At 50.4% G+C, this 111850-nt stretch carries 129 protein-coding genes, 1 tRNA gene and 2 pseudogenes (2 of these 132 running past the window's edge); 20 read left to right on the top strand and 112 right to left on the bottom strand.

The features are described 5' to 3' along the window. From GCD22_RS09565 to GCD22_RS18960, 6 genes are all read right to left on the bottom strand, one after another. Positions 1-183, bottom strand: the 5' portion of a protein-coding gene (locus GCD22_RS09565; protein WP_080707841.1) for a type IV pilus modification PilV family protein. 378 nt of this gene lie to the left of the window's left edge; 183 of the gene's 561 nt are visible here — the first part of the coding sequence; its start codon is at positions 181-183; the stop codon falls past the left edge of the window. Next, on the bottom strand, positions 180-761 hold the full coding sequence (locus tag GCD22_RS09560; protein WP_031573350.1) for a pilus assembly FimT family protein: 582 nt from the start codon (positions 759-761) through the stop codon (positions 180-182). The genes GCD22_RS09565 and GCD22_RS09560 overlap by 4 nt, the downstream gene beginning before the upstream one ends. After that, a complete protein-coding gene (locus tag GCD22_RS09555) occupies positions 751-2004 on the bottom strand; it encodes a type II secretion system F family protein (RefSeq protein ID WP_031573348.1) in 1254 nt (417 codons plus the stop codon). The genes GCD22_RS09560 and GCD22_RS09555 overlap by 11 nt, the downstream gene beginning before the upstream one ends. A gap of 351 nt (positions 2005-2355) precedes the next feature. After that, positions 2356-2577, bottom strand: a complete 222-nt coding sequence (locus GCD22_RS09550) for a hypothetical protein (protein WP_031573345.1) — start codon at positions 2575-2577, stop codon at positions 2356-2358. Next, complete coding sequence (locus GCD22_RS09545) at positions 2567-2779, bottom strand: hypothetical protein (RefSeq protein WP_031573343.1); 213 nt, start codon at positions 2777-2779, stop codon at positions 2567-2569. Before GCD22_RS09545 ends, GCD22_RS09550 begins: the two co-directional genes overlap by 11 nt. Before the next feature lie 135 nt (positions 2780-2914). Beyond that, a complete protein-coding gene (locus GCD22_RS18960) occupies positions 2915-3061 on the bottom strand; it encodes an EAL domain-containing protein (protein ID WP_455570172.1) in 147 nt (48 codons plus the stop codon). 175 nt (positions 3062-3236) lie between these two features. Here GCD22_RS18960 and GCD22_RS09535 point away from each other — a divergent pair, with 175 nt between their 5' ends. From GCD22_RS09535 to GCD22_RS09525, 3 genes are all read left to right on the top strand, one after another. Continuing rightward, the gene (locus GCD22_RS09535) at positions 3237-3974 is read left to right on the top strand and encodes an SDR family oxidoreductase (RefSeq protein ID WP_031573340.1); all 738 of its coding nucleotides are present in this window, start codon (positions 3237-3239) and stop codon (positions 3972-3974) included. A gap of 473 nt (positions 3975-4447) precedes the next feature. After that, entirely contained in the window at positions 4448-4885 is a 438-nt protein-coding gene (locus GCD22_RS09530) for a PadR family transcriptional regulator (RefSeq protein WP_024894534.1), read from the top strand. A 35-nt stretch (positions 4886-4920) separates the two neighbouring features. Next, positions 4921-5694 (top strand): DUF2202 domain-containing protein, encoded by a 774-nt coding sequence (locus tag GCD22_RS09525; RefSeq protein WP_031573335.1) that lies wholly within the window; start codon positions 4921-4923, stop codon positions 5692-5694. 231 nt (positions 5695-5925) lie between these two features. On the opposite strand, the gene GCD22_RS09520 is transcribed toward GCD22_RS09525, so the two are convergent. Both GCD22_RS09520 and GCD22_RS09515 read right to left on the bottom strand, forming a co-directional pair. Then, positions 5926-6351 (bottom strand): universal stress protein, encoded by a 426-nt coding sequence (locus GCD22_RS09520; protein WP_031573333.1) that lies wholly within the window; start codon positions 6349-6351, stop codon positions 5926-5928. Positions 6352-6406: 55 nt separating this feature from the next. After that, on the bottom strand, positions 6407-7930 hold the full coding sequence (locus GCD22_RS09515; RefSeq protein ID WP_153940921.1) for a DHA2 family efflux MFS transporter permease subunit: 1524 nt from the start codon (positions 7928-7930) through the stop codon (positions 6407-6409). A gap of 426 nt (positions 7931-8356) precedes the next feature. On the opposite strand from GCD22_RS09515, the gene GCD22_RS09510 reads away from it, so the two are divergent. The 4 genes from GCD22_RS09510 to GCD22_RS09495 all read left to right on the top strand — a co-directional run bounded on the left by GCD22_RS09510 (position 8357) and on the right by GCD22_RS09495 (position 11824). Then, entirely contained in the window at positions 8357-8731 is a 375-nt protein-coding gene (locus tag GCD22_RS09510) for an oxygen-binding di-iron domain-containing protein (protein ID WP_235180078.1), read from the top strand. A gap of 23 nt (positions 8732-8754) precedes the next feature. Further along, the gene (locus tag GCD22_RS09505) at positions 8755-9024 is read left to right on the top strand and encodes a hypothetical protein (RefSeq protein ID WP_235180077.1); all 270 of its coding nucleotides are present in this window, start codon (positions 8755-8757) and stop codon (positions 9022-9024) included. A 217-nt stretch (positions 9025-9241) separates the two neighbouring features. Then, positions 9242-11305: a putative bifunctional diguanylate cyclase/phosphodiesterase gene (locus GCD22_RS09500; protein WP_051690661.1), complete on the top strand. Its 2064-nt coding sequence runs from the start codon at positions 9242-9244 to the stop codon at positions 11303-11305. A gap of 78 nt (positions 11306-11383) precedes the next feature. Next, positions 11384-11824 (top strand): DsrE family protein, encoded by a 441-nt coding sequence (locus tag GCD22_RS09495; protein ID WP_024894529.1) that lies wholly within the window; start codon positions 11384-11386, stop codon positions 11822-11824. Positions 11825-12093: 269 nt separating this feature from the next. Here the strand turns inward: GCD22_RS09495 and GCD22_RS09490 are convergent, their stop codons facing one another. Continuing rightward, positions 12094-12861 carry a sulfite exporter TauE/SafE family protein gene (locus GCD22_RS09490; protein ID WP_024894528.1) on the bottom strand — a complete coding sequence of 256 codons (768 nt, stop codon included), beginning with the start codon at positions 12859-12861 and terminating at the stop codon, positions 12094-12096. 246 nt (positions 12862-13107) lie between these two features. On the opposite strand from GCD22_RS09490, the gene GCD22_RS09485 reads away from it, so the two are divergent. From GCD22_RS09485 to GCD22_RS09470, 4 genes are all read left to right on the top strand, one after another. Beyond that, positions 13108-13428, top strand: a complete 321-nt coding sequence (locus GCD22_RS09485) for a PEP/pyruvate-binding domain-containing protein (RefSeq protein ID WP_153940761.1) — start codon at positions 13108-13110, stop codon at positions 13426-13428. Positions 13429-13468: 40 nt separating this feature from the next. Continuing rightward, positions 13469-14701 (top strand): IS256 family transposase, encoded by a 1233-nt coding sequence (locus tag GCD22_RS09480; protein WP_306670500.1) that lies wholly within the window; start codon positions 13469-13471, stop codon positions 14699-14701. A 58-nt stretch (positions 14702-14759) separates the two neighbouring features. Next, entirely contained in the window at positions 14760-16949 is a 2190-nt protein-coding gene (gene ppsA, locus GCD22_RS09475) for a phosphoenolpyruvate synthase (protein ID WP_280527701.1), read from the top strand. Positions 16950-17303: 354 nt separating this feature from the next. After that, entirely contained in the window at positions 17304-17651 is a 348-nt protein-coding gene (locus tag GCD22_RS09470; protein ID WP_226859302.1) for a L,D-transpeptidase, read from the top strand. Positions 17652-17854: 203 nt separating this feature from the next. Here GCD22_RS09470 and GCD22_RS09465 read toward each other — a convergent pair whose 3' ends face one another. Both GCD22_RS09465 and GCD22_RS09460 read right to left on the bottom strand, forming a co-directional pair. Further along, positions 17855-18796 carry an NRAMP family divalent metal transporter gene (locus GCD22_RS09465; RefSeq protein WP_244947515.1) on the bottom strand — a complete coding sequence of 314 codons (942 nt, stop codon included), beginning with the start codon at positions 18794-18796 and terminating at the stop codon, positions 17855-17857. Positions 18797-19013: 217 nt separating this feature from the next. Then, a pseudogene (locus tag GCD22_RS09460) lies at positions 19014-19346 on the bottom strand (transposase); the annotation flags it as partial. A 285-nt stretch (positions 19347-19631) separates the two neighbouring features. Between GCD22_RS09460 and GCD22_RS09455 the strand changes: the two are divergent. After that, complete coding sequence (locus GCD22_RS09455) at positions 19632-20966, top strand: IS701 family transposase (RefSeq protein ID WP_031573303.1); 1335 nt, start codon at positions 19632-19634, stop codon at positions 20964-20966. Between the two features lie 344 nt (positions 20967-21310). Here the strand turns inward: GCD22_RS09455 and GCD22_RS09450 are convergent, their stop codons facing one another. The 9 genes and pseudogenes from GCD22_RS09450 to GCD22_RS09415 all read right to left on the bottom strand — a co-directional run bounded on the left by GCD22_RS09450 (position 21311) and on the right by GCD22_RS09415 (position 31424). After that, entirely contained in the window at positions 21311-21775 is a 465-nt protein-coding gene (locus GCD22_RS09450; RefSeq protein WP_024894160.1) for a MerR family transcriptional regulator, read from the bottom strand. 139 nt (positions 21776-21914) lie between these two features. After that, a complete protein-coding gene (gene merA / locus GCD22_RS09445; protein WP_425321091.1) occupies positions 21915-23579 on the bottom strand; it encodes a mercury(II) reductase in 1665 nt (554 codons plus the stop codon). Between the two features lie 30 nt (positions 23580-23609). Continuing rightward, positions 23610-23933, bottom strand: coding sequence for a heavy-metal-associated domain-containing protein (locus GCD22_RS09440; protein ID WP_244947514.1), 324 nt, complete (start codon positions 23931-23933; stop codon positions 23610-23612). A gap of 68 nt (positions 23934-24001) precedes the next feature. After that, entirely contained in the window at positions 24002-24421 is a 420-nt protein-coding gene (locus GCD22_RS09435) for a mercuric transporter MerT family protein (RefSeq protein ID WP_029316370.1), read from the bottom strand. A 486-nt stretch (positions 24422-24907) separates the two neighbouring features. Continuing rightward, positions 24908-25146: pseudogene (locus GCD22_RS18510) on the bottom strand (transposase); the annotation flags it as partial. Between the two features lie 94 nt (positions 25147-25240). After that, a complete protein-coding gene (locus GCD22_RS09430) occupies positions 25241-26119 on the bottom strand; it encodes a DUF6671 family protein (protein ID WP_226856148.1) in 879 nt (292 codons plus the stop codon). Between the two features lie 84 nt (positions 26120-26203). Then, positions 26204-28612, bottom strand: coding sequence for a YbcC family protein (locus GCD22_RS09425; RefSeq protein ID WP_031573297.1), 2409 nt, complete (start codon positions 28610-28612; stop codon positions 26204-26206). Further along, complete coding sequence (locus tag GCD22_RS09420) at positions 28612-30303, bottom strand: proton-conducting transporter transmembrane domain-containing protein (protein ID WP_010639009.1); 1692 nt, start codon at positions 30301-30303, stop codon at positions 28612-28614. The genes GCD22_RS09425 and GCD22_RS09420 overlap by 1 nt, the downstream gene beginning before the upstream one ends. A 122-nt stretch (positions 30304-30425) precedes the next feature. Further along, positions 30426-31424 carry a LysR family transcriptional regulator gene (locus tag GCD22_RS09415; protein ID WP_010639011.1) on the bottom strand — a complete coding sequence of 333 codons (999 nt, stop codon included), beginning with the start codon at positions 31422-31424 and terminating at the stop codon, positions 30426-30428. Positions 31425-32136: 712 nt separating this feature from the next. Between GCD22_RS09415 and GCD22_RS09410 the strand changes: the two genes are divergently transcribed. Together GCD22_RS09410 and GCD22_RS09405 are read left to right on the top strand one after the other, a co-directional pair. Beyond that, on the top strand, positions 32137-32406 hold the full coding sequence (locus tag GCD22_RS09410; RefSeq protein ID WP_153940759.1) for a hypothetical protein: 270 nt from the start codon (positions 32137-32139) through the stop codon (positions 32404-32406). A gap of 149 nt (positions 32407-32555) precedes the next feature. After that, on the top strand, positions 32556-32810 hold the full coding sequence (locus GCD22_RS09405; protein ID WP_024894168.1) for a hypothetical protein: 255 nt from the start codon (positions 32556-32558) through the stop codon (positions 32808-32810). A gap of 63 nt (positions 32811-32873) precedes the next feature. Here the strand turns inward: GCD22_RS09405 and GCD22_RS09400 are convergent, their stop codons facing one another. From GCD22_RS09400 to GCD22_RS09170, 51 genes are all read right to left on the bottom strand, one after another. Further along, positions 32874-33539 carry a site-specific integrase gene (locus GCD22_RS09400; RefSeq protein WP_051690660.1) on the bottom strand — a complete coding sequence of 222 codons (666 nt, stop codon included), beginning with the start codon at positions 33537-33539 and terminating at the stop codon, positions 32874-32876. A gap of 124 nt (positions 33540-33663) precedes the next feature. Next, a tRNA-Lys gene (locus GCD22_RS09395) sits at positions 33664-33739 on the bottom strand. Positions 33740-34052: 313 nt separating this feature from the next. Beyond that, positions 34053-34415 carry a hypothetical protein gene (locus GCD22_RS09390; protein WP_153940758.1) on the bottom strand — a complete coding sequence of 121 codons (363 nt, stop codon included), beginning with the start codon at positions 34413-34415 and terminating at the stop codon, positions 34053-34055. Positions 34416-34608: 193 nt separating this feature from the next. Beyond that, positions 34609-35778 (bottom strand): DUF7146 domain-containing protein, encoded by a 1170-nt coding sequence (locus GCD22_RS09385; RefSeq protein ID WP_153940757.1) that lies wholly within the window; start codon positions 35776-35778, stop codon positions 34609-34611. A gap of 69 nt (positions 35779-35847) precedes the next feature. Next, on the bottom strand, positions 35848-36123 hold the full coding sequence (locus GCD22_RS09380) for a hypothetical protein (RefSeq protein ID WP_024894173.1): 276 nt from the start codon (positions 36121-36123) through the stop codon (positions 35848-35850). Continuing rightward, positions 36102-36572: a hypothetical protein gene (locus tag GCD22_RS09375; protein WP_153940756.1), complete on the bottom strand. Its 471-nt coding sequence runs from the start codon at positions 36570-36572 to the stop codon at positions 36102-36104. The genes GCD22_RS09380 and GCD22_RS09375 overlap by 22 nt, the downstream gene beginning before the upstream one ends. A gap of 8 nt (positions 36573-36580) precedes the next feature. Beyond that, positions 36581-37237: a ParB/RepB/Spo0J family partition protein gene (locus GCD22_RS09370; RefSeq protein ID WP_153940755.1), complete on the bottom strand. Its 657-nt coding sequence runs from the start codon at positions 37235-37237 to the stop codon at positions 36581-36583. A gap of 2 nt (positions 37238-37239) precedes the next feature. Next, on the bottom strand, positions 37240-37941 hold the full coding sequence (locus GCD22_RS09365; RefSeq protein WP_153940754.1) for a hypothetical protein: 702 nt from the start codon (positions 37939-37941) through the stop codon (positions 37240-37242). Between the two features lie 219 nt (positions 37942-38160). Next, entirely contained in the window at positions 38161-38373 is a 213-nt protein-coding gene (locus tag GCD22_RS09360) for a hypothetical protein (RefSeq protein ID WP_153940753.1), read from the bottom strand. A gap of 78 nt (positions 38374-38451) precedes the next feature. Continuing rightward, positions 38452-38832, bottom strand: coding sequence for a phospholipase D-like domain-containing protein (locus tag GCD22_RS09355; RefSeq protein WP_153940752.1), 381 nt, complete (start codon positions 38830-38832; stop codon positions 38452-38454). Between the two features lie 46 nt (positions 38833-38878). Next, positions 38879-39334 (bottom strand): hypothetical protein, encoded by a 456-nt coding sequence (locus tag GCD22_RS09350; protein WP_153940751.1) that lies wholly within the window; start codon positions 39332-39334, stop codon positions 38879-38881. Positions 39335-39726: 392 nt separating this feature from the next. Beyond that, positions 39727-40233 (bottom strand): hypothetical protein, encoded by a 507-nt coding sequence (locus tag GCD22_RS09345; protein ID WP_153940750.1) that lies wholly within the window; start codon positions 40231-40233, stop codon positions 39727-39729. A 31-nt stretch (positions 40234-40264) separates the two neighbouring features. Further along, positions 40265-40609: a hypothetical protein gene (locus GCD22_RS09340; RefSeq protein ID WP_153940749.1), complete on the bottom strand. Its 345-nt coding sequence runs from the start codon at positions 40607-40609 to the stop codon at positions 40265-40267. A 163-nt stretch (positions 40610-40772) separates the two neighbouring features. Then, positions 40773-40997 carry a hypothetical protein gene (locus tag GCD22_RS09335; RefSeq protein ID WP_153940748.1) on the bottom strand — a complete coding sequence of 75 codons (225 nt, stop codon included), beginning with the start codon at positions 40995-40997 and terminating at the stop codon, positions 40773-40775. Positions 40998-41244: 247 nt separating this feature from the next. Then, positions 41245-41475: a hypothetical protein gene (locus GCD22_RS09330; RefSeq protein ID WP_153940747.1), complete on the bottom strand. Its 231-nt coding sequence runs from the start codon at positions 41473-41475 to the stop codon at positions 41245-41247. Then, positions 41472-41645 (bottom strand): hypothetical protein, encoded by a 174-nt coding sequence (locus GCD22_RS09325; RefSeq protein ID WP_153940746.1) that lies wholly within the window; start codon positions 41643-41645, stop codon positions 41472-41474. Before GCD22_RS09325 ends, GCD22_RS09330 begins: the two co-directional genes overlap by 4 nt. A 529-nt stretch (positions 41646-42174) precedes the next feature. Then, on the bottom strand, positions 42175-42705 hold the full coding sequence (locus GCD22_RS09320; RefSeq protein ID WP_211371661.1) for a hypothetical protein: 531 nt from the start codon (positions 42703-42705) through the stop codon (positions 42175-42177). A gap of 196 nt (positions 42706-42901) precedes the next feature. Then, a complete protein-coding gene (locus GCD22_RS18750; RefSeq protein ID WP_280527700.1) occupies positions 42902-43033 on the bottom strand; it encodes a hypothetical protein in 132 nt (43 codons plus the stop codon). Between the two features lie 178 nt (positions 43034-43211). Beyond that, positions 43212-43451, bottom strand: a complete 240-nt coding sequence (locus GCD22_RS09315) for a hypothetical protein (RefSeq protein WP_153940745.1) — start codon at positions 43449-43451, stop codon at positions 43212-43214. An 88-nt stretch (positions 43452-43539) separates the two neighbouring features. Then, entirely contained in the window at positions 43540-48552 is a 5013-nt protein-coding gene (locus tag GCD22_RS09310) for a ribonucleotide reductase barrel domain-containing protein (RefSeq protein WP_153940744.1), read from the bottom strand. Positions 48553-48961: 409 nt separating this feature from the next. Next, complete coding sequence (locus GCD22_RS09305; RefSeq protein ID WP_170286731.1) at positions 48962-51664, bottom strand: helicase-related protein; 2703 nt, start codon at positions 51662-51664, stop codon at positions 48962-48964. A 16-nt stretch (positions 51665-51680) separates the two neighbouring features. Beyond that, positions 51681-52334: a hypothetical protein gene (locus GCD22_RS17985; protein WP_024894186.1), complete on the bottom strand. Its 654-nt coding sequence runs from the start codon at positions 52332-52334 to the stop codon at positions 51681-51683. Continuing rightward, the gene (locus GCD22_RS09300; RefSeq protein ID WP_024894187.1) at positions 52334-53416 is read right to left on the bottom strand and encodes a DUF6094 domain-containing protein; all 1083 of its coding nucleotides are present in this window, start codon (positions 53414-53416) and stop codon (positions 52334-52336) included. The genes GCD22_RS17985 and GCD22_RS09300 overlap by 1 nt, the downstream gene beginning before the upstream one ends. A 204-nt stretch (positions 53417-53620) precedes the next feature. Continuing rightward, complete coding sequence (locus GCD22_RS09295) at positions 53621-54001, bottom strand: hypothetical protein (protein ID WP_024894188.1); 381 nt, start codon at positions 53999-54001, stop codon at positions 53621-53623. Positions 54002-54034: 33 nt separating this feature from the next. Then, positions 54035-54985: an LPD29 domain-containing protein gene (locus GCD22_RS09290; protein ID WP_024894189.1), complete on the bottom strand. Its 951-nt coding sequence runs from the start codon at positions 54983-54985 to the stop codon at positions 54035-54037. Between the two features lie 257 nt (positions 54986-55242). Beyond that, positions 55243-55500, bottom strand: a complete 258-nt coding sequence (locus GCD22_RS09285) for a hypothetical protein (protein ID WP_024894190.1) — start codon at positions 55498-55500, stop codon at positions 55243-55245. A gap of 99 nt (positions 55501-55599) precedes the next feature. After that, complete coding sequence (locus GCD22_RS09280; protein WP_153940742.1) at positions 55600-56589, bottom strand: hypothetical protein; 990 nt, start codon at positions 56587-56589, stop codon at positions 55600-55602. After that, entirely contained in the window at positions 56586-56714 is a 129-nt protein-coding gene (locus GCD22_RS18745) for a hypothetical protein (protein ID WP_254892640.1), read from the bottom strand. The genes GCD22_RS09280 and GCD22_RS18745 overlap by 4 nt, the downstream gene beginning before the upstream one ends. Continuing rightward, entirely contained in the window at positions 56701-56994 is a 294-nt protein-coding gene (locus tag GCD22_RS09275) for a hypothetical protein (protein WP_031573264.1), read from the bottom strand. The genes GCD22_RS18745 and GCD22_RS09275 overlap by 14 nt, the downstream gene beginning before the upstream one ends. Positions 56995-57031: 37 nt before the next feature. After that, complete coding sequence (locus GCD22_RS09270; RefSeq protein WP_031573263.1) at positions 57032-57244, bottom strand: hypothetical protein; 213 nt, start codon at positions 57242-57244, stop codon at positions 57032-57034. A 220-nt stretch (positions 57245-57464) separates the two neighbouring features. Further along, a complete protein-coding gene (locus GCD22_RS09265) occupies positions 57465-58286 on the bottom strand; it encodes a PRTRC system ThiF family protein (RefSeq protein ID WP_142086247.1) in 822 nt (273 codons plus the stop codon). Next, positions 58283-59011, bottom strand: a complete 729-nt coding sequence (locus GCD22_RS09260; RefSeq protein ID WP_051690655.1) for a PRTRC system protein B — start codon at positions 59009-59011, stop codon at positions 58283-58285. Before GCD22_RS09260 ends, GCD22_RS09265 begins: the two co-directional genes overlap by 4 nt. After that, positions 59008-60051: a hypothetical protein gene (locus GCD22_RS09255; protein WP_031573243.1), complete on the bottom strand. Its 1044-nt coding sequence runs from the start codon at positions 60049-60051 to the stop codon at positions 59008-59010. The genes GCD22_RS09260 and GCD22_RS09255 overlap by 4 nt, the downstream gene beginning before the upstream one ends. 87 nt (positions 60052-60138) lie before the next feature. Then, positions 60139-60342, bottom strand: a complete 204-nt coding sequence (locus tag GCD22_RS09250; RefSeq protein ID WP_031573240.1) for a PRTRC system protein C — start codon at positions 60340-60342, stop codon at positions 60139-60141. A gap of 11 nt (positions 60343-60353) precedes the next feature. Then, positions 60354-60743, bottom strand: a complete 390-nt coding sequence (locus GCD22_RS09245; protein ID WP_024894199.1) for a PRTRC system protein E — start codon at positions 60741-60743, stop codon at positions 60354-60356. A 251-nt stretch (positions 60744-60994) separates the two neighbouring features. Further along, a complete protein-coding gene (locus GCD22_RS09240; protein WP_051690654.1) occupies positions 60995-62650 on the bottom strand; it encodes a PRTRC system ParB family protein in 1656 nt (551 codons plus the stop codon). Between the two features lie 3 nt (positions 62651-62653). Continuing rightward, positions 62654-62905, bottom strand: a complete 252-nt coding sequence (locus tag GCD22_RS09235; RefSeq protein WP_031573230.1) for a hypothetical protein — start codon at positions 62903-62905, stop codon at positions 62654-62656. A 321-nt stretch (positions 62906-63226) separates the two neighbouring features. Further along, positions 63227-63721 carry a hypothetical protein gene (locus GCD22_RS09230; protein WP_031572423.1) on the bottom strand — a complete coding sequence of 165 codons (495 nt, stop codon included), beginning with the start codon at positions 63719-63721 and terminating at the stop codon, positions 63227-63229. Between the two features lie 109 nt (positions 63722-63830). Then, the gene (locus GCD22_RS09225) at positions 63831-64211 is read right to left on the bottom strand and encodes a hypothetical protein (protein ID WP_031572424.1); all 381 of its coding nucleotides are present in this window, start codon (positions 64209-64211) and stop codon (positions 63831-63833) included. Between the two features lie 240 nt (positions 64212-64451). After that, entirely contained in the window at positions 64452-64583 is a 132-nt protein-coding gene (locus GCD22_RS18740) for a hypothetical protein (RefSeq protein ID WP_254892639.1), read from the bottom strand. A gap of 66 nt (positions 64584-64649) precedes the next feature. Then, on the bottom strand, positions 64650-64841 hold the full coding sequence (locus tag GCD22_RS09220) for a hypothetical protein (RefSeq protein WP_024895243.1): 192 nt from the start codon (positions 64839-64841) through the stop codon (positions 64650-64652). Positions 64842-64965: 124 nt separating this feature from the next. Next, the gene (locus tag GCD22_RS09215) at positions 64966-65985 is read right to left on the bottom strand and encodes a ribonucleotide-diphosphate reductase subunit beta (protein WP_031572425.1); all 1020 of its coding nucleotides are present in this window, start codon (positions 65983-65985) and stop codon (positions 64966-64968) included. A 191-nt stretch (positions 65986-66176) separates the two neighbouring features. Next, positions 66177-66593: a hypothetical protein gene (locus GCD22_RS09210; protein WP_035210572.1), complete on the bottom strand. Its 417-nt coding sequence runs from the start codon at positions 66591-66593 to the stop codon at positions 66177-66179. Next, positions 66577-67062 (bottom strand): hypothetical protein, encoded by a 486-nt coding sequence (locus GCD22_RS09205; protein ID WP_153940741.1) that lies wholly within the window; start codon positions 67060-67062, stop codon positions 66577-66579. Before GCD22_RS09205 ends, GCD22_RS09210 begins: the two co-directional genes overlap by 17 nt. Before the next feature lie 233 nt (positions 67063-67295). Further along, positions 67296-68309, bottom strand: a complete 1014-nt coding sequence (locus GCD22_RS09200; RefSeq protein WP_153940740.1) for an IS30-like element ISCARN114 family transposase — start codon at positions 68307-68309, stop codon at positions 67296-67298. 113 nt (positions 68310-68422) lie between these two features. Continuing rightward, a complete protein-coding gene (locus GCD22_RS09195; protein WP_153940739.1) occupies positions 68423-68614 on the bottom strand; it encodes a hypothetical protein in 192 nt (63 codons plus the stop codon). Then, a complete protein-coding gene (locus GCD22_RS09190) occupies positions 68607-68819 on the bottom strand; it encodes a hypothetical protein (protein ID WP_153940738.1) in 213 nt (70 codons plus the stop codon). Before GCD22_RS09190 ends, GCD22_RS09195 begins: the two co-directional genes overlap by 8 nt. A 69-nt stretch (positions 68820-68888) precedes the next feature. Next, positions 68889-69077 (bottom strand): hypothetical protein, encoded by a 189-nt coding sequence (locus tag GCD22_RS09185; protein WP_024895237.1) that lies wholly within the window; start codon positions 69075-69077, stop codon positions 68889-68891. Then, on the bottom strand, positions 69074-69238 hold the full coding sequence (locus GCD22_RS09180) for a hypothetical protein (RefSeq protein WP_153940737.1): 165 nt from the start codon (positions 69236-69238) through the stop codon (positions 69074-69076). The genes GCD22_RS09185 and GCD22_RS09180 overlap by 4 nt, the downstream gene beginning before the upstream one ends. Before the next feature lie 193 nt (positions 69239-69431). Then, positions 69432-69620: a hypothetical protein gene (locus tag GCD22_RS09175; protein ID WP_024895236.1), complete on the bottom strand. Its 189-nt coding sequence runs from the start codon at positions 69618-69620 to the stop codon at positions 69432-69434. Beyond that, complete coding sequence (locus GCD22_RS09170; RefSeq protein ID WP_024895235.1) at positions 69617-69805, bottom strand: hypothetical protein; 189 nt, start codon at positions 69803-69805, stop codon at positions 69617-69619. The genes GCD22_RS09175 and GCD22_RS09170 overlap by 4 nt, the downstream gene beginning before the upstream one ends. A gap of 451 nt (positions 69806-70256) precedes the next feature. Between GCD22_RS09170 and GCD22_RS09165 the strand changes: the two genes are divergently transcribed. Together GCD22_RS09165 and GCD22_RS09160 are read left to right on the top strand one after the other, a co-directional pair. After that, positions 70257-70445: a hypothetical protein gene (locus GCD22_RS09165; protein ID WP_024895233.1), complete on the top strand. Its 189-nt coding sequence runs from the start codon at positions 70257-70259 to the stop codon at positions 70443-70445. Between the two features lie 87 nt (positions 70446-70532). Further along, positions 70533-70889, top strand: coding sequence for a hypothetical protein (locus GCD22_RS09160; protein ID WP_024895232.1), 357 nt, complete (start codon positions 70533-70535; stop codon positions 70887-70889). On the opposite strand, the gene GCD22_RS09155 is transcribed toward GCD22_RS09160, so the two are convergent. Next, a complete protein-coding gene (locus GCD22_RS09155) occupies positions 70882-71076 on the bottom strand; it encodes a hypothetical protein (RefSeq protein WP_024895231.1) in 195 nt (64 codons plus the stop codon). The two genes, GCD22_RS09160 and GCD22_RS09155, sit on opposite strands and share 8 nt — an antisense overlap. Before the next feature lie 223 nt (positions 71077-71299). On the opposite strand from GCD22_RS09155, the gene GCD22_RS09150 reads away from it, so the two are divergent. Together GCD22_RS09150 and GCD22_RS09145 are read left to right on the top strand one after the other, a co-directional pair. Beyond that, positions 71300-71611: a hypothetical protein gene (locus GCD22_RS09150; protein ID WP_024895230.1), complete on the top strand. Its 312-nt coding sequence runs from the start codon at positions 71300-71302 to the stop codon at positions 71609-71611. 87 nt (positions 71612-71698) lie between these two features. Further along, positions 71699-71941: a hypothetical protein gene (locus tag GCD22_RS09145; protein WP_024895229.1), complete on the top strand. Its 243-nt coding sequence runs from the start codon at positions 71699-71701 to the stop codon at positions 71939-71941. On the opposite strand, the gene GCD22_RS09140 is transcribed toward GCD22_RS09145, so the two are convergent. From GCD22_RS09140 to GCD22_RS09045, 21 genes are all read right to left on the bottom strand, one after another. Then, positions 71938-72150 (bottom strand): hypothetical protein, encoded by a 213-nt coding sequence (locus GCD22_RS09140; RefSeq protein WP_024895228.1) that lies wholly within the window; start codon positions 72148-72150, stop codon positions 71938-71940. The two genes, GCD22_RS09145 and GCD22_RS09140, sit on opposite strands and share 4 nt — an antisense overlap. Positions 72151-72399: 249 nt before the next feature. Then, entirely contained in the window at positions 72400-72807 is a 408-nt protein-coding gene (locus tag GCD22_RS09135; RefSeq protein ID WP_024895227.1) for a hypothetical protein, read from the bottom strand. Positions 72808-72871: 64 nt separating this feature from the next. Then, complete coding sequence (locus GCD22_RS09130) at positions 72872-73669, bottom strand: KfrB domain-containing protein (protein ID WP_153940736.1); 798 nt, start codon at positions 73667-73669, stop codon at positions 72872-72874. A gap of 14 nt (positions 73670-73683) precedes the next feature. Beyond that, positions 73684-73911 (bottom strand): hypothetical protein, encoded by a 228-nt coding sequence (locus GCD22_RS09125; protein ID WP_024895224.1) that lies wholly within the window; start codon positions 73909-73911, stop codon positions 73684-73686. 374 nt (positions 73912-74285) lie between these two features. Then, on the bottom strand, positions 74286-74732 hold the full coding sequence (locus GCD22_RS09120) for a hypothetical protein (RefSeq protein ID WP_024895223.1): 447 nt from the start codon (positions 74730-74732) through the stop codon (positions 74286-74288). Beyond that, on the bottom strand, positions 74725-74982 hold the full coding sequence (locus tag GCD22_RS09115) for a hypothetical protein (RefSeq protein ID WP_024895222.1): 258 nt from the start codon (positions 74980-74982) through the stop codon (positions 74725-74727). Before GCD22_RS09115 ends, GCD22_RS09120 begins: the two co-directional genes overlap by 8 nt. Continuing rightward, on the bottom strand, positions 74975-75322 hold the full coding sequence (locus tag GCD22_RS09110) for a hypothetical protein (RefSeq protein WP_024895221.1): 348 nt from the start codon (positions 75320-75322) through the stop codon (positions 74975-74977). Before GCD22_RS09110 ends, GCD22_RS09115 begins: the two co-directional genes overlap by 8 nt. A 361-nt stretch (positions 75323-75683) precedes the next feature. Continuing rightward, positions 75684-76259: a hypothetical protein gene (locus tag GCD22_RS09105; protein ID WP_142086237.1), complete on the bottom strand. Its 576-nt coding sequence runs from the start codon at positions 76257-76259 to the stop codon at positions 75684-75686. Positions 76260-76361: 102 nt separating this feature from the next. Beyond that, positions 76362-77351: a phosphoadenosine phosphosulfate reductase family protein gene (locus GCD22_RS09100; protein WP_024895265.1), complete on the bottom strand. Its 990-nt coding sequence runs from the start codon at positions 77349-77351 to the stop codon at positions 76362-76364. A 6-nt stretch (positions 77352-77357) separates the two neighbouring features. Then, on the bottom strand, positions 77358-77687 hold the full coding sequence (locus GCD22_RS09095; RefSeq protein ID WP_153940735.1) for a hypothetical protein: 330 nt from the start codon (positions 77685-77687) through the stop codon (positions 77358-77360). Between the two features lie 86 nt (positions 77688-77773). Continuing rightward, on the bottom strand, positions 77774-78130 hold the full coding sequence (locus tag GCD22_RS09090) for a hypothetical protein (RefSeq protein ID WP_024895263.1): 357 nt from the start codon (positions 78128-78130) through the stop codon (positions 77774-77776). Between the two features lie 250 nt (positions 78131-78380). Continuing rightward, positions 78381-78659, bottom strand: a complete 279-nt coding sequence (locus tag GCD22_RS09085) for a hypothetical protein (protein WP_024895262.1) — start codon at positions 78657-78659, stop codon at positions 78381-78383. Then, entirely contained in the window at positions 78656-78790 is a 135-nt protein-coding gene (locus tag GCD22_RS18735) for a hypothetical protein (protein ID WP_268745817.1), read from the bottom strand. The genes GCD22_RS09085 and GCD22_RS18735 overlap by 4 nt, the downstream gene beginning before the upstream one ends. Then, the gene (locus GCD22_RS09080; RefSeq protein ID WP_024895261.1) at positions 78783-79016 is read right to left on the bottom strand and encodes a hypothetical protein; all 234 of its coding nucleotides are present in this window, start codon (positions 79014-79016) and stop codon (positions 78783-78785) included. Before GCD22_RS09080 ends, GCD22_RS18735 begins: the two co-directional genes overlap by 8 nt. 179 nt (positions 79017-79195) lie before the next feature. Then, positions 79196-79444 carry a hypothetical protein gene (locus GCD22_RS09075; protein WP_142086235.1) on the bottom strand — a complete coding sequence of 83 codons (249 nt, stop codon included), beginning with the start codon at positions 79442-79444 and terminating at the stop codon, positions 79196-79198. A 64-nt stretch (positions 79445-79508) separates the two neighbouring features. Continuing rightward, positions 79509-81941 (bottom strand): AAA family ATPase, encoded by a 2433-nt coding sequence (locus GCD22_RS09070; RefSeq protein ID WP_153940734.1) that lies wholly within the window; start codon positions 81939-81941, stop codon positions 79509-79511. Between the two features lie 82 nt (positions 81942-82023). Next, positions 82024-83088, bottom strand: a complete 1065-nt coding sequence (locus GCD22_RS09065) for an RRXRR domain-containing protein (RefSeq protein ID WP_081576746.1) — start codon at positions 83086-83088, stop codon at positions 82024-82026. Between the two features lie 490 nt (positions 83089-83578). Further along, entirely contained in the window at positions 83579-84730 is a 1152-nt protein-coding gene (locus GCD22_RS09060) for a hypothetical protein (protein WP_153940733.1), read from the bottom strand. Positions 84731-84736: 6 nt separating this feature from the next. Further along, on the bottom strand, positions 84737-86314 hold the full coding sequence (locus tag GCD22_RS09055; protein WP_211371660.1) for a metallophosphoesterase family protein: 1578 nt from the start codon (positions 86312-86314) through the stop codon (positions 84737-84739). Beyond that, entirely contained in the window at positions 86311-86610 is a 300-nt protein-coding gene (locus tag GCD22_RS09050) for a hypothetical protein (protein ID WP_153940732.1), read from the bottom strand. The genes GCD22_RS09055 and GCD22_RS09050 overlap by 4 nt, the downstream gene beginning before the upstream one ends. A 196-nt stretch (positions 86611-86806) precedes the next feature. Then, the gene (locus GCD22_RS09045; RefSeq protein ID WP_153940731.1) at positions 86807-87097 is read right to left on the bottom strand and encodes a hypothetical protein; all 291 of its coding nucleotides are present in this window, start codon (positions 87095-87097) and stop codon (positions 86807-86809) included. Between the two features lie 270 nt (positions 87098-87367). On the opposite strand from GCD22_RS09045, the gene GCD22_RS09040 reads away from it, so the two are divergent. Further along, positions 87368-88594: an RNA-guided endonuclease InsQ/TnpB family protein gene (locus GCD22_RS09040; RefSeq protein WP_153940730.1), complete on the top strand. Its 1227-nt coding sequence runs from the start codon at positions 87368-87370 to the stop codon at positions 88592-88594. Positions 88595-88849: 255 nt separating this feature from the next. Here GCD22_RS09040 and GCD22_RS17975 read toward each other — a convergent pair whose 3' ends face one another. The 3 genes from GCD22_RS17975 to ssb form a co-directional block, all read right to left on the bottom strand. After that, positions 88850-89392, bottom strand: a complete 543-nt coding sequence (locus GCD22_RS17975) for a coiled-coil domain-containing protein (RefSeq protein ID WP_170286729.1) — start codon at positions 89390-89392, stop codon at positions 88850-88852. Positions 89393-89615: 223 nt separating this feature from the next. After that, positions 89616-90986 carry a recombination directionality factor gene (locus GCD22_RS09030; RefSeq protein ID WP_153940728.1) on the bottom strand — a complete coding sequence of 457 codons (1371 nt, stop codon included), beginning with the start codon at positions 90984-90986 and terminating at the stop codon, positions 89616-89618. A gap of 79 nt (positions 90987-91065) precedes the next feature. Next, complete coding sequence (ssb, locus tag GCD22_RS09025; protein ID WP_153940727.1) at positions 91066-91560, bottom strand: single-stranded DNA-binding protein; 495 nt, start codon at positions 91558-91560, stop codon at positions 91066-91068. A 425-nt stretch (positions 91561-91985) separates the two neighbouring features. Here ssb and GCD22_RS09020 point away from each other — a divergent pair, with 425 nt between their 5' ends. After that, positions 91986-92792, top strand: a complete 807-nt coding sequence (locus GCD22_RS09020) for a hypothetical protein (RefSeq protein WP_031572269.1) — start codon at positions 91986-91988, stop codon at positions 92790-92792. Here the strand turns inward: GCD22_RS09020 and mobI are convergent. The 16 genes from mobI to GCD22_RS08940 form a co-directional block, all read right to left on the bottom strand. Continuing rightward, entirely contained in the window at positions 92784-93557 is a 774-nt protein-coding gene (gene mobI, locus GCD22_RS09015; protein ID WP_153940726.1) for a conjugative transfer protein MobI(A/C), read from the bottom strand. The two genes, GCD22_RS09020 and mobI, sit on opposite strands and share 9 nt — an antisense overlap. Before the next feature lie 2 nt (positions 93558-93559). Next, positions 93560-94897 (bottom strand): carbon-nitrogen hydrolase family protein, encoded by a 1338-nt coding sequence (locus GCD22_RS09010; protein ID WP_081576743.1) that lies wholly within the window; start codon positions 94895-94897, stop codon positions 93560-93562. Then, positions 94887-96707 (bottom strand): ATP-dependent helicase, encoded by a 1821-nt coding sequence (locus tag GCD22_RS09005; RefSeq protein ID WP_081576742.1) that lies wholly within the window; start codon positions 96705-96707, stop codon positions 94887-94889. The genes GCD22_RS09010 and GCD22_RS09005 overlap by 11 nt, the downstream gene beginning before the upstream one ends. Beyond that, positions 96707-97669 (bottom strand): hypothetical protein, encoded by a 963-nt coding sequence (locus GCD22_RS09000; RefSeq protein WP_153940725.1) that lies wholly within the window; start codon positions 97667-97669, stop codon positions 96707-96709. Before GCD22_RS09000 ends, GCD22_RS09005 begins: the two co-directional genes overlap by 1 nt. Before the next feature lie 447 nt (positions 97670-98116). Then, positions 98117-98809: a hypothetical protein gene (locus tag GCD22_RS08995; protein WP_153940724.1), complete on the bottom strand. Its 693-nt coding sequence runs from the start codon at positions 98807-98809 to the stop codon at positions 98117-98119. A gap of 16 nt (positions 98810-98825) precedes the next feature. Further along, a complete protein-coding gene (locus GCD22_RS08990; RefSeq protein ID WP_153940723.1) occupies positions 98826-99266 on the bottom strand; it encodes a protein-export chaperone SecB in 441 nt (146 codons plus the stop codon). Next, positions 99235-99738: a hypothetical protein gene (locus GCD22_RS08985; protein WP_153940722.1), complete on the bottom strand. Its 504-nt coding sequence runs from the start codon at positions 99736-99738 to the stop codon at positions 99235-99237. The genes GCD22_RS08990 and GCD22_RS08985 overlap by 32 nt, the downstream gene beginning before the upstream one ends. Positions 99739-99800: 62 nt before the next feature. Beyond that, complete coding sequence (locus tag GCD22_RS08980; RefSeq protein ID WP_153940721.1) at positions 99801-101687, bottom strand: hypothetical protein; 1887 nt, start codon at positions 101685-101687, stop codon at positions 99801-99803. Positions 101688-101792: 105 nt separating this feature from the next. After that, positions 101793-102995 (bottom strand): type II secretion system F family protein, encoded by a 1203-nt coding sequence (locus GCD22_RS08975; protein ID WP_153940720.1) that lies wholly within the window; start codon positions 102993-102995, stop codon positions 101793-101795. Then, complete coding sequence (locus tag GCD22_RS08970) at positions 102995-105073, bottom strand: GspE/PulE family protein (RefSeq protein WP_153940719.1); 2079 nt, start codon at positions 105071-105073, stop codon at positions 102995-102997. The genes GCD22_RS08975 and GCD22_RS08970 overlap by 1 nt, the downstream gene beginning before the upstream one ends. Next, positions 105057-105692 (bottom strand): hypothetical protein, encoded by a 636-nt coding sequence (locus GCD22_RS08965; RefSeq protein WP_153940718.1) that lies wholly within the window; start codon positions 105690-105692, stop codon positions 105057-105059. The genes GCD22_RS08970 and GCD22_RS08965 overlap by 17 nt, the downstream gene beginning before the upstream one ends. Further along, a complete protein-coding gene (locus GCD22_RS08960) occupies positions 105664-107445 on the bottom strand; it encodes a hypothetical protein (RefSeq protein WP_153940717.1) in 1782 nt (593 codons plus the stop codon). The genes GCD22_RS08965 and GCD22_RS08960 overlap by 29 nt, the downstream gene beginning before the upstream one ends. Continuing rightward, positions 107442-109085, bottom strand: coding sequence for a type II secretion system protein GspD (locus GCD22_RS08955; protein WP_153940716.1), 1644 nt, complete (start codon positions 109083-109085; stop codon positions 107442-107444). Before GCD22_RS08955 ends, GCD22_RS08960 begins: the two co-directional genes overlap by 4 nt. Before the next feature lie 20 nt (positions 109086-109105). After that, positions 109106-110395: a TcpQ domain-containing protein gene (locus GCD22_RS08950; protein ID WP_031572283.1), complete on the bottom strand. Its 1290-nt coding sequence runs from the start codon at positions 110393-110395 to the stop codon at positions 109106-109108. 15 nt (positions 110396-110410) lie between these two features. After that, positions 110411-111103, bottom strand: coding sequence for a lysozyme family protein (locus tag GCD22_RS08945; protein ID WP_153940715.1), 693 nt, complete (start codon positions 111101-111103; stop codon positions 110411-110413). 166 nt (positions 111104-111269) lie between these two features. Then, positions 111270-111850: the final stretch of a TrbI/VirB10 family protein gene (locus tag GCD22_RS08940; RefSeq protein ID WP_153940714.1), read on the bottom strand. The gene runs 826 nt beyond the window's last position; only the last 581 of its 1407 coding nucleotides appear in the window; the start codon falls outside the window, past its right edge — the gene reads right to left on this strand; it ends in the stop codon at positions 111270-111272.

Genomic DNA, 111850 nt, shown 5'->3' with positions numbered 1-111850 from the left:
CATGGCTTCAATGAGGGTTAAACCTGCCTGAGTGGAGGTTGCAGCTTCGCGAGGGGAAGGCAATATACGCTGCAGGCTGGTTTGGCTGATCTGACAGGAACCTTGATCAAAACGTGCCGACTGGACTGTTCGGGCAAGATTTATCGCGCAGTTTTTCCGGGAAGCAATAATGTTCGTTTTCATTGCAAGTTACACACGCTACTGTTGGAGCCACTGGTAGCACAGTTGCGCACATTGCCCGCACCACTGAGCAGGGTCAGCCAGTAACCATAGGTGGCGGCATTCTTGCCCGCACTACCAAAGGTCACGGCAGACCCAGTAATCGTGTTATTGCTGCCATAAACCATGCCGGTGGGCGTGATGCTAAAAGAGCTGCTAAAAGAGCTACCGGTGATGGTGTTACATACCGTATTGGGATAACGGCTGGCAAATTCCGCTGTAGACATCTGCGGCACCTGCTGCTGAACATTGCTGGCTGCGGGGGTAATGCTCCATGAGCAGCCACCAGTGGTGCCACCACTGCTCACGGACACCTGCACCGGGTAGCCACTACGGATGGCATACCCTTCCGCCCAGGTAATGTCCTGCTGCAAGCGACCTGATGCACCCTGAATACGCGCCCGCACCATCCAGATATTGTATTGAGGGATAGCAATGGCTGCGATAACAGCCATGATGGCAATAATCACCATCAGCTCTATCAAGGTAAAGCCTTTACCCCAAACTTCGGGCAGGGTTTCGGGCAAGCCCTCACCCCCCATGCGTCACCACCGCGCCCATCTTGAAGATCGGCATATACATGGCGACTACCAGAGTGCCGACAATCACGCCCAACACCACCATGATCATGGGCTCCATGAGGGTGGAAAGGCGATTGACGGATTCTTCCACGTCGTTTTCGTAAAAGTCCGCCACCTTGCCGGACATGACTTCAATGGCGCCGGTTTCTTCGCCGATAGACAGCATTTGCGTGGCCATGATGGGAAAGACACCATCGGTTTTGAGGCGGGTGCTGATGCGGCCACCGGCGGCGACGTCATCGCGGGACCGTAATACGCTGTTTTCAATAATTACATTGCCGGAAACTTTCGAGAGGGTTTCCAGCGCTTCCAGAATGGGCACGCCCGCCGCCTGCATGGTGGACAGGGTGCGCATAAAGCGGGCGACGGCCCCTTTCAACAAAATATCGCCAAGAACTGGAATCTTCAGGGAAATCCGGTCAATGACGGTTTTGAAGGGCAGGCTGCGCTTGTAGGCATAAATGAATAACCACACGGCGGCAATGGGCAGGAGTACGACAATATACCAGTGACTTTTCATCCAGTTGGAAATATTGATGACAATCTGGGTGAGCAGGGGCAGGGTGGCTCCAAAGCTGCTGAAAAGTTGCGAAAACACCGGAATCACAAAAATCATCAAAATCACCACCACCACCAGCATCACGGTAATGATGGCTGCTGGATAAAACATGGCGGACTTGACCTTTTTGTTGAGGGCCAGGGTTTTTTCGCGGTATTCGGCCAGACGCAGCAGGATGGTGTCGAGAATACCGCCCTGTTCACCGGCGGCAATCAAGGACACAAACAGGCGATCAAAATACTTGGGGAAATGCGCCATGGATTGCGAAAGTGATTCACCTTCCTTGAGATGCCTAAGGATACCCTTAAGGAGTTTTTTCATGGCTGCACCCTGGGTGGCGCTAATCAGCAGTTCAAAAGCCTGTACCAGCGGAACTCCGGCGTTGATCATGGTGGAAAGCTGGCGGACCATGACGACCAGTTGAGCTTCCTTGACGCCTTTTTCACCAAACAACGGTTGGGGTACTTTGCGGACTGAAACCGGCACCAGTCCCTGTCTGCGGAGAGCTACCCGCACCACATTGGCACTGGCGGCATTCATTTCGCCTTTTTTCTTGTCTTTGGCACCGGGCAGGGTGGCTTCCCAGACAAAGTCGTAGGTCTTCGCCTCTTTCACCGCCGCCTTTTTTCCTAGTGCTGTTGCCATCTGTTCACCTTGTCCATCCCTGTCTTCCTTCCCAATTAGCACATACCCATTATTTTGCAAGGAGTGGGATACCATGAATTTCATGGTTCCTTGAAAATACGAAAGGGCTGTAGTTCAATTTTGTCCGACTGGGTTTTGCTTGGTAGCTCAGCATACAGGTGGGGAAAGAGCGTATGGCCGTACCATTAGATCACTTTGGATGGGATGGACAGATAGCCACAGCACGTGCTGAGTAGTATATGAACTACCCAAGCACACGCACTACGGTAAACAATAAGTATAATTTATGGATGACCTGGATGATCACCCTATTTCAGTTGTTGCAGGCGAAGCCCTTTGGCGGCCTTTTCGTTACGCTGGGCCGATATCTGGGTCCAAATCAAGAGGATCGCCCCATTCATGCCGGACTTCTCCCCTTCTTTTGTCTGGAAAGCTGATTCCTTTAAAAACTTCCTGAAAAGGCTTCAGGTCTGCCGGTAAGGATGGCATGCTATCCAGTGATTCCATAATCTTGCCCGCTTCTCGCGCGGTCATTGTGGCAACAACCATTTTATCTTCAATATTAACCTGCATTAGATTCTCCTTGATAAAATGACTTCGGTTGACGGAATTCATTATCCATGGAAAGCACTGCTTCTGCAGAAAGATAGGCAAAATCAAGCGTGGAGCGATTAAAATCCCCTGCTTTTTTAAGCAGGGCATCAGACACTTTGTCAGCCTCGGCTTTGCTCATCCTCAGTCGAAAAGTGCCATCAGACTGTTTTTCAAGATCCATCAAAACCTCCTTATATATTTTGAGCAAAAAATTAAAATACCAAATGTGTAGACCATAAAAACTGAGTAATGTTCCGTTTTTAATGCAGCGTTTCCACACCTTCTGTCAGAATGCCAATATTTAGTTCCCTACAGGTCAGTTGTATGCCATGGACAATGGCCTGACGCGTTCGTGGCGATCAATATCAATAATCAGCTCTCGGTCGAGTTTGATATAATCGGGCAGGTAGTTCGCCAGCAAATTAAGTCCCGAATAACCCGCACCAAAATCATCATCGGAAATTTTGCTTCATGTGGACATTTCTGGGATAGATATTTTTTTTGATCACTAAAATAATATTATGGAAGTATCAGGTGTTCTCCTCTATTCAGAAACAACAAATCCATATAGGATATTAGAAATTAAAATACAATCAATGACACCAGAAACGATAACCATTCTTCGCAGGAGAAATTGTATGAAACCTTGGTTGATTGTAACTGGTGCTTCGGGTTCACTTGCTGAAACTTTTATTCCTTTAGCATTAAAGAGTGACTGGCGGATACTGGCAGTCACCCGTCAAAAAGATTTGCCTGCTATTTTTGAGTCATCAGAAATAACGATTATTCAGGCCGATGTATCGACTATGACGGGTACAGGTTCGGTGATGAATTTTTTCAAGGAGCGTGATGAAGTTCCTGAAGGACTAGCACATCTGGCTGGTTCTTTTCTGTTAGCCGGGTTATTACAAACATCTGAGGAACAATACCGGGCTTGTCTTGCAGCCAATCTCGACTCTGCCTTTTTTATGTTAAAGGCATTTGTGACACTTCGGAAAAAACATGATAACGGTGGGAGCGCAGTTTTCGTATCATCAGTGGTATCAGAGAGTGGAGTCGCTTTTCATGAAGCGGTTGCTGCTGCCAAAGGTGGCCTTGAATCGCTCGTCAGGGCTTCTGCCGCCACACATGCCCGCGACGGAATTCGCATTAACGCAGTTCGCTCAGGCCTAATGGATACAAAAGCTGCGGCGCATTTATTGCGCAATGAACAAAGCCGTAAAATGGCACAAAAACAGTATCCTCTTGGTGAACTGATCCAGCCAGATCAAGTGGCAAAGGCTATTCTATTTTTGCTCGAAGAAGCACAAATTACGGGGCAGATTTTATCTGTTGATGGTGGGTTTAATGCCATACGCCCATTGGTTACCATTTGAAATGCTCCGATTTTGAAATCAATTCCATCATGACGTCAGTCACCGCTGTTGGCGGTGACGATCCACTTGCGTCTTGATAACTCTGCTTTTCTGTATGTGTTTAGCCTTCGGTTGGCACAAAAAAAACACCCAACAATTTATTTTGCTAAGTGTCTGTTTTATTTGGTGGGTTGTGAGGGGATCGAACCAACGACCTGCTGACCAGCGCTTCTCCCCACGTATAGTGGACCCCCTTAGTCAAGACAAAAGAGTGAATGTTTAAGCTACTCTGGCTTCTTCCATTGCAGCGGAATGGATCTACCCCAAACCATCCCTGAGTAATGGTGATGATCTTGTATTTTTCACGGCATCCTATAAGATATATCATAATTAGATATATCTAAAAGGTGGTTCCCATGAAACTATCCAATGACCAAGAGGGAAAATGTTCCGGGCCTTGCCACAGATCAGGGCAAGGCCGACGGAGATCTCGTATGCTTGATCCAGGCATGCTGCGTTACATCGTCCTGCAGCATATTGCCCAGCACCCACGTCACGGATACGAGTTGATCAAGCTGTTAGAGCAACAATCCGGGGGGATCTACAGTCCGAGTCCCGGGATGATTTATCCGATGCTCGCAATGCTCGAAGATCTCGGCCATGTTTCTGTAATTCTTGAGGGAAACAAGAAACTTTACGTCATCACTGAACAAGGGCAAGCGTTTCTTGAACAGAATCGCGCGATGGTCGTGGCCATCGAAGAACGGATCGCGACCCGATGCAGTGAAGACGCGCAACAGATACGCGAACATCTCCATTTATTGCGCGATGCAGTTATTCAACGAATACAAGCCTCTCCTTTGGTCCCGGAACAGTTCCAAAGGATCAAGAAGATTCTTGAAGAGGCACTTACAGAGATTCAGACCCTCTGAATTAGGTCTGAAATGATGTTTAAAGGGGTAACATAATGAATACAAATAAAAAGTCTTGTTCACAGTTTGGCGATCAGCGTTCTGGTGAAAGCCGGATGAGGTCAAGCGGTTGTGGAAATGGCAGTCGTGGAAATGGTGGCCGTGGAAATGGCCACCGAATGGATCAACACGGGTTTAATGCGAGCACAAACACATCTACTGAGCCTGAATTCATGGAAAATGAACATGCGGAGCAGCGCGCAGCGCACCTTGCGCAAATTCGTGCCGACATCGCTGCGTCACCGCGTGGCCTATTGACGAGCGAAGAACGCTCCGACTTGCTGTTGATGCGAGAGGAGGAAAAAATTGCGCGGGATGTTTACATTCGCTTATACGAGCGCTGGGGTATCCGTCCTTTCCAAAATATTACCGGTTCGGAACAAGTGCACATGGACGCGATGCTGGCTTTGCTTGAGCATTATGGGGAATCTGATCCGGTTCGGGGGTTGGCGGTTGGACAATTCTATCGTGCCGATTTGCAAGCATTGTATGATGATCTGATTAATCAGGGACTACGGAGCGAGGCAGACGCCGTTCGCGTTGGGTTATTGATTGAAGAACTCGATATAGCCGACCTACAAAAAGTGGCCCGACGCACCAATAAACCGGAAATTCTTGCGGTCTATGCAGAATTAGAGAGGGGCTCACGCAATCACTTACGGGCATTTTATCGGTGGAAACAAAAGCTTGCTATCGACTATGTTCCGCAGCATCTGTCTTCTGCTGAATTCGAACGTACAGGTCTATCTGCACACGAAATGTGCCATTGAAAACAGAAGCAGTTGGTCGGTGATGGTCATCGCAGGGTGAACATCACCGATACGATGAGTCCATATGACTTGGCAGGTGCCGGCATCAAGATGATGTAATCCATAACTTATTGTATATTGCATTTATGATTGGCATTACATTACTCATGTCACTTGAACTCTGTCATCTTCGTTAATTCATCGCACGGCCAAACGCAAAAGTTTGCCCAGAATGACTGCGCGAAATTCACACTACCGCGCCAAAAGTACGGGTATTCGGGCGCGTTGACATATCCAGTCGGCAACACTCCCAATGAGGAAATGGTTCAAACCACGACGGCCATGGCTACCCACCACGAGAAGATCAGCCTCCCAGGCGGCACTCTCGCCAAGGACTAACTCACCGATGTGATTTCCGCCTTCATCGGTCTGTAGCCGTTTGGTATGGGTTACTACGCCGACCTTTTGAGCCCGTTTTTCTATTAGGTTGAGTATGTTTTGACCTGAACTGACTAGAAACTCGATGGATTCTGGTGTGGCGAAATACATTGCATAGAGGTCTACCACATGAACAATCAACAACTCGGCCTTTTGCTCCTGCGCTAGCCCAATAGCGATTGTTGTTGCTTTTTCAGAAGCATCACTACCGTCTGTTGCCAGCAAGATTTTTTTAAACATCGGTTCACCCTCCTTATATGTCGATCTTAATGCATTAATTTTGTGTAGTTGACGATCATGCTTTGTTTTTCATGAGTAACACAATCAATATGACCGCTATGAAACTCCAGAAAAGGAACGTGAATGCATCCAGTATCCCCCGCATTGCTGCATGTTGCGCCAGAGTTTGTCCCAGTACCTGCCAAGCCAGCGTTCCCTGATGTAATCCGGCATCACGCAAATAGCGGGGCAGTGCCGCGCTGAACGGATTGATATGTCCACCCATCTGATTCCAGGCCTCCTGGGCTTCTTCGGTCATAATGGTGGAAATGATAGCAATACCCACAGAGCCTCCCAGATTACGCATCAGATTGAATATCCCCGATCCTTCGGGTGTCTGTTCTTTGCTCAGGGTTGCAAAAGCCAGTGTGAATAGGGGAATGGATACCAGGCCCAAGCCGAGACCACGGATAACCCCAGGCCAGATTATCCAGAAAGGGTTAACCTGCAGGTTGTAGGAGAGACTCAACCAGGTGCCCGTGGCCCCCAGACCGACGCCCGCCAGAATCATCCAGCGCGGGTTGGCCCCGCGATTTAGCAGTCTGCCTGCCATCCACATGGAAACCCAGGAGCCTATCCCTTGCGGGGCCATGACCAGCCCTGCGGTTTGCGCTTCATAGCCCATATAATCTTGCAGGTAGATGGGCAATATCACCATGGTTCCATAAAGCGCCAAACCGAATAAACCGATTCCTGCACTGCCCAGAGTCAGGGAGCGATCTTTAAGGAGACGCAAATTCACCAGTGGATGGGAAACATTGAGCGAGCGCAGTACAAACAGCAAAATCCCCATGCCCGCCAGTAACATCAAAATGATGATGAAACGAGAACTGAGCCAGCCGTCCTGATCTCCGAGGCTGAGCATCATCTGCAAGGCCCCCAGACCGATAGCCATCCACATGAAACCCAGCCAATCAATCGGCCGGGGATGCTCGCTTTTGCCGAAACTGGGAATGTATAGCAACAGCATGGTGAACGCGATGAGGCCAATGGGAATATTGACGTAAAAACACCAGCGCCAGGAAAGGTCCTGAGTGAGATAGCCACCGAGCACGGGGCCAACAATCGGACCGAGCATGGTCCCCATGCCCAAAGTTGCCATGGCTACTCCTCGTTTTTCCCGGGGATAGGCTTCTACCAAAATCGCCTGTCCGACCGGTACGAGCGATGCCCCCAGAGCCCCTTGCATGAAGCGCCAAAAGACAATTTCCGTGAGGCTGTGGGATTGTCCGCTCATGACCGAGCAGACCAGGAAGCCAGCCACGCTCCACAGGATGAGCTGCCGTTGTCCGAAACGTTCGACCAGCAATCCGGTCAGCGGGGTCACGATAACCATGGCCAACATGTAGGTAGTCAGTGCCCAGGTAATCTGATTGCTGTTGGCGTGAAGCGATCCCTCCATATGCGGCAATGCCACATTGACAATCGTGATGTCCAGGACATTCATGATAATGCAAGCCATTACGGCGATGGTAATGGCAAGAAGATGTGGGCTCCCCGTTTCGTTGGAGTAACGGCTTTCCGACTTTGCTTGGTTCATCAGCATTATAGCGGCGCAGGTTCCGCACTAGAAGTTGTAAAAGAAAATACTCGATTTCCGGAAAACGTCGTAAGTGAGTCTATCCTGGTAAACCAGAAATTGCCAATTCGGGGCAGAACCAAGGCCCGTGCAAGGATAATTTTCCTAATCAAAACTTATTATTACCAGAATGTTTCTTTTTTGATGGGCGCGGCGCAGGCCCCCAAAAGTATTTTATGGAATCATTCGTATTATCACGGATGATTATTAGGTATATTAGTTATTGAAAAATACTGTTTGGGTCTTGGGCTCACTTTAATGAGGAATCAGGCATTGAGTACGGTACTTTAATATAATGGCATCCATAAATGTATTGTCTTCACCGATCTGGTAGAGGGTGAAGGCATTCAAGCCAATCAGTTTCTCATCGTCCATAACGGCGAAGGTATGCTTCTGGACCCCGGTGGTAACCTCACCTACAAGAATCTGCTGGCAGAGATGGCCAGCTATTTCCTGCCAGCGCATCTGGATTATGTGTTTGCCTCTCATGAGGACCCGGATATCGTTGCTTCTGCAAATGGATGGCTGCTGATTACCGACGCGAAGATTCTCATTGCCAACGAGTGGACCCGTTTTCTGCCGCACTTCTGCTCCAAAGGGATGACGGCGGGAAGGGTGATAGGCATCCCGCCGCAAGGTATGGAAGTGAATCTGGCGGGGCAGGATCTTTTTATCATCCCGGCGCATTACATGCATTCTGTGGGCAATTTTCAGGTAGCAGACTTTGGACCCATACCCTTACCCCGGACATACAGGGCGTAGCGCTGATTGCCAATGAAGGCACGGTGCTTTTTCAGACGGGCGAGACCGTTGCCGACGAAACCATTATTGGGGTTGCCGGTGCAGCGGTCATGCGTCTGGCTGAGCACATCAGCGCGGGTCTTGCTGAATGCAATATGCAGGAAATCACCATTCGCTGTCATCGCCATGCTGCCTTTTTTGCAGCAGCAGGGGCGGATACGCTTCTGATGCTGGTACTTCCGGCCGATACCGATACCCGACCTTTGGCGGGAATGCTGGCAAGCCTCAGCAATGCATTGTTCTACAATAAATAAGTTTGTCTGGACTCCGGTCAGGGACGATGCTCAGAATATACTAAGCACTTAAGACCGTCGCCTCTGGCATAAGGATGTCGCAACAGCATGGCACAGTATTCCGGTGGTTAGACATTGCAGCAAAACCATCCGAAAGGATCCTCTTTCCTGTTGCCAGGGTTTCAAGCATCATATTCTCATTCAAGCGGATTAATGGAACCTCCGAGAACATAAAAACATGAAGGAACACTTTCTCCCTTACCATACGCAAGAGCCCTCTCCTCTTAGCGAGCGTTTGTTTGCGCTACTCGAAGCCCTCCCGGATGCGTTCTTTTTCAAGGATGGTGCAGGTCGCTGGCAGATTGTCAATGAATCTGCTAAACGCCTCTTTCATCTGGAAGGAATTCCATGGGAGGGCAAAACCGATATGGAACTGGCGGAATTGCATCCGGATTTTCGGGATATTCACGTAGCCTGCATCGCGGATGATGAAAAGGCCTGGCAAGCCAAACAACTGGTCATTGTTGAAGAAAAAATGCTTCGTGAAGATGGCCAGCAGTCGACCTATGAAACACGAAAGCTACCTTTGTTCAAAGTGAATGGTGAACGCGCTGGTATCATGATTATCGGTCGTGACATCACTGCACAAAAGGAAGCCGAGGAGCGCATTAAACAAATGGCGTTTCACGACGATCTGACCGATCTTCCCAACCGACGCTTTCTGGAAATCCAGATGGAACAGGCCATGGTCCGCGCCACCCGCCACCTCCGGTTTTTGGCGGTCTGCATGCTGGATCTGGACGGCTTCAAACCCGTGAACGATACCTATGGCCATGAGGCCGGTGACGAAGTGCTGATCACCCTCGGAAAACGCTTACCCGAAGCCTTGCGCAAATCTGACTTCGTCGCCCGCCTGGGCGGAGATGAATTCGTTCTGCTGCTTGAAGATCTTCAGAATCTGGATGATCTTGCCGGCATCCTGAAAAAAATCGAGGACCTTATCACCGCCCCTATTTCGTTGAGCCATGGTGCAAGTGTTCAGATCGGAGCGAGTATGGGAGTCGTCCTTTACCCCTCTCAAGATACAGACACGGGAGACAAACTCTTGCGTCTGGCCGATCAGGCCCTCTACGAGAGCAAGAAAAACATGGCCTACCGGGATCGCTTCTGGGTGCTCTTTGGTGAAAATCCGCAGACAAAACCTACTCCTGCACAAAAACTGCTGGATGCCGGGGCTCTGGAAGTCTGGTATCAACCCATCCTGGATGGTCGGACACGCAGGGTGGTCGGTCTGGAAGCTTTAGCACGACTGCGGGATACGGATGGTGCCCTGTGGCCACCAGCAAAGTTTCTGCCGCAATTGCAGGTTGCCAATCTTTCTGATCTGACTCAAAAAGTCTTGGCGCAGTCCTTGACCGATCTGTCTCTTCTGGATTCGCCAGAATGGTCCTTGTGGGTCTCTGTGAATCTGGATCCGCGCTCCGTCGCGAAAGACTGCATCACCGGTCTGCAGAAAGTGATCGCGCAAAGCGCGACGGACCCCTCTCGTATTACTCTGGAGATTTTGGAGGGAAATGATTTCCTGGAACAGCAGAAGGCACTGGATCATCTCCTGGAAATAAAAGCACTGGGCGTCCGGCTGGCTCTGGACGATGTGGGAAGTGCCTATAATTCTCTGCTGCGACTCAAGGATCTGCCTATTGATGAGATCAAGCTTGACCAGGGCTTTATTCGCTCCCTGGAACAGCGACCTCAAGACCTGCATTTTGTGGGGGCCATTCAGGACCTCGCTGCTGGCATGGGCGTGGATCTAGTCGTGGAGGGCGTGGAAACAGAGGACATTCTGGATGCGATTATGGTCACGGGCGCACAATTCCTTCAGGGCTACGCCATCGCCAGGCCCATGCCCATATCAGAACTACAGGTATTTCTCCAACGCGCACCCGGCTATGATCGTCCGCATCCTAGCAGTCTGCTCGGATTCTATGCCAAACAAATCGCCGCCCATAATGCCCTGAAAAAAACGATTCGCCAGGCTCCGCATTTAACCGATTATGAAACATTGGCGGACGCTACCGCCTGTCCCGGCCATCACTATATCCGCAGCTTAGGGCTGGATGACGACAAGGGTCTGGAACGGCTCCATCAGGATTACCACCGAACCATGGCAGCACTGCGAGAACAGTTGATCGCGTCTTCCTTTCACGATGACTGGACCGATGTGGATCAAGCAGCTGCGGCTTTCGAGCACGCCATCGTATCTGCTTATTGGAACCGGAAAATAGAAAACTCATGTGGATAGGGTCTTATTGCCAAACATAGCATAGATTTGTTTGAACATACTTCTGCCGAAGGTGCGCATTAACAATGGAGCTTTAATATGATTATGAAATGGCTTATAACTATTCTGCTTTGTTATTCACTTTCAATGAGTTTTGAAGTAGCGCAAGCTGCCGATGCGCCTGCTTGGGGCCATGGACCTTACCGAATGCTCTTTGAAGTCGACTCAGCAAAACCATCGGCATGGTCGATGACTCTTGGTGCAGTCGCTCACATCGTCCACAAGGTCGGCATTCCACCTGCCCGGTTGGAAGTGTTGGCCTGGGGGCCTGGCCTGCAAATGCTCTTGAAGAATGCTCCAGATGCCATGGAAATTACCATTTTACAGATGCGTGGAGTCCGCTTCGTAGCCTGCCAAACATCCATGCGTCGACTGCATATTACGGCGCGTCAGTTGGCTCCCGGAGTGAGTGTAGTGGCTGGAGGCATGGCAGAGCTGATGAAACGTCATAATGAAGGTTGGGCCGAAGTCAAAATGTAAGGCTTGGCTGCATAGTTCTGCGTTTCCGGATCCTAAAATCGCCACGTTATCCCTGCCGCTTGCAAGATGCGGCATCTCGAACGATATACTCAGGAGTTCCCGGCATCGGGTGGGGTGGGCCATCCGTCAGCCGGTGATAGAATTCATCTGTAAAGGCCTTGAGATCGACATTGGCGAAGCCGGAGGGGAGGGTTGTCCATGGGTGTTGAGCACCATCTCATTACCCACCTGCTGACGAGCGGCTACCCGAGGCTAAATTCGACCGACTGCTAGGCCCACAATTTGGTAGCCAAAACGACTACCATGATCACCACTGCAACCTTGATCCATATTTCGCCACGCCGCCCCAAGGTGATTCTGGCAGCAAATCGTGCCCCCAGAATACCGCCGACAGCGATGATCATGCCCGGTTCCCAACGCACCGCCCCTGTCCAGGCAAAAATAAAGAGGGTCGGAAGGGTATAAATGCCAATAATTAAGGTTTTGTAGGCTGTTACTGTGGAGAGATTTTGGACCAAAAGATTGCTCAGAACCAAGATAAAAAGGAAACCGATCCCCGCTTGAATAAATCCTCCATAAAACCCCAACCCAAGCAAGGCTGGATAGAGCCATGGTGAGGCTTGACCATCCCTCCGCTTGCCTGACAAAAAATGGGTTCTTTTGGGAAATAGCAGTGTGGCGGCACCGATGAGAAGGACAATGACTAACAGTCGCTGAAACCATAGATTGCTGATGTTGATACTCAGTATGGCTCCCGTCACCGCACCGGGTATCGTCCAAAGGGCCAGCATTCCACCTTGCTGAAGGTTAATGGGTTGCCGTTGCTGAAAATGCCGCGTTGCAGTCAGGTTCTCTAACAAAATACCTATTCGGTTAGTCCCATTGGCTACAATAGGATTTAAGCCGGCAAGAATGAGGACCGGCAGAGTGAGCAGTGAACCTCCACCCGCCAGCACATTGATAAATCCTGCAATCAGGCCGGCAAAAAAGAGAAGGATAGAGCGCCCCACCTCGCTTTGCACAAAACTGATAATCATTGGAAATACTGTTATTTTATAAATCCCTTAGAGTATGAAGTGGTTACATAAACCACCCCGGTGGAAATGGCCATTCAGGCTTTGAATTTTAGGTAGAATAATGAATAGATCGACTTGTGCAACACCGCATCACCAACTATGGTTTAGAAAGATCAAAAAGTACATACGCGTCCTGTCATACTAAAATAGGACGAGAGCTCGCGTAATCGGTGAGTACAACAGTTTTTTCGCCTTCAGGAGGATGTCATGGTTGCAAAATATATTCGTTTTTTCAATGAAATACATATTGAAGACGTATCTCTGGTGGGTGGCAAAAATGCCTCCCTGGGTGAAATGTTTCAAGAGCTCACAGCACTGGGCGTACGAGTGCCCAACGGTTTTGCTGTTACCGCTGAGGCTTACCGTACCATGCTTGATAAGGCCGAGGCTTGGGAGCATTTGCACGAGGCACTGGATGGACTGAATCCGGAGCTATGCTCGAAAGTGGTGTACGGGCGCGTTACAACTGGCTTGAATGAGGTGGCGTACTGTTGCTACAAAGGGTTTCCGACTCAAAGAGCAACATAAGGAGTACGCCGTGGAAAAGAATACCGTAATAGCAGGTGGGATGGGAGAGTTGGGTCTGGGCATTGAAGGGATACTTCGACGCGCGGCACGCTCTCTGATTGAGCAGGCCATAGAGGCAGAGGTGGCGGTATTGCTGGAAGAATTTGCGACAGTGCGGATGGTTGATGGGCGTCAGGCGGTCGTGCGTAATGGGCATCTGCCGGAGCGCGAGATCATGACCGCTCTGGGTCCGGTACCCGTCAAAGTACCCAAGGTGCGGGACCGCTCAGGATCGGGGATCAAATTCAATTCGGTACTGGCGCCTCCGTATGTACGCAAATCACGAACGGTAGCCGCTACAGTACCTTGGCTCTATCTGCATGGGGTGTCTTCCGGCCACATGCAGGAAGCCCTTTCCATTTTGCTGGGTGATGAGGCCAAGGGACTTTCACCTGCGGTGTTGGGACGTCTCAAGGCGGAGTGGGCGCAAGAGTATGCCCATTGGCAACACCGCTCCCTACAGGGAAAGCGCTATGCTTACTGGTGGGTAGACGGTATTTATACGAACCTCCGTGCGGAGGAGGATCCGCGTATCTGCCTGCTGGTGATTATCGGCGTGACGGCAGAGGGCAAGAAAGAGCTGGTCAGTGTCAGTGACGGCCTGCGCGAATCCAAAGCTTCCTGGCTGGAGATCCTGCGTGACCTGCAGGCGCGCGGTCTGGAGGCGGCCCCTTTGCTCGCCATTGGGGATGGTGCCATGGGGTTTTGGGCCGCACTGGATGAAGCCTATCCCGAAACTGGTCAGCAACGCTGCTGGGTGCATAAGACCGCCAACATTCTCAACGAACTTCCCAAAGCCCAACAGAGCAAAGCCAAGGCAGCGTTGCAGGAAATCTGGATGGCCGCCAATCGCCAGGCTGCGGAAAAAGCACTGGACGTGTTTGTGCGCAATTACCAGGCAAAGTATCCCAAGGCCGTGGCTAAACTGGAAAAAGATCGGGCTGAATTGCTCGCTTTCTATGATTTTCCAGCCGAACACTGGCGGCATATCCGGACCACCAATGCCATTGAGTCCACCTTCGCTACGGTACGCCACCGGACTACCCGGACGAAGAACTGTGTATCACGCAGCAGCTTTCTGGGATTGGGTTTCAAGATGCTGCAGCAGGCTGAAAAACGCTGGATTGGGATTTATGCTCCAGAGAAAGTCCTGCAGCTTTTTGCAGGGGTGAAATTTATCGATGGCTTACCGGCTAACCTCACCCTGCCGGATGATCAACAGACCGCCGCCTGATCTATGTCAGAAAATGCTCATACACCAGATTTGACTATAGCTCCTGAATCCGAACGATGTGCAGGATTTGGCACGGCGAGGAGCGGCAGCCCGTGAGATCATCTACAGTGCCCCTTTACCATCTGATCTCCAGGAAGAAATTCTCTCTGCCTATACACAACTGAAGAGGGAATATGGTCCCACCTTGACGGTGGCTGTACGCTCCTCAGCGACCGCCGAAGATTTGCCAACAGCAAGTTTTGCCGGTCAGCAGGATACCTACCTTAATATATCTGGTGATGCCGCCTTACTTGACGCCTGTAAACGCTGTTTTGCCAGCCTTTTTACCGATCGTGCCATCCACTACCGGATTGATGAGGGCTTTGACCACTTCAAGGTGGCCTTGTCCATAGGCATTATGAAGATGGTACGCTCGGATTTGTCTACCAGCGGCGTCATGTTTTCTCTGGATACGGAAACAGGTTTTCGCGATGTAGTCTTCATTACCGCCTCCTGGGGACTGGGAGAGAATGTGGTTCAAGGTGCAGTAGATCCAGACGAGTATTATGTTTTCAAGCCTGGTTTCAGGCGTGGGAAAAAGGTTGTTTTACGGCGCATTCTCGGAAGCAAAAAGATCAAAATGATCTATGCAGAGGGCCACACTCACAACCAGACTCGCAATGTACCCACCTCTCAAAACGAAAGAGAGCACTTCTGCCTTACCGATAGTGATGTACTGACTTTGGCAGACTATGCTGTCAAGGTCGAAGCACATTACAGCCAAAAAGTCGGCGAGAGTCGGCCCATGGATATGGAATGGGCCAAGGATGGCCTGGATGGTCAGCTCTATATGGTTCAGGCCCGCCCGGAAACCGTATCTTCCCAGAAAAAGGGACAAGTTCTGGAAGAATATTTACTCAAGACCCGTGGTCAGGTATTGGCTACTGGACGGGCTGTGGGTGCCAAAATTGCTTCCGCACCGGTACGCTTCATAGCTGATGTGGCGCATCTCAGTACCTTTCGTCCCGGAGAGGTTCTCGTGGCAGATACCACTACACCAGACTGGGAACCTGTCATGAAACAAGCTGCGGCGATCGTGACTAACCGTGGTGGACGCACTTGCCATGCTGCCATCATTGCCCGCGAACTGGGGATACCTGCCATAGTCGGCACCGACAATGCCACAACGGTACTGCAGGACGGTGCAGTTATCACGGTATCCTGTGCCGAAGGTGACAAAGGCTTTGTCTATGCTGGCGCTCTTCCTTTTGAAATTCGACATACGGATTTGGCCACGCTGCAGCGCCCGGCTACAGAGATCATGATCAATCTGGGTAATCCCGAAATCGCGTTCCAGACCAGTATGCTGCCCAATGATGGCATTGGTCTGGCGCGCATGGAGTTTATTATCAATAGTGCCATCAAGGCCCATCCGATGGCGCTTCTCCATCCCGAAAAAGTGGAGGATAAAGAAGAGCAGACAGCCCTGGCTCAACTGGTTATCGGTTTTGATAATCCTGCCGACTTTTTCGTTCAGCGGCTCTCTGAAGGGATCGGCACCATTGCAGCCGCCTTCTATCCCAAGCCTGTGGTAGTGCGTATGTCCGACTTCAAGTCTAACGAATATGCCTCGTTACTGGGGGGTCGCTGGTTTGAGCCCAGCGAAGACAATCCCATGCTCGGATTTCGTGGGGCCTCCCGTTATGCGCATCCAGACTATTCAGAAGGCTTTGCCCTTGAATGTGCAGCGATGCGCAGAGTCCGGGAAGATATGGGACTGGATAATGTCATCCTCATGCTGCCCTTTGTGCGCCGAGTGCAGGAAGCCGATGCTGTGTTGGCCAAAATGGCAGAGTTTGGTTTAAAGCGTGGCGAACAGGGGCTGAAAATATACGCCATGTGCGAGATTCCCAATAATGTCATCCTTATTGACCAGTTTGCCAAACGCTTCGACGGCTTTTCTATTGGCAGCAATGATCTGACCCAACTCACTTTAGGAGTTGACCGGGATTCACAAATTGTTGCTTTTGATTATGACGAACGTGACGACGGAGTGAAGGAGATGATCCGTCTCGCGGTGGAAGGCTGCGCACGTAATGGCATTCATTCAGGACTCTGTGGTCAGGCGCCCTCGGACTATCCAGAGATGGCAGAATTTCTGGTGCAGCTGGGTATAGATTCCATAAGTCTTAATCCAGATACCGTGCTAGCCACGACCCTGCAGGTGTTGGAGGTGGAAAAACTCATGGGCAGAACCCCACGAAGCTAGGGCGTTATCGGGAACCACCTGGATGGCGGCTACTAACTTACTCCGGCTGAGTTCAGTGGGGAGTATCAGTCCGTTTACTGTTTTTATGGGATCGGCTATACGGTAGGCCTGCTCGCCGACACCGATGCTCACGGTATGGCAAATTGGTGCGATTTTTTCCGTAGATCAGGCGGGCACGGCCATTCCACCGGTTTGGTTACAGGTGGCTCGTGATTTAGCGCAACTGCACTATTTACCGGGGCAGGTGGGCCTGACCGGCCTACATACGGCCAATCCACAAATTTGGTGGTTATATGGCCCTCTGGTACGCCGTCGGCGCTTCAGGCGCACACACCGAATTCTCCGGGATCACCTTTGCTTTTCGGCGCTCTGGATTTTTTGGCAACAAACAGCGGTAAATGGATTTTGCACAGTCTGACCAATACGGGCGTGCCCGGTGCAAACACGCCTAACGGTACCTGGGCGGTGTATGCGCGCTTTCCAAGCACGCGCATGACCGGTTGTTTCCCCCATGGTGAGTGTTGTAACGATCCAGATGTGCGCTTCGTGAATTATTTCTGGGATGGCCGGGCAGTACACTATTTCCCCCGTCTGGCGTATGGATTTCGGCAAAGCACTGGCTGTGTGGAGTTGCCATTAAAAGCAGCACAACGGGCCTATGGGATGATACATATCGGTACGCCTGTGACGGTGATGCCATGATCCGGTGGGTGCGGCTCAGTGGGCATGTAACGTGGTGCTTCTTGGCTTTTTGAGGTCATTTATTCTCTGTAATGCCACTGTTTTTAAATATGGTGTAAAGATTGGTCGAGTGCTGTGGATTGGATCACTTTCCGACCTGTATCGACTGCCCGGAGATATCCTCATTTCATTTTCTACGGGTCTGGGGAAACATACTGCTTTGATCATTTCTGATGGTTTGCTGCATGCACTGGATGGACGCGAATTGGTCGCTGTATTGGCGCATCGGCGATGACTCCCATGGAGAGGCTGCCGATAGCCGTGTCTGCCTGACCACCAGGAATATCATGAATGGTGAGTCCCTTGTCCACTACCGATGCTTGCTCAAAAAACAGCATCCAGGGTGCAATCGTAGTGCCCAAATTAGCCAGAATGACATAGGTAAAGGCACCTAGAGCGGTGCCGATGGGAATATGCCAACTGCCAACTGCGGCAACGACTTGGCTCCAGTCCGGATGCGCGGCAATGGCCAGCGGTACGAAAACGATGTTTCCAGCAGCAATCCACAGAGCCACGCGTTCCCAAGTATTGTAATGCGGAAAGATCATGATCGAAGCCACGAAAACCCAAGCAATGGGCACAGAAAGATAAGGGGGCACGGAAAAAATGCTCATGCCTATTCGAATGCCGATAAACTCAGTTACCAAGGTCAGGATGTTCGCGATGGTGAGATCAAGCAGTGAGAACACGCCCCAAAAAGCACCATAGCGTCCCCAGATCATTTCGGCGTGCCCCCGATGAGTCACCGCGCCAAGGCGAACGGTCATCTCCTGTACAATGTAAGCTACGGGAATCATCAGTAACAGGAAAGGAATAAAAAAACCAATGCCATACATTGCGCCTGTCTGCGCATAGGTGATAACACCTCCCGCATCGTTGTCCGCGATCATGACAAGGATTCCAGGCCCAATCAGACTTAGGAATAGGAGGAGGCGTCGCCACCAGGAAGGATGGTGACGGAGTTGATAGATTCGCCAGCGCTCTTGAATGCGCTGACGTTCCTCCTCGGGTAATTGCTGCAGGAGATCTGCCTCGGTAGGTGTTTGAGGAGTTTCCGATAAGATTGGCATTAAAACTTGATCCTTATGCAAAGGGATGAACTGCAAATGTGCTGCTTTATCAGTAACATAAATAAGGATTGGAGATCTCGCTATACTTGCAAACTATTATAAATCATGTCACCGTATTATTCATAATAGTTGCCTGATTGGCACAATAATTCCGCTGAATGGAACCATTGCCCGAGCCTCAGCCCAGTTAGAGAACTTAGCGTTCCAGCATGAATTGCATGAGCTTGTGATGGATGCGCCAGGCCGTGGGTTAGCTGACACCGAGTTGACGACTCAGCACAAACGCGGATATCCCGGTTTTCGCCTGGCTGATCGGGTAAATGGCCAGAAATAAAAGGGTCAAAAGCAAATACGTTCCTTGAAAAAGTGTTCCGGCAATCAACGAAGTCTGATAACGACAATGGCTGCACTGAAAGGTCTTGCGCGAGCCGCATTTCAGAACAGAATGCCGGGTTCTGCCACAGCGGGGGTAGTGAAATCCGTTTGGCCAACGCGCCGATTCCAGGGCTGTTGCGCACTGTTCTTCGGTGCAAATCGCTGCAGAAAACATAAATTTTAAAGTGACATGAATTTCATAACCACCCATGAAAATCACACTCAAGGAATATACCGTCTCCTGAACGTGCCAACAGGTTAAGTACTGAAGTTTCACCGTTTTTCCGCGAGGAAAATCGGCATGGTCAACAAAAATGTCGGTCATTAAATATCGTGATTATTCATGAATAATACTTATTTTCGAGCTATTTGGTTACCCTGTTTTTTTTGTTTTATTTCTTGTGAATCAGTTAGATAAAGGTGAACAGAACCGCCTTCCGTGATATAATGAATGCTCATTAACTCACTGATTATAAAACGCAAGAGGCCCTGTTCGATGTCCATGCTACGCGATTTACTCCTCCCTTTCCAATCGGCATTTTCGGATTCGCGACTAGGGCGCGAACGGGCTCAATGGTTCCCCTTTATCCTGTTGGCTATCATGGTCCCCTTCACCTCCTCCATGAGCAGCAATCTGCTGCGCTCCCTGCAGACCCTCTTTGGCCTGGATGTGAACGCCCGCCGTTTCTACCTCTTCATGGCCTCCACTCAGCTGGCCTGGGATCGCCTCTGGCCGATTGCCTGGAATCTGATTCCGTCCCCGCTGGTCGATGGGCGCTTGATCCTGGCCCTCGATGACACCCTCAACGACAAAACCGGTAAGCGGATCTTCGGCTGCGGCTTTTTCTTCGATCATACCGCCAAGGTGAATCATCCCACTTATCCCTGGGCACAGAATATCGTCATGCTCGGCCTGCTCAAGCCCATCAAAGGCCGCTGGGCCTGTCTGCCGCTGGGCTGTCGCTTCTACCATCGGCAGAAGGACATTGCGGCCGGCAAGATCAACGTCCGCCGTCATGGACGGGTGCCGGTCTTTCAGTCAAAAATGGCCCAGGCTGCGGCCATGATCCTGCCGGTGGCTACCCATTTCAGCTGCCACTCTCCTCTGATCGTCTGCGACAGCTGGTTCGGGAACAATGGCCTGTGGAAACCCCTGAATGCAGCGGAACCATCCATCCACCTGTTGTCCCGCTTGCGCAGTAGTACGGTCCTATATGCAGAGCCAGCGGATGCGGCCCGGACCGCCAAGGGTCGGCCCCGCAAATATGGGGATCGTTGCGGTTCAGTGACCGAGCTGGCGACGTCTTTGCGGGCGCAGGCGCAAAAGTACACAGCCCAGCTTTATGGCAAAGCGCGGGAGATACGCGCCTATGATCAAGTCTGCCTGCTCAAAACCCTGCGCTGCCCGGTACGGGTGGTCTGGGTCTTTCGCAAAACCCAGTGGGTGGCGTTCTTCACGACAGATCTGACGCTCTCTGTCACCCAGATCATCGAATACTATGGTGCCCGCTGGAAAATCGAGGCCGGCTTCAAAGAAATCAAACAGGAAATCGGGAGCGCCCGCAGCCAGAACCGGACCGCTGATGCCGTCACCAACCACCTCCATTTCTGCCTGCTCGCCACGACCCTGACCTGGATTTACGCCGACCGGATCACGGCCGACCCCAAGCGCCGCCATATCGTCAAGGGACGGACCAGTTTCGCCTTCTCCGATGTCCGCAAACTGATTGCAGATGAAGCACTCTCCGACCATTTTCTGGGACTTTGGCCCCATCTCTGCCAACCCCCTCATAAATCATTCACGCAGATGCTCATGCGTATGGTGGCGTAACATGCGGCGACCTATTCCTCATGAAAATCGGTGAAACTTCAGGTTAAGTATATTCCAAATCCTAAATGAGATGTTTTATAAAAATAAACTTAAAATATGTTTTAACGTGAAAGCCTATCAATTTGGGCTTATCTATAAATTTCTCAGCAGATCTTTTGCCATCCAGTGCTATACCCACGAAGCGCACCTTGGAGCCCAGATTTTGATGGAGTTGTCTTGGCAACGGCTTTTGCACAAGACTGTTCCGGTATCGAACAAAAAAGAGCGGCAATTAATACGGCGTTAAAAATTCGTTGAATGATTTCCATATCATTTCCAGCCGAATTGGCTCAAGGCCATCATCATCATTCTTCCGCGTCCGTAAGCAAATCATCCATGTTTGCGTCATCTGCTTCCAGGCATTCCAAAATCGGACACGCATGATGCTGGTTGGGATATTCTTGTTGGCAATCCTGAATTAGACGGGCCAATACGATTTCCAGTCTTCGCAAAGCCTGAATTTTTGCAAGCACCGCAGATTGTTTGATTTTTGCCTGATGCAGTACTGCACCACAGGCTTGGGTTTTGTTGGTCTGCAACAGAAGGAGTTCACGCGCTTCTTTTAAGGTAAAGCCAAGCTTTTGGGCGTGCTTGATAAACCGAATGCGGGCAATAGTCTCCTCGGGATACCGACGGGATCCAAGATGCGGCTTCTTGGGCTGCACGATAAGACCTTCCCGTTCATAATAGCGTACCGTTTCGACATGGACACCGGCAGCACTGGCCACTTCGCCAATACGATAACCTTGTCGATGAGATGGCTCAGTCATGACACATTTCCTTGCAGAAGGTGAAAATTCTGCTGAAAACCGGTTCGTTCATGACTCGAGACTGGAGCGGGAATTCTCTCAATAAATTTTGCAGCCCTCTTTCCATGTGATCCTGACGCATGATGGCTTTCCTTATCCGTTAGCCGGCACAACAGGACAATTGCTTGACATCCTTGGTAAATGTCTGGGCACAGAGTTTCAGTCCTTCCACCATGGTCAAATAGGGGAACAATTGATCCGCCAAATCCTGGAAGCGCAATCCACCCCGTAGAGCCAATGCCGCAGACTGGACAATTTCACCACCCTCAGCAGCCAGAATCTGCGCCCCCAATAATTTTCCAGTGGGTTCGTCCACTACCAGCTTGATAAATCCTCGGGTGTCAAAATTCGCCAAGGCTCTGGGGACATTCTCCAGACTCAGGGTGCGGCTGATGGTTTTGATCCCCCGCTTTTCAGCCGCCTTTTCATCCAGTCCAACCGTAGCCACTTGCGGATCTGTAAAAACCACAGACGGCATGGCACTTAGATCCAGTGCGGCATCGCCTCCTAACATGTTGACGGCGGCACGTGTGCCCCCCGCAGCGGCGACATACACGAACTGAGGATGCGTAGTGCAGTCTCCTGCCGCATAAATGTGGGAAACGCTCGTACGCATGTGGTCATCAACCAGGATGGCACCAAACTCGTTGGTGGCAACTCCAAGGAATTCCAATCCCAAATCCTGCGTATTGGGTTGGCGACCCGTTGCCACCAGCAACTGATCTGCACGGAGCCGCTCCGAATCAATCTGGATCTCGAACTGCCCATTATTATGGTGCACGCTTTCTGGAACCGTCTGCTGAAGCACCCGGATACCTTCTTCTGCAAATACAGTCTGTAAACCCGCGCCCAGTGCTGGATCTTCCCTGGATAACAAGGTACTGCGTGCCAGAATAGTGACCTCTGCACCCAGTCTGCGGAAAGCCTGTGCCAACTCTACAGCCACCACCGAAGCACCCAATACCACCAGATGCCGGGGTATTTCTTCGGCGACAAGTGCTTCTGTCGACGTCCAGTAGGGAGTCTGGTTCAATCCGTGTATTCGAGGCACATGGGGATGCGCACCAACAGCAATAAGAATGCGATCTCCCCGAACGGACTGCTCTTTTCCATCGTCGGTGCGCACGACAATAGTATGGGCATCGGCGAATCGAGCGGTTCCCTGGAGCAGGGTAATCTCTGGATAAGAAGCGAGTACGTTGACGTATTTTTCGTTGCGGAGTTCGTCCACACGCTGCTGCTGCTGCGCCACCAGTGTCACACGTTCCACCGTAGGCTCACAATGGCCCAGTCCCTGGAATGGGTGTGCGCGCTGCCAATGTGCCATTTGCGCCGCGCGGATCATGATTTTGGACGGAACGCAGCCAATATTGACGCAGGTTCCACCCAACGTCCCTTTTTCGATCATCGTAACGCGCGCGCCACCATCAACACAGCGGATCGCCGCAGCGAAGGCTCCTGATCCAGATCCCAGAACAATCACGTGTAATTTTTCTGTTGCAGGCGCATCGACACGAGTGCTTCGGTCGTGCAGGTCTGCGTCCACCTTGGCGACCTGTGCGCCGTAACCGCTCTTGACGACAGCCGCAGTGAGCACGGAATCAGCAACCTCGTCGGCTACCTCCACCTCCGCATAACCTTCAGGAAAGAAAACGTTTGCTTTGTCGACACCGGCGACGTCCTTAAGGGCTTTTTCTACGGTCAAAGCGCAGTGCGTACATGTCATCCCGAGTATGTTCAACTGAATGGTTTTTTTCATCGTGATACTCCTTGTATTCGTAATTCAATACGCGAATCAAGCATGCGCCAAAGAAGCCGGATACCCAATATTCCTAAAGGTTTTCAGGAGAACAGACGGGCTCACTTTTTTGGCATCATAGGTCACCGTCACCGTCCTTTTCATGTCATCAATATGGATATGCTGCATACCCGGGATGCGATGCAGTGCAATATAAATAGCCGTTTCACAGGCCTTATCCCCACAGCTCATTGACGGCACGCTGAATACCGACGTAACAGAAGCTGCCTGCACGACAGCAGCAGAAGAAGGCGTGCCAGCCCACGCGAAAGACATAGCGAGCACGCCACTTGCCAGCAGTGAAAGCGCAGATATTAACACCAGATTTTTTCCTGAATTTATCTTTATGTGCATTTTAGTCTCCTTGAGTTCATTGCAATTTAAAAGAACTACATCAACAAGCCGGGCAACACATGCGGCAATGCCAGAAAGACAATAACCAAAACGGTACCCGCCCATAAAAGAGGGGATTGCCAACGGCCCAATCGTCCAACCATCGAACACGAACTACAGGCCAGCGCCTTTTTTTCGCGATAATTCTGAACGTGGGCGTATCCCAAAAAAAGCAACACGACCACATCCAGGTAAGGGGCGTAAGGATCAAGCACCCGCAAGTTAGCCATCCATGCGCCGCCTACACCAGCCACAATCAGCAATAGCGGCAAGACACAGCAAGCGGAAGCCAGGAAACCCACTACGACCGCTACTAACAACCCCCATAGCCCCCTTGGTCGGACATTCTGCATATTCGAGTTATTGGTGGCGCAGCCAGATCCCTGTGGATCCGATTTACTGACTTTAGTATTCATAACGTCTGAACCTCCACTCACCTGGATAGAAGCGTTCTTCAACATGTCTACTAAGGACTATAGATGCCGTAGCATAGTACGGTGTCAAGCATGACCTCCATTTCAGGGTAGAGGCCTCGAGTCGCTGGTCCGCAGGTTCCACCTTTGACGTGGAGATCGGTAGTGATGTTGAAGTACTACTCCACGGGGATCATCTATGGCTGGGTATCGATCTACTTCCCCGAAATCATCAGGAAATGATTTTCTATCACCTGCTGCTGAAACTGAGCTTCAAAAGGATAATAGACCCTGGGTTTTTTACCCCAGCCAGATTCAGTTTATGAATCACATTGAATTTTCACAGCAATGTATCGGCCAGATAAAGCAATTTATGGCCTAGCTCCGGGCACTGGTGATACTCAACTTGGATAACTGCTTTGGGCCATTTGCTTTCCGCTGCTGAATGACCGCTTTCAGTCTGCAATTGCAACAATTACCGTCATCCGATAGCTGTTCATCTGACAGATTATACAGACCTTCAATACCAGGATCCGCAGCATAACTTCGGTGGGATAGGACGTGCGGCCACCCATCGACCGATGGGTGGCGCCATATACCTGCGCTGCTAGTGCCGTAAAATCGATATGGCAGCCAATCCGCAGAAGTGGATTTCAACTGACCCTGTTCCGATGGTACAGATCTGCGGAAAACAGGTCGGTTTTGATCGCGCTTTTTCTGGGCTTCATCGGTCATATCCTGTTCCTTCCAACTGTTTATCTTTTATCATATACAATCGAAATAGAGAGTTTTTTCGATATGCATAAAAAAATATTAACATGATCATGGATTGCAAAAATCGCAATAAAGAGGATCCGCCCATTCCTGATCTGTGCATCTTATTTCCCTGTGTTCTCCACATTTTTGACATGCGTATAAATCCATATAAAATATCTTGGTAGGTCCATTGCAGTTCTTGCAAGGCAATCCTGGAAAGCGCTCGATTACAGTAAATCCGGGAGTTCCGCAGTCAGGACAACAGGATTGCATTTTTATGAGCAAATCTTTTGTTGCCTTGGCAATCATTTCCATCCTCTTCGGATTGGCGTAAGCCCGACCATCTGTTTCAATAAAAGCATATCCTGTAGTGGAGTTGTTAATCACATCATGGAATATTTTTTCATATAGATCCCAACTGGTTATGTTTTTTATTATCCTGTTATCACTTTCATGATCAGGCCGAATAATGATTAACTGGTCAGGAAATCCCACTTTTTTACCAAAAGTTAATGCTTCTGACCAATTTGAAGTGATGAGATGCTGGTGATTACCCGGCCCTTGTGCTTCTCCTATAATTTCAGTCTTTGTCTCATTGTCAATGAGTACAATGATTTCTCGATTCCAGGGGATCAAACCCGTAAAAGGATCTGGGCCAAAAGCACCTTCACTGGCCAAGCCTAAATTGAGCCCGCTCATCTCCATGCCAATCCTTGCTTTATGTCGGGCAGTATTTAACTGATTGTCAACCCTTTCAATATCTCGGGTAAAAGTACCCTGTTGATCAGTATCGTAATGCTTTACATGCGTTATGTAGCATTGCAAATTTTTTTCTAGAACTGGAATAATTACCGCCTCTTTTCCATGTTTTGTTATAAATGCAATATGTTTTTTTAAATAATAAGACATAGACTCCTGATTGGTTGGGAATGGTTTTGAATGCATGGCGTTCTCCCCTAATAAGATTGCTTTTAGGCTGTTTGTGTAGCTGATATGGGCATGGAATCCTGTTCCATACCCTGGAAACAACTACATCAATACCCACTGATTTTTGGCACGACGCTCAAAGAGACTGCCATCGGGAGCAATTTGCACAATAGTGAGCCAGCGATTATCAACAAGCTGGCCCAGAATCGTGCTATTCCCGATGATGCGATCCATCACCTCCGTTGGCGCTTCAATGAAGGCAGACAAACGCAATGGCTCGTGCTGAAGCCCTCCGTTACTATCCCGCAAGGACTGTTCAGAAAGACCGATACGCAGATCCCCCCCGTTCCCTTCCAGAACCCCGATAGTGCCTCCCACCACGTTATGCAGCACCTTGTTCCCACAGCCCTGGCGCTGGTTATCCACAATAGAGCCGTAATACTGCATGTTGATCCAGTTGGCCACAATCAGCGGTGCCGTCATAATCAGCGTCAAAACTGCAAAATCCGGATCTTTGGCTACATCGTAGTCGTGAAGAAAGGCGCGCCCTCCCAGGTTCATTTCCCGCGTGCGCCAGCGTGGAGCAGCGATGAAAGCGGCGTTACCTGCCAATGCCCATTCGGGACGGACCTGCGACCAGTCGCGGCCCCGGAAGTTCATATTTTTGGCGACAGCGTCCTGATCCTGCAGATTAGCCTCCAGGCGCAATATCCTTTCCAGTCGGGTAAGGTTGGCTGCCTTAGCCAGCGCCTCACGTACTTCTTCGAGAAGCGGGTTGTCCAGTCTGGGGTTATTCCACTCACCCAAAATCTCCACCTGATCCGTAGTGGTATCGTGCAGCGCCGGCACAAAGCAGGTATCAGGCTTTATATCCCAACCTTTTTGCACCAAAGCCTCCCGAACCCCGGCATCATTGAGCAAACGCGCTGCAGCTTTGGCGTTTACCTCCCCGGTTTGCCCGGCACAAGCGCCACAATCCAGTCCCGCACGGTGCGGATTATTGGTGGTGGAACTACCATGACCTACGAGTAGAACCATGGGGGCCATTCCCCGATTCAAACCCAGACCATTCAGAATAAACTCAGCCATGGCGGTTCGTTCCTGCAGGGTTAACGACCCGGGCAGAACACACTGCAGACTGGCTCTTTCCGCTGCATTCAAACCTGCTTCGTCGGGGGGTACGGAAGCCCGGTGCCATCCTAAGCTGTCTGCCAGTAGCTTGCCCACATAAGACAGACCGGCGGTTTCCACGAAAGAAAAACAGGACGAGGCCGAAAGTTTGAATTGTTTCCATGCAGCTCCCCGGCGTAAGCGACGAAATCGGTTTTGAATAACGGCTTCGGGTGCCTCTTCCTGGACATGCACACTGGGGTTGAGCAGGACGGGCGACTGTGTTCTTGCTCCAGCATCTCCCTGTCGCTGATAATCCATTAACACGCCAAAGAATCCTGCGAATCCAATCGTTTCCAGCGAAGGCAAAACACCCTCAAGATGCCGCCGAAACACTTCCGAACGGACATCAATACAAAAGGCAGCCTGTACCTGAGCTTTGCTCTGGGATTTTTGCGCCGGTGAGCGACGAATTTTCGTTGCCACCTGTCGACGGTAGGCTATTTCCGTTGCGCGCAGCAGCACTTCTCCCCGCTCGGCATTGGCATTATCCGAAGTTTTGTTGTCAACAATCCATCCCTCAATCTGTTTCCGCCAACGCTCGATGATCTTGGGTTGCGCTACCTGACGCAGAAGCGCTTCCCAAACCATGCGGATGGTGAGTAAATCAGCGAGATCCTCTTGCTGATCGCCTTGCAATTCTGCCTGCCAAAGCAGATAACGACACCAGCTGGCCCAGCCTCCAACGGATTTCAGGAGTACCAGTAAATAGGCCTCTTCTGCAGTTGTTGGAATGGCCAGATGTTGCAAGGCCCATATTCTCGCCTGTGCCGCATCGGCTGGCATAGCGAGCAGCCCGGGACGAATTTTTTTGAGTCCTAAAGGACCCAGGCTACGATCCGTAAGGGTGTATTGCCGCCAAGTCGCATAGAGTCCCAGCCGGTTGTCCTTGGGAAAACTCCACAAGGATTGCCCCCGATCATAATAGGCCGCCAAAAAGTGACTGATCTGCTCTACCACGTACTGTGAAATGGAAGCATGTCCCCGACGATCCATTAATTCCGGCAATCGGGGCAGGCGCATGGGTAATTCGGGATCTTCCCGGAGATAGGCTCTCCAGTCTCCTTCGTCTGTGGACTGGCCCAGATCTTCTGCGGCCTGAAGAATATCGGCCATATCCAGCTTGCCCGTTTGCAGAAGATCTGCATACCAGCGTCGATCCATCAATACCCGCTCGCCAACCGTCTCCTGAAGCTGTGCGGCTACCTGCGAAAAAGGTTGGTCGGCGAACCCCCAATAAGGATTGACGGCTACAAAACTGTCCAGGGGCCAGACCGGAGCAATCCGGCGCATCACTCGATCAAAAAGTTGTTCGGTATTTACTGTATTGCTTGTATTCATTAGATGCCTCCAGACTTTTCAGGAATATTCTGGTTTTGTGCGATGGTTTGTAAGGATTCCACGGCAAGATTTTTGCGTGGGAGTTGCACACTGACGCGTTCGGACCAAAAGCGATGCGAAATCTGCTCTACCCAGTAATCTGTATATAACCCATTGTAAAGATGGGTAAACAGGATCATCTGCAGATTTTGAGGCAACAATCTGCGTCCGGGACCCTGTAACCAGCTCAGTATCAGAAACCCTATGGCCGTCAAGGCAACCAGTGCGAGGTAGGAAACCGATACAACGGGCAAGGAGCGGGTCAGATTTGAAGTGAAACCCCACACAAAAAGTGTATGCAGAACCAGATAGGTAAACCCCATGCTTATGGCAACGATTAAGGACGTAACCCGATCAGGCATCGTGCTGAACAGAAAGCCCCTGATCATGATCTGCGAGATAGCTATGGCGACAATCATCACCAATGCGAACCAGGTCGGATTTTGGAGTGGATTTTCTCCGAAAAGCCATGCACCTCCCCCGGCAATCAGCGCTCCCAGCACCGTCGCCAATAGCCATGAACCCATGCCGGGTATTTTCTTACCCCCGGTTGGTACTTGCCGCAATTGATCGGTGACACTGCCCGAAGACAGAAACGCATGCGCCTTGTAAAGCGAGTGACCCGTCAAGTGCAGCAATGCCAGAGGGAACAGGCCAAGACCCAATTCCAGTGACATGAATCCCAGTTGCGCCGTAGTTGACCAAGCCAGCATGGATTTGATGGAAGTCTGGGTAGTCATGACCAGCGAGGCAATAATCACCGAAGCAAGGCCCATGAAACCCAGTAAAATCAGTGCATCAGGAACGCGTATCAAGAGCGAACTGGTGCGAAGGGCTATAATGGCACCACTATATACCACGCCCGCGTGCATCAAAGCGGATACCGGGGTCGGTGCCTCCATGACCTGAATCAACCAGCCTTGAAAAGGAAAATGAGCGCTTTTCAGAATCACTGCCATCACAATCAACCAGGCAGCCAGCTGCAAAGCCCAGGGAATACTTTCCGAGTGCTCCACAAAGTAACGGATGGAAGCAAACTCGAGGCTGCCAACTTGCTGCCCGATGAGCAGGGTAGCCGCCACCAGGGCCATATCGGCGGCTCTGGTAAAAAGCGACTTTTTATGGGCGGCCATGATCGCTTTGGGCCGATCAGCGTAAAACTTCAAGAGCTTGTTCAGGCTGAACCCCATGATGATAATGCCCAGGGTAAACAGGCCGATATTTCCTGAAACCACAGCGATCAGAAAAAAACCGCCCGTAAGTGCAAGCAGACGAAAAAAACGGGCTTGATGAGGATCGCCATCCAGATAGCCGACGCTGTACTGCGCAATCATGACAATCACGAAAGACACCAGAGTGGCCAGGAGCAAGGTCAAACCATTGACGGCAATTGACAAGGGAAAATCAAAATGCAGAACGGCAAGAGGAATTTCCGTGATGATCAAATCACTTCGTGCGCCCCAAAAAAAACCAATATCTGCAGCTATTGCTATCGCCAAGGCGGAGATCGCCGCCCAACGTACGCGGTAACGATAAGACAGAGCGGATTGTCTTGTTGTCCGCGCATTGGGAATGGCGGCTACAATCAGTCCGGCAGGCAATGCTGCCAGCAACGCTCCTGTAAGCCAGGGAATGGAACCTATTGAAAACATACTTACCTCCAGGGTTCAAATGACCGAGGAAGACAGTAATAAAATTTTAATATTTATTCTAATTTAATATATAAATTAAATATATTTACTTTTATAAATATATCAAGTCCGCGCGGAAATTATTAGAGATATCGAGCCAGTTCAGGCCATAACTGCACGAGGCGATTAGTAATGAAGGGTTCCTGAGAAACAGAGAAGTCCAAAAATTTTCCTGCTGTTAGGGAGAGTTGCCGGTTTCGGGGATAGACCAAAAACCATTTACGCAAGATTGGAAACTGTTCCGTCTCGAGGACCTCAATGGGGCCACTGGTTCCTTCCAGTGCCAGTGAATGAATGGAGAGAATGGATATTCCCAGACTGCTTGCTACAGCATGCTTGATCGCTTCATTGCTGCTGAGCTCCATAGTGATCCGGGGCCGCAAGCCTTGTTCCTCAAATAGGCGCAAGTAAGCATGCCGCGTTCCTGATCCCGGTTCCCGGATGAGAAAGGGAGTTTCTGCAACAGCGTGCAGTGGGACAGGTTTTTTTTGACGGGTAAGAGGGTGTCCTCGCGGTACCATGACCGTCAGGGGATTCAATGCAAAAGGAATAGCCTCTACATCAACCTCGTTGTCGGGTACCTGTCCCATGACATAGAGATCATCTTCCCCATTCTGGATGCGTTGAATGATTTCATCGCGATTGCTGACTGTCATGGCAAACTCGATGCCGGGAAATTGCTGACCGAAAGCCGCCAGTAGCTCCGGAGCAATATATTTGGCAGTAGTCACCACGCCCAAGCGTAATTTTCCCCGACGTATTCCCTTGCGATCAGCAAGTTGTGTTTCCAGGTTTTCAAAAGTACGAAATAGCTCCCGGCAGGCTGCATACAGATCCTGACCGGCATCAGTGGGTCGAATTTCTTTTCCGCTTGATTCAAATAAAGGAAGCCCTATCGCTTCTCCTAGTTTTTTCATTTGCAAGGAGATGGTTGGCTGTGCCAGAAAGAGCTCATCCGCTGCCTTGGTAAAACTTTTCATGCGAATAACCGTAGAAAAAATCTGCAATTGCCGAAAAGTCACATGGCGCAAAAGCGAATGAAAGGATCGCGATTTTTCTTCTTGATTTTGCTTGTTATTCATAAATAAACCTATGCGCTCCCTAGATGGATTCTACCTTGATATATTAGCTTCTTTCAATGCGAATGTTGTGAGACTTTTTTGATGGAATGTAGGCTTCCAAGACCGCAAGCCAAAATTTTCAGAAAGAATTTCAAGGGGATCAGCTTAGTGAAGTCGTGCTATACTCTCCACGGGAACCGCATCAAACCGTGCAGAATCCTTTCTGCGTATGCTCAATATAATCCATATAAGAAAAAAACTACCTGTTTAAATACCTCTGGCAGATTCTGATACGGTCATATTGTAATAAATATTACTATGCTATCGAGCAAACATCAGCAAGCAGTTGATTAAAATTTTTATGTACGGCAATCCTCCTGATACGAACGACTGCTTTCAGTCTGGGCCTGCCCTTGGTTGGAAGAACTGCAGAGCAGCCCAATCAGGCCCTGTCCAGCTAAAAGTTTCACAAAGCTTTTACCATTTCACTCCCAACCCGAAAAGTATCAGCACACACTCCCTGCAGAAATTCATCGTCCAGACCAGACTATGGCGCAACAAATGCAGTCAGCGTTGTAGACATTGATGACAGAAGGAGGAGGGAGCTTTCGATCTGATTTTTTGTATAACCAAAAAAACAAAACCGCATGCTGCCATAGTACAGGATATCTGAAAAGAATGTATATATTTGATATGCTACAGACTACTGTCATTCCACAAAAAGGAGGCTGACATGACCGCATCCCACAAAGATCAACTCCTCGCACTTGGCGAAAAACTCAAACAGGACGTGGAAGCCGCTGGTAATAAGCGTTCAGATGTTTTTCTGTCCATCTGGAATGGCATTGAACAAAATCTGCTGGACAAAGATTTCGACCCGATGTCCGCGCGTGATCCAAAAACGCCCGTCGAACTGAGCCTGCGCGAAGGCTTGGTGGATATCGGACGTTACTATCTGGCAGACGATGACCGCCTGCCCAATGACGTGCAGGTTTCCGAATAAACAGCGCTGCGGCATTGGATCTGTTGGATGCGCCCTGGTTTTATCCAGTGCTGGGCAATCACGATGCCATGCTACGGCCACCGGAATGGAGCGCGTAACGCTGGGAAATGCGCCCGTGCTCTAAAGAAAAATAAGGGGAGAAAATACACATGGATATTGCCTTGGAACAGGCCTTGCGGCGGGATTATCCCGCACTGTACAGCCACTACCGGGAAAATCATTTCTGGTGCGAAGACGGCTGGTATCCATTGCTTTGTGCTTTGTCACAGACGCTGGAAATCTACGGTCAGGGGCATGGCATTCGTATTCACGTCCATGAAGTCAAACAGAAATTCGGGACAATGCGTTATTATTATGGCTATGACGGCGTGTTGACAGACCGGCAGAAACATGCGCTGTTTTAGATCGTCGAAGAATATGAGAATCGCTCCCGCCGAATTTGTGAGCACTGCGGTTTGCCGGGCACCTTATTGGTCCGTGACGGTTACTGGTATGTGGCCTGCCCGGAACATGCCAGGGGTGGACTCACGCCCGCAGGCAAACCGGACAATCGACGCCAGCTCTGGATTGATGGACTGACAGGCGGATAGTGGGCGGGATTCTTCGTCATCCACTAAGCGACGGTCACGGCCTTGGGGCAATTTGGGCTTGCGCACTAGTTCAACAGGATTGATGAGGGATGCCATGCGCCACTCCTTATGAGCAACCTCAAACAAATGAGAGAGTAGGGCAAGGTGCAGCCGTATCGTATTCGCCGCTTTACCCTCGGATTCCATTTCTTTAATGGATGCCGAGACATCTTGACCATCAATGGAAGCCATAAAGCAACAAGCAATTGGTCGGGCCTGCCATTGTCGAGCAAACCCTCGTTCACGGCGACCGTCGCCATTTTTCGTCGGTATGATGTCTTGCGCGTATCGCTCAAGACACTCCTTGAGCGTGGTGCTTTCCGCTTCGCTACGGTCTCTCCAAACCTCACGCACCATTTCGGATTCGGTGATGGTGGCCCATCCTTCCGCTTCTTTCCGTGTCCGAAAGGTTTTGTACTGAGCAGGGAACCCCTTTTTACGGACAGCAACCTGCCAGCCGATACGCTCACCTTCTCTGTCATAACTTGGAATGATAGATGCCATATAGCCTCCCGCAATGAGTATCTAACGAGAGGTTAAACCAGACTGGACTGTGGTGCAATTACGGTGCAAATTCGATATGGCAAAGAAAAAAGGCTTAGATAAAAGTCTAAAACTTTGTTTTATTTGGTGGGTTGTGAGGGGATCGAACCCACGACCCGCTGATTAAGAGTCAGCTGCTCTACCAACTGAGCTAACAACCCAATGCCTTTAAACTGTGATTATTCTACATGCTTGTATCGTATTGTTCAACCGTTAATATCTTCTTTTTATTCAATGTGATAAAAAGCGTGGCCGATAGTTTTAGGGACGTATCTTATGATGGTTTTCCTCAAATTTAATCAATCATCACTAACCGGCTGGGACCGTTTACGTTTACTTTACGTTTACTTTCAGCCTTGCGCTTGCATGATTCCGCATGACGGCACATGACAGGTTTCCGCACTTTTCAGACACAAAAAAGCCCGCAGCATGAGCGGATGCTCAGAGGCTACGGGCTGACAACCGGGTACGTCTTCAGGGGAGGAACTTCCGCGCAAGGTGCGGTAGCATTCCCACAATATATTCCTCATCCATGCACAGGCTATGGAGAGCGGTGTACATGTCTTTCGGAGTGGTGTTCATAATGGCTGATTCCAGGAAACAGCCGGCATCTGCATAGTTGGGTTCAACCAGCGTACGTCCCATGATTCTCTGGCCCTGGTTGTCATGGACCTCAACGATGACCATGGAGGTTGCTGATTTTCGGTTAAGCTTGAGTTTTTTGATGAACTGGTCGCGGTCGTTATCGACCCGTTCAACGATGTCTTTCAGTGCGTCATCAGGGTAGGACAGGGTGGCCGTAGCCAGGACGTCCATCTCAACGGTTACATGGATCATAATTACCTCTCTTGTGTATTAAAAACCGGTTCTCCCGGTTGCGTGAAAGCACCTGAATGGGTGCATGGGGAGATCTGGAGACAGCCAGTACTGGTCCATACGGACAGAAGCCAAAAAAAACCGCACCTGAAAAGATGCGGTTTGGAACTAAAGTGGTCAATGCGAGGTAATTTTGAATATGATCTTTGTGTTATCAAACGGCCCGCCAGATAGAGGCGACCCGGGAAAGTAACCCCGACGATTGTTTGGATCCATGCGCGGGTATTTGCACGACTGACCGTGCCGGTCCTACCTGCTCGGCTCCGTAGAGATTGAATACATCCAGCCAATCGAGGGATTTTGCCTCTTCTGGAATCGGATGTTGGGGTAACACAATACGGGTTCTACGGCCCTGCTCATGCAATCGTAGTGCCGCTTTTTGCGCGCTTTCTATACCAGGGCAGACCTGCTTGCCATGAATCATTTGTGGCCTGTCCTTGTCTGCCCATAAAACGACACTGTGGGCCTCATCGGGTGGTTCAAAGGCCGCCATCATGGTGTCCGAAATGAGACCCCACACAGGTTTTTGCCGGGCGGTCATGATCGCAGCAGCCGTTTCCAGACCTTCGGCACCCTGTACGACGCCATTGACGACGGGACCGAGCCGAATGGCTGCGCCAGACGTGCTTTTCCCAGGCAATGGCGTCATCAACTTTTTGGGTGCGGATACTGGAGCCTTTCCATGCCCTTCCGGATCGAGATAAGTGCGATGCAGATTGACCGCATCGCCATTTTTGGCGGTGACCAGACACAAGAGAGCGGGGAAACGGCCGTTGAGTTCACCCTCCTGATAATAAGTCAGGCTGGGATGAAACCGGATGACCGCATCTGGGTTGGGGATTAAATGCAACCAACCTTCCAAAGGAATACCGCGAGATTCAAAATAATTTCTCGCCGCCTTTGCCCGAGTATCCGTTATCGGAATACTTTGGGTCCAGGTATCGCTTAACCGCTTACTGGCATTCATCCGTTCTGGCACCTTGGGCGGGGCGGGCGCCCGCCGTTGTGTAAATTCCTGAAGTTCACCCGTACCAAGTAATTCTGCCACGGCTTTCAGGGTGGTGACAAAATCCCAGTTGCGTAACCACATCAACAAGGCAAAACCATCGGACTGGCTGCCACAAGTATTACAGATTCCACCGCCCGTTTCCCGAACATCCTTGAAAACACGAAATCCGTCCTTACCGCCATGAACGGGGCAGGGGATGTGTTTGCCTGGATGCTGGAGGGCGGGTTCAATTTCGGGTGCCAGATAACTGAGTATCATATCCCACTGGTCACGCGCCTCCTGCCGCACAACCGCAGCGTCATAACGTTTTTGCATAAATATTCTCCTGTACAAAGCGCAATGCCGACAGTCATGAGGACTGCCGGCTAAAAAATCTTTTGCCGTTCAGGAATGCAGACGAGAGAGGCGTTCCAGGAGAGCGATTTGGGCATCCAGCGCCTCCGGACCTTTCTGCTGAGAGACATAGATGCCGGAACTGGTTCGAGTGATGATGCATTGCCTTTCGCGGTCAATATAAACATCCTGACCAGGCGTAGAGCAGGTGGCACTTCTGGAAGCGGTTACCGTGATGGGGTCGTGGGGCTCAGCCCCTGCCAGGGACTGATAAAACAGATTTGAAGAAACCGGTTTGAGACCGGTTAATGGGATGGATTCAAGCATAAGATTTCCTCCGTGATGCCTTTTTTTTGCAGATTCAGGAAGGTTTGATAAAGAAAGACTTCCGGGTCCACGTCGGTTAATGCCGCGCAGACACGGAATCCATAAGGTCGCCAAGAGGGGTCGCTGAACCAGCTGAGAATGTCCCGAATTAACGGAAGATCGCGCTGTTCAATGGCCTCGTGCAGCTGCTCGCAAGACTTTTCAAGCAGGGCTTTGTGTAATTCCAGCCTTTCTTCACCGGTAAAATCCGGAACAGGCTCGTCATCAAACAGATCATCCAGAAAATCGATGTCATTGACTGGAATGGCCCTGGAATGGGCGCGGGATGGTTTCCGCTTCGGCTGTGCAGGGGGTTCGTCGATATCTGAAAAATCAAAAAGACTGACCGGATGCAAGACCTCGCCGTTACCGGTCATCATCGTGTGATGCTTTTGTACTTTGCTCATCATGAATGTCCTTAGTTGAAGGGCATATCCGCGAGGAAGGACAATTGAGAATCGGGCAATAACTGCTTCATTCTCCAGTCCTTGACGGATGCCAGGGTGTATCGGGAGACGGAATCGGGATGTTCTGCAAAGAAATCATCCTGTTGATGTTTCCCCATCTTGGCCAAAACCAAAGCCGCTGAAGGAGCTATCTTGCCGTTCTCCAGGGCTTTTTCTGCTTTGTCCGAAAGATTGGAAAGTTGTGCGAGTTTTTTGACGTCGCGCTTGTACAGGCCCAGCTGCTTCTGAATATCATCATCACTCAGGGACTGCTTATGCAGTTCTCTGAATGCCTGTATTTCAGACGCGTAGTTTCTGGACCGCACCAGATTTTCGGTAATGGTGACGGCGGGACTGGCCTGCGCGTCATTGCGAATAATCGCCACGACATGGGCCTCCGGATTGATTTCACGGATAGCCTGCAGACGCCGAATACCGGCGAGAACCTGGAAAATCTGCTCGCCATAATGGGTTTCCAGAAGAACGGGTGGTTCTATAAGCCCCTGTTCACGGATACTGCGCACGAGATTGCGCGGGGCCTTGCCATCTGGGATTTCGATGCGATGGAGAGGTAAATCATCAACGAATACCCCACACATGAGGGTGTTTTTAAAAGTGGTTTTGACCATGATTAGGCTCCTTGTGGGTCATGCATCACCAGGACGTCATATCCTGCCTCTGATGCTTCGGTGACCGACTTGGGTAAGGCTTCGCCGTTATCCTCAAACTCGATGTGAGTAATTGGCAGCGCGAGGAAAAGTCCCGGTCGGCAGTCTTCCGGGGCGTCTTGTTGTTCAGGCAATGAATAGGTGACGTCGCCAATAGAGGCGGTTTGGTCACCGGTCATCAAACTGCCCAGGGACTTTGCATAGTGCCAATGAGCGCCGATGCACGGTTCATCCTTGCCATGATCTTCTATGGCTTTGGGGCAACCGTTAGCGGGGAGGTTGAGGTGTTCGGTATAAGCTTTGGGATGAATAAAAATCATCCGGCTTTTCCCTGGGGTCAGTTTGCTGAGGTCCAGCAGTGGGCTGACCCGCCGAGAGGCCCCTTTTTGACGGGTTTCCTCTACATAATCCACCAGGGACGGGTAGAAGGACTCTCCGACCCAGACATAGGCATCAAAGACCCCGGGGATGTAGGGATTTTCCCGAAGGATCGGGGTTCTGAAAGATTCCCCGGGAGCCGCATCAAAGGGCACCACGGGGTCGATTAAAAAAGCTTCCAGCGGAGATCCGTGCTCCGATAATCCGGTGCAAAGGTAAATGCCGCCTTTGACCCGAGAGCCGCAGCCACGGGTACCGCCCGTGCTGGTTCCATCATAAATAGGCATAGCTACTCCTTGTTGTGCGTCATGGAGACGCTCAAATGGGGATGGGGAGATGCGCGTATGGCGCGATAGGGGGGTTAAATGAGATCCGGTTTACGTCCGGTAACGGCCAGGAACTGGCGTAAGACCAAGCTTTTCTGATATATCCCGCGAAATATATGAGAAAAGCTACCGAACGGAGAGGTTCGGTGGCTTTGCGTTAGTACAGATGGAAAAGGAGAATCAGGCGCGCAGCTTTGCTGGGGCGTTGGCCTGGAAAACCGGAATATAAGCAGAGGGAACGCGCCGTAGCGCTTGTTCCCGCCAACTTCCCGGGTAGGTTTCCTGCGTAAAAAAACCGAACAGCAAATGGCCGTTCGCGGTTTTTCCTTCGACGCAGAGTTCATTAGTGTAAATCTGCCGTTTGGTGATGTAGCAGTATTTAATCTTCGTCATGTTAAGCTCCTGATAAGACATCAGTAATTGACAAAATAGCCATCGCCGTAGATTTGTGTTTGAGATTGATTGCCGGTTTTACACGTTGATTACATTGTATTCGGTGTAGCCCAGCGCTCTCATGATGGCACTTATGGCACCCTTTATAGCTGGATGCCCGGCACCGGATATGACTTCATCAACTTGTATGCCAGCAGCTTCCAATGCGCGCGCAAAAGCTGATGATTGACCATCAGTGCCCACTGCGCGACATTTTACGCTGGAAAATATCTCAACGCCTTGCTCTATGTCTGCAACCAGCAAAGTTGCATAAACATAGTCAGAATCGTTATTTTTATTGATGTAGAACTTTAACGTAACAATGTTTTCATTGTTCGCCACACCAGTGTAAACATTGATCATTAGCTTATTAGGCAATCGACCATGTTCTACGTTTTTTTGGGTGATTACAGCTTTCATTTTGCCTCCATGATACGGCCAGGGTTTGAGGCCCTGGCATTGATGATTAGTGCAATGGAACGGCGCGCGTGCGTCCGTGTTCTCCGCGCAAAATGGCCACTTGCTCACCCGCTACCAGGTGAGGGTTGCCGACTTCCGGAACCCCCAACAGCTGGCCATCGTCGAGTTTCACCATGACCTCAGTTCCTTTGTGGGCGTCTGGGGTCAGTGCATGGCCGAGAATTGCTCCACCTAATGCGCCAGCTATGGCCGCTATAGGGGTGGAGGAAATGGCAAACCCGACGGCCGCGCCGCCCAGGCCGCCCGCAAAACTGTTAGCCGACTGACCGCCGACATTACGGATGCGGATAGGCTGACAACGGATGACCGTACCTTCTGCCAAAGCTTGGGTTCGGAGATTTTCCGTGTAGGCGTACCGATGATAGGAAAGTGGCTGCATGGCGCAACCGGCTAGAGCAACCACAGCAATAAGAGCAACAACAGCTTTCAAGTATTTCATCATGGAATTCTCCTGAATGAGCTGGGAACTCCCCGACCGGGTGAGTTTCCCGATGGGGATGTATGCCCTGTAAGGGCGGATATTCCCTATAACGCTGGGTGGCGACTCGGATAACGAGCGTGAAAAATCTGAAACCTTTTCTAACGAAGCTGTGGCCAGTTCGGTTAGAAAAGGTTGGGCTATATCAGCCCAGACCTTGTGCTCATTTAAATGCGTTTTCGGTGCAGAGTTGCCAGATTGATTCGTCAAAATGGCAACCGAATATTGACTGCATATCGGGAACGCCCTTGCCGGGTGAGTTCCCGATAATGCCGGGTTGGGACTTAATCAAAAATGTGGACGGCGCAATGAGAAAAAGGTTGAGCCATAACGCGTCGAAACCTCGCTTATCTACTTCAGCGATTGTTTTTCTGAAGATATGACTTTTTCGCCCAAGCTGCTTCCACAGCGGCTCTTGCTGCATCGTGCGTGAAGCCCAGGCCGGACTCTTCAGCAAGTTTGGTGTGAAAATCGAACGCAAGTTGAAGGGCATCCTGAGCCAGTGCTTCGATGGTGATATCACTGTCTTTACCGACTTCAATGACCTCCTCGTCTTTGGTTGTCCAGGACCTGCTATGCAGGCCAAGTCCGTCATTCATGAATTGCAGTGCGATGCCTATACTCAGTTGAGATTCACGAATAATGGGCTCAACTGCTAAAATGTAGACATTGCTAATGGCGTAATTCATTTCAAAATGCAGATGCGGTGTCTCACCCTCCATATAGGATTCCGCATTATCGGCAGAAAACCCACAGAATTCCGGGGTGCCAAGAAAAGCGCTCTGCAATTTTTCACACAGGGCTTCAGCTTCCTTATCGGTGCGACATTTTTCTGCTTGTTTGACAAAATCGTTAGCTCTCATGAAATACTCCTGAGTGTGGTTGTATGGTGGATTACAAAACCGCGTAATCCGTGAGAACGACGTTTTGTATTTCCTCGTTTGGCCGTGCATCAATGGCTTGTTCTGCAGCATGGGTCTCGTTTTCAGCCAGGCACTCGAAGAAATGGTCGGAACGGACGACGGTAAATTTCCGCAAGGCAGGTGCGCTGTCTGGTGTGTAACCGAACAATAAAGAGGCCATTTCCCGATAGGCTGCTTTTTTGCAAGCCGCAGGAAGCTCATCCATGCTGATGGTGTGATATTCATTTGGATCACTCGGCGCAACCGAGTTCTGAATGACTTGTGATAGCCATCCAGTTTCTACCTCATCGTGAAATACATGCCCGATACGATTCATACAGATTGCCGGTACCACGCCTTCCTGTACCGGGTTGGTACTCCATGGATTCTGAGCAGTGATGCGCCGCCATTGAACTCCACGGTGGTGCCATCAAATTCTAAATCAGACATATAAACTCCTTATAAATTCAGTAGGTGATTAGCGGATAGCCTGTAGATGGCTAAGAAAATTTCCCAAACATATATTCCAGTTCGAGTTGTGCTGTTTCAAAATCTGTGGATACGAGGTATTCCAGGATGCCGCGCACCATATCGATAAGCACGAATTGCTGCAGAACATAGTCAAAAGCCATACCCACATAACCTCGTAGGGTATGCTGTTCTTTTTTGACGTAGACATGTCCTTTGGGGTCAACAACAAGCACAGGTAATGATGGGTTTCTCATGAGGTACACTCCTGTAACAGAGTCAGTTGCATCACTGACTACGGGGTTTCTGGTAACGTCCAGTAACGGATCCAAAGGATCAGGGAAACCTTTCCCATAACCACGACAGGTAGTAGGTATGGGAAAGGTTGGGGGATGCCCAACCCCAAAAGAGGTGTTTTGCAAAAAAAAGACCATCGGAGGATACAGATATCCCCACTGGGGAATTTCATGCTTCCCAGTGAGGCGGAACGGCTAAGAGGTTATGTTAGGTTTGCTTGTGATTCTTCGTGTCATCCAGATCTTTCAAAGACAATGGTAATTGCTTGGTGGCGTACAGAATCACTACACCAATAAACACCACTACTAAAGAGCCGGCTGAAATATCCCATCGCCCTACCATTGCGGCAATGGCTGCCGACAGAAAAAATAGAATGGTGAATACATTTCCTGCTGAGATCAGAAGCGTCTTTGCAACTTTGTTGACTTTTTCGTTCATAGTTTTTGCTCCTTCATGCTCTCTTTTGGCCTGTGTTTTTTTGCCAGCCTTCGCCGCACTTCATTTTCGCTGAAGAACCACGCGAAAGATATCATGGAAATGAGACCGGCGATCCCAAAGATCATTACCCAAAACATGAATGTGGTCGCTTCTTGCATGGCAGTATCCATAAAGCTGTCCTTTCTGGCAGGGTAAATTTGTCTGATTAATCTGTCAAAATGGCAACCATAATAAATGACAGACCTAAAGCTGGTGGTGTCTATAGGGATTGTGTACCTTTTTGGGTAGTGCTCGTTCCCTGGTAACGGCCAGTAAAGAGTCGCATATAAGCAACAAATTTTTCAGATACCCAAACATCCTTTGTTTATTTGAAAAATAAGTATGGTTTTCATAGCAGGAGAGGCCGCGCAGCATCAATGAGATGACTGAGCGGCGGCTTGTGAGTGGTGATGATCAGGCCTGGCAAGAAATGACTTACTTACCTGCTTGCTTATCTTCATTCTTGATGCCACGGATTGCGAATGCTGTTAGCAATCCTGCACCAATGACGAAGACGACCAGTGTGACGATGATCCCCACCTGGAATGGCATAAATACTCTCCTTTAATTGTGTGATAGGAGCTACAGTACGAGGCTTCCTATCATTTTACAGGGGCACAAAAAATAGTGCTACGTTTAATTTTTAATGCCGATGTACCATTACACCTCCGTGTCAGGGGAGTCGTCGTTGTCATTATCATCCTGCTTTGCTTCTTGGCGCTTTTTGTTGAGGTATTCTTTTTCGTTTTTTTCCATTTCCTTAGAATCGCGACGAAGAATCGCCTCGCGCCGTGCGCGTTCAGACGCCGGCGGATACACCCACCACGTCCACCAATACAACAGGGTATAGCCTACGGAAGAGACCGATACATTCTGCTGAACAGCCAGCTTCTCCAAAGCATTCCCTAATTCCGCTGGTAACCGGATATTGACCTGCATCCAGCCTGTGGCCTCTTTTTGGCCGATCTGATCTTTCACTGTATAGGTCAATCCCTTGGTCGGCCGCCACTTCAATCCGTGCTCCCAAGGTTTCTCTTTCAGAAAACGCTCTGTAGCTTCTCGAATCATGGTTTTGAGCGTTTTGCCTGTGGCAAAGGCCAAGGTTTTCGCATAAATCTGCATCTTGGACGGAGCCCTGGTTGGTATTTCCACAAAGGTCTTCCCCGTTTTTTTGTCCGTAAAAACACGCATAATAGACACCTCCTGTAATGAAGACATGGTATTAAGTTGTTACAACCATGCCGTAACGTTGTTCGCCTCTCGCGCAACCTGTGCGCCACGCGCAGACAGTGTGTAAAAGAATTGATGTGGGTAATCCTGTTTTTTCAGAATCCACTCTTGTGATAGCACATGTTCAAGCCTCGCCGGCACAATGCCCTGTTCGTTTTTAACGCGAACAATGAAGGGTGCATTCCTGCAAAAATAACCATGCAGCACCTGCCGCAAGGTCTAATTCCCACTTCTCGGCAATAAGGCCGGAAGTTGCTACCGCTATTGCGACCGCTTTGTAATGACGCATAATTGCTCCTTCCCCAAGAGGGATGTAATTACCCTCGCAGGTGAGCAGTCCCCCATGGGAAAGCGCCCATTGGGGGGTGTTAAATAATCCGGTTTACGTCCGGTAACGGTCTTTCGACGTAAGGGGTTTTTCCCAGCCTCTCGAAGGACGATAGGTTGGGGAAAATACCTTGTGCGGATTATTCAGAACGATGGGATTTTGCGGTGGATTGTAAATGCTTCCATCCAGATAAGGTCCGCTCATGTGGCCCAAACAGATGCCACCAGTGCGGTCCCAGGGAAGATTCCACCATGGAATGACTCCAGGCTATACCCATTCGGTCAGGATGAACCATGGAGAGATAGTGCTGATAATGGGCTTCGTAAGCGGCCAACCATTCCGATCTTTCCGCAGATTTTCCAGGTAAGGGGAGTGGCATCAGAAACACCTCGAAAAGGGGTGCCCGAATCAACGGGCACGCATGAAATAAAAACAGTTATAAAGAGATGAACTCGACGAACACGCTGCTATTGGCAGGCTTCGCAAGTGGGGTCATCGATCAGGCAGGCCTTTATGGCCGGTGCAGGCGTACCGCCCTGTACGGCATTCAAGGTACCTTCGGTGACGGTGGATTTTTCTGCAGAGGTCGCCCCCATAGTGCGCAGGTAGTACGTGGTCTTGAGCCCGTACAACCATGCTTGCTTGTAGAGGTTATCCAAAGCCTTGCCAGAGGGTTTTGCCATGTAAAGATTCAGGCTCACCGACTGGTCAATCCACTTCTGGCGTTCGGCGGTCATTCGGACCAGCCAGAGGGGGTCTATTTCAAAAGCAGTGGCATACAGTCTTTTCATCCAGGAGGGAATTCTGTCGATATGCGCCAGGCTGCCATCGAAATATTTGAGGTCATTGACCATCACGTCATCCCACAGGTCCAGTTTTTCCATGTCGGCCACCATTTGGGTGTTCACTACCGTGAATTCCCCGGACAGGTTGGATTTGACATAGAGGTTCTGGTAGATGGGGTCGATGCCCTGACTGACGCCCACAATGTTGGAGATGGTCGCGGTCGGTGCAATCGCCATGATGTTGCTGTTCCGTATGCCGTGTTGCACTCTGACACGAACCGCATCCCACAAATCGGGGTCGATAGCCGATGGTTGTTGGGCCGTCAGAAGTTCCATACCCCGTTCTATCTCCAGGCGTTGAACCGTATTGATTGGCAAAATGCCACGGCTCCAATCCGAACCCTGGAAGCTGGAGTACGAACCACGCGCAACGGCCAAATCTGCCGATGTTTGAATGGCCGCAAACGAGATGACTTCTTGCGATACACCCGCAAAAGTGACGGCTGCTTCGCTGTCCATGGGAATGCGTAATGCCTGTAAAGCATCCGCGAAACCCATGACCCCCAGACCGATGGCACGGTGCCGCATATTGGCATTGCGGGCTTTTCTGGTCGGGTAGAAGTTGATGTCAATGACATTATCCAGCATGCGAATAGCGGTTCCGACCGTTTCAAAAAGGGCTTCCTTGTTGATATGCCGGAGTGCGTTTACAGGCGTCATGGATTCACGCAATTGGTCATAAGGCCAATCTTCTGTTTCCAAATCATCGCCATGTTCTGAAATAACCGGATTGGTGATGAGGTGTTGCATCAGGTTGACCGAACCCAGGTTGCATACCGCTGTTTCGTCGTCGTTACTGTTCAGAGTAATTTCTGTGCACTGTCCAGTGAGGATGCCATTAAAAACACCCATGTGGCGGATCGGTTCTGAAAAGCAGTATGTATCGTCTGTTCTTCCGTTATCTTTGACTTCAACAACCTGCACAAAGTGCTCAGCGCGACGTTGTGTGGTCGTTAAGGGCATTTTCAACCGGTGTGGCATAAAACCCAGCTTGTTCAGCATGAGTAGTCCATTATGCGCAATCATCAGACGATAGATGGGTTTGCAATCATACATGGCTGAGTCACCTTTCCCGTCAGGCAGAGACACCTTACGCTGCTCTGCAAGAAGGGATACGGTGCTATAAACGCCCACAGTTTGAAGCATCAACCGCACTGACTCTAAAAAATCAGGATAGATTGAAGCGATCTGTATGGATGATGCATTCCCATTTTTGGTAACTGTTCCGTCCGCATCAAACAGTCCTGCTAACCACTGTACGCGGCTTTTCAGACTAAAATGCATAGGCACAGTATATTTTTCCGGCAAATCAAAAGGCAGGGTAAAATTCAGCCGCCCAGACGCATCTACAACGCCCGTTCCCGCTTTAATATCCAGAAACGGTGTGAGTTGTTTTTTTACGTCATACAAGGACAGCCTTGGACGGCCATTGCCGTATGTACCATCGCCACAGAAAAATCCGTGTGTGTAAGCATAAGGAAAATCTGGCCACGTAGCATCATCAATGACGGGATATTCCGACTTGATGAGCTTGTCGCCCGCTTTTAAATCGCCAGCCCGTACTTCTTTGGCTGGGATTCCATATTCATTTTGAATATAGAACTTATGATATGACGTACACGAAAGTGTGGCACCGTTATCCAGCCGTACTTCAACAAGCGGCTGATTCACCCCTGTTTGGTGTACGGTTGTCTCAGAGAACATCATGCCATTCCAAACCTTTACGGTTTTATTCACCAAACTGGAAATGGGGAGATGTCCTTTATCTGTAAGGACCAGCGTCTCAGGGGCAACACATAAATTTGAACTATGCACCACCCCGGCATGCCGTTGTGGACTGCGCACATTGCAGGGGTCCTTGAAGGTAATCCAGGGATGACCAGTTTCGAACAGCATGGTCAGCATTTTCCGCCAAAGCTCCACCGCCGGCACTTTCTTGAACTGTTCCAGTTGGCCGTTTTCCGCCATGCTTTCATATTCCGCATAGCGTTCTTCAAAACGGGTACCGTACAATTCGTGCAGGTCTGGCACTTCATTGGGGCTGAACAGGGTCCATTCGGCGTTATCCATCACCCGTTTCATGAACAGGTCGGGAATCCAGTTGGCCGTATTCATGTCATGGGTGCGGCGCCGATCATCACCGGTGTTTTTGCGGAGCTCGAGGAATTCCTCGATATCCAGGTGCCAGGTTTCGAGATAGGCACAGACGGCTCCCTTGCGCTTGCCCCCATTATGCGCAAGAAACGCAGTGGTCATGTAACTTTCGTCACCTTCCACTTTCAGGTCGCAAACAAAGGGTACGGGAGTGATATCGGCTATGGAGGTGACCCGCGAAAATAACCATCGCCCGATGCGCAGGGCCATGTGCTTTTGCACGGGTTCACATCCCAGTAATGCCGCAATCTTGGGATACGCTGGGATGCGCAGCTCATAAGACAGCCCACCACTGAGGGTATCCTGACTGCCATCTTTGCGCGTTGCCGTATGGACTTCATCGCGGCGATCGCGTTGGCGTCCAGAACTGGGTATGCCCAAACGTAACAGCAGGTAACGTACATTTTCTGCCAACGTAAGGGAGGCCGTGGTAAAAAGGATATCCTTACCGCGTGCGAGGTGCCCATCAGTTTGCAATAGCCCTTTCAAAATGGCTAAGGTTTGTGACTCAGGCAAGTGCAGAAAACGGGCAGAAACCTTTTTTTCACCTTTGGCGTTGTAGAGATCCGCAAAGTCAAAGGGTAGGACAGGAGCCTCTTCTCCGGCCACAAATTGACCGTTGACTGCATCCCGTAAACACGTCCGTCCATAGGCCCAGCGCAGTTGAACCACACTGCCATGTGCGCTGTTTTCCCAAAAATGGATATCGTGTTCGAGCAGATACTGACGGACGAACTGTGCCAGATGTGCCTTGCTGGTTGCGTTGAGCGTGACACCGTACTCACGGTTTACGCCCTGTTTTTGAGCCACATGACCGTCACCGAGCATGATGCCATACAAATAGGCCTCTTCATCGGTGAAGCCGGCAACGGGGATAACTTCTCCAGGAATCGTCTGTGCGACGTAATCGCCCACCTGCAGATTTCCGGCATCGACCCAAGTGGGTGACAGCTTTCCGTTCTCCAGGCGTTTCAAGGTGCGGGCAGAAGTTTCGCCCAGAACGACATTTTGAATCGCCAGGACGGGATGCCCAGTGGTGACCTGGATAGGCATCAAGCTGTGTTTAATCCGAATTTCCACCATGGGATCGTTTTGTGCGTAGGTCATGCGGGCATCCACCTGGCGATAGGTGCCGCTCACACCCAAAACCAGATCGCCTTTTTGAATGTGACTGATGGGTTGTGGCCCGTCCTGGGTATGGACCAGTGTATCCGGTGCAAAACATTGATTGACCGCTACTGCCGTGTCATTCACGACCTTGAGGAAGGGAACAACCCCTTGAGACTTGCCATTGGTGCCTTTAATCCAGGAACCCATAGCCCGTACAGGGGTCCAGTCGTTCCCCAGTCCACCACTGAACTTCGAGAGCAGGGCGTTTTCCTTGACGGCTTCAAAAATCCCGTCCAGGTCGTCCGGTACCGTGGTCAGATAACAACTGGAGAGTTGGGGATGGGTGGTTCCGGCATTGAACAGGGTCGGCGTGGAACTGACGAACCGGAAAGTGGACAGGACGTTATAGAACGCTATCGCCCATTTTTCCCGGTCAATTTCATTCACCGCCAAGCCCATGGCAACCCGCATCCATAAAGCCTGTGGCAATTCCAGACGGATGCCGTTCTCGTGAATGAGATAGCGGTCATACAAAATCTGCAAGCCTTGGTACTGAAAATGCAGATCTCTGGACGGGACAATGGCCTCGGCCATTTTGTCCAGATCAAAATCCAGCAACCGCTTGTCCAGGCGTTCGATGGCAACCCCTTTCCGGATGTAATCCTGGAAATAGTTTGCCGGGTAGTTGTTCGCGTCATAGTCAGAACCACCAATAAACACATCAGAAGGATTTTGACAAAATGCCTCTGCACGTATTTTTTCTAAAAGAAAAAACCCGGCAGTATAGGCATACATCGGGTCAGTCTCGATGAGTGGACGGGTGGCCATGATTTTGGCTTGAACAAACTCGTCTTCAGATATGCCATCAAAAAGCAGCTTGAGGAGGCTTTTCATGACCAGATCGGCATTGCCCTGCCAATCCCAACGCTGACAGGCTGATTCAAGATTTTTCAGAATCATGTCACGCGTTAGATAGATTTCGTCACCGTTTGCACGGCGAATAGAGAAATCCCTTTCCTGTACACCTTCCGGCTGATCAGTCTGCTTTTGCTGGAGACGCTGCTGCGCCTGTTTTTCCCGGTACAACACATAGTCGCGGGCGACTTTGTGTTCACCGGAGCGCATCAGCGCCAGTTCCACCTGGTCCTGAATGTCTTCGATATGGACGGTGCCGTCATTGCTACGACGATTCAGGTTGGCGACGACCAAGGCTGTGATGGCCGTGACTTTATCGCGTATGGATGTAGAGGCTTCAGAGGCGCCGGGGCGCATCACGCCGTCCGCATCCTTGAGAAAGGCCGTGTAAATGGCCTTCTCGATTTTCGTTGCGTCAAACGGAACTAATGTCCCGTCACGTTTAATGGTATGCATGATACCTCCTGTTGAGGGGCAAAAATGCCCGTTAAGAATGGGTGTTCCGGTTTACGTCCGGTAACGGCCTATGGGCATAAGGCGTTAAAAATGTCTGGATTTGGCCGAAGAGGGGCCATAGCCAGGCATTCTTTGGGCTCAGGCTGAGTGGGCGTTAAAACGCCGGGTGCGCCAGTGGAAACGGATCTTGCGCGTTCTGGGATAAACCCGATCCAGAAAAGGGTTTATGCAGAGAGTATGCAGAGATTTTGGGCAGGGTTTGGTGACAATAAGTGCCTTTTTTGGCGTTTTTTTGAACAGTCACGAAGAATAACCGCTCAAAAAAACGAGCACCCCATACAGCAGGGTGCTCCACTGACCTATTTTTATAGAAAAGCCGGACGGGTCGTGCTGACCGGTCCGGGGTGAATCAGGAAAAGAGGTCCAATTCCATAAAACCGGTATCCTTCTTTCGGGAAGGTGGTCGGGAAGCGGGCTTCTTCTTTTGGGGTGCAGGGCGGGGTGCAGCCATTTGTGCAGCGCCGAACACCAGAGACAAAATATCCAGTTCTTCTTCTTTCGGCTGCCCATCTTCAGCGGATGTGCAGGTGTTGATGGAGGTCTGGTTTTTGTCGATGGGTTTGCTACCAGCCAGCATGTGTTGAATATCGCGCATACTGTTGGCCCGGAACTCCCCGTCGGTGCAATCTTCACTCAGGGTGGAAATGGCGCCGGTAATGGCATCGTGACTATGGTCACGCAGACCATCGAGGAATTGATTGGCAATCGCCATCAATGAACCGGAATCATCGGTATCCTGCTCTTCCACAGCGGCGGACAGCCCGCTATCGGAGATGTTTCCCTTGGCTTGTGTGGAAACCCGGATTTTTTTCGCCATCAGCGACATCGCGGTCATTTGCGGCGTCTCGTCATAAGCGGCGAAGTAGATGCGGACTGGTTCCGTTTGTCCAATACGCCAGGAGCGACGGGAAGCCTGCAACACGGTGTCCGTGCTGTAGCCGGTTTGCATAAACAGAATACTGGTGAAGTCAAAAAGGTCCAGACCGGTTTTCACCAGATTGGGATTACAGATCAGAACCTCGCACCCATCCTTCAAGGCATCCTGTACCCAGTCTTCCCGGATTTCTGTGGGCACCGAAGATTTCAGCACCCGCGCATCTATGCCCTCTTTTTTCAAGATGGACTGATAACGCTGCGTCAGGTCCAGCTTGTCCGAGTAGATGGTGTAAATGAGCACCTTACGATGATGGGCCAACTCGCGGCGCACCAGATCCCGCATGAAGATTTCCTTTTCCAAAAGTTCGTCTTCACGCGCAATGGGATGGAGTACTTCAATAGGTTTGCTGTAAAGACGCGGTTGGCAGACCACCTTTTGGAATGCTCCGTCGGCGGCATAGAGCGCGGCAGACATGACCGGCCCCATGATTTTTTGCCCATAGCCTTCCTTCAGCGCTTCTTTTAACGCCTTGATAAGATTCGTGCAGAACGTCCTGACAGATGCTTTCTGCTGTTCAGGCATTTGGATACGGACAAAGGTTTCCCGATAGCTGGGTAACAAGCGCACGGGCGGATACCCTTTTTCCTCAGCCATAGACTGGAGACTTTTCTCGATATCCGGTAATTCCAGAAACAGGGCATTGGGCAACAATAGGTGAGAAACCACCGTAGGATGCAGCCCGGGCAGATTACGGGTTTGTCGGTACACTTTTTTACCGCGTGCCGATTTCAGCCCGTCTTCTTCGATGACCGTGACGATTTCTTTCACGATCCCCATTTCGCGCTGAAAACGTGCGCCATCATGGGCACCATATCCCAGACGGAGCATGCTTTCCGGGTCGCTTCGGAATAGAAGCGGGTGCAAAGAGGCCGCATAACCATCCACCAGAGTGCCGGTGAGACCGATGGTTTTTTTGCAGCAACCGGACAGGATGCCAAAGGCGACCCCCTGAGCCGTGTTGTCCCCTTTTAATTCGTGCAGTTCATCAAACAGGGCCACATCAAACCAGCCCCTACGCATTTTGCGTTTGATGTATTCGACGGGCGCATAGTTACCGTCTCCCACCGTAAAGCCGGTACGGTCCAAATAGGACCGCACTTTTTTGATGGCCGCAGGCTTCAGTAATTGCGCCAGGGCTGGGTGAATATCGCCATTGGATAAGTCACGAAGAATATGGCGGACCGTCTGCCCGTCATGGGTCATCAACTTTTGGATGGTGACTTTGCCCAATCCGGGTAGCGCAGAAAGCGCCGTGGACAAGGTTTCTTCGGGAGACTTCTGATGCAGGCGGGTGGCCTTCCAGAGGGCAGCACCGCAGCCTTGGGTGACCTTGTACGGATCGGAGGGATAAAGGACATGCTGACAGGTTCGCCTTTTGCTGAGCCAGGCCTCGTCTGCATGACAAAAAGAATGCGCAGGGCCAGCTTCTCCGTCCGCATTCCCGGAATAGAGCGTCATGTCCCCGATGCTGCTTTCTTTGTCTTTGTCCTCTTTCGGTGCCGGCATCATCACAGTGCCCCCACAATCGGGGCAGTAATGATGGGTGTGATACCATCCGCCGTTCCCTTTTTTCCGGCGGATGAGGGTCGCAGGTTCTATCCGGTAAGACATCCGCAATCGAACCCGACCGATAATCCAGAACTCTGGGATTTTGGGCGGGCCGGGGTTTTTCTGATAGGCCTTTTCGAGGACTTCAATAGCTCCTGCATGATTGATTTTATGCACGACGACTTGGGGGAAAGTAATCTCCAATTCGCGTGCCCATTTGCCGACGAGGTGAGGTGGCACCACGACGATGACGCGTTGTGGTCTTTCTCCCATTATGGCAATAGTGGAGCCACAGAGCGTTTTGCCCGTACCCATGTCCTGAGAAAGAACGATGGTCTTGGCTTGCTCTTCGTAAAGATGCACGGATCCGGCCTCAATGACCTCCCGTTGTGCCGGGAAAGGTTGCCGCAACATCCCGATACTATCCAGACGGGCGGCTATATGGGCATGCTGAGGATCGCCGTGCTGATATTCCGGGTCGAGAAAGTTTTTGGCTTTCTCAAAGAGTTGACCCGAAAATCGACCCATGAATTCGGTCATGGGCATTTCCTGGACATGAAAATCCATAAATGGACTCCTTTCGTTAGGCAGCGATACGTTTGCTGCGTAAAAGAAACTGTACGGCAGAAGCCATATCATCATCGCTGACATGGAGGGAAAACCCGCCCCATTGGGTGTTGCCAATGACAAAATCAATGGGGATGATGCGTTCCTGTCCGGAAGCTTTGGCACCGTTTTGTGCGCACAACTCATCAATGGCGGATACATCCCGAAGGATCTGAATGATGGGTTTTTTCCAGGTATCCAGAACCGGAACAGGAGACTGCCGCAGGGTGTTCCAGAGTAAATCCTCTGTATTATCCTGTTCGCCATACCAGAAAACGGTTTTTATATCGGACAGCATTTTGTTTTCTGCGTCCTTTTCGTCCTTTTTATCCTGCTCTTCGTTGTGGATCTGAAGATGCTGGTTGGGGATGATGAGGGTTTTGAGAATGCCATCAGAAAGGGTGCCTTTCTTCCCCATATAGCGTTGGGGACCGATGGAAAAAAACAGATTTTTCTCATATCGAATGGCGTCCCCTTTGTGAATGGAGGGCAGCGCATAGTCCATGGCACTGCGCCGACCGATAAGACTGGCTACGGTGAAGTAACGTTTTCCGGAGAGCGTGGTGACGCCCAGGGCATCACAAAACAATTTTTCTCCAGAGATTTCCACTTGATCTAATGCCTGATTCATCATGAAATCCTTATTAACTGAAAATTGGAGAGGTCCCACGCCAGAATCTGTGTAATATGCTTACGAACACTGGTGGTAACCGTTTTTTTCTGGGTTTCTTCGGCTTCCGCGCCTTCCAATACTTCCATCACGGTTTGCACAGTGCCTCGGACCAGAAAGCGTCCCTGTTCATCTTCCAGGTGCCCATCCAATCCACCAGATGCCAACAGCGCAGGAATATGTCCATCGCGTAACTGCCGTACAGAACGCAATTTTTGAGAGAGTGCATTCTGTGTCTGGAGGAATTGTTGCACCTCCTTGTCAAACTGTGGATTTTTCGCCAGCACCATTTCGACGTATTCCTTGGTCAGATGGTTTATCCGGAAAGTATCCGGTGTCCGGCCATCGGGGATGAGGAAAGGGGTGGCTAAAGGTTCTTTGGGCAGGGCTGGCAGCTCGGCGTCTGGAGTCAGCAGGAGATTACGCAGATCAATGTCTGGGTCCAATGCTTTCCCGGCTTCGCTTTTTTTGCGATACCCAATCACCACGATTTGTTTGAATTTATCCGTATCCGCACGGTAGACCAGCGTCGTTCCTTTTTGCAGATAGTTGGAAAAAAACTCCGCCATACGCGGGGCATCCCGATAAAACAGATAGTCCGGGAGTACGGCGACGAGGACGCCGCCGGGTATTAAACGACTGGCATGGGCTTCCCAGAACAATTGTTCCAGGCGCAGCCGCTTGTCTTTGACTTTGACCCAATCATAAGGGGGGTTGAAGAAAAGCAGACTGGCCCAGCTTGATGAGGCGACCAAATACAAGGCGTCTCCATGCAAGACATTTTGCAGGATGGCAGCGGATTTTTTGAAGCGCTCACCCGCTATTTCGACGCCGTATGTGGTGCATTGATCTTCTCCAAGATATTTTTGGAGGTCGGATGCGACAATGCCCTCGCCGCAGCAGGGGTCAAAAAGAACGGCCTTATCGCCCTGGAGGGCTAAGGCATGGCAAATGCCTTGGGTTGTGGAATCATCTGTGCGGTAATAACCGCGCGCGAGTTTATTGTGGTTCTGGCGTTCGCCAGAGCTCAGTGTAGAAAACATATTGGATTCTCCCATGGGAATGCGAGTCAGAATCCCGGTTGGCGTGCCGGGTCACGGTGCAAAACACAAAAACTTTGGGAGGTTTGAAACGTCATGCTTGAGCCAAACAACCTGCAGTGGGTGGCTGGATGTTTGGCTCAGGCATTACCTGAAAAGAGGGGGGCCGGGATCAAATTGATCCCGGGCAAATGGTAGAGAGAACGATTAGGCAGCGAGCATGCGCTGGACTTCTGCCTGGATACGCTGGGCATCCAGCGCTACATAGCGGTTGGGTGCATTCACGGGTAATACCGTGAATTTACCGGTTTTGTCTGGAAGGCGGGGTTGCAGGTAGCAAATAACGCCGTCCGCACGCTGGCTACTGATAGGTGAATGCGTAATAGTGACCAGGACGCCTTTTTCGACGCCATTGACGTATAGGTAGACGTCACCCCCTACAGCGATGCCGCCTTCATTTTTTTTGACCCGGCAATCCAGGTCAGGGAACCCCTTGGCGACAGTACGCAGCAAGGCGGCTGATTTGTTCAAGAAATTCTTTTTGTTGCTGTAATCGTAGGCCAGTTGACCGAAATTTTCTGGGTACATAAATAGCTCCTAATAATAAGCAATGGATGGTGTTTAGGCGGCTTCTGCTTCTGATTCAGGGATCAAAAATCCGCCAGAACAGCCGTAGGCCCGGACATATCGGCTATTTAAACAGTCGAATTGGTAGGCCAGAGAATTAACGGCTTCGCCGAAGGTCATGTTGAGTTCTGGTATCTGCCTGGGTGTCATGGTGAATACCTCTGCTGGATTTTCAGGTTGTGGAATTCCATGGAGATTGCCGGGCAATCTCTTCCACAAATAAACCACTGATCGCTTCAGGAGATCTTCTGAGTAGCCGCGATCGGAAAAAACATACATGGCAGACCCAAATAGCTCATTCCACGGAGATTCTTGGTACTCGTAGCTATCCGTCATGCCGTCAAAATTACCCGCTTTGAAAGCATTGATGATTTCATTTACTTGCGGGACAGTCGGGCCATCCATCCATGAGACTCGGATTGAGTTGTCGTCTGTCCTCACGGAAAACTTGCAGCCCTTGAATTGCTTGAGCAGAATGCGCATGTTTTTGGCCGCGCGTTTTCTGTGGTCGGTTTCATCGGCAGCAACCAGTAATTGCGGGTATTCCTTCCGTAACCGCTCCATTTCCGCGATAAATTTGGCCTTGGCAGCCTCCTTTTCTATCGCCTTGCGTTGGTCTCTTGCCTCAGCAAAATGGATGGCATTTTCAATTTCAGAAGCGGAAAAGGTATTGCCAAATAGCTTCCATGGCAGGTGTCTGATGACATTTTCAGGGACGTGATAAGACCGTTCCCCTGATGAAAAGACGATATCAAGCTCGGCCATTTTGGTGGTGTTCAGAACCAATCCAAAACCTTGCGGATGCGTCTGTTCACCGTGGATAGCCGTGATGATGCCGTATTCTTGGGAAAACAAATTCCCTGAGTACACCAGTTGCCCGACACGAATGGTGTCATCTTCCATGCTGATGATGGATTCAGGCATTGAAAACGCTTCGCGTTCCATATTTGACTCCTTGTGCATGATGCGCGCGTGGGCGCTAAAAGAAACTGCGGTGGCAGTGTGTTGAAAAATCTATCGGATATAGAAAAACCGATAAGGTGGTATCCAGTTGAATGTGCTGGTCACAGGAATAATCTTCATAACAAAATGCAGGATTTTGGTATGAATACTATGCGTATTGCCCCTGTAGAAAACAGGGGCAGGCAGGTCAAATCAATTAGTCATGGGTATTGAAGAAATCGTACAATTGATACAAAGCATCAATGTAGGCTGATGGTTCCGTAAGCCGCCATCAGCATGACGCCGGGATGGTCATGGCTTGGCACCACCATAAAGCGGATGCCGGTGATGTATTCGGCGCCTTCTTCTGCGGCTTTTTGCTGCAATTGAAGCAGCGTATGTGACATTTGTAACTCTTGGTCGCCGTAGACGTCTTTATTCAAGACGGAAATGACGCGGGTAATAAAGCCAGGGTCAATGTCAGCGGTGGTAGACGTTTCTACGCCAATGGCTTGCATAATAATCTCCTTTGTTGTTACGCATGGATAAGACCCGCAAGTGGATACTTGCGGGTGTTTTTTCAGTATCAAATGACTTTGGTTAGCAATCGCCTGATGTCATAAGAACAGTGATTCTTGCACTTGAACGGGCTGACTGCTGCCGTAACCATGTGCCATCCAGTCTGAGGTGTCCTTGAGCGTGAATCGCACAGGCCCATTGAAGATGTAATAGCGCTTGTCCGATGGTACAGATTCCAAATCAAACGAACCGTTACCATATTCATCGATCAGTTCCCGCTTTCGTTTGGCCATGTATTCATCGTCGGACGATTCAATGGGCTTTACGACGCACAGAACGTTGCCTGGGTTGGTTTCGGGCAGGGTTTTCAGGAAATCCCGGAATGACGTTATACACGCTTTATACGAACCAGGGTGTGAAAACTCCTGCTCATATAGGCTTTCGATGTAGTGCCCGATAGCTCGGTAAGGCCATACAGGTGCAGAGATACCCACCCCGTTTTCATCCATCTGGATGTAATAGGGCTCATATTTATCATCCAGCCGGATAAAGTGGGTTGGATGTGGCGGAGGCGTTTCATGGCATTTGTTAGGCATGTATCCGGTAATTGTGGATTCTCCAACATACGGGTATCCGTCGTTGGAAAAAGTTTTTGGGATGCTTGAATAAGCGTGAAATTTTATCGCTAAATCATAATGATTCAGGACCGTTTTCGGTGTTCCACGTTCTTCTACAGCCTCAATAAACCCCCTTTTGATGCCTGGATACAGCCGGTAAAACTCAAAATCCAACGGCTGCTCAGGATCATAGAAGTAAGGCCGCTTGATGCATTCAATCCACGACTTGATGTATCCCTCCGGGGTTAATCGACCGTTGGGGCTGGCCAACATGCCCCCTTCCACATCAGCAGCATAGGAAAAGATCTTCTCCATCGTGCTTTTGAGGTCGCCAATATGGAAGACGTGTATTCTCGGCGTATGCGGGAACACATTACTGTCATAGGTCACCTCATTCATGATGAATATGCGTTCACCGTCTTTGTTCAGGAACACGTTGGCCTGCCGTTTGCAGGTGTAGGTGGTACTCATTTGCGGTCTCCTTTCTTGAGGAAATGATCGGCGGAGAGGCCGATAAGCAGGGCGAATACCCATCCCGTACAAAACAGGATGAGCATCGCCCACATAAAGAGGTCGTTAGCTTCATGGGCGTTCATGGTTTTTCTCCTGCCATGAACGTAGGCTCCAAAAAATAACCATAGTGGTAGCCGTCGCTCCCAGATTGATGAGTAACCGCATTGGGCCAACAGGTACGCCAAATGCAGCGTATATGACCTCTATCATTGATGTAAGAAAGACGAATATATCAACGATACCAACGCCTAAAGCAATTTTCTTTATCAGGCTGTCTTCAGAAACAACCCGAATAATCCCGACAGCGATAATGGCCTGCATACTGAAAAGCAAGATGACAGACCATATAAGGATATGATTCATATTTGATCTCCTTTTTTCATGGTGATTCTTCCTGGGTTTAAGAACGGTCTGTGGGGTTATTCTGTTCCCGTGAAGCACAGGTTTTTTCGATATAAGCCCGCGCTGCATTCACTGAGGGAAACAGGAGTCCCTGGCTTTGGAGTTGCAGGGCATCATGCATGCTCAGTCCGGAGGCGATGATGTGTTCCGTGACCTTGCCGTTGTTAACACCATACACCGTGTTCTTGTAATGCAATGTCCAATTTTCCATGGTTCAGTCCTCGATAAATGTTGAACAAGGGGAGTGCTATGTGCGCAGCAATGCGCGCAGTTTTTGGATTGTCAGGTTCATAGATACCCGAACAGATAGTGGAAAACGCATAGCGGTGCGTGCCGTGGCTTTTGCCAAAAAACTTGCTGGTTTGTTCGATGGCACTCGTGGAATGCCATGGAAAAAACCCCGCAAGCGGGGGAGTGGGTAATGGGTTGGGTCAGGCCGCTTGCGCGCTGACTGGTTTTCGATATTTTTTGGCCTGTTTCATCAGCCGTTTCCAATGGTCGCGGTCAATGGGCAAGGATTGGAGGGAGAAGTTACGGTTATCAAAGAAAAAACCGTGATAATGGATCTCACCATGCCTTAACAGCTGCCACAACAATTCCAGGGCATGGGTAGCTACCGTCTGATTCACCATTAAATCCTGCTTGACCAAGGCCTCTGCCAGGCTGCAGGACGGGGTATCCTCGTCTTCCGCTATGGAAGCATCCATGATTTCCGGGAAGAGATCGGCAACGGTCGGTAGCAGGCAATACTTTCTTTTTGCAGAGGGGTTCCGTTTATGAAAATCGGAATTTCCCAATATCGCCTGCCCTGAGTGGTTGTTATTGCCTAAGTCTAGCCAGTACGAAGCGCTTTCCTTGATGGCCTCGTAGATTTCCTGGCGCGCACTACGACTGTCCACACAGGAAATGTATATGACTCTGGACTTGGCTATTTTAGGTGTGAATTTGCCATGATAAGACTGCCAGTTTAAACCGAAATACTGATTGATTCGGTTTACCAGCGTATGCGCTTTTGATTGCCCAATGTCTGACGGTGAAAACAGTTGCCGTCCCACGTTGGCTCTACTCACCGTATCCGGGTCACACACAATCACCTCGGGGGCTGCCATGTTGAGGCTTTGAAGTGCGACAACCATTCTGGAGAGTCCCGTTAATAATTGCGAACCGGTACCACCGGCCCCTATGACTACGATGGTCGGGGTCGCATAGAAACTGCCATCGTTAGGCTTTTGAAATAGATAACGATGCGTCATGACAAATCCCCCGCTTTGGATAGAAGGTCGGCCATGGTGAATTGCTGCTTGCCATGAACCGGTTCCATGGGTGCCAGGGCTTGTTCTGGAAAGCGATTCGCTTTGGACGCCAGAAGATCCACCCACAAAGTATAAATGCCGCCGGGATACTGGACCTGCGTGGCGTGATTCGCATGGGTAAAACGGGATTGAAAAAAGGCCGCTTCACAAGCCGATATATTGCCGGGTTCCGGTTTGGGAACCTTCACATTGCCCATGCAAATTGAACCCCCAGCATACACATTCATGTAAGGGGCCTTAAACAGGGGCGTGTTCAAGGACGGTCTTTTACGCCCTTTGACAGCAAACACGGACAATCCATGATCTTGCCAAACAAATACGAGACCGGGATGCGGCACGGGGCCGGATCTTTTGCCCATCGGTTCCGGACAATCAAAATAGGTGGTCCGGACCTGGGGTTCTGACCAGAACACCAAAGTGGATACATTGAACGCTAAGGTGCGATTATCCAACATCTGTAAGGGCGTCTTCCCCAGTAAGGCTTGATACGCACTGGCAAGCTCTTCTTGCGTTAACGCAGAACCCGGGAGAATGACGGGCGCGTTGTCTGAATTCTGACCAACAGGATGCTGTGTGGCATAGTCTACATGACCCCCATTTCCATACAGGAGGATGGCAGAACGCAACTGCATGCTGTGGCTTTCGATATGAAAACTGGTGTTCATAGTTTTTCTCCGAGAAAGGGCAATATACGGTGAATGAGCGTTAAAATGGTGCTGCAGTCCTGCAACAATTCTACCCAGTCACGTACATTTTCTTGTGGTGTGATATCCAGCATGAAAACGGCGTTGTCTTCGGCTTCTCCACTCTCCATGCCGCGTTGATACAGGTGGTCCAGCATTTGGTAACAGAGGCCGCCTGGCTCTCCGTTATCCATCAACATGATGCCGGCAAATTGGCTATAACCTTGCGTCAATCCGTACTTTTCGTACCGATTGGGTTTCGATGGTATTTTGACGGGCGTCATTTGTGAAAGCTGGTCCAGCAGTTTCAGGAGTTCCCTTTCTTGCCGATTCAGGGATTTTTCTTTGACCTGGATTCTGAGGTCCGTTTTTGCATAGCAGGCGTCCAGAGTCCATTGCGGGATGACCTGGAGCACATCGGTTTTGCGAAGTACGTTCACGTCCTCTTCAGGGATGCCGTCCGCTTCCATTTCCAGGAGGTATTCGGTTTCGTCATCGCTACCAAGCCACTCAACCATCTCTATGACACCCATCAGATCTCCGGGTGTCATCACGGAGATAGGGGATCGATAGAGCGTGTTTAGGGCGTATTCCACCAAACCATTCGCTTTTTGATGCATGGCCTGTAGCTTTTCATGGCAAACGAATGTCGGTGCATCTTCAAGCGGTAATGAAAACGTCAAGATTAACGTGTCATCACCCTCATTTTCCTCTATGTGTAAATCATCGAGGTGATGACCAAAAATCTCATCCATGAACTTTTCGGTTGCTGTATGCACAATCTCTTGAATAGATTGGCTTTCCGAGTCCTCCAGCTTTACCCCTATCTCCATGAGTGATTTGCCTAAATTCAGGATTTTGGCATTGCACGATTCCGAGTAAATCCACGGAATCTCTGGAGACAGGCTGGGCAAGCTCAGAACATGGGCGGCAGGTGTGACAGAACGTGTTTCGGCTTGCGTAGGGGATGTTGGGCACGCCAGTCGGGGCGCGTTACCATTCTTTCCAGAGAATAGGCGCATTGCTGCATCTCCTTTGTCAGTTTGGGGTACGGGGTAGCCCCCTTTTCGGGGGCTCCGTTGAGTCTTTCCAGGAGCGAGGCCATGGGATTATCCCTTGTGCCCAAGCACTTTCTGGAAGGTCACGATCTGCTTTTTGCCCTTGATTTCGGACTGCACATCGGCAGATCCGAGTTCAGGATACTGATGGGCGTACACAGAGCGGACAGTTTCGATGGGTAGCGTCGGATTGGGATCCGGCAAGGAAATCCCGTTGTATTTGAAAACGCGGGTAATGGATTCAACTTCGATCATGCCATATCTCCTTAAAATAGATCGCCAAGGTCTTCAGCCGGTTGTTTTGCCTTTTGCGGGGCAGCGGCAGGTTCCGGCTTTTTGGCGGGGGTTTTAGCGGGAGTGGCCGTCTTCGCTTTGGCTTTTTCAGCGGCTTCTTTAGCTGCTGCTTGGGCCTGTTTTTCGAATTCAGCCACCTGTTCGGCCAGTGATGCAATGCGTTCACGATAAGATTTCATGGCGTCCATAAAACCGACATTCAGTTCAGCGGGACTCGCACACAATGACAAAGGTATCGGGTCGCTTTTGCCTTCTGTCGCTTTCGGCAACACATTGATGCGCATACGCTCCCCATCCATGGAAAAGACCATGGTGGTTACCGCGTAATCTTTTAATAGTTCAGCAAGTTCATCAAAGAACATGGTTTTATACTCCGTATGAATGCCCGGTTGGGCGGGTAGGAAATTTGCGCGGTCAGACCGGCAAACGATAGATCCGGAAACGTCCGGTGCGGCACTAAAAGTGCGTAAACCTTTCCTTTGCCGTGTGCAGACACATGCCGTGTGCAACACATGCCGTGTGCAGACACAGCAGAGGAAAGGCGGCTCTCCATATAGAGAGCCCCCAGGAATAAACCACCTTGCCGAGTCCTACTCGGCAGGGTGGTGATGCATCAATAATTCAAGTGAGCGGGGACCAGGCCGGCAAAATCGATACCTGATTCCATGATGGCTTTCACCAGGGCTTCTTTCTTATCAGTGAAGACCTTGCTTTCCAGCTTTTCGGAGATGCCCAACTCATCGCAGACCGCGCGAATCTGGGCTTTGGTGAGCAGCTTTAGGTAATCCGCATCCATCTTCCAGAAGTCTCCCAGGTTCGGGCGAAGGTAGTGGAGGATGCTTTGCACTTCGGAATGCTGCAAACTGTCAAAGGCGGTAGCCGCAGAGGCTGCAGACAGGCGCAGGGCCATGTCTTTGCTATCAATATCCGAACAAAGGGCCTCAAAGCTACTGGATTGCACATCGTATTTCTTCAGTACCGATTCGATTTTGTACTTATCGGTCGTCGAAGAACGTCCATTAATAACAAGGGCCAGCAAAATGGTACGGCCTTTTTCCAGATCGGCCGCTATCATCTTTTTCGCCACCATGTTCCAGAGGTTCCGGCGGTATTCGATAATCGCGCTGCTGATAAACTGTGTTTCCGCAGGGGTCGAAGAGCCGCAGCAAGAACCGGTGTTATCCTGATTGTTCTCACCGCAACTCGCGTTTTCCAGCCCGTCATCATCCAGTCCAGGCGATGCGCCTGTCTCGACAGAATCAGGTCCGGTAGTTGGGGCGATCACTGGAGCCGGATGTGCTGCAGCCACCTTTTGGGCGTGACAGTCAAGGTCAAAGCAAATATCCTGTTCGACTTCGCCTTCATGTCCGGGGGTCAGCCAGACTACCGCGCCATATTTGGCACAGGAGTGGCAGGACCGGAACTGGTCACAACCGACACCATGGCCACCCTGTTCGGACAGTTTGGTAAAGTTTTCCTGCGTGTCCTGCAGACTGACGACGCGAACGGTTTGGACGTTTTCCTTCAACGCTTCCGCCTTGATGTTCGCCGCTTCCTCCGTTTTTTTGGAGAAGCAATCGGCGTTGGTGCAAAAACTGTCATCGGCCACCAGTTCGGAAAAGAGGGAGGATTGCACGGCCGTGTTAAAGCGGCATTGTGCGCATTCCGCACGGTCGAAAATGGCAGAACTCAACTTCTGCGTCAGCTTGGCCAGGAAGTGTTTGACTTCGACGACGCTCAGATTATTGGCAACAATCTTTTCCAGCGCTTTGTCCTGATTTTCGGTTTCCGGAACGGTTGCCAGCAACTCGGCAATGCCCAATTTGATCTTCCGTTCTGCAAGCGCATCACGGACCTTCTGGCTGCAGGCAGACAAGGCGACCCGACGGCGTAGCTTGTCTTCGGTCCATCCCAGATGGATCGCCGCTTCCACAATGTCACCTTTCATCTTGCGGAGGATTTTGGCGGCGGCCTCACATTCCTCAGCAGGACTCATATCGGCCCGGACGCTGTTTTCGATGAGAGCGATCTCATCTTCGTCTCCGTCCACCAGGTGGACTGGGACTTTATCTAATTTCAGCGTTTGCGCGGCACGAAAACGACGGTGCCCCGCCATGATGGTGTATTTGCCCTCGGCATTTTGACGTACAGCAATAGGTTGCAAGATGCCGTTCGCTTTAATGCTGCGGGTCAGCTCCTGCATCTCCTCCTCGTCAAAGTAACGACGGGGGTTGACGCCTTCTACGATGCTGCTGACGACTACTTCCATGATTTACTCCTTTACCAGACTGAGGATATGGTCCATGTATTCGCATGGACCGCTAGAGTTCTTTTCACCGTATTGTTCGATGGTGATTTCGTTTCCGGACAGATCGGTATGGACATCAAGGGTTGTTCCTTCTGTGTCCATATCCACGATGGTAATTCTGACGCGAGCCTTTGCGGCCTCGTTCATCATGACCTCATGGATTAAACCGCCTTCCATCACAATAACGACTTCGTGATCTTTTTCAGTGCTATACATAAAAACTCCTTTTTGCAGGTCCAATCACGACTGGTTACAACAGCCGCAGCATGCCGAGATTGGAAGTTGAAAATATCAGGCCGGGTCTATTTTGATCGTCGGCCGGTCATCAAGGGGTGTGGTGCATTTCGCGCTGAAACGCGCGATTCTCGGGTATTGAGGTGAAGGCGACATATCCACACAAAAGACGTACATCCCCATCCTCCCATCGGAGATTTTTCGATGAAATGGGGGACTGCGCGTTGATGATGCGAGGACTATGACGCGATATTAGGGAAGGTACAGGATGGCACTGGATACAGTGCTTATCCTGAGAGGGGATTACAGCAGGTGTTCGATAACTTTGACCAGAGGGGCGAAAATCGGGCTGGAAGAGGCCGCCAATATGCCGATGATTACCATGTAAACTTGCATGATTTTAAACTTGCTATCCATTTTGGTTTCCAGCACTTTGATTTCAGCGCGAAGATCGATCTTCGTTGTCTGGATCTCGCTCTTCGTCGCGTGAATTTCGCTTTGAAGTTCGATTTTCGTCGCTTGGATCTCGCTCTTCGTCTCACGAATTTCGCTTTGAAGTTCGTTCTTTGTCGCGTGAATTTCATTTTGAAGCTCACGTTTGGTCAGCAGGATTTCGTGCCTGAGATCTTTTCGGGCTGCCAAAATCTCTTGCGTTAATTCCTGCTTGGTAGCCAGGTTATTAATCACTGTTCGAATGTCATCCACCACGGACTGAGCGGCCTCAGTCGCGGTATCTGTGGAGACTTTCGCCTCAACGAGAGCCTTGTACAAGGCTACTGGTGATTTCCATGTGCTCATATACAAGATATTACTCCTTTGTTTCTGAGGATCGCAACGCCTTACAGAACGTTCTTTGAATGCCTGCATAATGTGATTGTGGAAGTATTACGCAGGCTTGTTCAATCAATTAAGCCAGGTCTATTTTGACCGCCGGGCGACCATCAATGGTTGTGGTGCATTTTGCGCTGAAACGCGCGATTTCCGGGTATTGACCGCCGCCAACTTTTGGCATCAGACGCGCTGCGAACATCGTTTCTTCTGCATCAGGATTGGCGCGAATGGCTAATTGGGCCATCCACAGCACGTTCCATAAGCGGTCTTCGCTCGGTTCGAAAATATGTTTTTTGGAGTCTTCCCCAGGACGCCAGCGAATCAGCGCAAAAGCCTCACTGGAAAAAATGACGGTGTGAATGAAGCCAGCATCCATGCTGATTTCTTGAGGGACCTCCGTATCCATTTCGACAAAATGAATCGGGGTGGTACGTTGGAAAGATTGCGTGTGCAACATGACAAGGCTCCTTGTAAGGAGCGGGTGGCCCAGGCGGGCCTAATCCCGCAAGGGTAAGAGTGCAGAGAAATTTCTGCAGTTTGAATAGCCCGATAACCGTGAGCGCCGGGGTACAGGGTACCAGAAAGGTTAATGTGCTTTTCTTTATTGATAAACAAAGAAAAGCACACAATCCTTTTGGGATGTGTGCTTGCTTATGAGGGCAGCTTTTGCCGCCGTTTAATTAAGAACAGAACCATGTCACTTGGAACCGTGTTGTATTTTCCTCTGGCGTTCCTGGCGTTCTCCCATGTAGATGATGAATGCGGTCATACCGACGCATCCGCTACAAAGAACCAGGGCCGCATAGAGCAGTGCATTGAATGCATCCATGATTTCCTACCCCTATAAATTAATAATACGCATATCATTATACCACATGAGATACACGCATCGTTCTTAAGGAGCAGGGCCGGCCCAAGCGTCGAGGACGAAGGCGCAACCACGGATGACTACCCAAGCGCCGGCTGCAACGACGGCGGCTTCCATGGTGTTGGAAAACCAGCCAGCAGCAAAAATAGCAACCGCAGAACCGTGAGCAACATGGGTTAAATCCTTAGCCAAACGGCGAGCCGCGAATTTCCAGTCCATGTTAGCCTCCTGGTGCATTGTCCAGACAATGCGAGAGCGTGAACCCATGCGACTGGAATGTGTCTTCCCATACGGGAATACACCCGCATGGGAGAGATAAGTTGATGTGAATAATGAGAGGGAATTAGTCATCCCAACTGAGCGAACCGCCGGTCTGGTATTCCGTTACCCGGGTTTCAAAGAAATTCTTTTCCTTTTTCAGGTCCATCATTTCACTCATCCACGGGAAAGGGTTTTGTATACCGGGATATTGCTGAGGCAAACCGAGTTGTGCCAGGCGCCGATTGCCAATGAATCGGACGTATTCCTTGAATACGTGGGCATTCAGGCCAAGCACGCCGCGCGGCATTGTGTCATCGGCATATGCCGATTCCAGTTCCACCCCGCGACGAATCAGACCAATGATTTCCTGCTGAAAGGCTTCCGTCCATAGGTGTGGATTTTCGGCCTTTAACTGATTGGCCAGGTCAATGCCAAAATTACAATGCATGGATTCATCCCGCAGAATGTATTGATACTGTTCTGCAGAACCCATCATTTTGTTTTGCCGGCCCATTGCCAGAATTTGACTGAAACCTACATAGAAAAAAAGACCTTCCATGATGGCCGCAAAAACGATGATGGAACGCAAGATGGTCTGGTCGTTTTCGAAAGTCCCCGTTTTGAAATGGGGGTCCGCAAGCACATCAATGAATGGCATGAGAAAGGTATCCTTATCCCGTACCGATGGGACCTCGTGATACATATTAAAAATCTCGCCTTCATCCAGGCCCAGACTTTCCACGATGTATTGATAGGCGAAAGTATGAATACTTTCGTCAAAAGCCTGCCGCAACATGAACTGGCGGCATTCCGGCGCAGTAATGTGCCGATAGGTGCCCAGGACAATGTTGTTGGCGGCGAGGCTGTCTGCCGTCACAAAAAATCCGAGATTACGCTTGATAATACGGCGTTCATCGTCCGTGAGGCCCTTGGGATCTTTCCAGAGAGCGATATCACGGGACATCTGAATTTCCTGGGGCATCCAGTGATTGGCGCAGGCGGCGAGATACTTGTCCCAAGCCCACTGATACTTGAAAGGGACCAGTTGATTGACGTCCGCACGCCCATTGATGATACGTTTGTCTTCAAGGTTGACGCGCATTTGAACCTCCTTCCATACTGGCTATCAAGTAGGTGCCAGGCGCTACAGAATAAAGGCGTAGGCCGGCCGCTTTGATGGCTGCACGCGCTTGTTGAATGGTACTAAAAAAATTCTCCCCGCGTATGGAACACGGACTGTCTCCAAAGAAACTGATCCATGCATCATTTACGGGAGACCAGATAAGATGCATTTTACTCATGAGACAACCTCCTTTTGCTGAAACTGTACAACACGCGCAATGACACCAGAACGGCAATGGCCAGTAGAATGATTAGGATGGCATTAGCATGGTGCTTGGAATAAATAGCCAGCACTAACTCCCGAATGGTAATGGTCGCTGCGACATCCAATGCCATGCCCACGTTAATGTGTTGTTTGTGGTCCAGATTAAGCACCACAAAAACCATTTCGAGAACGATTATCGTGTCAAGAACGCGGACAATGGTGCCTTCCGTCATGGCGTCCAGTATGGTGGCATCCCAAATACTGTCGATGACAAAAACCCCCGTTTTAGCTAACAAATAAAAACCCGTACCGAGTAAAAGCAGGGCCATCAACATGGCGATGAAATGCGTACTGCGGATGATGCGATCAGATGTCCTCATCATTGCCGCTACCGTCCACATTGAAATTGGATTCATCCATGCTGTCATGATTGATATTCATGTAGTCGGGCACATCGAAGTTCAGGCAACTGTCATCCAGCACCTGGAAGTCATCGTCTGCGGGTTGTAGAAAATCAACATCTGACAGGGTATTTGCGGGAGGTTCCGTTGGATAGACGGTGCTGGTTGAGGCATTGCGCGGTGCTTTTTGAGGGGCCTTGTTGGAGCTCCGTGGTGCAGAGCGGCGCCGTGGTGCGGGTTTCGAAGCCGCTGAACGTTGGGTTGGTTGGGTTGGCGCATAGGCAGCTGTGGTGACCGTGTGTGGAACCGGAGCCGCCGGAGCCGTTGGTGTTGGGGCAGGTTTTGGGGCTGCCGCTGCGTTTTGTGTGTTCGAAGTTTTCTGTAGCGCAATGTGGCCGATGGTGACCAGGGCAACAAACACGCACAAGAGTATCAAGGCGTAAATCAACATGATTAGGCTCCTTTGAATTCGAGGGAAACGGCCTCGTTCCGTGGTAAAAGCCAAAGAAAGTGTTTATCAAGATGCGGGCCTTGATAAACACTTGCGTCTGGTGTTTCTGGAAAGGGCTTATGCTTAAACGGGACGTTATGGGCGGTAAAGCGGATGAAAGTACTGATTAGTGATGGCTGGATGTGGATGCAGCCATGGCGCAGCCAACGTCAAAAGGCTGAAAGGTGGCGGTTTCAAGTTTGAAGTGCAACACCGCTGTTTAACTGCCTGATTTGCTGTGCCATCACTTCGGCTGGAGTTCGGAATCCCAAGGATTTCCTGGGCCGATTATTGAGTTCCTCCGCTACCTGAGTCAAACGCCGTTGCGAATATTCGGATAAGTCCGTGCCCTTGGGGAAATACTGACGCAGTAGGCCATTCGTATTTTCATTGGTCGGACGCTGCCAGGGGCTATGTGGGTCAGCGAAATAAACACATATGCCCGTATTTCGCTCCAGTTCCTGATGCCGAGCCATTTCGCGGCCCTGATCATAGGTGAGCGTTTGCCGGAAGCTCTTGGGCAGCGTACGCAAACGCCGCGTAAAGCTTTCCAGGATCGCTTCTGCCGTAGCATCCTCCACTCGCGCGAGGATGACGAAGCGACTGCTACGATCCACTAACGTGCCAATAGCACTGGCATTGAATGCCCCCTTGATCAGGTCGCCTTCCCAGTGACCGGGTACTTCGCGAGCTTGTGCTTCCTCCGGGCGCTCACGGATTGAGCGCATGTTCGTGATCCCGCCACGACGGTCTTTACCTCGTGTGCGGGGCTTGCGTTTGCTGTGCCCTCTGCGCAGCCCTGCAATCAATGCCTTGCGCAGTTCACCCGCCGAGTGGGCATAGATAAACTGGTAAATAGTCTCATGAGAGACGTGCCACTGTTTGTCTTCGGGATAGTCCATCCGCAACCTCCCCGCTATCTGCTCCGGTGACCACTTCCTTTGCAGAATAGCGTGTGTCACCGCGAGGGTTAAAGGCGAACCTTCAGTCAACTTCCTGACTCCCTTGCGTCGGCGCCTCTGCGCTTCTTCCCGAGCGCATACGGCGTCATAGGTCTCTTCCACACGACCTCGCTGAATCTCCCGACTGATCGTGCTAGGGCTTCGGCCCAACTGCCTGGCAATGCCACGAATACTCAGCCCCTGATTCAATCCACGCTGTATCTGGTTTCGCTGATCGGGCAACAATTGCCTGTATTTTCTGGCCATCTCTCACCTCCGTCTGCCTTCGACCAGAGGTGTTGCACTTCATTTTAGAGCGCGCCGGTTATCCGAGTGGTTGATAGATCGGAATATGGACCCTGTAAGGATCGGCTGTGAATTTATTTTTTGAAACAGTTTTTAATTCTGTGGCGATATGCTTTGTTGGTCATCAGTTCGTAAGCGAAAGCGCCTAGTATGACGACAATGCCAAAAATGGCGGCATAACCTAAGTCGGCTGTATTACCGCAAAAGATGGCGACACCCGTCACGATAAGAATGCAGTTGCCCAGGAATGTGCCCAGATCAGTCATCAGGTTGACCTTGGCGTTCCGTCAAAACACAAATGACTATGGAGTGTTTTGGTAGGTTTTGTGTGTCTGGTTTGTCTTTGGAGATTCCATTCGTTTCATGCTGTCGGATTTCTCTCTTGACTATGTATGCAACGATACCGACCATTATGGATGCGATAACGATGATGCCAGCACCGCCAACCATTAGACCGTCCGGTATATTCATGATATTGCTCCTGCATACCCAAAGCACGTAGCGTAAGAATGGAACCCGTTTTAGCGGGCTCCATCGGGTTTACTTTTTTGATTTGAAATGATCCGGGTGCTTCATGTACATATAAAGCAGCCACCCGAGTAATATAAAAACATCGACCATAGCGGCATAGCCAATATCCTGTGTGTTGCCAAAGAAAATGGCCATGAACATGATAATCAGTATGCCGTTACCGACGACTTTGGATGCGAAATCCTCATAATCGTTCATTTTCCACTCCTGTGGTCAATGATATCAAAGATAATTGCTACTACGCCTAGCACAAATGTAGCCGTAATACTCACTGGATCTGCCGAGCCTGTTAAGGCCATTTTAGCAAGACCAGCAATAGCTGCATAGGCTGCATGAGTAGCTATTTGCTTGTAGTTCATAACTTGCTCCTTGCCGACAAACGGCGTTAACTGGCGTCCCAAACGAAGAAACACCACGCGCCGCGTCCGGCCTCGTGGGTGTAATACCCACGAGGGGGAACATCTTAAATCCAGCCTTTGGTGATCAGTGCCCGACGAATCGGGACGCTGATGAGATAGCCGGTTGCTATGCACAAGAAAAAAATGAGGAGTATCATGAGAATATCTCCTCGATTTCTGTGAATGTGATAATCACAGGTTTAACCTTGATGTGCGTGGGGATATGGACCGGCTTTTGAATCTTCAAGACCGAATGATCAATCTTGATTTTTTCAGGATGTGCCTGAGCCATGGTGGTGATACCACTAACCATAAAAAGAGCTACAAAGAGCAAGCTTTTCATACCTCTACCTCCTCAATATCTGTGAAGAAACCTTCTCTTTCTCCCCAGATGCTGTTAAACCGTTCCATGGCTTTTTCGGCCTCTTCCCGGTTTTCAAAACGGGCCATCTGACCGGATAGTCGGGTTGTCCCGTTCAGTCCGAATAAAAGCCCGCCTTCACGGTTGGTAACCACATATTGGTTCATGCTGCACCTCCCAAGAGTTGGCGGCGATTTTCGAGGGCTCCCAAGTCCTCACGGACCTGGAGTTCTTCCTTACAGAGTTTTAGAAAAACTCTGCAAGCCCTATTCATGCTGCTGTCGGTGCCGAACTGGCACCTGATTTCGTCTGCTTTGGCATAAATTGCGCCATTACTGGCGCTCTTTAACCAATTTTCAAATATTTTGCGAGGATTATGCATGGTGTATCTCCTAGAAAAAGGGGCACACCATGGCCCCAAAGGGGTAGGTGTACCCCGTTGGGTAAGAAAGCAGACCGGATGGCCTGCTGATGGAATCCCAGCTATGACGCTGCTGGTGGTCGCTCTTGATAAACCACAAGAGTAGGGAATACCGCAGGAACCGTGTTTGTGACAGTTGCTGTGGTATGCTCTCCGTTATGGTAAAACAATTGCTTTAATCATTAGTGAGGTTTTTCATGAAACCAATTTTTGAATTTTGTGAGGCCGCTCAGCGCATCAGAAACCGCAAGGGTGGCAGTGAGATAGAGAAAAATGCTTTATTGGCTATTTTGGAAGGTCGGCCTGATGATGCAGATCGTTTGGTTGACATGATGCGTAAAAGAAATGCGATGAAACTGTCGCTTGTCAAAATGGATTCGAGATAGTATTTCTTGCTCATGAACATGGCTTTTGACGTTGGTTTGTCAAAATATGTCATTGGTTTCTGTTTCTAAAATCAGGTTGGTGATTCTATGGATCCAGCAGAGGTGATGCTTTCTGAAGGAAGTGATATTACTCAGGCTTTTATAGAAGCTGAGGATGGACGCATTTTGTTCACTGGTAATGGCAAGAAATTCTGGTGGCCAAAATTCAGGTATGCAGGGGTTGACCCACGAAAAATCAAAACCAAGACAGATTTACAATATGCCGTACGTCGTGTCGCGGTTATAGCTTTTCGAGAGACGACTGACGAGTCTGAAAAAGATTTACGGATAAAGCGTTTTATGAGTCCTTGTGAGCGCGCGGCATTGAAATGTCTGACAGCCGCACCAGAAGAACTGGTAGCGGCAGTCAATGAGTATGAGCAGGTCAGAAATGACACTAAATGACCTTGTAAACGGAAACCGCTTCTTTATACCGGCGGATATACCGTTTAGATATATTGGATTCTCCATTATCCTGGATCATTCGTTGGAACGCTAAAATAAGCGGTCGTATTTCATCTTTAGATGCACGCATCAGGAAGTCATCCCAATGCCGCTCATCCATGGCAAAAACTTCTTCAATGGTAATCATGGTGTTTCTCCTTTGAGTAAAGGGCACACCATGGCCCCCAATGGAGGTGGTGTAGCCCATTGGGCGGAAAACAGACCGGGTGGCCTGCTGAGTGATTCCCGGCTATAACGCTGCCGGTGGTCGCCTTTGTTGAACCACAAAGGTAAGGAATACCAAAGGGATCGAGCGGATGACGATCGCTGTGGTATTCTGACTTTTGTGGGTTGCTTTTAAGGACTGTTTTATGAAAAGTATGCAGGAATTGTTACAGGAGTGTGGTTTTTCCGATACGCAAGCAAAGGCGCTGCTGGTTGACATGGAGAAAGAATTAGGCAGTTTCTCTTTGCGAACCATTTCGGAAAACCTGATACAAGACACGGATAGCGGAACTTTCAGAATCACGAGAAGGGCTGAGCCAGAGTACGCGCGATTGTTTGCCCTGGCGGGGATGAATATGCATGATTATTTGAGAAACCGTAATACCTTTTTTAAGGCGTTCCGTAGGGCTAATAGTTTAGCGTTTGACAGACTTATCCAATCTGGGCATGGGTCTTGATAATGGGTATGCCAAACCATGAAAGAGGTTGGGATACTTTGTGTGATACACTTCTAATGTAGCATTCACATTGAGAGGTTGATTGCCATGTTGCATTTCGCTGGAAAAACAATTCTTACTGCGCAACAAGAAAAAGAGTTCATCCAACTAGGTGGTACATCTGCTGACAAAGTGGTTTTCAATGAAGCAGAACTTGGGGAAGCGCTTGCAAAATCCATAGAAGCCATTGCCGATGTTGGCAGATATGATGTGCTTGAAAAAATCTATGAGGCAGCAAGAATGGAGAATCCAAACTTGCCGGCCATTGATGACATTGATATGCCCGACTAGGCTATATTCATTTTTAAGATGAGATCCTTCTCAGGATCGTAGCCAGGAGCACGCCGGGCAGCATTTATAATATACTTTAAATCTTTTATCTCATCTTCCGGCATTCCCGATTGATATATGGCGTTTAATGTTTCGTTGGGTGCCTCCAAAGCCATCTTTAGAGCCATATACTTAAGTCCTTTTTGCCTTTTAGCTTCGATGATGTTCATGATGTGTCTCCATTAAATAGAAGGGCACACCATGGCCCTATAGGGTTGGTGTACCCTATAGGGTGGATAGCAGGCTCGATAACCTGCGGATGGAATCCCCGGTATAACGCTCCGGGTAGTCGCTCTTGATAAACCGTAAGAGTAGGGAATATCAAAATATCTTGGTTCTAGGTATTTTGATATTGCTTACGCGCAGTTTTGATAAACCCCAGAATGGTCTGGGGAGTTTCGGAAAATTTATTGCTTTGATTAAGCATCGTTTATCGAATGTACGAGCGCGTCAACATCAACGTCACTATCCATGATGTCCGTAATGTAGCTGTTTTCGCCAATTGGATTACCGCGAAGCTGCTCGGCTTCGGGTATTTCTTCCCATGTTGAATCTCCATTGTCCATTTGTGTTTCGCGGACAAGTAATTCGGCCATTTGCATGCACTGATAAAGACTCATCTTGCCAGTGACATACTGGATGGCCATGTCTGGGTCTACCGCCACCCAAAGCCAAATATTGATTGATTCACTAGGCACGCAATCCATCCAAACAACCAGGTAAAAATCCCCGTTTCCGGTCTGACGCAAGCTAATGAATCTGCGCTGGTGAGTCACCAGATCCTCAATTAACACTGATTCGTTCAAATCAGAAAAATCTTTTTTCATCAAAGTGTCTCCATAGCGATTTGAATCAGCGCGACATGAATATGTCACGCTGATCTGGTAATGATTAACTGGCCTTCTTCTTAGCGGCCTTCTTGATGATTTCAACACGGTCTTTTAACCAGTCATCGTTATGCACAATAAACTCGTTGATGACCGAACCAAGATCGTCAAAATAACAATCTTCACGGATGACGGGTTCCTTACCGTCCTCTTCCAGGGCGACCACATAGGCATCTGCAGCACGGTCCAGAGTGACGGACAAGGTGCCTTTTTGGTTTTCCTGTTCAATATGAAAAACCAGTTTTGGCAAAAGATGCGTGTCCGCATCTTCGGTCACATCAAAGATCTGAACAGGTTTTTTCCATGCACCGGCATCAATTAGTACCTGAGTGATACGGCGGCGCGAATCGGCAGGCAAATTCGCCAGTTGTTCGGCCATATCCTGCAGATATTGTGAAGCATCGGCGGTAATGCCAGGAATTTTAGAGGCTTGTTCTCCGAGATGGTACACCTTGGAGACAAAACCATTTTCGTGCTTCTCTTCAACGGGGTCGCTCAAGCGCTTGCCATCAAAACGGCGTCTTTGATACGGGGTGACTTTCACCTTGTCCCCAACCGAAGGCACCTGGTCAAGGTTGTTCAGGTCAAAGGCAACAAAAATCGCTTTTCGGCCTTCCTGGACAACAACAACATCCTCTTCGATGGCAATGACTTTTCCTTCGACCGCTTGGAAGTCACTCAAACCGAGCATGCTGTTTCCGCCGTTGATGGGGTCGCAAACGCGGTATTGGTATCTGCGAAAATTTCCACCCACGCTGTAGGCGGCACGGCGAATAATGGCAACGGCTTCGCTTTCATTCATAAAAATTCTCCTGTTTAGGTTATGTTGCTGCGGTTAAATGGACTTTCGTAGTGGTCTGCAGCTTCCTGAATAATTGCTGCGATACGAGAGTCACATTGTTGATGGCGACGCATTTCAGCGTGCATGCGCAAACTTTGCGCTGTGGGTAATCCATCTTCCAGGGGCAGATCAATCTCCTGCCCGGTGGTAGCGGCTATATGGGCGTAACGCCCTACCTCGGTATGGTGAATGGTAATTTTCATGGGTTGCTCCTTTTTTGCGGTAGTAAGCGCGCAAATAGGAAGTGAGAATCCTGGATGCCCCAGGTGGCGTGATAATGCCTTATTCCCATAAAGAGAAGCATGGGAATAAGGGCTTGCCAGCGTGAGGCTGGCAAACACTTATTTATGCGTGTTCATTGGTTGGTTGGTTTATTTCTGTGCTGCAATCGCCATGATTTTAGCGATTTCGGCTTTCCACCGTTGCAGTCTTGGCAAATCCAGTCATCCCAGAATGCTTTGTCATCCTGATATTCCTCCTCTGAAATGTCCCAACAGAGAAGAATGCCACAGGTATTGCAGATGGGGGTGACGGCCCCTGGCATTGTGCTGTTTACGCGCGTGATAGCCATAAATGCTCACTTACACTGACCGGCGTTGTAGAAGGATTCTTCAGCGTCTTCGGTCATCAAGCAACCGCATTCAGCGCATTCCTTATACCCAGATTTGGTGAAAAGCGAGTTATGACCGTTAGGGCAAAAGATGAACCGTTTTTCGGGAGAGTCTGGATAGTTCTGCCGAAACTCTTCCAGTTCTTCCTCAAATTCTCGGCTCCATTCTGCATATTCCCGTTCTTCCGAATCGGCGAGTTGCGCCTCGAAAAAACCATCGTCGTACGCCGCGTGAAGCATGACAGGGAGATCATTGGGCCGGGATGTTTTGGTGGTGAAGGCCGCCTTGCCAGCATCGAAAGCCCATGCTTGAGCGGTTTTGATGGCCTGCTCAATTTCGAATGAATCCGCATGGGTCATATTCAGTATGCAAAAGCGTGCATGATGGATAAGGGCTTCGGTCATTTCAAGCATGATCCAGCTCCTTTCCCAGACAGAGGGCTTCGTATCTGGCGTCATCGTAACCTTCCTGGTAGGCCTTACGAAGGTGTGCAGGCAGGTATCCGGGTGCTGAGGACTGTCTTGCACCGGCAGATTGCCCGGCTTTGTAGGCGAAATTTTGTGCGGTGATGAGTTCCCATTCAATGTCATGGAACTCGGCGCTGGTCATGCGCAGAATCAAGAAACGGGCATGATGCATAAGGGCTTCAGTCATTTCAAACATGATCCAGCTCCTTTTCGGGCATCAGGTCCAGGTTCTTTAACCAACCCTGAACCTTGCCGAAACATGCATCGGTAAGGGTCCAGTCAGGCACGCCACCATCGAGGCAGAGGCCGTGCCCAAAAGGGTGATTGTCGAGCAGGGTGGACAGGTTATATCTGGAAACAAATTGCCCCAGATCGGAGAAGAGGTAGCGTGTGTCATAAAACTCAACCATTGGTTCAGTCCTTCCATGAACCAGGCAAAGGTTTCGCCCATAGTGGTCGCCTTGGTGAACAATACGCACGGCCCAGAGAAATTTGTCCATAAACAGCCGGACAGGTAGGTATGTTTTAGTAGTCATGGGTGTCTCCTGTGAAAACGCGAAAGGCAGAGGCCTTTGTGGAAATCCCGGTACGCCCGGGTAGCGTTTAAAAAACAGGATGGCCGCAGAATGCGGGCATGCAGAAACACACCCTAGTGGATAGGCTTCTGCATGCAGATTCTTGGGGATTGCTTAGAGATAGAGTTTGTTTTCTAGAGAAAAGACAAAGCATCCCTAGAAACGGAATGCCCGTTTTTTGAAAGCGCCCATATGAAACGGCTCTTGCGCCTGGTGTAACGCCGCCCGAGCCAGAAAAGGGCGACACCATGACTAAATATATCATGGTGTCGGTGATTGTCAATTGTGTTGCCATGTGGTAAAGCAACGGGCATCTTATGCTTTAGACAGGAAGCAAAATTCCGGCAAAGCATTCTTCAGAGAGTGCTTTTTCACATACAGACAGGAGAACTTTGACAGCGAGGTTTTTCATCCCGTTAGGCCCTAGATCATAGTTTTCAGGCTGTGCCAGGGCTTTTGTGTATTCCGCACCAAAAGGTTCAGCGATTTCATAATAGAACAATACACCGTCGAAATAAGGCTCTCCCATGTAGAAAATGGCATCCAGAAATGCGCTGTGGCAAACGATCTTGCTGACCAATTCACTCTGACCAGATGTGCTTGTTAGGGTGTCTTTTTGCTCATTCGTTAGCTTTTCAAATGTGTTGACGAATCCCATGGTTATATATGCCACGGTCAAAGGGTCTCTGTCATCAGAAGTCATGTAATCCAGTCCTAATTCTCGCCAGATTGCATCACTACCTGTGACCTCTGGCAGATGTAATTTATTGACCTCATCTGCCTGGAAACGGGTGGCTTCTTCGATAATCGTCCATCCTTTTTCGTTGGACCAATAACCACATTCATCGTTTGAAACCGCTTCGTTTGGGGAGTAAGCTACTACATATTTTTTTGTCATAAATAAATCCTCTTTTTGCTGATAGCCGTTTTACACGGCTGGTAATATCGGTTTTATTGAGAGAACATCCCCCACAAAGATGTTTGTGGGGGGGTGTTGGGTTTAACTGGGTCCGCAACTATCCCCGAAAGCACCGGGAGGCAGTTCCCAATGGTTCAGCACAATCGGTTCTTCGTAATAATCCCGCATGGCGATGCCTGCGTAAGAACCTTTACTTGTTGGGTAGGGGGTGCCTTTTTTGATGCGTTCCTTGATGGGGTAAACACGATGGATCGTGCAACCGAAACGCTCTTCGTAGTACATCAAGCTTTCGGTGCCATCAGGGTCCATCGCATGTACGGTTGCCCATTGGTTGTCATTACCAAAGATGCATTTCATGCAACTGGTTCGGCAAAAGCCAAGATGGTATGCAGGATGTGGATTGATCTGATATTTCTGGATTATGTCCCACACGGCTTTTTCATCCAGGTGATGAACAGGGCGCCAATGGTCGATGTGCCGTGCCTTCTTGCCATTCCGACAGTCTGCACGATGCACTTCCATCGTCGCATATTTTGCTCTGGCTGGGGATTCTTCGGCGCGTTCGCCGGTTATAAAGAGCGTTTTACTGTGCTCGAAACGCGGATCCGTGCGCAAAGCAGATGCGGCCACGTCAATTTTGAGGTAGGCACTACACCAGCGGACACTGAGGTTGGCAGACACTTGTGGAAATTTCATGCGCGTGCCGTCAGGCCCGTTGCCACCAGAGGACACAAGACCGTTTGGTGTTTCCGCATAGGTCTTGGCCGTAGGTGTTTGGTCGCGCAACATTTCACGCTTGAAACCACCATCTTTCCAGGAAAAATAAATGGGGATGCCGAAGTGTTTAGCTACAGCCCGACAATAGCTTTCCGTGATGGGCCAATCCATGAAATGACTGCCACCTGATTTACCATCAATCAGGTGGTGCCACAATTCGATTTTGCTGCGCGATTCTTGGCTTATTTCCAGAACTGTTAACAAGCAGGCCAGGGAATCTTTGCCGCCCGAGAAACCAATGACAATACGGTCATAGTCGGCAAAGTTGGGATGCTGACAGGATAGGGCTTCCATGATGCTTCACCCGGCCAGGCAGTGATGTATCGCTACCAATGGCCAAGCGGGGTAACCATGTAGGCATTTTCCGTCAGGCTCAATGTTTTCACATCCATCCGTTGCTTCAGCAACACCGTTTCTTTCCATGGCGCTGATAACGTCAAAGCACGGAATCATGCCGCGTTTGAGTGTCACCCAATATCCACCACTGTGATCATTCATGCGGTGCGCGATGTACGCTTCCACAGAAACACCTTCCTTAATTTTGCGATATTCCTGCCATTTCCCAGAAACGATATTGCGCCTGAGCACTTTTCGGTCAGACCGGATCAATAAAGCTGTTCCAGTTTTCATGTTAAATATCCGCGCCACTTCAGACGCGGACTGCGTATGACACTTGGCCATTATGGTCTCCTTGAGGTTGTAGTCCCGTTTATGGACTAAATATGGTGAAGATCAGCGTCAGTCTGTAATGATGCCTGGTGTTCCCAGTAATCATCCCATTGCTGTTGTTCCAATTCAGGGGGATCTTCAAAACACCCACAAGGGCAGGTGTCGGAAGTGAGTCCATGGCAGCAATATTCGCTACCTAATTCATCGTCGTTTTCCTCGCAGTAATAGCCCTGTTGTTTGGCGATAGCGATGGCGGCTTCTGTATCTTCTACAGACATCATCTCTACCCAACCGTCAAAATTGGTGTGGAAAAGTGTGCCCCAGACGATATCGGACTGACCACAACCGCGTGTAGCGATAGCAGCAAATTTTTCAATTTGCTGAGTGAGTTCCTCATGATTCATAGAGTTTTCTCCAAGAAAAAGCGCATGGACTTTTCAGTGCATGCGCTTTGTAATGTGGTGAAGCGAAAGCTTGGTTATGTGTTATTCCTCATCAGAAAATTCACAACCAAAATGCGACGCGGCGAACCATGCCCAATCATGATCGGTGTTGCTCACCAGCTGACCATTTCGAGGCCAATTTCAGCGACTCGGTTTTTGGCTACATCGTTTAATTCACTCATGGTTGCTCCTTGTTGAGAAAAGCAGCTTGTTAGGCTGCGCTTTGTTGCTGCTGTATGCATTCACGCGCAAAGACCATTGCTTCATCAATAACGGACTGTGGCACATAGCTGTAATGACTGAGAGTTTCTCCACTCTCTGCAGCCTTGCAAATAGAGGTGTTATAGAGCTTGCCATCCTCTTTTCGGCGACCACCCCAGGTGTCTTGTTTTTTGATGCGCACATCGAATTTTCCTGGACGATCTGTAAAAATACTCCCAGAAAATACAATCAAAAATTTTCCGCAGGAAGACCACTTTTCCTTAATCATTCAGCACCTCCACGGTTTTTGTGTTTGGACTTGCGGCTGTAAGCTTTGGCGTTTTTCTCCACCCGGGTAGGGTGGATACCAAAGCGCGGTTTGAGGCGAGGTAACTCGCCTTTCACGATGACTTTATTCATCTTCAATCTCCTGTTCAAGACGATCATAAATCTCGTCAAGTTGGCTGATGGCGACTTCAATACGCCGTTCGGCTTCCGCCTGAGAGTCGCAATCGTCGCCCAGTTCGCGCATGATGAAGGTAAACAGTCCGTCACCGGCTTGCTCCACTTCATCCATGGTGGTCATCTCGGCATATTCGCCCTCTTCATAAATTCTGAGGACGGCTTTTTGGTAGGGATTAAACATTGTCATACTCCTTTTATGGGGTGATTGACCATGCAGGGCATGGTGAGGGGTATTGGCCTGCTGCTGATAGGCCAATAGATTCAATCGGCGTGGGCCGCCGTTGCCTTAAAAAGGTGCTTTGAGTAGCGGTAGGGGCTACTCAAAACACCCTATGCAAAAGCGTAGGGTGTTTTTTATGACTAAAAATTATACAAAATATGTTTGTAGCTATCCAAAAGTCCTGCAGAAAAAAGGGCCTCATGAAGCTCATCGCTAACACGATCTTTGCTCATGTTCATGTCATCGAACCGATTAATGATGGTAAGTTGAATGGCATGACTGATGATGTCGGATATCTGATCCGTGGAAAGGGATACTTTTTTAGTACCATTCTCCATAATCAGTTCGTCGTCAAACGTGCTAATTGGGATTTCAATTTCGTCTTGCATGGTTTTCTCCTGAAATAGAGAGGTGACATAAGCGCCATCCTCTGGCGCTTATCTTTTGGGTTGCTTACAGCTTGGAAACATCCAGAATGTAGTCGGCCATTTCCCATAGTTCCGGGGTCTGACTGACAAAATACTCACGGGTGTAACCACCCAACTTGAGCACTTCCCGCTTCATGTGCATGAAACGGCGCTTGCGGTCGGGGTCCAAGGCGCCATCGGCTTCATCGGTAAAAAGTGTGGCGTATTGCTGACCGGATTCCTTGGCCAGGAACAGGGCAATGGCCCGGGTCATGGCTTCATTAATCCAGACGCGCTCGCCGCCTGACATTTTTTCAACGCTCTTGGATTCCTGCGTTTCCGCATCGAACACCGCAATATCAAAACCTTCGCGGTCTTCGCCCTTGGCATTGGTGGTTTGGGTCTGGATAGATACCGTAAAACGCGGTCCATAACAGGCCATCAACAAATCATTGGCATACGCCGACAGGGTTGGCCCTACATCGTCAATGGACAGCGCGATAATGCCATCATTGCCGAAGGCTTTGATGAACATTTCCCAGTGCCTCATTTCCTCTCCCATCCGGTTTACCTGGTCTTGGAGCGCGGATATGTCGTTCGCTGCGGAAAGCAGGGATTGCGCTTGCGCCTTGGCATCAATCAAGCGGTTCTGGCTTTGCTGGATAGCCGTTTCTATCCTTTCCAGGGTATCACTTGCCAATTTGCAGGCGCTTTCTCTCTCTGCTTTTGACTGTATATCCGGCAGAACGATGGCGGACAATTCTGTGACAATCCGTTGAATTTCCGCATCCAGATTCGCCGTCTCTTCTGCAAATTCCTGGGGTAAGGCGGTGATTGCCGCTTGAAATGCGGTGGTTGCCTGGGCTTTGCGCGCGGTTTTTTCGGCCTGCTCGCGCTGTTTAGCCGCGAGCGTTTCTGACCATTGCGCCAACTGTTTTTCAGCCTGTTCCAGCAGTGATGCTTCCATCACTAAAGGATGGATACTGGCCAGGGTCGATTGTATGGCCTTTAACCGGTTTTTGCAGGCGACCAGCTCCGGATCCTCGGCGGAGGCCGCTGTTAAAGCGGCCCGTTTTTGGTCCAGTGCTTCTTTCGCCGCACGATATTTTTCCCGCAACGTCGATATCTGGATGGTGATGGGCTGGATTTTCTCGCCCGCAGCGCGGGCATCCGCCAACAATTTACAGCGTTGCGCCAGGTCCGTACCCGAACAGGGGACTTCCTGAATCAAGGCCGATTGGCGTTCTGCATCGGCTTTTTCCCGCGACAGGTTTTCGCCGTTGGCCTTGATGACGCTGAGATCCTGGGCTTGTTGGGTGATGGTGTTTTGCAATGCCTGAGCATGCGCAATTTGCGCGGATAAGGCCGACTCCCTTTTTTCAATCTCTTGCTGGGTATGCTCCATTTGCACGCGTAAAGCCTGTTCCTGCTGAACAGCGTCTTGAATGGACTTCGCCCGAGATTGCAAATCCTGGAGCTTTTGTATTTCCGCTTCAGCTGTCTCCATGGACTTTTGCAGAGAGAGGATATCCCGCTCCAGGCTGATGGTTTCCCGTTGATGCTCGGATTCCAGTTGCTGTTGCTTTTGTACCTGTTGCGCCTGCAATTTACGCAGACGCTCTTCCAGGTGGGCTTTGCTTTGTTCCAGACTGGCTTTGCGGGCAATGACGCTTTCGCTTTGCTGGATTTGTGCCGTGATGGCCGCCAATTGCCGCTCCGCTTCGCGCAGCTGCGTATGGGCGGTCTGCTTTTCGGTCTGTAGTTGCGCAATGGTGTTTTCCATTTCGCTGACTTGATGCAGAGCGGCTTCGTGTTGGCGTTTGGCCATTTGGGCCATACCCAGTTTTTCCTGTTGCGTGGACAATTCTGCCTTGAGCAGGTTTTTGACCTGGGCCGCCTTTTTGCCGAGTTCCTTGATGGAATCCAGGCCGAGTAACTCCGCCATGAGTCCCTTGATTTCGGCATTACCATAACTGGAAATGGGTTTGCGATTTTGCGCGGAGAAAACGCTGGTGAAAAAGGTGTCCGGACTGCCGAGAATGCTTTCCAGCACTTTATCGTAGGTATCCGTTTTCCCATCGCTGACGAGGTTGCCGTTTGCGGCCGGTTCGCTATTGTCGTTTTCATCCAGCACAAAAAGATAGGCTTCTGTCTTGCGACGTTTGCCGTTCTGGAATTTGAATAAAGACCGATAGCGAATGCCAGCATGCTCCCAAAAAAGTTCCTTGCAGGCTTCCTCACTACTGAGTTGTTCATAAAAACTGAAGGCGTTCGGGCTGTAAGAGCCGCCGGCCCTGGAGGGCATGATGCGATACGGGTGTAAGTTGTCCATGATGGTGGACTTTCCAGACCCATTAGGCCCAACCAGGGCGACTAGCAGGCCCGCAGAAAGATCGGGCAGATCCAACGTGAGTTTGTCCCGTTTCCGGCCCGAGTAAATGCCGGCGAACCCTTCAAGAGTGAGTTTCAGCGGATTCATCAGTTTGCGCGGGAAACCCCGGCATTCATGCCGGGGGTGGATAGCGCGGCGGTCGATGACCGCCCCATTCCCGCATCTCCTTTTAAGTATGCGCTACGCAGTGAAACTTCCAAGCATTGAACGTGAGAAACCGGCATTCTGCTGGTTTCGCTTTTTGTGTGAGTCGTTTTCCATTTTCGATGCAATGCAGGCTGATTCGGTCTTTCAGAATTCCGCCGACATAGGCCAGTCCCCATTTGGCATGACGCACCAGAGAGCCGCGCTTGAAGCCGTGGCTGCGGGTGCCGCCGTAGGGTAGCCGTTCACCGCCTTTTTGCGGTTGCAGACGGTGTAGTTGCCGACGATGTAACCGAATCGGTTGGATGCAGAGCAGATCCCGATTGTCCGGAGATTCCACTCCACCCACAATGTCCCAGGCGATTACCCAGGAATCCACACAATGCGCAGCGAAGGTCTCTGCGAGTTTATTGCTGGTCTTTTTCAATCCCAGCCTGTCCCGCAGCGTCTTCGTTTCGAATCCAGCCCGCAGATGCAAGGTCACGCCCATGTGCCGGATTTCTTCGTAGAACCAGTCCTTGCCTACTTGCAGAGGCGAAAAGGACACATTCCATTTCCGTTTACCTTTTCGGGTAGCCGCCTGCACATCTTCTACGCCAATATCCGTTACTGGAAATAAGGCGCAGAGCCAGTGGAGCACCCGCAACTTCCAGCCCCAACGGGCCTTTGTTGAGGGCGGTATCCGGTTTTCTTTACGCATCATGGCGTTGGCAGGTCCCGGCTTGCGACACGGGGTCTTACGAAATCGCCGCCCGCGCCGCATTTCGGATCGGGTTTTCACCGCATCCTTGACCTGGGTGACGGCTTCTGTCTGTATGTTCAGATAAGTGTGCGCCCGTGACTTGACGGTAAACCCTTCCCGTTTGGAACCCGGATCCACAGCAGCCACGACGGACTGCGTTTTCTGACCGGATGGCGCACGGTTCAGGCGTATGCAGAACACGCCCTTTTTGAAAAAAGGCGTGGCCTCTCCGCGCTGTATCCACCGTCGTGCCCGCGAAGGCGTTGTCGGCATCAACGGTGTTTTTCCGTCCCGGTCCATGACCGGAACGAACACCGTTTTTCCTGTTTTTTGAGATTGCTGATTCATAAATTCTCCTATAACAATAAGCCGGTTCTTGCGAACCGTGTGTACACCTCTTCGCCACTATCCGTCGTCTTGCGCAGGAATGAGAGGGGTGTTCCTACTACGACTTGCGGCACCACCCGCGACGGCTCAGTTGCATTCCAACGTCCCTGCTTTCGCAGTTACGCACCGCATGACTCCACGGTCTTTGCCAGGCTAGTCTTTCGCACCAGAAACTGCTTGGTTCCTGCCACAAACCCTGTTGGTTTCAAGGCTTGCAACAAGCCCCGTCCTTTAGGGCGGGCTACTTGACAATAAAAAACTCCTTGTGGGGTAATCAGTGGGTTGAAGGTGAAAAAGCACCTTGTAAGAAGCCGTTTTTATCGGGTGCCACCCGACTGCGCGAGGCAGGTAAAGGGAGTTTTTGGGCGATACGCGTGGGCATACCGTCTAAAAACTCCCCCAGGGCTTCAGCAAGGCAGCTGAAGCAGGGGAGTCGGGGAGAGGGCTTTATTTAGCCGTTATAAGGGGCAATGATCATAGAGGGCGAGGCCACAAAGCGATCATCGTCATCGTAGGAAAGTTTCAAGGGGTTAGAATTGGACATATCCAATCTACCCAGATGAAACACGCCATTGTTGCCATGTTTGCGGCAAAACCCGAGAAAGGCATAAACGGGCGCGCTGGGGGTGAATGTCTGGTAAGGGCTGTGGGTTTCCACCTCAAACTCACTTTTGGATTCACCACGATCGTTGTTCATGAACAGACTCAAGATGTTGTCTTCGGAAACTTTCAAGGTGACCACGTTTTGCTTGTCACTACTAATGGATGTGGAGATATCCAGGCTTTCGGTCATGGCCTCATTATCCAGAATTGTGCAAAGCGTTACGGATTCGGCATTCAACATGCGATCCCAGGCAACCGGCTTGGGGTGAGCCACTTTTTGTGTATGAATGTTCCAGGTATTGCCTACATCCGAAAAGATGAGGTCATTCTCGGTGAAGTGTATCTGGATGCGTTCTACATCAAAATGCTTGAACGCTTTCAACAAGGATTGGGCCGTTTTGATAGGAACGACCGCCGCATCCTCATGCTTTCCACCGTCAGTTTTCAACGTATCCATCTTGATGGCGCTATGGCTGAAAATTTTTCCGTCTGTGGAATAGACGTGCAAATCGCCAAGATATGGGTGGAAATAGACCCCGAGAGATTCAGCGACGCCATTATTGCCGACAACGGCCAGGGCCAAGGCGGCTTGCAGTGTTGTGGCATCTACTTCGGTGCTCAACAAGGTATCTCCAATCGGCACGGCCAATGGGAAAGAATCTATCGAAATGGTGACCGCCTTCATGGAGGACCGGCCAGAACGTATTCTGGCTATCTGATTATCCACCTGGATACTCACGGTGTCACTATTGGATGCCCCCAAAAAGCGCACACATTCATTTCTGGGCAGGCAAAAGCCTTTATCGCCCATCGTGTTTTCGGTGACGGGCAACGAGATTCTGGCCTGTATCGGTCCAGACTGCACATGGACCATAATGTTCTCCGCCGTGTCAGGCGAGAGCGCCAGAAAATACTCAGGTTTAAAATCAAACCCATTTTCGCCAAGGATAGCGGCTATCTTGGCCACACTTAAAAAATCATCGTGATTGATCTTCATCATATCTCCTTAAAAAAGATCGAGCAGGTCAACTTCCTGCTGGGGTGTTTGTTTCTTTGCGTTCCGGGTTTCCACAGGATGGTCGGCCGGCTTGTCAGGATGCGTTACAGCGTCCATTACATCGGGCGTTACCGGCGTTACATCAGGCGTTACATCAGGCGTTACATCAGGCGTTACATCAGGCGTTACATCAGGCGTTACATCAGGCGTTACATCAGGCGTTACATCAGGCGTTACATGCGTTACACCTGGCGTTACCGGCATTACATCGGGCGTTACCGAAACCGGATTGTCTGTTACGGATACTGCAGGCCCGTTATCAGCGGATGTTGGGGGAACCGGTGGTTTCCCGTGCATCAGATCGCTCGCTATGGTCTCTGCATCGTCGTTGACCAATAAGGGCAATCGACCGACCAGAGGGGCCGCCTCGCAATGGGTGTTTTCACACCATTTGCGCAGTTTTTCTTCGAGCGTTTTGCTCTGGCTGATACCTTGTGCGCGGACCCGCACGACAGGAATAATGCGACCTTCAATCTTGACGGATTTGGCGCCGGCCTGTTCCACGATTTTTTGCAAACTATCGCGGTCCACGGTATGACGCTGGTCTTCCGGAATGTTGTAGCGGATACGGACAAAAGCCCCCGGGTTTTCCCCGACCACTTTCTGTATCTCCGCAACGTCCGGTGCTGCTTCAAAATCGATATGCAAGAGTTGCTTTGCCGGAGCAGGCATCAGCATACAGGCGGCATTGCGATAATCGATCTCCCAAAACAGCCAGCCTTTGTCGCCTTCTTCACCAAAATGCAGACGACCAATGGAACCTGGGTAGGCAATGCGTTGTGTGCCATATTGCGGCAATGCGTTTTCCCAGACCTGGTGTTTGTGGATGTGACCGAGCATGTAAGCCTGTACTTTACTGGCAAACAGGCTTCCCGTTGTGAATTCATGATCGAATCCAATCATTGGGACCCCATGCTCTGTGAGGCAACCATGCACCGTGCCGTGCGAAACCCCGATGGTCGGGATATGCTTTTCCCGGGCCACGGTGTTTATGGGTGCGAAGGCCGACAACAATTCGGCCAATACATCTCCCAGTGCAGCATGATCGTCTGCCGCAATGGCGGAGACCATTTCTGCTTTGTTCACGGTCGGCAGGCAAGAAAACAAGGCCTTGGTATTTTTGGGTAAGGTTTCCTCGGTAAACACAAAATGGGGAGTTTCCCCAGAGAGAGAACTGACCCAGGCATTGTCTTCGGTAAGAGCGACCTGTTGAATATCGGTCGCCACAAAAATCGGGTATTTGCCGCCCACATACTGAAACACTTCGAGCGTACCCAATGGTTCATGGAAAAAGGTGCCCTGCAACATCAGTACCGGACAATGATTGGACAGGGTGTGAATGCGTTCCGAGAGTCTCTGCACGGACAAACTATGCAGATCGACCCGGTGGTCCGTGGAATCGCCGCTGATAACGGCCACTTCCACGCCTTCCTCAATGGCCGCTTCGACGGCTGCAGAGAAGCAACGATCCACCTCGTCCAGATGTTCAGGACAATAGTGTAGGTCGGAGAATTGGGCGATCTTCATAGCCCGTCCTCCACCACGCAACCTTCCCTCCAAAAGTTGTTGAGATACAGTCTGAGGATAGGACCTCTGACATCTTCGACAATTTTGTAGCGGAGGGCCAAGCGGTCGCAGAGATTTTTAATCTCCGCTTCCGTCTTGCTGAGTTGCGCAGCCATGGGTGCGCCGTTTACTTGGCGGAGCAGGTTCTTTCGGTACTTTTTCCCCAAAAGAATAAACCGCCCCGCCAAGCGGGATGCATTGGCGTTATCCACGCGCAATGTCTCCGCCAGGGCAGTGGTGAGTCCTTGTTTGTTCATGATGGATTTCTCCTCTGGTATAATGAAATGAATGGAAGCAGGAATGACCACAGCAAGGAGTTTCAAATGTCTGCAAGAATGCAAGTTATCGAAAACCCCAGTACCGATAGTCCGGAAATCTCAGGGGCCAAATATTGGACGCAACAGCTAATACGCGTGATGAAGAATCCGGACGATAAAGCGGCTTACGAATACCTCAAGAGAGATTACGAAATGGGTAAATGCGGGCGCCCGAAGCCGAAGCTGGTGTATGCTTCGCCTGCTGACGCTGGCGTTGACGCTGGTCGCTAAGATACAGGTCATACCGCGCATCCAATTCTTCATCGATTTTTTTCAACAATTTCTTGGTGTCGCGCATGAGTTCTGCATCTACCGAAATGGGATGACGCAAAAGCTCGCGTAATTGGTCCTTCATTACCAGGAGTTCGCCATTATTGGCGCTCTGGATTTTGGACATAACAAACTGATAGGTGCCTTTACTTAACATGGGATATGTCTCCTTTTGCAATGAAAAGGGACTAAATCCCCCATAGGGATTTGTCCCTATAGGGTGAGTAAAAAGACTGTTTTTACCGGGTGCCGCCCGGCCCAATAAATGGGGAGAAAGCAGGATTTTCTTTTACCAAAAAGCGCGAAAAGCCCCGGCGTTCAGGCCGGGGATGGATAGCGCGGCGGCGAGACGGCTCAACGCCGTCGAAGCCGTCTGTCTACCGATAGATTTTGCCATCCAATGACTGTCACTGTATAATTATACACCATGCTGATTCGCAAAGCCGTGCGCTACCGTCTCGAAACCACTCCGGAGCAGGACAATCTTCTGGCCCGTGCGGTCGGCTGCGTGCGCTTCGTCTGGAACCGGGCGCTGGCCGTGCAGAAGAGCTATCTCGATCAACATTGCGGCACCCTGAATTATGCCGGTCTGTGCGAACTACTCACGTCCTGGCGCAATTCGGAAGCCTTTGGGTTTCTCGCAGAATCCCCGTCGATGCCGCAACAGCAGACCCTCAGATATCTGACGCAGGCGTTGAAAGAGGCATTTAATAAGAACTCGGTCAAAAAATTCCCGAATTTCAAAAAGAAGTTCGTCCACGACAGCATGCGCTACCCAGAACCGGGCCATATTCACTTTGATCTGAATCCCGTTGATCGGGATGGCCGTAAGGTGCTCCCCAAAATCTTCCTGCCGTGTATTGGCTGGGTGAAATTTCGCAAATCCTGCATCATTGGCGGCGAAATCCGCAATGTCACCGTCAGCCGGTCGGGTGGTCACTGGTATGTCGCCATACAGACCGAAAAAGAAGTGCCGGACCCCGTGCATCCCTCCACTACAGCGGTCGGTGGCGACCGGGGAGTAGCGAACCTGCTTACATTGTCCGATGGCACCATGTTTCTGCCAGTAACCGCCTATCGGGATTTGCAGAAGAAACTAGCGCGGGAGCAAAGAAAGCTCGCGCACAAAGTGAAGTTTTCGGCCAACTGGAAGAAACAGAAGGCCAAAATTACGCGATTGCACCAGCGTATCGCGGAAATACGGAAAAACGTGCTTCATCAGGTCAGCACCACCATCAGCAAAAACCACGCGGTCGTGGTGCTGGAAGACCTGAATGTGCGGAACATGACGGCATCCGCAAAGGGTACCGTGGATAAACCCGGACGCAATATCCGGCAGAAATCAGGATTGAACAAATCCATCCTTGATCAGGGATGGGGCCTACTCAAACGGATACTGGACTATAAGCTCCAGTGGGCCGGTGGCATGCTATTTTTGGTGAATCCGGCCTATACCTCGCAGACCTGTTCGGTTTGTGGTGTGGTGGATGCCGGAAATCGCCCCGATCAGGCGGTATTTCGCTGCCTGCACTGTGGGCATGAAGCACATGCCGACGTGAATGCGGCACAGAACATCCTCGCAAGAGGACTAGCAACCTCACATGGGGTTGCGTCAACGGCAGGGCTTGTCGGGGTAGTCTGTTCTCCAGAGTAACGGGGAGTTGCATTGTCTCAAAAGAGGTAATGCAATCGAAGCGGCTGAGGTAGGGCCGCTGCTGGCAGAAAGGAATCCTCGTCCTTCAGGGCGAGGAGGATGTCAAAGGATCAAAAGGCGTAACCTCTTCCATGTTGTTTCGCTCGGTCATGTTTGTGCTAAACAAAACTACAGGAGAAATCGCCTGTAAAAGAAAATTGTATTTCAGGAAATTTCACCCCACATTGGTTATTGTGGAGTGAAATATTTGGGGGGTTAAAACTTTATAATGGAAATTACCGCCAGAATGATAGCGGTCTGGCTGATGCCTACGCCAATGACCCATCGGATGACGGATATATGCGAATCATTGATTTCTTTCCGTAGTTCAGTTTTGACATCGACGATTTCTTTCCGTAGTTCAGTTTTGACATCGACGATTTCTTTTCGCAGTTCTGTTTTGACATTATCAGCAGACGACGCAATTTCTGCGCGTAAGGTTTTCTCCGAAGCCTGAATCTCTGCCCGCAGTGCGTCGGCAGTGGAGGCGATTTCTCCCCGTAGGGTTTTCTCCGTAGCCTGAATCTCTGCACGCAGTGACTCAGCAGTAGAGGCGATTTCTCCCCGCAAGGCTTTCTCCGTAGCCTGTATGTCTGCCCGCAGAACCGTTTCAGTTTGAGAGAGATCGTCCTTAGTAGCTGATGTGTCGGTGAGTCCCTCATTAATGGCCAACGTCAAGGCTTCTGCCTGGTCTCTGGTCATGCCAGCATCAGTTAGGCGTTTGGAAACTGCCAATGTATTGAGCATGGGGCCTCCCATGATGTACCTCCTTTTTAGGATAATCCTGAAATGAAAAAATGCAATGGATGGGCTGGATATGCGCGATATTGGAGCAATATCCGGCGTGTGATTAGGCCGTTTTGACCGGGTGCCGCCCGGGTGGTTTTCCACAAAAAATCTGTGCGCATACTTGCTTGCAGGTATCCGCACAAATTTTTTGGAAAAAGGCCCCCGAAGGGGCCGCAGTGGGTTATGGGAAGAATTAGGCGCTTTCGGTATTCCGTTGCCTTTCTTCGAAAATGACATTGTTGACTTCGGCAATATAGCCTTCCACATCGTCTGATTCCAAAGCCTGTTTCAGCTCATGAACCATGGCATTCAGATGCTTGAGCGTTTTGCCCCAATTTGTTCCAAATCGGGCATTGCCGTATTCCAGCAGATCGACAGGATTCAATCCTACCTGTTTGCACAAGCGAGATGCTTGCTGGCGCAGGGGGGCAATGTCTTCTGTGTTTTCTGTGGGCTGTGCTGCTTCCGGCGCGGGCGCGGGCTCAGAAGCCGTTTGCTCGGGCTGGTGGTCAGAGGGTGCCGCTTCTGGTATAGGTGCGGCAGATGGTTGTTCCGCCGGTACCACGGACTCTGCTCTGGCCTGAGCCATATCCACTACATTGCTGGATACGAAGTCTTCTGGCCGTAGAGCGGGTTGATGTTCCAGGGCAGCCGGGGCTTGCGCTGCACCTTGCGGCAAGAATGCCGTTGATAATTTGCGGTGTTTTTCCGCAACAGCGTCAGCCATGGCCAGCAAATGCGCTAACTCCGCTTTGCAATTGAGATGCGCGATAATTTGGGGGACCATTTCTGTATCCCCTTCATCGGTCATGTGCTTTACTTTTTCGCGCACCTTGGTCATCCAAAATATGGGTTGGCCTTTCCATCCCATCTGGACTTCCACGGGCACTTTGCCGCCACAAAGTGCGGCGGTGTATCTCAAGGTGTTCTCAATGTCATCGACGGCATAGAAGCTCCCCGTAGGGATTTCTACCAATTCCGCTGTCATTTTTTCCCCAGGAATCATGACGTGGATTTTTGAGCGGACATTGCATTCCCGTTTTTGGTATTCCGGACAATGTTCCGGATCACAGTGTCCACGCACCTTGTCTTTACGGCCGCCATAAATGCGTATGGCACGTCCATTAACTTTCGGGACATCATCTTTGGTGATACAGAGGACGTCACCGTTCCCATTGATTTCGGAATGGTACTTGAGGCCTTTTGCCGTATAGCACTCCATTCGCGTCATCACCATCTGTGCGGGATCCGAATGGGGGAAAACAACTGGAAACTCGTAGAGCTTTTTTACCAGATCCCCTTCCCGTTGTTCGCCGTACAAATCGAGTATCCGTTTCGCTGTTTCCGGGTTCTTGAATTCCCCCGGCCAAACAGAAAAAAACGGTTCATTCTTGGGAACCAATGCGTGTTTAAATCCCGCCTTGGTCAGCGCGGAATCAATAGCCGGGTATCCAACGCCCGCCAAAATACCACGTTCCACAATTTGTTTGGCTTTGGGGTCTGTAATAGACCGCTTCAGGACCTTGGTCCCTGGGCGGATTCTACCGATAACTTTCAACATCATGCCCTCCATGTGCATAGGCACCCCGTCAATCCATCTGGGGTGCTTATACAAAAAATACAAATAAACAACAAGTTACCGCTCAAAATGGGATATCATCGTCAAATTCTGAGTAGTTTGTGTTTCCCGTGTTACCGCCGCCAAACGGATCTTCCGGCGGCTGACTACTCCGGTTATTGGATGGGGCGTTGTTCGCACGCTGCTGTTGAGGCTGGCGGTCATTGCCACTGTTGGCACCACCGTCATTGCGCGGCCCGACTAGCTGCAGGCGGTCACCGAGGATTTCGGTGGTATAGCGCTCCTGACCTTCCTTGTCGGTCCACTTGCGGGTCTGTAGTTTGCCTTCCACAAAAGCCATGCTGCCCTTGCGCAGGTATTCGCCCGCGATTTCGGCGACACGTCCAAAGAGCACGACACGGTGCCATTCGGTACGTTCCTGTTTATTCCCTTCGCGGTCCTTGAAATTTTCCGAGGTGGCCACATTGAAATTGGCGATAGCCTTACCGTCCGGCATGTAGCGCATCTCCGGGTCTTTCCCGAGATGGCCTAAGATTATGACTTTGTTAACACCAGCCATGGAATACTCCTTTTTTTGAGTGAGTTATTGAAAAAAGGCAAAGAGAAGCCGTTGGGTCTTTTTCAGAGTGAAAAAAACCGGATATGAGGTGCGCCCATATGAAACGGCTCTTGCGCGAGTAACAATCCCCGAGCCAGAAAAGGGGACTGTGTTTTGAGTTCGGGATGTCGCCCGTACCTATAAACAGGACCAGTCTAACGGGGGAAATAGAGGTGGGTGCCATCATTAAGGGGCTTTTTTCGCGTTTTTTCAGATTGTTTAGAGACCGTTGCCGATGCCGGGAACAGGTTCCAGTCCCTGCTTTACCGGTAAATCGTGTGTACATATTAAAAAACACCGTATTTTGCCGGATTATGATGGCCTTTTAGAAATGAAATGGCGGGATGATAACGAGGGTGTAAGGCTGTTACGCAAGGATTTGTACTTTGGGAAGACGCAAGCGCAATACGAAACCATTATTGGTTTTGAAAGACCAGGAACCGGTACAAACCGATACCGGGCTATTGGAACAATTTTACCAAACCACGCATGGGCGGGCAGATAGGCAGGTGGACAGCTCCATGCTTCGACCTAGCCTTGCTCATGTTGAGAGTGCTGGCCGTTGGGAAGTGGAAATTGATGAGGATGCGTATGCCGTTCGGGGGGTACGCATTTATTTGCCGAATGTTGCTACCCCATCACGCGCTTATTATCCATTTCCCGTCCATCTGGATACGGCGCATGGTCAACGGCTGGCGATGCGTTGGCTGAATCAGATGATGGATATGCATTACACCCTCAATAGCCTGGAACGTCTCTATCTCAAAAAAACATACGAGGATTTGTCCCAAGCCATCAGCAGTGCGCTGCAGCAATTTGTCGGTAGGTACCAGAATGCCATACTGGTTTTAAGTCAGGAACGGACCCAATTACTGGAACAAAGTGGCTTGAAGTCTTTGAATGGTCACGCCCAGAAAATCAGTTTTACCCATAGCATAGACTTCGTAGCGGCATTATCCGCGCCGCAAGACCGCTATCTTATTCGCGCTATTTCTATCATGGACCAACTGATTGCCCTTTATGACCGGGCCTATCTCATTGTGGATTTGCCGCAGGAACGCTATGTGCAAGGCACGGAGAATGCCTACCGGATGGTGGATAGCCTGATGGCGGAATGTTTGCGTCAGGCCAGAACACAGAGCAAGCAGTGGTTAGCGGATGCGGATTCTCGCTCGGGCGCGGGATCAATTTGATCCCGCAGCTGACTGGCTTTTTCCCATGAAGAGTTGTTCCAGTTCTGCGTAGGACTGTTCCATCCGGGATAGGGCGGCATGTAAGGCCGTGGGGTCCACGTTTCTGGAAACCCCCGCTTTGGGGTCAATCAGGGGAACGAATCCTGCCTGTGTATCCGCCGCATTGTGTTGCGGCCATAATCGGTAATGTAGCAATAACAACAAATTGCCTATCCGTTCATGGAGGGCATAGGCGGATTCCTGATCGGCAGACAGGACACTATTGGCGGAATAGTCGATACCCAATGATTTCATCGTGTCCACGAGTTGTTTTTGGGCATCACGTACTACGCCAGAAAGGTGCCGCAAGACGATAAATTGATCTTCCAGTTGCATGACGGTCTGGAATTCGGCAGCGGAAGCCTCCTTAGCCAGTGACTTCTTGTAATGGCTGCTGTTTTTGGATTTGCTGAGATGCTTGGCATTAAATCCTTTGCGGCCGTCCCGGGAGGACTTGTACCAGTAGCGGATTCGCCATTGTATCGTGACATAACCGCGTAGCTTGCGTACGGATATACTCAAATCGCTCCATTCCCGATTTTCATTATCCATCCGAATTTGATGGGATAGTTGTTTTTGAAAAATGTAAAATTCTCCCGCCAGTTTTTTCGCTTCCGCCAGAATCTGGTCTTGGGCCTGCGCATAAAACAGCATTTGCCGACGAAGTAGCGCCTCAATGTCTTTGAGGGATTCCGGAGAGAAATTCAGGGATATTGGCGGTGTCATGGTTATGCCCCCAAGGGAAAATCATTGGCGGTCACCACCGGAAGCCCATACAACCGACCCCATATCTTGCGGGCTTTCGTCTGGATGGCGTTTTCTGCGGCCGTTTTTTCCCAGTCATGGTTCTCCGGGGCTAGTATCCATTCCGGTTGACGGGGAGCCTCTATAAAGTAGCTGGCGAGCGGCCACACCAGAAGTTCGCTGTAACAGACGGCCATGGCAAACGGTTGCTTTTGATGGCCGAGATAATCTGGTCCCAACCGCCACCAGAAGGCTTGAGCTGATCCGTTTTCCCAAGGTTTCCACTCACTGAGCGGGCAGGGCTGCCGGGAAGGGAAAATGCCACGATGCAGGCCATAAGCGTTGAGCGCATCCGTATAACTCCAGCGCTTTCCTGACTGAGAAATGTCATAGAAGCCTACGAGAAGGGTATCCTGTCTCGCTTTGACAATACGCTGAATACCGTCCAGAAGGCCAGCCGTATAGAAGTTGGGGAAATAATACCCGCCGATGCCTTCCGGCAGAATTACGATTTGGTGTTTCGGGATGGTTTTCAAGTATTGTTGCGCCCATTGCCGAATATGGTTTTGTCGTTCCAGGTTTTTCAAAAAACCTAAATCAAAGGGGAGCGCTTTCCACGGCAGGGAGACGCCACGGATGTTGGCCGGTTGTGCAGGGGGCGTATAAGTCCCATTCAGGAGGAGGGCGGTGACCAGAATGGACAGGAGAAAACCCGCCAACAGCCTCGCGGTGTTGGGGTGCAATGGGCCTGACGGTGTGTGCTTGTTGGGGAGATAATGCATGGTTATCTGATGCGCACGTCTGGATGCCGCAATATGGGCAGTAAATGCGCTGAGCAAAGACAGGGTGATCAGGCCCAGTACCAGCCCGGCCAGGCCAGTTCCCGGGAAATAGACCCCGGACAAAAACAAAGGGGAGAGCAATGACCATGTACTCAAAGGGGGGATGCTGGTAATGATCAAGGTTCCAGCCATGCGTAGTCCCACGTATTGAGGCTTTTCCGCACCGATTAAACCTACTAGCCACCACGGGAGAGACAGCAGCAAGGCGATGGCCGGCCATGCGCAAATACCGAGTAATGGCGCATCGTGCGGCCAGAAGGCATTGAAAACACCTGCCAGTATCCAGCTTCCGCCCATGAAATAACCGAAAACAAAAGCGGCGCGGGCGATTTTCCCGGTCGCGTAGCCATAGCCTACGGCAAAAAGCAGCAAAAAGGGGAATAGGCCCAGGTTTCCCCAGGTAATAAAGCCCAGGGCTGCGCCGATACTGCCGAAAGTGACCCATGAATAACGCCATCGGTCCTTTCGTTCAGGCGTCATACATTTGCGCTTCATACAGGAAGGGAGAAGGGCTGCCTTCACGGACAGCGGAAATAATGAGTTGACGTTTGGCGCGGGTCATGGCGACGTAAAAGAGACGACGTTCTTCTTCCAGTTCGCCGTCAATATGGGGTGCCACGCCTTCCTCGGCCCCAATAATCCAGACATTCGGCCATTCCAGACCTTTTGATCCGTGCATGGTGGTCAGGAAGACGGTTTCTGGCCCGAGTTGGGGCGGTTCATTTTTCTTTTTGGCCAGCCCTTCCACAAATTGGATACGCTGGGCCAACGTCCCACGCAAACGCTGGATGGCCGTTAAGGCAACGTCGCAATTCTCGGCGACTGAAGGGATTAATTTTTGATTCCAGCGCTTGATGCCTTCGATGAGCAGTATGGGGTCCTGAACGGATACGGTGCACCAGCCCTGTAAATTTTCCATGAAGTTTAAGCCGCTGGAGAGGCGCGGGGATTTCTTTTGTTCGGTCTGATGCCACTGTTCTGCAAATCTGTCCAGTATGGGCTTCCAGTCACGCATGGGGACCGGTTCCAGTTGCTTGAGCAAGGCGTCCGTCGTGTCTGCTTTCCAGCCACATAAAAACAGGGCGGACCGGCAACCAAAAAACATATCGCGGCGGTAGGCGGCAAAACGGTTACTGATGGCCGTACTTTTGAGCAGGCTGTGACTATTTTTCCCTCTGGGCATTGCCAGGGCACGGGCACCATTGACGATGCCGGTGAGCAGGCTTAAGACCGCTCGGGGGTTCTTGGTTTCCCAAAAGTCATCATCGGTATCTCTGAAATAGGGAATGCCATGTTGTTGGAGTTCCATTTCCATGACGTCCAGCAAGCGGTTGGTGCGGGCTAAAACAGCCCATCCCACAGGTTCCTCACGTCGCCGCGTTGAAAACCAGGCGCTTTCTTCTTCGCGGTCGCGGGGGAACAGGCATTCGATATGGCCGCCTTGCTCAGCGGCGGGGATAATCTGTTTTTCAGCGCGGTAACGATTATGCTGAATGAGCCTTGCAGCAGGGGTGAGGATTTCTGGCGCACAACGATAGTTACGCGACAGGTGCAGAATCTGGGCACGGACGTCTGAACGCAATTTCTCCATGCCCGTGTACCCCAAAGCATGCCGGAATGCGTAAATGCTTTGGTCGTCATCACCGACCATAGTGAGTTCAGCACCGGTCAATTCGTGGTGCAGCATGATCCAGGTATATTGCGCCAGATCCACATCCTGAAATTCATCCCCTAACATCCAGCGCATGGAAAGTGGTGGAATGGACCCGTCCTGCATGCCATCCACAGCTTTGGAGATGAGATCTGCGAAGTCCATGCGTTTATCGTTCTGAAGCAAGTCCTGGTACGCATGAAAGGTTTTATAGCCGGGGCCATCATAATCCCGATGGGATAAATCGCTCTTGGCCTTGTCGATAATTTTGTCCATATCTTCGAAGCTGAGCTCTTCTTCTGTTTTGGACATCGCATGTGATATGAGCCGGATGCGGTCACCTTTATTGAGCAACTTAATGTCCATGCCCACACTGCGTAACTGGTGCATGGCCAGGGAATGAAAGGTCCCTGTCCGGATCCGTTTTTCGTGTCCTGGGGACATTTTGAGAATGCGGCGTTTGAGTTCCTCCGCACTATCATGGGTAAAGGTCACCGCAACGAGGTCGCCGTGATCGGATTGGAGCAGGGAGGCGGCCCGATGCGCCAGTACCAGGGTTTTCCCTGAACCCGCACCGGCCAGCAGGAGCACATGCCCCTTTTGCTGAACCGCCAGCTGTTGTTCTGGATTCAGACGCATCAGGACTTCGCTTCTGTGTCGGCCTGTTCCGTGTCAGAGGACGTTGTATTTGTCCCCTCAGTGGCGGTGCCAGACTGTTTTTCTTTTTCCGCTTTTCGCATCTGTGCGGTTTTACCCGTGCGTAACAGGATACCCGTTTCAAAGGCGTAACGAATATTGTAGCGATACAGGGTCAACATGCGTCTACGCACTTCGAGTTCCAGTTTGGACGCTTCCTCGTCCGCATAGATCTCATACAGGGCGGCAGCGGAGATGTAGCCCAGCGTTTTATCCACCTTGTGCAGGATATTGAGGTAATGCTGGTCCATGCGGGAGGTTACCAGCGCTTCTTCGTCCAAAGGCTCGCTGAAATCGGTCGAGAGATGTTCGGCATCTACGCCTTCAGCCTCAAGCCGCTCGGAGACTTTCTGGATAATGCCATCGAAAGTTTCCTCCGCTTCCGTGTAGAGGCCTTTCCAGAGTCGGATGATCTCGTCAAAGCCTTCCTGCACGACGGCCTTATCGGCGCCGGCCCGTCCACTGACCATCCCGGGGTAAATGCGTTCGAGGAAGTAGTTGGCATTGGAAGCTTTTTCATAGGCCCGGAAATACATTTCCTGTGAAAGCCGGGTGCTGAGGTGGATGGTGCGGCGAATGCCTGCACGACTGTTGGTTTTCTTGTCTGCCGGCATAGGCAATAAGAGGAACCGCGAATCCGGAGGGCGCTTGGCCCGGCGCGAAGGGGTTGCACCCTGCGAAGGGGTTGCACCCTGCGAAGGGCTGCCGCCTGCAGGGTTTGCTTTATTGCGCGGATTGTCCGCTGAAGTTTCCTTGTCGCTTTGGCTGGATGAGGCGGGTGCCGCCGTTGCTGTGGATGTGGTGTCCCCCGTTTCGCTCTGGGTGGATTCCGGTTGTTCCTGCACGTTTTCGAGGGGGGTGTCGGTAGAAAATTCACCTTCGGTTTTCAAAGCAGTGGTCATCATGAAGCTCCTTATCAAAGTCACGATGCCAGTGTATCGGGTGAAAAACGGGAGAATGTTTTCATAAAGTGGCTTTTTTCTTGTTTTTTGCTTTATGGTTGGTTGATTGCGGTATGGCTCAGTGTGGTCATATACCGCATCTAATTGATCGTTGTTAGCGGAAATAGGCCAGCAAAAACCATGTTAACAAGTTGGATTTTTGTCCTTGGGTATGGGCAATATCAGATTTGTTGTATAGTGTTGCCGAAGATCTTGTTGGACGTTTGGGGCCTTTAGCAGCGCACTTGGTTGGGTTGGTTTCTCAACTATTGCACCGGGAGTGATCGTTTTAGCTGCTTGCTCTGGAGTATTGTCGGGCGGATCTTGTTCATATGGTGTATTTGTTTTTATTGGTTTATTTTCGCTAGACGTGGAGTTTCGCGCCTAGCGATTTTGATATCAATATCACCTTTATTGGTTGTTGTTTTCTTTGAAAGGATCCTTGCCAAGTCTGTGGACCAATTCTTTTTCAAGCTCTTTATTTGTTGGTACGTTTTTTCCTTCTTTCTTCATCTCTGCATTTGTTGGTATTTTGACAGGTTCAATGCATGGCTTATTTGTAAATATCAGATCTACGTTACTGGTAACTGTTGAACCTGTTTTTTTGCCATTAAGTTTTTTGACTGTATTTTCTATTTTAATGAAATGTAGAATAGGCCCGTCTGTTTTGACTTTATAAATTTTCTCCACATAATTGGTGAAACCTTTTATGTGGTTATTGTTTGACTTATAATAAGATATGGCTCTATCTACCATGGCATAAGGTACACATATATATTTAACATAGAATCCAGCTACGCCGTTTTCTATTAAATTTATTGCGCAATTATTCTGTAAATATTTATTACTGTTGGCGCCACCAAATTCTAACCTTAGGAAATCATCAGGGTTTTTGATGCAAACATGCATTGGCTTTTTTGATTTTATAACTACGCCGTTTGTATTAAAAGTTCCGTGACCAAACCATTCTCCCTGGCTGACTGAGATTTTCAGTTTTGGTATTTTTTTAAGGTTTACCATATTGTATGTTACTGATGCGGATGATAATAGAGGCGCTGTTGATATTGTGCACCCGATCATAATTGCAGCTACGATTGGTTTCATAATAAGCTCCTTGGTTTCAGTCTAAAGCAATTGGTAGAGGCCTGTTTGGCATTAATATTTTTCTATCTTCTAATGATTTTTTAAAGTTGTAATCACCTACAGCGAATGGTGGGTAATCCATCAAAATCCAGAAACTCTTTATTTTTTTTCTTGCGTAGTCGTATAAAATAGAAGGTGTTTTTACCATCAATATGTCATCTAGCATTTCTGGGTCCTCTTCTTTTGAAGTTATCACAAATGCGCCTGCTTTTGTCATCTGTTTGCCTATGATTATTTTGTCTCTGTATATTCTATATAGTATTTCTATGCTTGCTAGATAGGTAATATCATCGGACATAGAATATAGTATTGTGCTCATGTTTATATCTACCCTTGAATTTATTTCAGGGTCTACTTTATAGGTGCCAGATGATTGGATATCAGTCTCAAGGATGAATGGCATGCTGATATTTATCAATGTCTCTCCTGTATTCTGATAGTGCTTTCCTAAAGTTTTTCTTTGCCCAAGCTAAACTGTCAAAAGGTTTGTTGATCGTGATTGCTCCATAACCTGAATTTTCAATGTCTTCTTTTCCATAGGCTCTTTGAAAACCGCACATATACTGAAATAGAAGCCCATGTTTTGTTGAGGCTTTTGCGGTAATGGTTAGAGGGAATATTAAGTCAGGCCTCTTCTCGAGCGCCTCAGAAAACGCTCTAACAAGGTCGAATATATTATTCTTTTTTGACGAAGAAGTGATAAATCCGATATGAGCATAGTTAGACCTTGGCCGATATCCATCTGGGAATTTGGGCTTTGGGAAGTGGTATTTGGAATATGGTATTAGCACGAAAGACCCTATAAATTTACCGTCTTCAATAAAGATATATCCAAAATTTTTTATCAATAATGAGAACGACGGAACATTAATCGATTCACCTAATACCATTTCCCTTTCTTTAGCAACAAAGTCGAACCTTTGTTGATTGTCGCCAACTGCTATGCACTTTATCATTTGTAGAATGAATATGGTGGATCATAAGTGCATCCACTTGGAGTGCAGTTATACATAGCGGGAGTTTCTGTTCCTCCATCATATCCGATTGAATTGTTCGCTCCAGGATATTCTGCGAATTCAAAATCGTTAACAGCTGGTGGATTATAAGAATAATCTGATTCTTCGATGGCTGTTGATGGACCAACGTATGGCGCGCAGTTGCCCCAACTTGGTTGTGTTAATGCGTACCCTACTGGCAGTCCCGCAACAGCGGAACTCCCTCCAGTTATGTCAGCACCAACGAAACAATAGTTCCAATCTGGGTTGGTTCCCAGATAATAATATGTTGTATCCATTTCCATAGCACATTGGATGTCCGGATATTCTCCGGGAATATATCCACATACAAAATTATCCGGGTTTCCATTTATTTGCACTGGCTCTATATTTAGTGCTTGATAATATGTAAAAGGATTCCAGCACCCATCCTTGCCGCATCCTCCAGAGGAATACTCGGTTGGACCAGTAATGATGTCTTCATTGGGTGACACGCAAACATTGATTGGACCATATGCGCTATTAATTTCGGTGGTTGTATTGCCATTACCAGATGAATCGGTAATCGGCGCCATATACACGTAATCACTGGATGGTAATGGAGATCCAGACTGCCAGTTGATGAGGTCGCCGGCATCAGGGGCGATTGGGAATACCACGTCGGGTTCAAGCTGTGAGTCGTTGTCACCGCTTGGAACTGAAGCAGATTCTGTGTAGTTCTCTGACGGAGAGATGGTATTAGCTTGAACCTGTCCAGCATCAGCGTAGCTACCGCTTGGCTGCACAATATATTCATTCTCTACTTCCGTCAGAAGATATCCGTATTGCCCAGTATTTTTGAACGTACTTGGGCTGCCGCAAGATTTTTCAAGAACACGGCTATTCACAGAAATGGCAGTCAACGGCTGACCAGCACTATTCCGGGATACCTTCACCTGTTCACCATACATCACCACCGCCAGGCTGGCATTGTATTGGTTCATCAGTGCTTTAATCTGGTTTTGCATCAGACTTTCCACACCGGGGTCATAATTGATTTTCTCAACGCCGTTGGTCACGGTTTCCGTGCCATCATAGGCCCCATTATCCTGTATGGTGTGCCACACGTTGCCATCGATGGAGACCGGTGCCGACTGAATGGTGTCCCCTTCTTCCGTGATCTGGTCGAGTTCCCAGCGGGTCTCCCCGGCATACGGTACGGTCCACCCGGCGGGCAAGTAAGCGGCATCCTTGCTTTGCTGATAAATGGCATACAGCAAATACAGTGTATCGTTATTCACATTGGTGCCCAAAAACTGATAACTGCCATTGGGCTGAACCTGTACCGTAGCGTAAACCTGCGCCTTTGAAGGGCTGGCTCCGGACGGATTGGCAATCTGTACATTCTGAATATAGGTGAACATCCCCAATTGCACTTCGGTACCACTGGATTTCATGGATCCAACGACGGCATCTGCTATCTGTTGTTCGTAATTTTTCAGGTATCCGGAAACGGCGTTTTCCGCATCCTGGTTGCTGGAATAAATGGTTGAGCCCAGAGATGCATTAACGGGAACCACAGCCAGAGAGCTGGAATCCATGTTGGATTCCAGACCACTTTGCTGCTCGGAACTGCTTTCGTTCGTGAGTGGACCGATACTGGCGACGGTGGTTTGTGATTTGCCGGTAACTGTTTCTGTTGCCATGAGCGCTTGCACACCCGTTGTGGTGACCAGTCCGGCAGCGCTGGCATTCGCGGAAAACAGGCAGGTACCGCTCATGGCTGCCGCAATCGCCATGTAGAGAGCGTGTTTGCGGATCCTGGATAATACCGGCTTGTTTGTTGTAGCTTTGCGGGCAACCATGTGAACCCTCCTGTTAGGGCGCGAAATTGATGATAGACCTATCATGCAAGGGTCCGGGGAGGATGTGTGTAAAATTAACCCGCTTTTTTTCGGTTTTTTCAATTTTCAGGCTAAATGCAGTTCCGTAATCATGACCGGCATTATGGTCAACGCCATAATCCCCAGAATCATGAGGGAGGAAGCGATGGTGACGATAATGTGCGATACGGTGACCACTTTGTCGGCCATTTCCTCCACGCGCAGGGCCAGGAGATTGTTCATCATGGTGAGGGCTTCTGTTTGCGCCACCAAACCCGGGGCTTCCATGGCCGATGCGGCGTCTTTGCCGATATAGCTGGGAAAACCTGACTGACGAATGGCTTCTGGGTATTTCATGCCGCGCTTCATCATGACCCCCAGTGCTTCGAAAGCGCGTTTGGAATCTTCACGGGAAGCGGATTTGGCGAGCATGTCCGGGATAACCTGGGGTTGGATGCTGGTATCAATCAACAAGCGAAAGCCGCCCCATAAGGCTGCGTTATCCACCATTTCTGAAAATTGCCGGAGCGTGCTGATATGGTCCAGCCACTTTTTGAAAGTACGGGACTGCAGGAAAAAAGCCAGACCGATGAAAACGGCGAAATACAGGATACTGTCAAAGACCAGGAAACTGTCAAAGATATCTGATAAATGATAAAACACCTGCGCATATCCGGGGATTTTTCCGCCTTCCTCGGTCAGGTCGTTAAAAACCCGTTGGAAGATAGGGACAGCAAAAACCATTGTTGCCCAGATAGCGATGATGCCGACAATGGCCATAAAGGCCGGTTCCAGTAACATCCCTTTGACTTTCTTTTGAATACTGGCGCTACGGCGGTAATCATTGGCGATGTTTTCCAGACCCACAGAGGTCTTGGCTCCTGTTTCCAGGGCCTTAATGATGTTGTAGTCGCGTTCCGGAAATCCCGCTTTTTCCATGGCTACACCCAATTTGAGTCCACTGCGCATGTGGTTCACGAGTTCATTGGCGCAGAGTTTGACGCGAAAGTGCGTAGGTTGGTCGGCCATATCTTCGACGGCATCCACGACATCCATGCCATTTTTAATACGCAGCCCCAATCCCAGATAATAAGCGGCTAAAGCATCGGGGGAAAAATTGGGGGTGGTGAACAGATTGAAAGTATCGTCAATGGAGAAGTCCACTGCCAGAGGCTGCAGTCCTCTTTGCCGTAATTCAAGAAAAGCCTGCTCCTCGCTCTCGGTGGCCAGGATGCCTTCCAGATTTTTTCCGCTGTTATTCCGTGCGAGGTAATGGTAGACCTTTTGCATTAGAAAATTTCTCCACTGAGCCGATAGGCTTCTTCCACACTGGTATCTCCCTGGGCCACATGGGATTTGAGCTTGTCCATCATGCTGCTGCCTGCGGGCATGGCCTTTTCTATGTCAGCCAGTGTGCAGCCGCTGGTGATTTGTTCACGCACGGCTTTGGTAAAACGCAGTATTTCGTAGACCAGAAAGCGCCCGACATATCCGGTATCTCCACAATGGGTGCAACCCATATCGGCGGCCATTTTCGGAGTGGCCGTTTTTTGGATGGCCTCGGGCAATGTGCTGAGAAAAAGTTGGGTGCTTGGTCGTTCATCGGGAATGGCACAATGCGGGCAAAGACGCCGGGCCAGGCCCTGGGCGATGATACAATGCATCAGGCTGGCGATCATATCGATATCCAGCGGATCGCCATGTGTCGTGCGCATTTGCCGTAAGCGTCCAACGGCTAGCGCGGCACTGGACGCGTGAAAGGTGGCAAACGCCAGATGGCCGGTATTGGCCATATCGGCTACCTGCTCAAACAAATCGGCATTACGCACTTCGCCTTGCAGGATGACATCAGGGTCATTTCTCAATAACCCTTTATTCCAGTCGGCCCATTCCAGATGTTCCGCTCTCTCGCGAATGAGTTGATGCTGACGCCAGAGACCCACCCGAATTTCTACGGGATTTTCGACACTCTGCACGGACGTCTGTATGGCATCAATGGCGCGCATCATGGCATAGAGCGTGGTCGTTTTACCGCTGCCGGTGGGTCCTGTGGCCAGAACCAGGCCCTTGCCGGTATGCAGCACCTTGTAGATATAATCCAGATCATCGTCGGTGAACCCCAGGGTTTCCAGGACGGCGGTTTCATTCATCAGATTGAGTACGCGCAGCGTCAGTGAACCGGTTTCCCCGCGACCTTGCACGACCGACATATACTCTATGCGGAACTCAAAACGTCCCGCGAGTTCCGGTGGCAGTTCTTCTTCGGGGATGCGTCCTTCGGCTTGCAGGCGGGTATCGACATTGCCCATCCGGTTGAGGATGATGCCGACCAGACGGATGTATTCTTCCCTGGGAAAAGACCGAACCAGTCCTTTGGTGCCATCTTTGCGCCGCTCCACAATGCCTGCTTCCTGGACCGGAGAGAAATGCAGATCGGAAAAGCCCTGATAGGAGGCATGCACCAGGAGGCGGTTGATGATTTCATTGTAACGATCTTCACCTTCCATTTTGCAGGCATTGACAAAATCCCGTTCCGTGTCACGAATCCCTTTTTGATACAAGGATTCTACGGAGCCGGTGGTGGTGATGGCATAATGAATCGACGGAATATGGGCCGGATTTTCACGGCACACAAAGGGGTCCTGCGATACCCCTTCCGGCAGAGAACTGCCTGGTATTTTTCCCATAATCAGGGCGAGAATCGGTGCGGCCACTTCGCCTTCACGGTAAACCATTTCAGCAAATTGGGGATGTGTGCCTGCCGCCGTTTCGCCCGCCCATTGCTCATCCAGATATTCCAGTATGTCGGGTGCGATGATTTCCAGCCGTTCCAGCACATCCCGCAAAGACAGTGCGGGATTGATGCCATCCTTTACCAGATTTTTAACCCGATCTATCTGGTACTGTATGGAGACATTCAGATGGGTTTCAATCAGTGGACCCTTGAAAGCGTCGGTATGGGCAACCCCGTAGAGCAACCCTTTTGGTGAGGCGGCAAGGGGTATGGAACCGGCGTTGAGTTCATAGGTTTGTAAAGGTACAGCGTATGGGCGCAAATAGCGGATATCAAGATTTTTCGCGGTACCCAAAGGGAGCCATGCGTGACCTTTCCATAAGGCCAGGGCGGCCGCGATGCGGTCATGGCCGCCGATGCCTAAATGGAGGACCGCCTCTTGTTCATGGACGCCGGTGACCCGTACATAATCATGGATGTAAAAGATTTCGTGTTTTTTGTATCCGACCATGAACATGGCTTCATGTAAGCTGCTCAGACCCTGACCAAAAGTTTCTGGTATGAGTAAGCCCTGAAACCCGGGAATAGGATCCGAAGAGGTCCATGGACGGAAATGTTCAAGCAGTGATGCCATAGACCGTTATCTCTCCTGTAAAGTGTTTTTTCTGAATGGTGATTCCCGTCAATTCAATCCCTGTGGGCATCGCCTGCACAAAATGATGCAAACCGGAGAGCGTGGCATAGCTGCCACTGACTTTGATGACCTGCTGGGAAATACCGGGATATCCCGGTACCGGCGTAACACGCGTGGCTGGTCCAGACATCAAACCCTGATTGCTCATGATATTGCTGATGGTGACCCCATTCTGTGCCGCCCATTGGGGTAAATCGAGGTAAAGCGCCCGCAGGTTTTCCGTGATGGCGCTATAGGCCCGGTGCGAGGATGACGTGCAAACGGGGGCAGAGGCAGCGCGGATGGATGACGTCGCGCATACAGCTGGCATTTTTTTGGACAGATATTTTATCCGCATTTCCATGTTTTGCAGATGGGATTGCGTGTTGAAGAGCGATTGTCTGGCGCTGGTTGCCTGACTTTGCACGGTATGGGCACTATTCCATAAACCGATGCCATGGGCACCGATGAGAATACCCGCTGACGTCAGTAGGGCACCGGATGCGGCGGCCACTTCTGCGCTTTTTTTGGCGACAACACCCGTTAGGGTGTTAACGACGCTTGCCGAAAATAACGACATAGCCACCTCCTGTAGAATTTCGGATGATGTGTTGTAAATGGAAACCATCCCGTGCCGGTTGTTGGATAACCGCAGAAAGAATTTTGGGAGAGACCCAGGCGCTTTGTCCGTCGCCCAGATTTTTGCTTTCGGGGATGATGATGGCGATTTTCGCCGGAGCGTGGGCCTGTTCTGGCCCCCGGTTAGCCATGAGCGGTGACTGAAAGCCTCCGCTACTGAAAGGCAAGGGGAGCCCGTCCGCCAAGATGACCTGTGTGCCCGGCTTCCAGAGCGCAAAAGCGGCTTGCAGGTCTTTTCTCAAAGGGATTTGGAAGCTGTAGGCGATGACTGGTAAATGCGCACGCAAAAAGGTTTGCTTTTCCCGATTCAGGTTAACCGTTTCCTGTTGAATGCGGGCCATGCGAAGATTCGCGGCATGCAAGGCGCCGTTTCCAAACCACCAGAGGACGCCCCCCGCCAGACAGGCGGTGATGCCTAATGCCATGACGCCTCGACCAACATATATCCTTTCCAGGCCAAACCACTCGTCGGGTTGCGGGTAACGGCGATGGCGACCCTTGGATAGCCAATGGAAAAGCGCTTCCGGTGGAATGGCATGCGTTTCGTAATCCTTGCTGGCCAGGAGTCCCGCCGAGTAAGACATGTTAAATAAGGGGCGATCTGCTTCGGCGTTGATTTGGGCGACTTGCGGGGTGCCTATGCCATTTTTGCCGATAGCCAGATAAACCCAGAGGGTGTAATCCTGCATGGTGATGCCGGTATAGAGCAAAATACCTTTTTCCGGATGCCAGCCCTGTGCCTTGGCATAGGCAAAAAGGCTGGCCCCTAAAGGATGTACCGGTTGATGGGCGACTTGTGCAGTGGTTTTCCGCGTGAACCAGCGAATATTGTAGGCTAGAAAACTGACGGGGATATCCGAGATTTCCCTTTCACGAATCATGGCATTGCGGAGATTTTTACCGCGTAATTTTTTAGAAAGCAGGATCCCTTTGTCATACTCGGTGAGGCGGAAAAATGGCATACTTTCGGAGCCTGCTGCATCCGATGTGTTCAGGTTGCTGATATTCAGATTTTCACCGGTGCCATCTGGGCGCAATCGAATCCAAAAATCGGCCTTGTTCAGGGTGACGCCCAAGGCCACAGATTCCACGTTGCGACCGGCTTTTTTACCCTTCTTTGGGCGCGAGGTCTTTTTCTGCTTCGCTTCAGGTTGCGCGTTTGGTGGCGTCTGAATCGACTTGCGTTGACGGCCGCGCCGTAGTATCCGCATGGCAGGATTTTCGCGATTTTTACGTTGCACAGGTGCAGGCGATTCGGCCTCGGCGGAAAAAAGTGTGTCCTCTGGAATGTCTGCGGGTGCCGCCTGGTGTTCCGGGATGGTGGTTGCTTCCTGCCAAGGGGTTGCGCCATGCAAGGGGTTCGCGCCATGCAAGGGGTCCGTGCGGCTGGCTGTATCCCCGCTGGGGTCCAGGCGGCTTTCTGTGGCCTTTGTCGTGTCTACAGGGTTTGTAGATTCCGTTGTATCTCGTGCAGCCGTAGCGGATAGGTCCAATCCCTCAAAAGGGTCTGGCGACTCTAATTCTATAGGTGTCGTGGAGGGAGCTTTCCGTGCGGATATGGTCGCTGAGAGTATAGGACCACTGTCCCGCAAGCGCTCTGCCTTGATAGACGGGGTGCCTTTCCCCAGGCGGGGTGCCTGCCTGGGGGTGGACGGATCCTTTTTCCCGAGACCGATGCGTTTTAGCCAGCTCACAGGGATTCCCCAATGAGCGGATTGTAATCGGGTGCGTGATGAATCTGCGCATGAATCAGAATCACCAGTTGACTACGTTTGCCCTCGTCATTAATGCCTTTGAAGAGGTCACCCAATACCGGGATTTTTCCAAGGCCCGGGGTTTCGCTGTTATCATCGGTGCCTGTCATTTGATCGGCCCCGCCCATAATCAGGGTCTTTCCATTGGGGACCGTGGTGTGCATATAGGTTAGCTTCAGATCCTGCACAGGCCCCTGCAGTTGTGTGCCATCTACAGTAGCATCCACAAAGCGATTGACTTCAGACAGTACCGGAATAATGGACAGAGAAACCAGCCGGTCATTCAAAATATCCGGCGTGAAGGAAAGCGACATGCCATTCAAGACATATTGAAAGGATGCCCCCGTTGACGACGTGCCGGACAAACCGGTGACATTGCTGCTGACCGAGCCAATGTAGGGCAACTGCTGGCCGGAATAAATGGTCGCCGGCGTTCCATCCTGGGCGGAGAGGTAAGGCGCAGAGATTACGCGGGTGTTGGTCACGGATTGCAGGGCCTTGACGACGCTACTGATGCTCTGTCCGGTATAGGTAATGCTGGTACTGCCTGAGCCTCCGGATGTGGTACTGGTGCTGCTGGACGCCCCGGAACTGCCAATGGTCGTGGAATTATTCAGAACGGGGGCGGCGTTCGGGAAAGAAAAGTCGAGGGCATTGTTTCCCGCAATCTGAACGATTTTGCTCCAGTTGATCCCGTACTGCATGGAATTGTTGAGACTCACCTGAAGGAAAGCGACATGCAGGGAAACGGTGCGTCCGGCGCTGCGGACATATTCCTGCATAAAAGCATTTACACGCGCGAGCCCTTGCGCGCCCCCCGTTACCGCGACCAGGCCAGTTCCTTGATTGATGGTGACCGTACCAGCCCCCAATAATGCCTGAATATTGCTCTTGAGGCTGGAAATCGTGGACTTATGGGATTTTCCGCTGATGTTGAAATCGGCCGTGATGGAGGATCCGCCCGAAGAACTGCTACCACCGGTGCTGCCACCCATGCTGCCACCTATATCGCCACCCATGCTGCCGCTGGAACTGCCACTGGAAGAACTGCCCCCCGCTGCCGCATCTCCGCCCACATTGTACGTGGCCGATTTCCCGAAAAGGGCCGTGGGCAAACGGAAATAGTAGGTGCCATGCGTTGCGATAACCACACGACGGCTGTTGGGATGGATAATCGCGCAATAACCTGCTGATAACGCCAGTTGTTGCACAGCATTTTCGAAGGACGCACCGGCGATGTTGGCGGTAATATGGGTCAAAGGGGATGCAGAACCCGCAAAAAACAGGGAATACCCGTGCTTCTGGAGCAGGGCGCTGAGGGTGACGCCAATCGGGGCATGGTTGCTATTGAACGTGATGCTGCCGGTCCCCGGTGTGTAATTTACGGCCTGATGGGACACGTAAATGCCGTCATTATTCCATTGCAGGGCATGACGATTAACCTGTGCTTGTGCAAGCATTTGGTGTTGATGCTTGGCAATAGTGTGCAAACTGGGCTGCGCGCAACCGCTGAGGGCCAAAGCAGCCCCTACGGCAATACCCAATGAGCGTACGGGAAAGTGTTGTAAGGTTTTACGCATCGCTTTCAAGCTCCTGATGATTAAAATTGCGTGTTGGAGGTCACCACCACCGTACGATTGCCGGCATCCACCGTGATCATGATGGGGTAGAGGTTCATCAGCTTTTGCAGGATCTGGCGGGTGTCTCCCTGTAATGTAAAGCCGACGCTGATGGGATAATCCTTGGTTAGATTCCAGGCCAGATGCCAGGCTTTTTTGTGGAGATAAACCCGCAGATCGTGGGACAGCATCTGCCGGTGTTTGGCCACAAAATGAATGGGTGCAGGCGGCAAAGGCTGTATCGGCGTTGGCGCGGGCAGAATAGCGCTTTGTGCCCACGGGAAGGTTTTGGGTTCATGCGTGTTATGCGGCTTTGGTGTGGGTCTTTTTTCGGACACAACAGGATGAACGTGGGATGACGTTTGCACCGCTTTTTTCACTTTGGGGGTCACTTTCGGCGCGGGATGCTGATGGGGAATGCCCGCCATCATCGCCGGAGACGCACTGACGGAGACTTGTGTTTTGGCCCAGGAAACCTGCGCAACCAACAAATTGTCTCGAGCCATTCTTTGCAGGCTTTGGGTCCATGGGCCTTTATGCCAAAGCACAGGTAGCGAGCCGGAAACAGGTTGATGAATCACGCTGGACCAGCCGGCGGGCAGGATGCGTTGTAACGCCTGGGCCAAGGGCAGTGAGCGGCCATAGGAACCGGGGATCAGGATGACATGATGGTGTGGTTGCGCCATGGGCGGTGCAGCATTTACCGGCGTTTTTGCTTTCGCCGCTTTCACCTTTTTGTCGATAGCGGGTTGCATGGACGTGGTTTTTGTCGGTTTCAACCAATCGGCAGGAACATCCAGGCTTTTGGCTGGATGGGCTGCTTTCTTTGTATCGGGCAAAGAAACCTGTACGGATGGATGCGTCATTTTGGGCGCTGTCGATTGAACAACAGAAATGGCCTGACTGACCTGGGCCATTCCCCGTGCAGCACCCGTTGCCTGGGCTACGACAATGCCGCGCGTGGTGGCAAAGGTCCATTGGGTAGCCAGACCATCGACGCTCCAGTACGGGCCATGCTTTTTCGGCGCGTAAAGTTTCCCATTGCCTGTGGCGGCCTGCAAAGTGACGTTCTGTGGCAGGCTGATATAGGTGTGCTTTTGCCCGGAAAAGACTTGGGCAGCAATATCAGAGGGCGAATTGACCCGATAACCGAATTGATAATGCCCGATAGCGGCGGCCTGGGGTAATGGCGTCTGGGCACATCCCACCAGGAACAGGCTCAAGGTAGCACTGCAAGCTATAAACAGCGTTTTTTTGTACAGGGGAATCATAAGGAAGAGGCTCCTTTAACTATGAGTGGCCGATGGGGCAGTGCGTGGACCCACCAGGGCCACAATGGAATCAGCGGGCTGACGAGCAGCGCCGGTGGTCGTGAAAATAGGACGGCTACGCACACGTTGGAGTGTGCCGATTTCCGGGTATCCATCCACGGCGCTATTTGCTCGATGCCAGCGGGAAAAGACTTCCTGAATGTAGGTGTTTTGACGTTGTGGGCCGCCGCCATGATATAACCCGACCGCCGCGCTCCAGGTTCCGGTCTGGTCATAATCCGTTTTCAGAATACGTCCTGCCACGGCTACATTGCGCAGGGGGTTGACCGCCGCCGTAACGCTGCCCAACTGGTTTTGATGGTATTGCCAATCTACCTGCATGGGACCGATATCGACCAGTTGAATCCCCCTGGCCAGAAAGTCGCGCACGGCGGCTCTGGTTTGTTGGGCGGAGGAAAAGCGATAGGGGACGCCGTACACATTCAAGGTCCAGGGCCACGGCTGATTGCCAATGCCGGATTCCGTCAGGCTGATGGCATGCAGCAGGCCTAACGGAATGTGGTACAGCCGGGATACGGCCACCATAGCCGACGCAATCCGCCCGGTTAAACCGTCATGGGCATCAGAGGCTGGCAATGCGGTGGAGCTCGGTTGGGCAGCTTCTGCCCCCGTTCTCTGGGCGGGTGACGCTTGTGTATATTGGCTCAATGCAATAATCCCTGTGTCCGAATAGGCCGATACTGGGTACCCTGCCCACAGACTCAGTAAAACCGGGCCTAATAGGGATACGGGCCGCCTTAAAATCTTTCCCTTGCGGCCTATCATTCCACGGGATGGATGGGTGTTGTTTGTTATAAACATGCTATTTACCCGTTTAATCTGTTGGCAGCAGAATGGTTTTGTTCACCATGATCCGAAAGGGGGTGCCGGGCGGAATGGTGACCGTGGGTTGGATATTGGTGTAAGGCTGCAGCAAGTTATTGGCTTGTTGCTGTAAGACCTGTGCGCCGGCCTGGGTAGGCGACGAACCTCCGCCAATATAGGTGTTCCCGGTGGTGGAGTTGTTGGGATTAGGAATGCTGTCTACCCCATCGGTAATCAGGGCTACGAGCAGGGAAGACCCCAAGGCTGTCCAGAAATGGGTGTGTAGATTACCATTCACCCCGGTGGTCCCTTTGGGGCCGGTAGCGTTCATGCCATGCAGAGCCACTTCTTTACCATCGGGAAATATGACGCGGGTAAAGGCCATCATGACGCGGTTTTGTCCATCAAAAACCTGACCGTCATAGCGACCGACCAATCTTGAGCCGGCCGGGATAGCCCGTTCTCCGGTGGGGCTATATACCGTGCGCGTGACCTGGGCGGTGATTTGTCCCGGGATTTGCGTATTCAACCGGCCAATGGTCACAGCAGGAATAATGGCGCCTGGGTACAAGGCGACCCCGTGCAATTTGG

The sequence above is a fragment of the Acidithiobacillus thiooxidans ATCC 19377 genome (genome assembly GCF_009662475.1).
GTDB lineage: Bacteria > Pseudomonadota > Gammaproteobacteria > Acidithiobacillales > Acidithiobacillaceae > Acidithiobacillus > Acidithiobacillus thiooxidans.
Note: the sequence above shows the minus strand (reverse complement) of the source record. Positions and strands in the feature narration are given on the sequence as shown.

What these genes read in the sequence shown, in the direction of transcription:
- GCD22_RS09560 (WP_031573350.1), bottom strand. Translation starts at nt 761, where the DNA reads ATGGGGGGTGAGGGCTTGCCCGAAACCCTGCCCGAAGTTTGGGGTAAA.
- GCD22_RS09555 (WP_031573348.1), bottom strand. Translation starts at nt 2,004, where the DNA reads ATGGCAACAGCACTAGGAAAAAAGGCGGCGGTGAAAGAGGCGAAGACC.
- GCD22_RS09550 (WP_031573345.1), bottom strand. Translation starts at nt 2,577, where the DNA reads ATGCAGGTTAATATTGAAGATAAAATGGTTGTTGCCACAATGACCGCG.
- GCD22_RS09545 (WP_031573343.1), bottom strand. Translation starts at nt 2,779, where the DNA reads ATGGATCTTGAAAAACAGTCTGATGGCACTTTTCGACTGAGGATGAGC.
- GCD22_RS09535 (WP_031573340.1), top strand. Translation starts at nt 3,237, where the DNA reads ATGAAACCTTGGTTGATTGTAACTGGTGCTTCGGGTTCACTTGCTGAA.
- GCD22_RS09530 (WP_024894534.1), top strand. Translation starts at nt 4,448, where the DNA reads ATGCTTGATCCAGGCATGCTGCGTTACATCGTCCTGCAGCATATTGCC.
- GCD22_RS09525 (WP_031573335.1), top strand. Translation starts at nt 4,921, where the DNA reads ATGAATACAAATAAAAAGTCTTGTTCACAGTTTGGCGATCAGCGTTCT.
- GCD22_RS09520 (WP_031573333.1), bottom strand. Translation starts at nt 6,351, where the DNA reads ATGTTTAAAAAAATCTTGCTGGCAACAGACGGTAGTGATGCTTCTGAA.
- GCD22_RS09515 (WP_153940921.1), bottom strand. Translation starts at nt 7,930, where the DNA reads ATGAACCAAGCAAAGTCGGAAAGCCGTTACTCCAACGAAACGGGGAGC.
- GCD22_RS09510 (WP_235180078.1), top strand. Translation starts at nt 8,357, where the DNA reads ATGCTTCTGGACCCCGGTGGTAACCTCACCTACAAGAATCTGCTGGCA.
- GCD22_RS09500 (WP_051690661.1), top strand. Translation starts at nt 9,242, where the DNA reads ATGAAGGAACACTTTCTCCCTTACCATACGCAAGAGCCCTCTCCTCTT.
- GCD22_RS09495 (WP_024894529.1), top strand. Translation starts at nt 11,384, where the DNA reads ATGATTATGAAATGGCTTATAACTATTCTGCTTTGTTATTCACTTTCA.
- GCD22_RS09490 (WP_024894528.1), bottom strand. Translation starts at nt 12,861, where the DNA reads ATGATTATCAGTTTTGTGCAAAGCGAGGTGGGGCGCTCTATCCTTCTC.
- GCD22_RS09485 (WP_153940761.1), top strand. Translation starts at nt 13,108, where the DNA reads ATGGTTGCAAAATATATTCGTTTTTTCAATGAAATACATATTGAAGAC.
- GCD22_RS09480 (WP_306670500.1), top strand. Translation starts at nt 13,469, where the DNA reads ATGGGAGAGTTGGGTCTGGGCATTGAAGGGATACTTCGACGCGCGGCA.
- GCD22_RS09455 (WP_031573303.1), top strand. Translation starts at nt 19,632, where the DNA reads ATGTCCATGCTACGCGATTTACTCCTCCCTTTCCAATCGGCATTTTCG.
- GCD22_RS09450 (WP_024894160.1), bottom strand. Translation starts at nt 21,775, where the DNA reads ATGACTGAGCCATCTCATCGACAAGGTTATCGTATTGGCGAAGTGGCC.
- GCD22_RS09435 (WP_029316370.1), bottom strand. Translation starts at nt 24,421, where the DNA reads ATGAATACTAAAGTCAGTAAATCGGATCCACAGGGATCTGGCTGCGCC.
- GCD22_RS09430 (WP_226856148.1), bottom strand. Translation starts at nt 26,119, where the DNA reads ATGCATTCAAAACCATTCCCAACCAATCAGGAGTCTATGTCTTATTAT.
- GCD22_RS09425 (WP_031573297.1), bottom strand. Translation starts at nt 28,612, where the DNA reads ATGAATACAAGCAATACAGTAAATACCGAACAACTTTTTGATCGAGTG.
- GCD22_RS09420 (WP_010639009.1), bottom strand. Translation starts at nt 30,303, where the DNA reads ATGTTTTCAATAGGTTCCATTCCCTGGCTTACAGGAGCGTTGCTGGCA.
- GCD22_RS09415 (WP_010639011.1), bottom strand. Translation starts at nt 31,424, where the DNA reads ATGAATAACAAGCAAAATCAAGAAGAAAAATCGCGATCCTTTCATTCG.
- GCD22_RS09410 (WP_153940759.1), top strand. Translation starts at nt 32,137, where the DNA reads ATGACCGCATCCCACAAAGATCAACTCCTCGCACTTGGCGAAAAACTC.
- GCD22_RS09405 (WP_024894168.1), top strand. Translation starts at nt 32,556, where the DNA reads ATGGATATTGCCTTGGAACAGGCCTTGCGGCGGGATTATCCCGCACTG.
- GCD22_RS09400 (WP_051690660.1), bottom strand. Translation starts at nt 33,539, where the DNA reads ATGGCATCTATCATTCCAAGTTATGACAGAGAAGGTGAGCGTATCGGC.
- GCD22_RS09390 (WP_153940758.1), bottom strand. Translation starts at nt 34,415, where the DNA reads ATGATCCATGTAACCGTTGAGATGGACGTCCTGGCTACGGCCACCCTG.
- GCD22_RS09385 (WP_153940757.1), bottom strand. Translation starts at nt 35,778, where the DNA reads ATGCAAAAACGTTATGACGCTGCGGTTGTGCGGCAGGAGGCGCGTGAC.
- GCD22_RS09380 (WP_024894173.1), bottom strand. Translation starts at nt 36,123, where the DNA reads ATGCTTGAATCCATCCCATTAACCGGTCTCAAACCGGTTTCTTCAAAT.
- GCD22_RS09375 (WP_153940756.1), bottom strand. Translation starts at nt 36,572, where the DNA reads ATGATGAGCAAAGTACAAAAGCATCACACGATGATGACCGGTAACGGC.
- GCD22_RS09370 (WP_153940755.1), bottom strand. Translation starts at nt 37,237, where the DNA reads ATGGTCAAAACCACTTTTAAAAACACCCTCATGTGTGGGGTATTCGTT.
- GCD22_RS09365 (WP_153940754.1), bottom strand. Translation starts at nt 37,941, where the DNA reads ATGCCTATTTATGATGGAACCAGCACGGGCGGTACCCGTGGCTGCGGC.
- GCD22_RS09360 (WP_153940753.1), bottom strand. Translation starts at nt 38,373, where the DNA reads ATGACGAAGATTAAATACTGCTACATCACCAAACGGCAGATTTACACT.
- GCD22_RS09355 (WP_153940752.1), bottom strand. Translation starts at nt 38,832, where the DNA reads ATGAAAGCTGTAATCACCCAAAAAAACGTAGAACATGGTCGATTGCCT.
- GCD22_RS09350 (WP_153940751.1), bottom strand. Translation starts at nt 39,334, where the DNA reads ATGATGAAATACTTGAAAGCTGTTGTTGCTCTTATTGCTGTGGTTGCT.
- GCD22_RS09345 (WP_153940750.1), bottom strand. Translation starts at nt 40,233, where the DNA reads ATGAGAGCTAACGATTTTGTCAAACAAGCAGAAAAATGTCGCACCGAT.
- GCD22_RS09340 (WP_153940749.1), bottom strand. Translation starts at nt 40,609, where the DNA reads ATGAATCGTATCGGGCATGTATTTCACGATGAGGTAGAAACTGGATGG.
- GCD22_RS09335 (WP_153940748.1), bottom strand. Translation starts at nt 40,997, where the DNA reads ATGAGAAACCCATCATTACCTGTGCTTGTTGTTGACCCCAAAGGACAT.
- GCD22_RS09330 (WP_153940747.1), bottom strand. Translation starts at nt 41,475, where the DNA reads ATGAACGAAAAAGTCAACAAAGTTGCAAAGACGCTTCTGATCTCAGCA.
- GCD22_RS09325 (WP_153940746.1), bottom strand. Translation starts at nt 41,645, where the DNA reads ATGGATACTGCCATGCAAGAAGCGACCACATTCATGTTTTGGGTAATG.
- GCD22_RS09320 (WP_211371661.1), bottom strand. Translation starts at nt 42,705, where the DNA reads ATGCGTGTTTTTACGGACAAAAAAACGGGGAAGACCTTTGTGGAAATA.
- GCD22_RS18750 (WP_280527700.1), bottom strand. Translation starts at nt 43,033, where the DNA reads ATGCGTCATTACAAAGCGGTCGCAATAGCGGTAGCAACTTCCGGCCTT.
- GCD22_RS09315 (WP_153940745.1), bottom strand. Translation starts at nt 43,451, where the DNA reads ATGCCACTCCCCTTACCTGGAAAATCTGCGGAAAGATCGGAATGGTTG.
- GCD22_RS09310 (WP_153940744.1), bottom strand. Translation starts at nt 48,552, where the DNA reads ATGCATACCATTAAACGTGACGGGACATTAGTTCCGTTTGACGCAACG.
- GCD22_RS09305 (WP_170286731.1), bottom strand. Translation starts at nt 51,664, where the DNA reads ATGGATTTTCATGTCCAGGAAATGCCCATGACCGAATTCATGGGTCGA.
- GCD22_RS17985 (WP_024894186.1), bottom strand. Translation starts at nt 52,334, where the DNA reads ATGAATCAGGCATTAGATCAAGTGGAAATCTCTGGAGAAAAATTGTTT.
- GCD22_RS09300 (WP_024894187.1), bottom strand. Translation starts at nt 53,416, where the DNA reads ATGTTTTCTACACTGAGCTCTGGCGAACGCCAGAACCACAATAAACTC.
- GCD22_RS09295 (WP_024894188.1), bottom strand. Translation starts at nt 54,001, where the DNA reads ATGTACCCAGAAAATTTCGGTCAACTGGCCTACGATTACAGCAACAAA.
- GCD22_RS09290 (WP_024894189.1), bottom strand. Translation starts at nt 54,985, where the DNA reads ATGGAACGCGAAGCGTTTTCAATGCCTGAATCCATCATCAGCATGGAA.
- GCD22_RS09285 (WP_024894190.1), bottom strand. Translation starts at nt 55,500, where the DNA reads ATGCAAGCCATTGGCGTAGAAACGTCTACCACCGCTGACATTGACCCT.
- GCD22_RS09280 (WP_153940742.1), bottom strand. Translation starts at nt 56,589, where the DNA reads ATGAGTACCACCTACACCTGCAAACGGCAGGCCAACGTGTTCCTGAAC.
- GCD22_RS18745 (WP_254892640.1), bottom strand. Translation starts at nt 56,714, where the DNA reads ATGAACGCCCATGAAGCTAACGACCTCTTTATGTGGGCGATGCTCATC.
- GCD22_RS09275 (WP_031573264.1), bottom strand. Translation starts at nt 56,994, where the DNA reads ATGAATCATATCCTTATATGGTCTGTCATCTTGCTTTTCAGTATGCAG.
- GCD22_RS09270 (WP_031573263.1), bottom strand. Translation starts at nt 57,244, where the DNA reads ATGGAAAATTGGACATTGCATTACAAGAACACGGTGTATGGTGTTAAC.
- GCD22_RS09265 (WP_142086247.1), bottom strand. Translation starts at nt 58,286, where the DNA reads ATGACGCATCGTTATCTATTTCAAAAGCCTAACGATGGCAGTTTCTAT.
- GCD22_RS09260 (WP_051690655.1), bottom strand. Translation starts at nt 59,011, where the DNA reads ATGAACACCAGTTTTCATATCGAAAGCCACAGCATGCAGTTGCGTTCT.
- GCD22_RS09255 (WP_031573243.1), bottom strand. Translation starts at nt 60,051, where the DNA reads ATGCGCCTATTCTCTGGAAAGAATGGTAACGCGCCCCGACTGGCGTGC.
- GCD22_RS09250 (WP_031573240.1), bottom strand. Translation starts at nt 60,342, where the DNA reads ATGATCGAAGTTGAATCCATTACCCGCGTTTTCAAATACAACGGGATT.
- GCD22_RS09245 (WP_024894199.1), bottom strand. Translation starts at nt 60,743, where the DNA reads ATGTTCTTTGATGAACTTGCTGAACTATTAAAAGATTACGCGGTAACC.
- GCD22_RS09240 (WP_051690654.1), bottom strand. Translation starts at nt 62,650, where the DNA reads ATGGAAGTAGTCGTCAGCAGCATCGTAGAAGGCGTCAACCCCCGTCGT.
- GCD22_RS09235 (WP_031573230.1), bottom strand. Translation starts at nt 62,905, where the DNA reads ATGTATAGCACTGAAAAAGATCACGAAGTCGTTATTGTGATGGAAGGC.
- GCD22_RS09230 (WP_031572423.1), bottom strand. Translation starts at nt 63,721, where the DNA reads ATGAGCACATGGAAATCACCAGTAGCCTTGTACAAGGCTCTCGTTGAG.
- GCD22_RS09225 (WP_031572424.1), bottom strand. Translation starts at nt 64,211, where the DNA reads ATGTTGCACACGCAATCTTTCCAACGTACCACCCCGATTCATTTTGTC.
- GCD22_RS18740 (WP_254892639.1), bottom strand. Translation starts at nt 64,583, where the DNA reads ATGGATGCATTCAATGCACTGCTCTATGCGGCCCTGGTTCTTTGTAGC.
- GCD22_RS09220 (WP_024895243.1), bottom strand. Translation starts at nt 64,841, where the DNA reads ATGGACTGGAAATTCGCGGCTCGCCGTTTGGCTAAGGATTTAACCCAT.
- GCD22_RS09215 (WP_031572425.1), bottom strand. Translation starts at nt 65,985, where the DNA reads ATGCGCGTCAACCTTGAAGACAAACGTATCATCAATGGGCGTGCGGAC.
- GCD22_RS09210 (WP_035210572.1), bottom strand. Translation starts at nt 66,593, where the DNA reads ATGATGAGGACATCTGATCGCATCATCCGCAGTACGCATTTCATCGCC.
- GCD22_RS09205 (WP_153940741.1), bottom strand. Translation starts at nt 67,062, where the DNA reads ATGTTGATTTACGCCTTGATACTCTTGTGCGTGTTTGTTGCCCTGGTC.
- GCD22_RS09200 (WP_153940740.1), bottom strand. Translation starts at nt 68,309, where the DNA reads ATGGCCAGAAAATACAGGCAATTGTTGCCCGATCAGCGAAACCAGATA.
- GCD22_RS09195 (WP_153940739.1), bottom strand. Translation starts at nt 68,614, where the DNA reads ATGACTGATCTGGGCACATTCCTGGGCAACTGCATTCTTATCGTGACG.
- GCD22_RS09190 (WP_153940738.1), bottom strand. Translation starts at nt 68,819, where the DNA reads ATGAATATACCGGACGGTCTAATGGTTGGCGGTGCTGGCATCATCGTT.
- GCD22_RS09185 (WP_024895237.1), bottom strand. Translation starts at nt 69,077, where the DNA reads ATGAACGATTATGAGGATTTCGCATCCAAAGTCGTCGGTAACGGCATA.
- GCD22_RS09180 (WP_153940737.1), bottom strand. Translation starts at nt 69,238, where the DNA reads ATGAACTACAAGCAAATAGCTACTCATGCAGCCTATGCAGCTATTGCT.
- GCD22_RS09175 (WP_024895236.1), bottom strand. Translation starts at nt 69,620, where the DNA reads ATGAAAAGCTTGCTCTTTGTAGCTCTTTTTATGGTTAGTGGTATCACC.
- GCD22_RS09170 (WP_024895235.1), bottom strand. Translation starts at nt 69,805, where the DNA reads ATGAACCAATATGTGGTTACCAACCGTGAAGGCGGGCTTTTATTCGGA.
- GCD22_RS09165 (WP_024895233.1), top strand. Translation starts at nt 70,257, where the DNA reads ATGAAACCAATTTTTGAATTTTGTGAGGCCGCTCAGCGCATCAGAAAC.
- GCD22_RS09160 (WP_024895232.1), top strand. Translation starts at nt 70,533, where the DNA reads ATGGATCCAGCAGAGGTGATGCTTTCTGAAGGAAGTGATATTACTCAG.
- GCD22_RS09155 (WP_024895231.1), bottom strand. Translation starts at nt 71,076, where the DNA reads ATGATTACCATTGAAGAAGTTTTTGCCATGGATGAGCGGCATTGGGAT.
- GCD22_RS09150 (WP_024895230.1), top strand. Translation starts at nt 71,300, where the DNA reads ATGAAAAGTATGCAGGAATTGTTACAGGAGTGTGGTTTTTCCGATACG.
- GCD22_RS09145 (WP_024895229.1), top strand. Translation starts at nt 71,699, where the DNA reads ATGTTGCATTTCGCTGGAAAAACAATTCTTACTGCGCAACAAGAAAAA.
- GCD22_RS09140 (WP_024895228.1), bottom strand. Translation starts at nt 72,150, where the DNA reads ATGAACATCATCGAAGCTAAAAGGCAAAAAGGACTTAAGTATATGGCT.
- GCD22_RS09135 (WP_024895227.1), bottom strand. Translation starts at nt 72,807, where the DNA reads ATGAAAAAAGATTTTTCTGATTTGAACGAATCAGTGTTAATTGAGGAT.
- GCD22_RS09130 (WP_153940736.1), bottom strand. Translation starts at nt 73,669, where the DNA reads ATGAATGAAAGCGAAGCCGTTGCCATTATTCGCCGTGCCGCCTACAGC.
- GCD22_RS09125 (WP_024895224.1), bottom strand. Translation starts at nt 73,911, where the DNA reads ATGAAAATTACCATTCACCATACCGAGGTAGGGCGTTACGCCCATATA.
- GCD22_RS09120 (WP_024895223.1), bottom strand. Translation starts at nt 74,732, where the DNA reads ATGCTTGAAATGACCGAAGCCCTTATCCATCATGCACGCTTTTGCATA.
- GCD22_RS09115 (WP_024895222.1), bottom strand. Translation starts at nt 74,982, where the DNA reads ATGTTTGAAATGACTGAAGCCCTTATGCATCATGCCCGTTTCTTGATT.
- GCD22_RS09110 (WP_024895221.1), bottom strand. Translation starts at nt 75,322, where the DNA reads ATGACTACTAAAACATACCTACCTGTCCGGCTGTTTATGGACAAATTT.
- GCD22_RS09105 (WP_142086237.1), bottom strand. Translation starts at nt 76,259, where the DNA reads ATGACAAAAAAATATGTAGTAGCTTACTCCCCAAACGAAGCGGTTTCA.
- GCD22_RS09100 (WP_024895265.1), bottom strand. Translation starts at nt 77,351, where the DNA reads ATGGAAGCCCTATCCTGTCAGCATCCCAACTTTGCCGACTATGACCGT.
- GCD22_RS09095 (WP_153940735.1), bottom strand. Translation starts at nt 77,687, where the DNA reads ATGAAAACTGGAACAGCTTTATTGATCCGGTCTGACCGAAAAGTGCTC.
- GCD22_RS09090 (WP_024895263.1), bottom strand. Translation starts at nt 78,130, where the DNA reads ATGAATCATGAGGAACTCACTCAGCAAATTGAAAAATTTGCTGCTATC.
- GCD22_RS09085 (WP_024895262.1), bottom strand. Translation starts at nt 78,659, where the DNA reads ATGATTAAGGAAAAGTGGTCTTCCTGCGGAAAATTTTTGATTGTATTT.
- GCD22_RS18735 (WP_268745817.1), bottom strand. Translation starts at nt 78,790, where the DNA reads ATGAATAAAGTCATCGTGAAAGGCGAGTTACCTCGCCTCAAACCGCGC.
- GCD22_RS09080 (WP_024895261.1), bottom strand. Translation starts at nt 79,016, where the DNA reads ATGTTTAATCCCTACCAAAAAGCCGTCCTCAGAATTTATGAAGAGGGC.
- GCD22_RS09075 (WP_142086235.1), bottom strand. Translation starts at nt 79,444, where the DNA reads ATGCAAGACGAAATTGAAATCCCAATTAGCACGTTTGACGACGAACTG.
- GCD22_RS09070 (WP_153940734.1), bottom strand. Translation starts at nt 81,941, where the DNA reads ATGAATCCGCTGAAACTCACTCTTGAAGGGTTCGCCGGCATTTACTCG.
- GCD22_RS09065 (WP_081576746.1), bottom strand. Translation starts at nt 83,088, where the DNA reads ATGAATCAGCAATCTCAAAAAACAGGAAAAACGGTGTTCGTTCCGGTC.
- GCD22_RS09060 (WP_153940733.1), bottom strand. Translation starts at nt 84,730, where the DNA reads ATGATGAAGATCAATCACGATGATTTTTTAAGTGTGGCCAAGATAGCC.
- GCD22_RS09055 (WP_211371660.1), bottom strand. Translation starts at nt 86,314, where the DNA reads ATGAAGATCGCCCAATTCTCCGACCTACACTATTGTCCTGAACATCTG.
- GCD22_RS09050 (WP_153940732.1), bottom strand. Translation starts at nt 86,610, where the DNA reads ATGAACAAACAAGGACTCACCACTGCCCTGGCGGAGACATTGCGCGTG.
- GCD22_RS09045 (WP_153940731.1), bottom strand. Translation starts at nt 87,097, where the DNA reads ATGTTAAGTAAAGGCACCTATCAGTTTGTTATGTCCAAAATCCAGAGC.
- GCD22_RS09040 (WP_153940730.1), top strand. Translation starts at nt 87,368, where the DNA reads ATGCTGATTCGCAAAGCCGTGCGCTACCGTCTCGAAACCACTCCGGAG.
- GCD22_RS17975 (WP_170286729.1), bottom strand. Translation starts at nt 89,392, where the DNA reads ATGGGAGGCCCCATGCTCAATACATTGGCAGTTTCCAAACGCCTAACT.
- GCD22_RS09030 (WP_153940728.1), bottom strand. Translation starts at nt 90,986, where the DNA reads ATGATGTTGAAAGTTATCGGTAGAATCCGCCCAGGGACCAAGGTCCTG.
- ssb (WP_153940727.1), bottom strand. Translation starts at nt 91,560, where the DNA reads ATGGCTGGTGTTAACAAAGTCATAATCTTAGGCCATCTCGGGAAAGAC.
- mobI (WP_153940726.1), bottom strand. Translation starts at nt 93,557, where the DNA reads ATGACACCGCCAATATCCCTGAATTTCTCTCCGGAATCCCTCAAAGAC.
- GCD22_RS09010 (WP_081576743.1), bottom strand. Translation starts at nt 94,897, where the DNA reads ATGACGCCTGAACGAAAGGACCGATGGCGTTATTCATGGGTCACTTTC.
- GCD22_RS09005 (WP_081576742.1), bottom strand. Translation starts at nt 96,707, where the DNA reads ATGCGTCTGAATCCAGAACAACAGCTGGCGGTTCAGCAAAAGGGGCAT.
- GCD22_RS09000 (WP_153940725.1), bottom strand. Translation starts at nt 97,669, where the DNA reads ATGATGACCACTGCTTTGAAAACCGAAGGTGAATTTTCTACCGACACC.
- GCD22_RS08995 (WP_153940724.1), bottom strand. Translation starts at nt 98,809, where the DNA reads ATGAAACCAATCGTAGCTGCAATTATGATCGGGTGCACAATATCAACA.
- GCD22_RS08985 (WP_153940722.1), bottom strand. Translation starts at nt 99,738, where the DNA reads ATGGTATTAGGTGAATCGATTAATGTTCCGTCGTTCTCATTATTGATA.
- GCD22_RS08980 (WP_153940721.1), bottom strand. Translation starts at nt 101,687, where the DNA reads ATGGTTGCCCGCAAAGCTACAACAAACAAGCCGGTATTATCCAGGATC.
- GCD22_RS08975 (WP_153940720.1), bottom strand. Translation starts at nt 102,995, where the DNA reads ATGCAAAAGGTCTACCATTACCTCGCACGGAATAACAGCGGAAAAAAT.
- GCD22_RS08970 (WP_153940719.1), bottom strand. Translation starts at nt 105,073, where the DNA reads ATGGCATCACTGCTTGAACATTTCCGTCCATGGACCTCTTCGGATCCT.
- GCD22_RS08965 (WP_153940718.1), bottom strand. Translation starts at nt 105,692, where the DNA reads ATGTCGTTATTTTCGGCAAGCGTCGTTAACACCCTAACGGGTGTTGTC.
- GCD22_RS08955 (WP_153940716.1), bottom strand. Translation starts at nt 109,085, where the DNA reads ATGCGTAAAACCTTACAACACTTTCCCGTACGCTCATTGGGTATTGCC.
- GCD22_RS08950 (WP_031572283.1), bottom strand. Translation starts at nt 110,395, where the DNA reads ATGATTCCCCTGTACAAAAAAACGCTGTTTATAGCTTGCAGTGCTACC.